The following is a 113,188-nucleotide window of genomic DNA, read 5'->3' as shown; positions in this document are numbered from 1 at the left end:
GGTCCACGATGCGGCGCGCCCGAACCTGTCCCGCCAGGACCTGGACAACCTGCTCAGTGCCTTGGCCGATGATCCGGTCGGCGGCCTGCTTGGCGTGCCAGCGCGCGACACGCTCAAGCGGGTCGATGCCGATGGCCGCGTCGTCGAAACGGTAAACCGTAGCGTTATCTGGCAAGCCTTCACACCGCAGATGTTTCGCTTCGCTGCATTGCACCGTGCCTTGGCCGATGCCTTGGTGGCGGGTGTTGCGGTCACTGACGAAGCGTCGGCGATGGAGTGGGCGGGCTTCGCTCCGCGCCTGGTCGAAGGGCGTTCCGACAACCTCAAGGTCACCCGCCCGGAAGACCTGGACTGGCTCAGGCAACGCTGGGCACAGCGCTAGTCGTGTTGCGCTGTAGGGCCTGTTGTAATGACTGTTTCGAGGTAATTGCGGACGTTCAAGATTATTAACCGTCACTCCCGCGAAGGCGGGAGCCCAAATAAAAGGCGCTTCTGGGTTCCCGCCTTCGCGGGAATGACGGCTAAATACACCGAGTAATAACGGTCATCGCACGAACGTCCGCTTCTGCCTCAAGGCGGCCTACCCATAACGCAGCGTGAAATGTAGACAGCTTGTAACCCTCTGTATGTATTTCGTCACGTGACCGTCGCGCGGGTGTTGTCTCGCCCAAAAGGTCGCCGTAGCATGCGCGTCTTGTCTGGAAACGGAGAGCCCCATGCATAGCAAGTTTCGTCTGGCCGTCATGGCTGCCTGCATTTCCCTGGCGTCCTGCCAGGCGATGGATACCACCAGTGGCGGCGCGGTTGGTGTCGATCGCAAGCAATACACCCTGTTCCCGGTGTCGAGTACGGAGATCAACCAGGCTTATGCGCAGTCCTACAAGGAGACCCTGAGCCAGGCTTCGAACAAAGGCGTGCTGGATACCAGTAGCAGCGACGCCAAGCGTCTGCAGGCGATCGGCAAGCGGGTGATCGCGCAGACCTCGGTGTTTCGTCCGGATGCGGCCCAGTGGCAGTGGGAAGTGAACCTGATCGACAGCGACGAGTTGAACGCCAACTGCGGTCCTGGCGGCAAGATCATCTTCTACAAGGGGTTGATCGACCAACTGAAACTGACCGACGACGAGATCGCCGCGGTGATGGGCCATGAGATCGCCCACGCCCTGCGCGAGCACAGTCGTGAGGCCTATTCCAAGGCGCAAGGCGTGCAGGTCGCGACCCAGTTGGGCTCGGCTTTCGGCCTGGGCGACAGCAACCTGCAGTTGGCCAACGTCGGCGTGGAATACCTGATGACCCTGCCCAACAGCCGGGCCAACGAGAACGAGGCGGACATCATCGGCCTGGAGTTGGCTGCCCGTGCCGGCTACAACCCGAACGCAGCGATCAGCCTGTGGCAGAAGATGAGCAAGGCCGGCGGCGGTGCCCCGCCGGAGTTCATGAGTACGCACCCATCGTCGAACAGCCGTATCTCCTCGCTGCAGGCGGCGATTCCCAAGGTCATGCCGCTGTATGAGCAAGCCAAGCGCTCGTAAACGACGCTTCGTCTTGAACAAGGCCGGCATCCAGGATGCCGGCCTTTTGCGTTATGGCCGGATCGGCCGCTTGTGCCTCCTGGCCGCCAATCCCCAGCGCCTGGCAGGCGGCATAGACGGCCAGGACCATGAACGCCAGGGCGGCGATGCGGCGGATCAGGGCGAGGGGAAGCCGTTCGGCGGCGAAGTTGCCGGCCAGCACCACGGGGACATTGGCGATCAGCATGCCCAGGCTGGTGCCGATCACCACCATCAGGAAGTGTGGGTACTGAGCTGCCAGCATGACTGTGGCGATCTGCGTCTTGTCACCCATCTCTGCCAGGAAGAAGGCGACGAGGGTGGTCAGGAACGGGCCATAGCGGCCGGTCATGGAGCCGTTTTCGTTGAGCTTGTCGGGCACCAGTGTCCACAGGGATACCACGCTGAAGCAGGCCGCCAGGGCCCAGTTCAGCATCGTTTCGGAGAGGACGCCGGCGATCCAGCTACCTATCGCGCCCGCTGCGAAATGATTGGCCAGGGTCGCTGCGAGCATGCCGCCGATGATCGGCCACGGGCGTCGGAAGCGGCAGGCCAGGAGCAAGGCGAGCAATTGCGTCTTGTCACCGATTTCGGCCAGGGCCACCACTGCGGTGGGGATGAACAGCGATTCCAGCATCGAGCTTCCAGGGGGCGGGACGACAGATCGCTCATGACACGCAGGCCTGCCCACCCCGGACCAGGTCATTGCATGTCATAGGTCTTGTCAAACCGCAGGCCCGAAGGCTGACTTGGGTTGCACGCACCATGGTCTGTGGACCAAGCATGTTGACGCGTGCCGGACGAGCAGGGCGCTCGTGGGAGACTACTCCCCTAGGACGGGCAGGATTTTGCCCAAGCCGGCCGGCCAGGGCAAGCCGATTTCAGTTGCGCGTGGCTCGATAGATACGGAAGCCGCTGCCCTCGGCCAGCACCTGGCAGGGGCCCAGGTGCCGTTCGATCAGCGGCGGGTACTTGAGAAAACTGTTGGCGACTATGCGCAGTTCGCCACCGGGGCGCAGATGGCGAGCGGCGTGGCTGAGCAGGTCTTCGGTCGCTTGGTAAGCCGTGTGTACGCCGTCGTGGAAGGGCGGGTTGCTGATGATCGCACTCAGCCCTTCGGGGGCGGCGTGGATGCCATCGGCACAGATGACGTCGCCCTCGAGGGCATTGGCGGCAAGCGTCAGGCGACTGCTGGCGGCGGCGAAGGCATCGACGTCGAGCAGGGTCAGGGTGCTGCCCGGATAACGGCGCTTGAGAGCCGATCCGAGTACGCCAGCCCCACAGCCGAAGTCCAGCAGGTGCCCGGCAGGAAGCGCACCGAGGTGTTCGAGCAGTAGCTCGCTGCCACGGTCCAGGCGCCCATGGCTGAACACGCCCGGCAGGCTGATGACCTCGAGCGGGCCGTCGTTCAGTTCAAGGCTGTAGCGCTTGGCCAGGTTTTCCAGCACCGGTGCCGCAGGTACGTTTTCCACGGTGACGACCCAGAGTTGGCAGTGGCGTGCGCTATCCAGCTTGCGTGGGCGGCCGAAGGCGGACAGTTGCCTGGCCGCCCGCTCGATGCCGCCACGCTTTTCGCCAACCAGGAACAACTCGCCGCCGGGCAGTCGCGCAGCCAGGGATTGCAGCAGGTAGTCGGCCAGGTCGCGAGACTTGGACAGAAACAGAGCGGCACTGGCGAAACCTGTCGGCGCTTCGGTGCCGAAGTGGCTGCGCCCGGCGAAACGAGCCTCGATCGCCGCCTGTTCGCCAGCGTGCCAGGACCAGCCACGGGCGTTGGGCAATTGCCCCAGGAGGTCGTCCGCCGCTAGACCGGCCAGGAGCACTTCGCCCTGGAACAGTTCGATGTTGCGCAGCAGTACTTCGCTTCTAGGGTCCATGGCCAGGCCTTGTATTCAAAGGGCGCGTAGCTTAGCAGGCCGTTGAAAAACTACCTACGTTGTCATTGCAGCGTTAAAAACAGGCTCGTGTGCGAGTCCAATCAAAATGCTCATTTACAGCGCGTAAACTCGAATGCGAGCCCAGTCCGTTTTTCGCCTGTTTTTGCGGGGCCGCCATCGGTGTTGCACTGACTGCCTCGCCTACGTTTTTCAACGGACTGTTAGCCGACCACCCGCTTCGGTGCACCGGCCAGGAACGCCTGGGCGTTTTCTGCCAACTGGCCAACGATGCGCTGGCGCGCTTCGCGGCTGCCCCAGGCATTGTGCGGGGTGATGATCAGGCGTGGGATATCGGCGGCCAGCAAGGGGTTGCCATTGCGCGGCGGCTCCTCGCTCAACACATCGAATGCGGCCCCGCCGAGATGGCCGGCGCGCAGGGCGTCCGCCAGTGCCTGTTCGTCGACCAGGCCGCCACGCGCGGTGTTGATCAGGAACGCGTTGGGTTTCATCGCCGCGATCTGGCGGGCGCCGATCAGGTTGCGGGTGTGCTCGTTGAGCGGGCAATGCAGGGTCAGGGCATCGACCTGTGGCAGCAATTCATCCAGGGCAATGCGATCCGCGCGAGCTGGCCGGCCGGGCAGGGCGCCGAGCAGCACGCGCATGCCGAAGGCTTCGGCCAGCCTGGCGACAGCGCTGCCGAGTTCGCCATGGCCGAGCAGGCCGAGGGTCTTGCCTTCCAGCTCGACGATGGGAAAGTCCAGCAGGCAGAACTGCGACGCCTGCTGCCAGTGTCCGGCGTCTACCGCCTTGCGATAGTCGGCCAGGCGGGTGGCGAGGGTGAGCAGCAGCATCAGCGTGTGCTGGGCCACCGATGGCGTACCGTAGCCCTGGCAGTTGCTGACCACGATGCCGTGGCGCCGGGCGGCTTCCAGGTCGACATTGTTGGTGCCGGTCGCGGAAATCAGGATCAGCTTCAGGTCCGGATTGGCGGCCAGGCTCTCGGCATCCAGGCGAACCTTGTTGCTGATCGCCACCTGTGCGCCGCGCAGGCGTTCGCTGACCTGTTCGGCGGCGCTGCTGTCATACAGGGCCAGCTCGTCGAAGGCTGCGCGCAGCGGCAGCAGGTCCAGATCACCCTGGTCGAGGGAGGCGTGGTCGAGAAATACTGCACGGGTGCTTTGACGCATTGGCTGTACCTGTCTTGAGTCATTGGCTTCGCGTAAGGTTGCCAGCCTTGAAACAGGATTCCCACTATTCGGAGGTTGCATGTACTGGGCGGAGTTTCTCACCGTGGCCGTCATTCACCTGTTGGCGGTTGCCAGCCCAGGACCGGATTTCGCCATCGTGGTGCGCGAGAGCGTGGCCCATGGGCGCCGTGCCGGTGTGTGGACGGCGTTGGGCGTGGGCTGCGGCATCTTCGTCCACGTTGCCTATTCACTGCTGGGTATCGGCCTGATCGTGTCGCAGTCGATCGTGTTGTTCAACGTACTGAAGTGGTTGGCCGCCGGCTACCTGCTGTACATCGGCATCAAGGCGCTGCGTGCTCGTCCGGCGGCAGCGGATAGCCTGGAACCGGCGCTGGCCGAGGCGCGTACCTCGCGCGGCGCCTTCGTCAGCGGCTTCGTCACCAACGGCCTCAACCCCAAGGCGACGCTGTTCTTCCTCTCCCTGTTCACCGTGGTCATCAACCCGCATACACCGTTGCTGGTGCAGGCGGGCTATGGCGTCTACCTGGCCGTTGCCACGGGGCTGTGGTTCTGCCTGGTCGCCGCCTTGTTCAGCCAGGCCCGGGTGCGCGCCGGGTTCGCCCGCATGGGGCATTGGTTCGACCGTGCGATGGGCGCGGTGTTGATTGGCCTGGGCATCAAGTTGGCGTTCACTCAGGTGCGGTGAGCCCTGTATGTCGCGATAGCCGAGTGCTGGACAAGCGCTCGCTCTTGTCCAATGCCGACCTGCTGCGCGGGCGCTTCAGAGTAATTCGACAGCCACCGCCGTAGCCTCGCCGCCGCCGATGCACAGCGAGGCGATGCCGCGCTTGCCGCCTTTTCTCTGCAAGGCGTTGATCAGGGTGACGATCAGTCGCGAACCGGTCGAGCCCACCGGGTGGCCTTGGGCACAGGCGCCGCCGAAGACGTTGACCCTGGCGTGATCCAGGCCGTGTTCGCGCATCGCCAGCATGGTGACCATGGCGAAGGCCTCGTTGATTTCGAACAGGTCGACGTCTTCCTTGTGCCAGCCGGTCTTGCGTAGCAGGTTGCCGATGGCGCCAACCGGCGCAAGGGTGAATTCACCGGGCGCCTGGCTTTGGGTGGCATGGGCGACGATGCGCGCCAGGGGGGTAAGCCCGCGCCTGGTGGCTTCCCCTGCGCTCATCAGGACCAACGCACTGGCACCGTCGGAGATCGAGCTGGCGTTGGCGGCGGTGATGCTGCCGTCTTTCCGGAAGGCGGGCTTGAGACCAGGAATCTTCTCGATGTTGGCGTTGAATGGCTGCTCGTCATCCTTCACCACGATCTCGCCTTTACGTGTGCTGACCGTGACCGGGACGATCTCGCTGTCCAGGGAACCGTCCTGGATCGCGGCCTGGGCGCGGCGCAGCGACTCGATGGCATAGGCGTCCATTTCTTCGCGGGTGATGCCGTATTGGTCCGCTGTGTCCTGGGCGAACGAGCCCATCAGGCGGCCCGTGCGCGCGTCCTCCAGGCCGTCGAGAAACATGTGGTCCTTGATCTCGGCATGGCCCATGCGCAGCCCGGCGCGGGCTTTTTCCAGCACGTAGGGGGCGTTGGACATGCTTTCCATGCCACCCGCGACCATCACCTCGTTGCTGCCCGCCTTGAGCGCATCGAAGGCCTGCATCACCGCCTTCATGCCCGAGCCGCACAGCTTGTTTATCGTGGTGCAGCCGGTGGCGGCGGGCAGGCCGGCATTGAGCGATGCCTGGCGCGCAGGGCCTTGTTTGAGGCCTGCCGGCAGCACGCAACCCATGATCACTTCCTGCACGTCGCCAGGTTCGATGGCGGCCCGCCGGACTGCTTCGCGGATGGCGCTGGCGCCGAGCTCGACCGCGCTGAGGCTGGACAGGCTGCCCTGAAAACTACCCATGGGCGTGCGTGCGGCGCTGATGATGACGATATCGGACATGAGTCGTTCTCCTTATTGGTTTTGTACGTCAGTCGCCAACGATTCTACGACGTGACCGGATTCGACTGTTCGGTCACGTGCAAATCATTCTTTCGGATGATTTGCAGGCAGAGCCTGCCAACTAGATTGAAGTCCACCAGACCGCTCCAGGAAGGAAATCCCGATATGCTGCAGACCCGCATCCTCCCGCCTGCCGAACACGCCCATCAACCCCAACTGCTGATCAAGAGCCTGCTGCTGTCTGGCGCCCGCTATGAACGGACCCGGGAGATCGTCTACCGCGACCTGGTGCGCCATGACTACGTGACCTTCGGCCAGCGCGTCGCGCGGCTGGCCAACGTCCTGACCCAGGCTGGCGTCAAGGCTGGCGATACCGTGGCGGTGATGGACTGGGACAGCCATCGCTACCTCGAATGCATGTTCGCCGTGCCGATGATTGGCGCGGTGCTGCATACCATCAATATCCGCCTGTCCGCCGACCAGATCCTCTACACCATGAATCATGCCGACGACCGGCTGGTGCTGGTGAACAGCGAATTCCTGCCGCTGTACAACGCCATCCAGGCGCAACTGACCACGGTGGAGAAGACCCTGCTGCTCACCGATGGTGAGAGCAAGCAGGCCGATCTGCCCAATCTGCTCGGTGAATACGAGTCGTTGCTCGCCGAGGCCAGCCCGCACTATGACTTCCCCGATTTCGACGAGAACTCGGTCGCCACCACGTTCTACACCACCGGCACCACCGGTAACCCCAAGGGCGTGTATTTCACCCATCGCCAACTGGTGCTGCACAGTCTGGTCGAGGCTTCCGTTCTGGGGGGGCTGGACAGCGTGCGCCTGCTCGGCACCGATGACGTGTACATGCCGATCACACCGATGTTCCACGTGCACGCATGGGGTATCCCCTATGCGGCGACCATGATGGGCATCAAGCAGGTCTATCCCGGTCGCTACGATCCCGAACTGCTGGTCAGGCTATGGCAGACCGAGAAGGTCACGTTTTCTCACTGCGTACCGACCATCCTGCAGATGCTGCTCAATGCCAAGCAGGGCCAGGACGTGGATTTCGCCGGCTGGAAGATCATCATCGGCGGCAGCGCGCTCAACCGCTCGCTGTACGAGGCGGCGAAGGCCCGCGGCATCCAGCTCACCGCGGCCTACGGCATGTCGGAAACCTGCCCGCTGATTTCCTGCGCGCACATGAACGAGGAACTCAAGGCGGGCAGCGAGGATGAGCGCATCACCTATCGCATCAAGGCCGGCGTGCCGGTGCCGCTGGTCGAGGCGGCGATAGTCGACCCGGATGGCAATTTCCTGCCAGCCGACGGCGAGACCCTGGGCGAGTTGGTGTTGCGTGCGCCCTGGCTGACGCAGGGGTATTTCCGCGAACCGGACAAAGGCGCCGAGCTTTGGCAGGGCGGCTGGCTGCATACCGGCGACGTCGCCACCCTGGACGACTTCGGTTTCGTCGATATTCGCGACCGTATCAAGGACGTGATCAAGACCGGCGGCGAATGGTTGTCCTCGCTCGACCTGGAAGACCTCATCAGCCGACACGGAGCGGTGCGCGAGGTGGCGGTGGTCGGCATCCCGGACCCGCAATGGGGCGAGCGTCCGTTCGCGCTGCTGGTGATTCATCAAGACCAGTCCCTGGATGCCAAGGACTTGAAGGAGCACCTCAAGCCTTTCATCGAGCAGGGGCTGATCAACAAATGGGCGATCCCCGGACAGATCGCCCTTGTTACCGATATTCCCAAGACCAGTGTGGGCAAGCTGGACAAGAAGCGCATTCGCGCCGATATCCAGCAATGGCAAGCATCGGGCAGCACTTTCCTGTCTACGCTGTAGTCACCCGAGGTGAATTTTCGACTCGTGCATGCCTGCCGCATGAAGTGGTGACCGGTCAGGAAAAACCTGACTGGCCGGTCTAGACAGCTTGCCGGGCTGCAAATCACACTTTCGGGGGATCAAGCGGTTTCAAGCCTCTGGCTATAGTCGGTTCATCCATAACAAAAAACACAGGGAACAGGGAGTAGCGTCGATGACAACAATCAGACCGTTCTGGCGTCTGGCCAAACTGCCTTTGGCCGTCAGCCTGGCTTCAACTCTTGTCACTCCGGCATTCGCCGTCACCTTCAACATCGGTGAGATCGAGGGGCAGTTCGACTCCTCCCTGTCCGTGGGCGCCAGTTGGTCCATGGCATCGCCGGACAAAGACCTCATCGGCAAGAACAACGGTGGCGACGGCCTGTCGCAGACCTCCGACGATGGCCACCGGAATTTCAAGAAGGGTGAGACCTTCTCGAAGATTTTCAAGGGTGTCCACGACCTCGAGCTGAAGTATGGGGACACCGGTGTGTTCGTGCGTGGCAAGTACTGGTACGACTTCGAACTGAAGGATGAAGGCCGCGAGTTCAAGGACATCAGCGACAGCAACCGCAAGGAAGGAGCCAAGTCCTCTGGCGCGCAGATCCTCGATGCCTTCGTCTATCACAACTACTCGATCGGCGATCAGCCCGGCAGCGTGCGCCTGGGCAAGCAGGTGGTGAGCTGGGGCGAGAGCACCTTCATCCTCAACTCCATCAACTCGATCAACCCACTGGACGTGGCCGCGTTTCGTCGTCCGGGCTCCGAGGTGAAGGAAGGCCTGATCCCGGTCAACATGTTCTACGTGTCGCAGAGCCTGACCGAGAACCTGTCGGCCGAGGCGTTCTATCAACTGGAGTGGGATCAGACGGTGGTGGATAACTGCGGGACGTTCTTCTCGCAGGCGGATATCGCGGCGGATGGCTGTACCGGGAACCTGGCGGTCTTATCGCCGACGCTCGGGCAATTCTCGGGGGTGGCGACATCCATGGGCTATGGCTATCAGACGACCTCCGAAGGGGTGGTCGTACCGAGAGGTGGAGACCGGGACGCGCGTGACAGTGGCCAATGGGGCGCGGCCTTGCGCTACTTGTTCGAACCGCTCGACACGGAGTTCGGCGCGTATTTCATGAACTACCACAGCCGCGCGCCCATCTTCAGCGCCCAAGGCGCCCCGGCTGGTGCCTACGCCACGGCCGGTTCGTTCGGCTCCGCGATCGGCGGTGCCGTCGCAACACAACTGACCGCCCGTTGCGCCGCTCTGCCCGCTGGCAGCCAGGCCGCGTGTTACGCTGCCATACCCGCTGCCGCCGCTACCGCAGGAAGTGGTGCCGCGAGTGCCATGGTCGCAGGCAACAGCCGCTATTTCATGGAGTATCCCGAGGACATTCAACTCTATGGCCTGAGCTTCTCTACAACGCTGCCAACCGGCACAGCCTGGAGCGGAGAGCTTAGCTATCGACCCAACGCCCCGGTACAACTGAACACCACCGATATCCTCTACTCCGGGCTCACGCCGCTGAACTCATCGGTATCAGTGCTTCAAGGCGTGCCCGGGCAGGACCAGCATGGCTATCGCCGTAAGGAAATAACCCAATTCCAGACCACCCTCACGCACTTCTTCGACCAAGTCATGGGCGCCTCTCGCTTGACCTTGATTGGCGAGGTTGGAGTCACTCATGTCGGAGGACTTGAAAGCACCGATAAGGTTCGCTATGGCCGGGACCCCGTCTATGGCCCGGGACCATTGCCCAACAATACCTGCACAACCTTGAATGCCGGCACCCTGGGAAGTACGAGTGCCGAGAACGTCAGCAAATACTGTGAAAACGACGGATTCGTCACCAGCACCTCCTGGGGCTACCGTGCCCGCGCCATCTGGGAGTACAACGACGTCTTCGCCGGGGTCAACCTCAAGCCCAGCGTGGCCTGGTCCCATGACGTGCATGGCTATGGTCCCAACGGGCTGTTCAACGAGGGGGCCAAGGCCGTCAGCCTGGGGCTCGATGCCGACTACCAGAACACCTACACCGCGAGCCTGGCATACACCGACTTCTTCGGTGGCAAGTACAACACCCTGGTCGATCGTGACTTCCTGTCGCTCAGCTTCGGCATGAACTTCTAAAGAATAAGGATGAATACGCAGATGAAAGCGCAGAAAGCTTTATTGCAATCCGGTCTGCTGGCGTTATCCCTGATTGCCAGCAGCGTCATGGCGGCCGTATCCGCCGGCGATGCGGCCAAGCTCGGCACCACGCTGACCCCCGTCGGCGCGGAGAAGGCGGGTAACGCCGACGGTTCGATCCCGGCCTGGAACGGCGGCCTGCCGACCAACGCCGGGGCCTCGGATGATCGTGGTTTCCTGGCCGATCCGTTCGCCAACGAAAAACCGCTGTTCACCATCACCGCGCAGAACGTCGAGCAGTACAAGGACAAGCTGAGCCCCGGCCAGTTGGCGATGTTCAAGCGCTACCCGCAGACCTTCAGGATCCCGGTCTACCCGTCGCACCGTACGGCGACCTTGCCCAATGGCGTGCTGGCGGATATCAAGGCCAACGCCACCACTGCCAGGCTGGTCCAGGGCGGCAACGGCCTGGAGAACTTCAAGACGGCGATCCCGTTTCCGATTCCGCAGAATGGCCTGGAAGTGATCTGGAACCACATCACCCGCTACCGTGGCGGCAGCGCCAAGCGCCTGGTGGTGCAGGTCACGCCGCAGACCAATGGCTCCTACAGCCCGGTGTACCTGCAGGATGAGTTCGCCTTCCCGAGCAGCCTGAGCGACTACGATCCGGGCAAGCAGGGCAACATCCTCTTCTACTTCAAGCAACGGGTGACCGCGCCCTCGCGCCTGGCCGGCAACGTGCTGCTGGTGCACGAGACCCTGGATCAGGTCAAGGAACCGCGCCTGGCCTGGATCTACAACGCCGGTCAGCGCCGTGTACGCCGTGCGCCGCAGGTCTCCTACGACGGTCCGGGTACCGCCGCCGACGGCCTGCGTACCTCCGACAACCTGGACATGTACAACGGCGCGCCGGATCGCTACGACTGGCAACTGGTCGGCAAGCAGGAGATGTACATCCCGTACAACGCCTACGCACTCGACTCGCCGAAGCTCAAGTACGACGACATCGTCAAGGCTGGCCACATCAACCAGGACCTCACCCGCTACGAACTGCACCGCGTGTGGCACGTGACCGCGACCCTGAAGTCCAGCGAGCGGCATATCTACGCCAAGCGCGACTTCTTCATCGATGAGGACACCTGGCAAGCCGCGGTGATCGATCACTATGACGGTCGTGGCCAGCTGTGGCGCGTGGCCGAGGCCCACGCCCAGTACTACTACGACAAGCAGGTGCCCTGGTACACCGTGGAAACCCTGTACGACATCATCTCCGGTCGCTACCTGGCGCTGGGCATGAAGAACCAGGAAAAGCGCGCGTACGAATTCGGCCTCAAGTACTCCACTGCCGATTTCACCCCGGCGGCGTTGCGCCAGGCGGGGGTGCGCTGATCGGATCGCGCCAGGCGCCAGAGAACACGAAAGAGGCCGGCGGCAAAGCCGGCTTTTTTCGTTTCTGGAAGTGAACGGGCTTCAATTGCGTCGAACAAGGGAATAGGCTGCTGGCATCCAGCCAGTTCGGCGACCCGACCTCCGTGACCGATTCGTCCCGTTCTTCCCCTGCCATCGAGCCAGCCAGCCTGCGGGACGGTCGCTTTTTCCGTCCCCCCTTGCCGGCGGGCTATGTGCGCAGGCCGCGCCTGTGCGAACGTCTGGCCGGCGGAGTCCATGGTCGGCTGCTGCTGTTCAGCGCGCCGGCCGGATTTGGCAAGAGCTCTCTGGCCATCGAGTTCTGCGAACGTTTGCCGGCGCCCTGGCAGAGCCTGTGGATCAGCCTGAGCCGGCGCGACAGTGATCCCGGACGTTTTCTCGAGCGTCTGCTGCTGGGCCTACGCCAGCATTTTCCCGGGCTCGGCGAAGAGTCGTTGAGCATCCTGAAGATGCGCCAACGCCATCAGCCGTTTGCCTTCGAACAGTGGCTCGATGGTTTTCTCGATGAGTTGGCCGAGCGAGCCGACGCGGCCTCGCCATTGCTATTGGTGCTGGACGATTACCACCTGGCCCAAGGCGCGGTGCTCGATAGCTGCCTGCAGTTTTTCCTCAACCATCTGCCCGCTGGCATGCTGCTGCTGGTCACCAGCCGCCAGCGCCCGGACTGGCATCTGGCGCGGCTGCGCCTGTCCCGGCAGTTGCTCGAACTGACCGAGCAGGACCTGCGCCTGACCGATGAGGAAACCCAGGCCTTGCTGGCCAGCCAAGGTAGCGAGTTGCAGGGCGAGGCGTTGCAGGAACTGTTGCAGCGCAGCGAGGGCTGGGTGGCGGGGCTGCGCCTGTGGCTGCTGGCTGGCGATGAGGCGAGCAAGCTGGACCTGCATGGCGCCCGTGGCCTGGTTCGCGACTACCTGCTGGAGGAGGTGATCGAGCGCCTTTCGCCGCAGGTACAGACGTTTCTCTATGACACCGCTCGCCTGGAGCGCTTCTGCGTCGAACTGTGCGATGCGCTGCGCGACAGTCACGATAGCGCGGCGATCATCCAGCACCTACAGGCCGACCAGGTGTTCCTGGTGCCGCTGGACGAGCACGGCCGCTGGTTCCGTTACCACCACCTGTTCTCCGACCTGCTGCGGGCCAGTCCCGAATCGCTGATGTCGGCGCCCGAAGCCAGCCTGCACCTGCGTGCCTGCCGCTGGTTCAATGCCCAGGGATTGCTCGACGAAGCCGTGGAGCAGGCCTTGCGTGCCGGCCAACCGGACGTGGCAGCCAATCTGGTGCAGTGTTTTTCCGAAGAGCACCTGCTCGCCGAACAGAACGTGGCGATGTTGCTGCGCTGGAAGATGGACCTGCCCGACAGCCTGCTCAGCAGTACGCCACGGCTGATCGCCCTGTACAGCTGGGCGCTGGCCCTGGCTTGCCAACTGGATGCGGCACAGGAACTGGCCGACCACCTGACACGCTTCCTGCCGGCGCGCAGTGCCGAGGAGCAACGCTCGCTGGTCTCCCAGTGGCTGGCCGTCAACGGGGTGATCGCCCGTGGTCGTGGCGATGGCGAACGGGCGCGACGCTTCTGTAGCGATGCGTTGCAGGCGTTGCCTGAAGAGCGTTTCGGACCCCGGCTGATGTGCCTGTCGACCTTGTCCAACCTGGCCGTGGTACGTGGCGAGTTGTTGCAGGCACGCAGCCTCAATCGCGAAGCGCTCGAACTCGCGCAGCGCCAGGGCAACCCGCTGTTCGAAGGGCTCTGTCACTACGACCGTGGGCGCGTGCTGCTGGCCCGCGGCGAAGTGCTCAGGGCCCTGGCCGAGGTGCAGCAGGGCAGCGAGTGCCTGCGCCACCTGCCGTCTTCACGGCCCTATGCGGCGCGTGCCCGGTTGGCACTGTACGAGGGGTTCGTGCTGGCGCTGCGCATGCGTCCGGGCGAGGCCCATGAGCGTCTCCTCGCCGGTATTGCCGAGGCGCGGGCCTGTCGCGATATCAGCCTGTTGGTCGGTTATTGCCTGATGGCCAGCCAGTACGGTCGCCGCGCCCTGTTCGCCGAGGCGTTTGCGCAATTGGCGGAGGCCGAGCGGCTGATGCATATCTGGGACGTGCCACCGGTCTATTACCTGGCGATGATCACCCTGACCAAATGCGAATTGTGGTTGACCCAGGGCCAGACCGATCTGGCTCAAGCCTGGCTGCTGCGCCTGGCCGAAACCTACACGGGGGAGGGCGCGGCGGCCGCGCCGGAGTTTCATCCACAGCTATCGCTGCACATCGAGATCCACCGCGCCTCCCTGGAGCGTTGGCAAGGCCTGACGGCCGAAGCCGAGCGCCGCCTGCGTGGGCTGATCGTTCGTGCCCAGGCATGCGAAGGACTGCTGATCGGCGCCTTCGCCCAGGTACAATTGACGTTGCTGCTGCTGGCCGATGGTCGTGAACGTGAAGCTCAGCAGCAATTCCAGGCCAGCCTGGCGATGGCCGAGGGTGGTTGCCTGCTGGCTTTCCATGAGTTGCTCTCGCATCGACCCGAATGGCTGCGAGAGCAACTCAACGTGCTGCCGCGCACCTCGCTCACCGAAGCCCTGCGCCTGCAATTGCCGGGAGGGCGTGATGCACAAGCCTTGCCGATGGTCGATCCCAACGGCTCGAACGAAATGCTCAGTACCCGTGAGCTGGCGGTTCTACGGCTGATTGCCCAGGGCTGTTCGAATCAGGAAATCAGCGACCAGTTGTTCATCTCCCTGCACACGGTCAAAACCCACGCTCGCCATATCAATGGCAAGCTCGGCGTCGAACGCCGCACCCAGGCCGTGGCCAGGGCCAAGCGCCTGGGCTTGCTGGACTAGCCCGGCAATAAGCCGCAAGACGGGTGCCTGCCACTCCACGCTACAAGTAAGAGCCTGGAGCGGCACGAGCCGCTTGGACAGCGCCTGGCGCGGATGACAGAATTTTGCTCCCGTCACCTTGAGGAGCCGCCATGGCAGCCGATCAACCCAGCCTGATCCGCGAAACCTTCCCCGTCGGCCCCTTGCAGTGCAACTGCACGCTGAATGTAGTCGTCATGTGAGAGTGGTGTGAATATCTATGACCTCCCTAAGTTTGTAGCATGTCTGAAATTTCGAGTTGTCCATATGGACAATGGATGCTCATTTGTCCATTACATGGTGGTTTTTTTAGGTGTAGAAGCTCAGACTTGATCTGACCGTTACCGGATTCGCGGCCGTGACTGTCAGATCAAATTCAGTTGATCATTTTGGCCTGTCAGACTTTCTTTCCGTCCTCAAATGTCTCGGCCAGCGTACGGCTACAGCACATTTTTCCTTGGTGAGTCCGTTCATCATTGTAGTGGCTCATCCACTGGTGAGGGTGTGCAGAATTTTGTGTAACAGGGAGTGCAGCCATCCTTCGTAGCTGATCGTAAAGCGCGTCAGCGCCGCCTTCCAGTCGCGAATCGGCATCGTCCATTTCTTGCTGATGTTGCAGGTAGAAGAGTTTCAGCAGCGCCTCGTCGCTGGGGGAATGAGCCCCGGTTCTTGGTGATCTTACGCAGGCTCATGTTCACCGACTCGATGGCGTTGGTGGTGTAGATGATCTTGCGGATCTCCGGTGGGAAGTCGAAGAAGGGCGTGATCCGTACCTAGTTACGTCGCCAGGACTGACCAATCGGCAGGTAGTCGTCCCACTTGGCATCGAATTCGCCGAGGTGCAGTTCGGCCTTGTCGGCTGTGCTGGACTGGTAAATCCGCTTCAGATCGGCTACCACCTCGGCCCGCCGCTTCCACGACACGTAGTTCAGGCTATGCCTGACCATGTGCACGATGCACAACTGCACGCTGGTCTGTGGGAACACCGCCTCGATGGCCTCGGGGAAGCCCTTCAGGCCTCCACGCAGGCGACGAAGATATCTTGCACGCCGCGATTACGCAGTTCGGTCACCACCTGCAACCAGAACTTGGCGCCCTTGGTCTGGGCGATCCACAGGCTGAGAATTTCCTTCTCGCCGGCCAGGTTGATGCCCAGCGTCAGGTACACCGCCTTCACGTACCTTGTGTGAATGCAGTCGAGGTAGACGATGGGGTAGACCGTATCGAGCGGGCGGGACTGCCAGGCCTTCACTTCATCGGCTACGGCATCGGTCACCGAGGAAATCAGGTTGGGCGACACCTCGGCACCGTACATCTCCTGCAAGTGCGCCTGGATCTCGCGCACCGTCATGCCGCGGGCATACAGCGAGAGGAGCTTGTCGTCGAAGCCTGCCCCAGCGGGTCTGGTGCTTCTCGACGATCTGCGGATCGAAGGTGCCATGCCGATCACGCGGCACCTCGATGGGCAGCTCCCCGAACTCGCCCTTGAGCTTCTTGCTACTGAAGCCGTTGCGCGTATTGCCAACCGGGTTGCTAACTGGCTGATGCCTGTCGTGACCCAGGTGGTGGGTCAGCTCCGCATCCAGTGCGCGCTCGACCAGCTTCTTGGTCAGTTGCTTGAGGATGCCGTCAGCACCGATCAGATCTTCAGGTTTCTGGTAGTTGGCCAGGAGCTGATCCAGCAGTTCTTCCGGGATGGGGTGTTTCGATTGCGTCATGGTGTCTCCAGTTCGGAGCGACAGTGTCGCTCATGAGCCGGTTACACAAAAATTCGGACACACTCACCCGGGACGGTTCAGCACTTTGAAGATCTTGAACCATTTGCCGGCTGCAGACCATGCATTGAAGCGTTTATAGACCTTATTCCAGTTCCCGAACGCCTTGGGCAGGTCTCTCCAAGGGCATCCCGTGCGCATGCGGTACAGCATGCCCTCCACGGTCATTCGTAGATCACGCTTGTTGTAGATGGGCCTTGTGCGCAGAACTTCCCGCAGCTTCGACCAATGTTCATCTCTGAGCAGTAATCGGGGTATTACAAGCTCGTATTGATGTTGTGTAAAAACTACAACGATACGAGCTTGCTTTTATAGATCAAAGAGTTAGGGCGAAACGGCAACAGACCCTAAGGATGGACACGACTTTGGGTACCGTAGCGGTTGTGGGGTTGGGTTACGTCGGGTTGCCACTGGCAGTAGAGTTCGGCAGGCACCTGCCCACTATCGGGTTCGATATCTGCCGACGCAGCATCGAGCAGTACCGGGATGCGATCGACCCCGTCGGGGAGCTGACTGCCCAGCAGATGCAACAGGCTACTCACCTTGTCTACACCGATGACGCTGCGGCGCTGAGAGAAGCTGACATTATCGTTGTTGCGGTTCCGACACCGGTCGACGCGGCCAATCAGCCCGACCTGTCGCCGTTGTTGAAAGCCAGCGAGACGGTGGCAACGCATATGAAGCGTGGCACCTTGATAATCTTCGAGTCCACGGTCTATCCCGGTGCGACCGAAGAACGCTGCATCCGGGTATTGAAAACAGGGGCCGGCCTGCGCTGGAAAGAAGATTTCAACGTCGGCTACTCGCCTGAGCGGATCACCCCCGGTGACCGTACGCACACCCTCTGCGAGGTAGTCAAGGTGGTCTCGGCAGACACTCCGCAAAGCCTTGCCACCTTGGCTGATTTGTATGAGCTGATCATTTGCCCCGGCGTGCATCGGGCTCCTTCAATCAAAGTGGCCGAGGCAGCCAAGGTGATCGAAAATACCCAGCGTGACTTGAATATTGCGCTGATGAACGAGCTATCGGTAATTTTTTCCGAACTCAAGATCGACACGTGCCAAGTGCTCGAGGCTGCCAACACCAAGTGGAACTCCCTGGATTTCAAACCGCGCCTGGTGGGGGGCACTGTATTGGCGTAGACCCCTATTATCTGACGTACAAGGCCGAGTCACATGGCTATCACCCACAGGTTATTCTGGCCGGGCGGCGCATCAATCATGGCATGGGAAAATGGATCGTCGGAAAAACCATCAAACAGATGATTGCCTCCAACCGTGTCGTTAAGGGCGCAACGGTGAACATGCTGGGCTTTACCTTCAAGGAAAACTGCGCCGATGTACGCAACTCCAAGGTCAATGACATCGTTGTCGAGCTTTGCGTCTATGGTGTCAAGGTGCATGTTCACGACCCATTGGCCGATCCGGCGACGGTTGCCAGACATTACGGGCTCGACCTGACTGCCTGGGAGCGATTGCCTGCTGCCGATGCAATGATCGTCGCGGTGCTTCATCAGGCTTATCGCAGTAAAACCATGGCCGCGATGCATGAAAAGCTGTTACCCGGTGCTTGCGTGGTCGATGTCAAGTCGGTGTTGGACCGCAACGAATACGAGGCACGGGGCTATTATTTCTGGCGGTTGTAACCGGCCTGGCCGTCCACCGCTGCAATCAACCCGGAGGCGGCGGCTGTACCGACCGCCTGTTGCCGGCTGACCGAGCCGAGTTTGTGTCGGGCATTGAGCAAATGAAAGTCGATGGTTCGCTCGGAGCAGGTAAGGATGTGGCTGATTTCCCAACTGGTCTTGCCGGCGCTGGCCCAGTACAGGCATTCCATTTCCTTGGGCGTCAGGTCCTGGCGTACCGGAGTACCGGCATGCAGTTGGTGGCGCATGCCGGCCAGCAGGTAAGGTACGAGCATGAACAACTGGCTAACTGCCGGGTTGGAGAAGTCTGGTTGTTTCGCGGCCTGGCTGTCGTCGAATGCCACGCTCAAGGTGCCTCTGAACAGTTCGTAGCGCAGCGGTATGCTCATGCCGCTGCGAAGCCCGAATTGCTCACGCTGTTCCCAGAAGTGCCGCGAGCGACCGCGTGCCCGACGATGTTCGGCTGCCCAAAAAATCGGTACCAGTTCCCGGCGGCAATGCTTGAGGATAGGGTCGATCTCGATGAGCCCATCACTGCAGTACTGTTCCAGCCATTGTCTGGGAAAGGTGGTGATGACGCCATTCAAGGGGTTTGTGTCCAGCGGGCGAGCAGGACCTAGACTGATCAGGTAGCTGGCGAACCCCAGTTTGCGCAGTATCTTTTTCAGCAAGCGCTCCCAGTCACAGCGGTTGGTATCCTTGGCAAGGCTCATGAAGGTGGTTAGGGTAATTAATGATGCAGAAATCTCGGCCTGCCTGCAGGCAGAAACCGATACGTTGTGTTTATCCATAAACATTTCGCTCACGTTGATACCGCATTGGTCCGGCTCCCACATGGACATCGCCAACCCCGGGGCGTGCCCTGCACCTGTGGGAAACTCCATGGTTTGGTAGGCCGGTATCGGCCTCTGCACAAACCATGGAGCAAGTCGCGTCTTGCTGGGCGTGGCTAAAGCCTTGTCCTCCAGGCCAAAGGCACTAGGACTCTTCCCTATCCCGTTTGGACGGTCAGCTCAGGTACTGCCTGATGAAGCTGCGAAACACGTCTAGGCCGTTTTCCGTGAGGATGCTCTCCGGGTGATACTGAACGCCTTCCATTGGCTGCGTGCGATGACGGATGCCCATGATGTAGCCATCGTCGGTGGACCTTGAAGTCACTTCCAGGCACTCGGGCATGCCTTGGTCTGCGATCATCAGTGAGTGATAGCGTGTTGCCTTAATCGAGCGACCATTGGTATGGGAGTAGACCCCTTTGCCATCGTTTTCTATCTCACTCACCTTGCCGTGCATTACGTGCGCAGCGCGGCAGACCTGGGCGCCGAACGCCAGCCCCAGGGCTTGATGGCCGAGGCAGACACCGAGTAGCGGCAGGCGACCCTGAAAATGCCGAATGAGTTCGATGTAGCCGGCATCCGCCGGGTGCCCAGGGCCAGGGCCCAGTACGCAGAAGTCTGGCGCGAAAGCCTCGATCCGTTGGATGAGGTCGGGCTGGTCATGGCGCTCGACTCGGGTTTCCAGGCCAAGCTGTTCAAGGTACTGGCTGATGATGAAGACAAAGCTGTCGTAGGCATCGATCAAAAATACTTTCACAGTGCAATCTCCTCGCCGGTCACTGCGCGATAAACAGAGCCCATCTTATAAAGTGTTTCCTTCCACTCCATTTCGGGCGTCGAGTCGGCTACCACACCTGCGGATGCACGCAGGTGGTAGGTACCTTGGTCATGCACGGTTGAGCGAATGCACAGTGCTGTGTTTACGCTGCCATCGAAGCCGATCAAGCCAAGCGCGCCTGCATAGATACCCCTGCGGTTGCTTTCCATGGCTTCGATCAACTCCATCGCCCGGACCTTGGGAGCGCCAGACATGGTCCCTGCCGGGAATGATGCCTTGATCACATCGTAAGCATCCAGGCCAGGGCGCAGCAGTCCGCGAACATTCGAAACCATGTGGTACAGGTGCGAATATTCTTCCACCAGCATGAATTCATCGACTTCCAGCGAACCTGCCTGGCATACCCGGCCAATGTCGTTGCGGCACAAGTCGATGAGCATCAGGTGTTCTGCACGTTCCTTTTCCGAGCGCGTGAGCTCCAGGACCAGTTCGGTCGGTTCGACCCCTGGTTTCTTGCCCACCGTCCCGGCGATGGGGCGCATTTCGATCAGATCGTCCTTGATCCTGACGAACAGCTCGGGGCTGGCGCCGATCAGGTCGATCCCGCCGACATGCGCCAGGTACATGTAGGGCGATGGATTGCGCATGCGTAGACTCTTGTAGACATCGAACGGAGTGACCTGTGAACGAATGCGGATCTCGTGACCCAGCTGGATCTGGTACACGTCCCCGACACGTATGTGTTCCATGGCCACCTCAACCCGCTGGCTGAACTGTTCGGGAGTGACCGTGCGGGTTTCCTCGAACACCTTTGGGTAAAGGGGCTGTTCCTCTGAACTGACAGGTGCAGGGGCTTGCAGGAACGAATAATCCTCCAGTCTGCGTGCATGCCACAGGGGGTGGTTATTGATCAGGGTTTCGACCATGCCATTGCTATGGAAGTAGACCAGTGTCTGGTAAACCGACAAGGCGATTAGCGGATAGTCATGGGTCTGTTCGGCCAGATCTGGCAGGAGTTCGATCAACCGTACGCTGTCGTACGAGAAGTAGCCGAAGTAGGAGAGGCTGTGAGGCGCGTTCGGGCAAGGTTGAAATAGGCTCTGGATGTGGCGCAGCAAATCCCAGGCGGCTTCGTGGTCCTGCAATTCGATCTGTAAGTCAGGGCCGATATTCATGCCGTGCCGGCGTAGGCAGCCGTACAGGTGTTCGCAGAGTTCAGGCTGACCGCGAAGGCGTGCGTGCCGTTCATCGATACAGACTTCAAATATCGGCTCTAGGCCAATGATGGTGGCGCGTCGGTCACGGCTGGGGCCGGAGAGGGACTCGAGAATGAACACAGATTCACGACCGAGTTTTGCAAGTGCATGCGCATAGATGCTAAGTGCATCGGTAGAGCGACGTTCTTCATGGCGAAGAATATCCACGCGGAGTTTATTAACGTTCACGGTAAATACCATTTTTCAGGGTGCAGCGGTTTAGGCGTTTTCAATGGAAAACACCAGGAGATATAAAGTGCCGGGGCACTTTATATAGGTTTGAAAGTTATATTCTTAATACCGAGCGGCCGCCGTCGCTGCCACGCGCCGCGCAGCCGAAACAGGCGTGCGGACGAATAGCCGGCAGGGCTTGAGGGTGGTTGCCCGGGTTCGGAAGAGAAAGATCAGGAGGCGGCTGTCAGACAGCTAGCACTGGTCTTCGCTGTATTAGCGACGCCAGGTATTGCTTTTGAAGATGGCTAGAACAGCGCGAGAGCAGCTAATAGGGTAGCTGTGCGAGGAGCGGATAGCAGAAAGGTGATAGTACATGTTTTGACATCCCAGTCTTGGCTAAGCACTACGGTGGAAGACCAAAGTTCATTGAAACTACCAGCGTGTTCGGAAAGTGTCAACCGGTGTGCCATTGATAGTCGCTGGTGCGAAAAATTACCGAGAATTAATAGTTGGCGCAATGAATAAGCGCGATTAGGCATGGCACCGTGCCGTAGCAAGGTTAAGGCTCGCGCGCAACTGCACAATACCGCAGCTGGGTAACTGCAAATGCAGCCACTAACGTATCGGTCGCTGAGTTGCAGTCCCCCTCGACCGGAGCACCTGAGATGCAAGAACAACTGGACACATTCAAGAAACGATACGACCCGATCCACCACGGCTACTGGACGGATACTCTGACCGACGCCGCTTTGGCCGAATGGTACCAACAGCAACTGCGTGAAGTGGTCGAGCACGTCAAGTGTAATTCGTCTTTTTACGCTCGGCACCTAGCCCAGGTCGATGCCTGCAACCTGACCCTGGAAGGGTTGACCGCCTTGCCATTCACTACCAAGGATGATTTGCGCGAAGCGGGCTTCGATATCCTCTCAGGCCCACTTGAAGATGCGATTTTCTACTACGAGACCACCGGTACCACCGGCCCGGCAACACCGTGCCCGCGGGATCGGAAAGAAAGCCATGCCAGCAACCGCCAGTTGGCCATGGCCTACCAGGCAGTGGTGGAAAAGCACTTCCCCGCTGAGAAGACCGTGGTTGGCATCATGGGGCCGACCGAAGTCCACTCCTTTGGCGACACCTTGGGTGATGTCTGCACCCAACTCGACTTGTGTAACGCCAAGCTCTGGCCGCATTCGCCGGTCATCGGCTGGCCCAAGGCATTGCAGTTGCTGAAGGATCTGCGCATCGGTGTGCTGGCTTCGGCGCCTGGCCTGTTGCTGGCCATGGCCAAGGAAGCCGAGCGGCAGGGGTTCAACCCGCGTGAAGACTTCAGCCTGCGTGCCTTCATGATGAGTGGCGAACTGTGCACGCCGGCGCTGAAGAACAACCTTTTCAGTCTGTGGGGGGCGGAAGCCTACAACAGCCTGTACGGCTCGCAGGAAGCGATGATCATCGCGGCTTGCAACGCCAACGACCAACTGGTGCCGCATCGTCTGAACTACCTCATCGAGGTGCTGGATCCTGTCACTGGCCAAAGCCTGGGGGCAACCGGTGAAGGTGAACTGTGTGTGACCATGTTGATACCGGGCAGCAAACCGCTCATTCGCTACCGCACCGGCGACCTCGTATCGATTCAGGCACGTCCAGGCTACCCGCAGGCTATGCGCCACGTCATCAAGGTGGTCGGGCGTGTCAAGGATGCAGTGCAACTGAATGATCGTGCGTTTTCCGCGGCGCAGATCGAGCAGGCATTGCTCGAAGGGGTCGAGCAGTGCCTGGGCTACCAGATCGTCCTCAGCCGTGCGAATGATCGCGATACAGTCATCGCCAAGCTTGAAATGTCGCGCTTTTTCGAGGGCGACCGTGGGCGTCTGGTGCTGCTTATCAAAGAGCGACTGCGCGAGCGCCTGGGGGTTGATGCCACGGTCATGGTCGTCGATGACCTGGCTGAGCACGTGAACCTGGGCAGTTGGTTCAGCTGGAAAGAAGCCCGGATCGTTGATCAGCGCAAAGGGCAGTGAGTGCAGCCATGGGCCTGTCCGTACGTGTGATCGACTCCGCCAGCGAGCTGTTCGAAGCCGTCAGGCATCTTCGCGTGCTCTATCTGGGGGAAAACCCTGCGCAAGAAGACGATTACGAGCGCCGCGAAGCGTTACGCGATGCGATGTCCTACCACCTGGTGTACCTGGATGACGGTCATGTGGTCGGCACGCTGCGCGTTACCCCGTTGGGTCACGGCCTGAGTTTTGCCGAGCGGGCGGTTGATGTGCATGCGCATTTTCCGATGCCTACCGACACCTTCGACGCCAATCGACTGGTGCTGGACGAGCGCTACCGCGGCGGTCGCCATCTGCGGATGTTTCTATTGCACGCGGCGATCTGGCTGAAGGCCAACACCCATCTGCGATTCATCTCGGCGCTCTGCCGTGGGCCGCTGGCTGCGCTCTACGTCGGGCTCGGCGGGCGAGTGCTTGCAGATGACGTCACCTGGGCGACCGAGCAGGCCGAGCGCCGCTACAGCCTTGTTTATCTAGAACTCGAACATGTTTACCACACCGTCAAAGGAGGCAATTGAAATGCAAGCATTCTTCAAGGAACTCGACGCCATCGTCGAAGCGGGCTGGGCCCAGATCAAGCAAGGTGAATACTGGAAGTTCAGCTTGGCCAATGCCACGCCGCCAGCGCTTTACCAGCAGGTGATGCTGCAGGTGTACCACTACACCCGCTACAACTCGGTAAACCAGGCTGCCTGTGCGTTCAGCGCCGACCCGGAGCACACGACCTTGCTCCGTTTCGTCTACAAGCACGCGCTGGAAGAGTTGGGCCACGAACGCATGGTGCTGCGTGATCTTGAGGCTATCGGCCTGTTGCCACAGCAAATGCCAGCGCCGTTGGCCCCCACCCAGGCACTGATCGCTTTTCTCAATGACGTGGCGATCCGCAAGGGGCCGATTGCCCGGTTGGGCTACAGCTACTGGGCGGAGGATGTCTATGAACATATCCAGCCGGTGCTCGACCGCTTCCGCAATGACTTGAACCTCAAGGACGAACAAATGACCTTCTTCGTCGCGCATTCGACCATCGACGAGAAGCATTCCGAAGAAGTTCGCCTGGCCATGGAGCGTGCAGTGAAGACCGAGGGAGACCGTCGCCAGATCAAAGAGGTCGCTCGTGTCACCTTGTGGTTGACCGGGCAGTTGCTAGAAGAGGCGCTGCGCGCCTATCTGGCGAGCGAGGACAGCATGAGGGAGGCTTGCTGAGTGATGAAACTGGCCATCATAGTCGGGTCAAGCCGGCCTTGTGGTGTCAGTGCGCGGGTGGTGGCGCTAGTGCGCCGCCATTTGGGCGAGGAGGTCGAGGTCGAAGAAATCTGGCTCAAGGATTACCGCATCGATTACTGCGATGCCGATAACGCTTGTTCCATCGAGGATTGCGCCGTACCCGATGATGTCCAGCAACTGGTGGCGCGGCTGGACCGGGCGGATGCATTGCTCTACGTGCCGGTCATGCATGCCTATGGCCTCAATAGCCGCTTCCAGGCGTTTCTCGAGCGAGTGGGATATGGCTTCATGCGCCCTCGTCAACGCCCATTGCGTGACAAGCTTGCTGCCATTGCTGTGGTCGGACGTCGCTATGGTCATACGGCAGTGTTTTCACAGGTCGTGCTCAACGTATTGCTGAACAAAATGATCTTGGTTGGCTCGGGGTTTCCACCTTGTTTCCAGACCCAGCTTGCACATGACCCGGAAGCCGAAAAGGCGCTTTGCGAAACCCTTGACCGGCTTGTTGAACACCATCGCAGGCTCAACGCTTCCTGGCACCCGCAGGACAGGGTACCAGGCGTTGTACGGCCGATACAATTCTCGAAGGGATAATCGCCATGTCATTGAAAGACTCCATGCTTGCCTTGCTGGTCGCCTTCCTCTGGGGCGCGCAAGTCACCGCGGTCAAAATCGGCGGTGCCGAGTTGCCACCGATCCTCATGGTCGCCATGCGTTACGCCATCATGGCCCTGTTTCTTGTTCCGTTTCTGCGACGTTGCAAGCGAACGCAAATGGTGCCGATGACAGTGATCGCCACAGTGACGGGCACATTGCATTTTGGTCTGCTTTACTGCGGCATCGCCCGTGTCGATGCATCGACTTCAGCGATCATCTATCAACTGGCCACGCCATTCACCTTGATTCTGGCCTGTCTCCTGCTCGGCGAGGCCCTCAAGATAAAAGTGGTTGCCGGTATTGCCTTGGCATTCTGCGGGGTACTGGTGCTGCTCGCTAATGATGCCGCCACGGCCACGCTGACCGGCATGTTGCTAGTGGCGTTGGCAGCATTGGCTTTTGCCACCGGGTCGGTATTGACCAAGAGTATGGGACCATTGGACCCGTTGGCGCTCAGCGCCTGGACTGCGGTCGTCGCGGCGCCGCAGTTGCTGGTTTGGTCACTGGTCCAGGAAAGGTGGCAGTGGTCCATGGTGACCAATGCCAGCACTCAGGCTTGGTTGGCCATGGTCTACACAGCGCTCAGTGGTGGCTTGCTGGGGTTTGGCCTGTGGTTCTGGCTGCTGGGACGCAATAGCATGCAACAGCTAACCCCGTACCTACTGCTGGTACCGGTCTTTGCCATCGCCGTTAGCCAGGCGCTGCTTGCCGAGGGACTGGACACACGTCTGTTACTTGGGGCCGTGCTAACTCTGCTGGGGGTTGCGCTCTGCCAGTTGCGTCTGCCAACGCGCAACCTCCTGGCGGCCACAAGCAGCATGGAGCGGGAGGCGGTCGATGAACGTCGTTGATCGCTTGTTGCTGACCGCCCTGCGCAACCTCAATCGCTGGCGCTTTGCGCTGAAACCAAAGCGCCACGGCCACCTGGCCTACCTGGAAAGTGCTTGCCAGGAAAGCCCGAGCCTGGTGTGGCTGCATGGCCTTGGGTCCAGCAAGGATCAATGGGGCCTAGAGGTGTATCAGCTTGCCCGCAAGCACCGTTGCCTATTCATCGATTTGCCAGGACATGGCGAGTCCACTTGCCTGGCCCGTCAGAGCCTTGGTCCGCAGGCAATGCTGGCTGAGATTGAAACCTTGCTTGATCAGCTCTCTGCACGCCCGATTGTGTTGATTGGCAGTTCGTTGGGCGGTTGCGTGGCAGCGCTTTATGCCGCCAGGAAACCGGAGCGGGTCGAGCGTCTGGTACTCCTGGCGCCGGCCGGGCTGGGCGAAGCAGTGTTGGGCCCGGTGTTCCAGGCCAGCCTGCGGGACGGTCAGGACGGTAGCTTTGGCTACCGTTCGGTCGAAGAGATGCAGTGCTTCTGGCGCTTGTTGTTCGTACGGCCTCCCCAGGTCACTGGCCGGCTTGCTAGGGCTCTGGCCGCCAGCGGCCGTGACCGCTACGCAACCCTCCAGAAAGTTGTAGCCGATACACGGCACGAAGGGCTGGATGTGCTGGTCAGACAGTTACCGAGCATCGTATGCAAGACACTGGTGATCTGGGGCAGTGACGACCAGGTGTTTTCCATCGCTGTGCTGGCGCTTCTGTTACGTGTATTACCCAATGCCAGCAGCCAGGTTATTGAGGGTACAGGCCATGTACCTTATCTGGAACGCGGCAGCGAGGTGGTAGAGGCCATCACGCGTTTCATGGGCGGAGCATCCGTGCTGGAGACCAGCCTTGCTCGAAGTGATCGTGGGTAACCGTGTGCAGATGTGCCCCGCAGTGTTTTTGGCTCTGACACGATACCGTTATGAGGTGTTCGTCGAGCAGATGGGGTGGGCCTTGCCCTGTGCCAAAGGAGAGGAGCTGGACCAGTTCGATCAGCCAGACACTGTCTACGTGCTTACAAGGGATGCCAGTAGGGAAATTGTAGGATGCGCGCGGCTGATTCCAACTGACCGCCCGTTCTTGCTGGGCGAAGTGTTCCCGCAGTTGATGGGGGCCACGCCACTGCCATCTTCCAAGCAGGTCTGGGAGCTATCGCGCTTTTCAAGCCGCCGCTCGTTGGACTATCGCATGAAGTCGGCCCAGGGCTGGCATGACACTACGTGGCTCATGCGTAACGTCATTAGTGTGGTACACACGCTGGGGAGGCGCCTTATCGCGCTCAGTGCGTCCGGCAATGAATGCTTGCTCAGGCGCATGGGGGGCAGCACCCAGAGAATTGCCCAGCCGCAGCTGGTGGATGATCTGCCTGTGGTGCAGTTCTGGATCGACATCGGCAGGTGCTCCTGCGTACTGTCTGCACAACGGCGGTCATGCTGAAAGTTACTGTAACTACTACGAACGACTATGCCCAGCAAATCATTAATCAATATCGACAAGGGCATGCGGTCCCTATTATAGCCGTAGGGATGGTAAGCGAAGGGACCGATATCCCTCGTCTTCAGGTGTAATTGTACAGTAGACCACTACAGTCATATGTGGATTGTGATCGGCAGCTCTCTTAGCAAGAAAGCCATCGTCGTCGATCCCGGTGGCGAGCCGGAGATGATCGTTGCCCGCCTGCAGGCCCATGGGCTGATCCTGGTCAGCATCATTCATACCCACGCGCACCTGGATCATTTCCTGGCTTCCGGCCGGCTCAAGGAACTGACCGGGGCCACGCTGCATGTGCATCGGCAGGACCAATTCCTCTGGGACAACCTGGAGATGCAATGCCGCCTGGGGGACGAGATGCGCGAGAATCCGTTCGTTCGGGCGTGACGGAATCTTCGTCGTCGCATCCGCTCTAAACCAGGGCCTGTTGACGCCTCGTCGCGGCCATGACGAAACGTCGACAGACCCCAGGCCAGCCAAGCAGGCTGGCTTCACGTTTTCCGGGAGTCCTTTCATGAGTCAATCACGTCTGATCCTCGCGGCTGCAGTCATTGCGCTGGTGACAGGCTGTGCGTCGCCGAACCCATACGACAACCAGGGGCAGGAGCAGGCTCCGCGCCAGGGCATGAGCAAAACGGCTAAATACGGCGGCCTGGGGGCCTTGGCCGGTGCGGCTGCCGGTGCCGCCATCGACCATAACAACCGTGGCAAGGGCGCCCTGATCGGCGCTGCGGTAGTCGGTGCCGCCAGCGCCGGCTATGGCTATTACGTCGACCGCCAGGAGGCCGAACTGCGGCGCAGCATGGAAGGCACCGGTGTGCAGGTCGAACGGCAGGGGGACAACATCCAACTGATCATGCCCGGCAACATTACCTTCGCCACCGATTCGTCGGACATCGCCAGCAACTTCTACACGCCGCTGAACAACCTGGCGAATTCATTCAAGCAGTTCAACCAGAACAGCATCGAAATCCTCGGCCATACCGACAGCACCGGTAGCCGTGCGCACAACATGGACCTGTCGCAGCGTCGTGCGCAGAGTGTGGCCAACTACCTTCTCGCCCAGGGTATCGATGGCTCCCGTGTTTCCACCGCGGGGCTCGGTCCGGATCGGCCTATCGCCAGCAACGCCGATCAGGCAGGACGCTCGCAGAACCGGCGGGTCGAGATCAACCTCAAACCGCTACCCCAGGTACAACAGCCGACCCAGCAGTACTGAAGCCCTGAAGCCCTGAAGCCTTGAAGCCCCGCACCGCTCGGGGCTTCTTTTTCACCGCTTGTCGTGCAAGTGCGGTGTTTCCGAAAGCTGACTAGACTCCTGTGGACGGTTCCCGTGACCGGCATGAAAACCGCAGAGTGCATGGACGATATTGCCTTTTCACTGCCTGTCGGGCGGTTTTGCGATGGTCATTCTCGTGCCATCGGTAACAGATTTGTTGTCTGGCCGCGCGGTGTTCTTCAGGGACCACTGCGGACTGAGCGATCAACCCGTGACAGGGGCAAGGCCCCACTGTTCATCCACGACGAATTCGTGTGTTCGGCCGGTATGTCATCACGTTCTGGCTACGCTCTGGCAGCGTCGACGGTGAGGGCGGTTGGCACCTGGTTCAGGTCGCGGCAGGTGTTCAGTGCTGCCGATGGGGGCCTGCCGGGAATGGATGTCTTATGAGTTGGTAAAACGTCAAGTCGGAGGAGGGGACCGCAGTGCTGGCTCAATTCGAGACACCCGAGAGTCATCAGGTATTGCTGGTGGTGGACGACCGCGAAGAAAACCTTGTGGCGATGGAGGCGTTGCTCGATACCGGAGAATGGGACGTGCGCACCGTCAGTTCCGGCGAGGAAGCGCTGGAGTGCATGGTGAGCGAAGACGTCGGTCTGGTGCTGCTTGACGTGCAGATGCCGAAGATGAACGGCTTCGAGGTGGCTCGCCTGATGCGCGGCAATCCCACGACCCGGCATACGCCGATCATCTTTCTGTCGGCAATCTCGCAAACCGAGGACTCCGTGCTGCACGGCTACGCCGTCGGTGCCGTGGATTTCATCCTCAAACCCTTCGATCCGAAGGTGCTCAAGCACAAGATTTACACGCTGCTCGAACATGAGCGCCACCGCCATGAATTGCAGATTCTCAACGAGCAGCTCAACAGCGCCCGCGCGTTTACCGCCTCGGTGTTGGAGAACGCTTCCGAAGGCATCCTGGTGGTCGACCAGAGTGGCATCATCGATTTTGCCAACCCGGCCATGGCGCGGATGCTCCAGGCCGAGGTGCAGGATCTGCAGGGCACCCACCTGCTGACCTACCTGCAGAACGCCGATGCGGCGACCTGGCAAGACTCGGAGTTCTATCGCCACTGGCGCGCCGAGCAGAGCTATCGCCAGCACGATGCGGTGCTCAATACCCTGGGGGGCGAATGCCTGCCCGTGACACTGTCATGCGCGTCGTTGCCGCAGTATCGCGACTCCATGGTCCTGATCGCCCTGGACATGTCGGTCGTGCGCAACCTGCATGCGCAACTGGAGTCCCAGGCGATCACCGATGCCCTGACCGGGCTCTACAACCGACGCGGGTTCCACCAGGCGCTGGACTCGGCGCTGTCGCGCATCGAGCGCAGCGGCAAGCGCCTGGCCGTGCTGTACCTCGATCTCGATGGCTTCAAGCGGATCAACGATTCCCTCGGCCACGACGTGGGTGACCAGGTGCTGCGCACGGTCGCCGAGCAGTTGAAAACCTGTCTGCGACCCTATGACGTCCTTGCCCGTATGGGGGGCGACGAATTCACCGCGTTGCTGGATTCTCTGGAACATCCCGAGGATGCGGCACGGGTAGCGGAGAAACTCATCGAACTGGTGTCCATGCGGCACAAGGTCGAGGGCGTCGAGTTCACCGTGGGGGCCAGTATCGGCATCGCCTGTTTTCCCGAGTGCGGCAAGACCGTCGAAGGCCTGCTGCGTGCCGCGGATATGGCGATGTACGAGGCCAAGCGCGCCGGCAGGCAGCAGTACCGCTTCTTCTCGCCGGAAATGAACGGCCGGGCCCGTTCGCGGCTGATGCTTGAGGAGAGCCTGCGAACGGCCATCGAGAACGACGATTTCATGCTGGTCTATCAGCCTCAGATCGACCTGGTCAGTGGCCGCCTGCGTGGTTTCGAGGCCTTGTTGCGCTGGCAGCATCCGGTCGCCGGAACGGTGTCGCCCGGTGTGTTCATTCCGTTGCTGGAGGAAACCCGGCTGATCAACCATGTAGGCTCCTGGATATTCAGTCATGGCATTCGCCAGTGTCGCGACTGGCGCGAGTTGTTCGGCGAGGACCTGGTGCTCAGCCTCAACGTCAGCCCGGTGCAGTTCAGCATGCCGCAACTGGTCCAGGAGTTACGCGAAGCGCTCGAGACGCATGGGGTCAAGCCGTCGCAGCTGGAGGTGGAGGTGACCGAGAGTGCGCTGATGCAGGATCTGGAGATGACCCGCGAACAGCTTCACCAGCTTCGTCAGCTAGGCGTTCGTATCGCCATCGACGATTTCGGCACCGGGTATTCGTCGCTGGCCTACCTGCGTCACTTCGAGCTGGACACCCTGAAGATCGACAGGCTGTTCATCGCCAACATGCTGGACTCGCCGAAGGATGCCGCCATCGTCAGTACCATCATCGACCTGGCGCATAACCTCGGTCTGGAAGTGATCGCCGAAGGGGTCGAGACCACCGCTCAGCGCGACTGGCTGGTCGAGCACAAGTGCATGTCCATGCAGGGCTTTCTGGTCTCGCCAGGGCTGTCCGCCGAGCAGGCCGGTGCCTTTCCGGTTGCGGTCGACTGGACAAAGCTGGATGGAAAAAGCTGACGCCGCTCTGCTGTTCAGCCTCGCCTCGGGTAACTGCGTTGCAACTCGCTCAATTCGGCGTCCTTGGCCTGCCAGAGGGCGTTGACCCATTGCTGGAACGCCAGGCGGTAGGCCGAGTCCAGGTCGTAGCTCTTGCCGATGAAGGCCTGGGGGATCGCCAGGGTTTCGAAACGCACCACCACGTCGTGGATCTTGCCGCTCAATACATCCCAGAATCCTGGACTGCCGTCGGGATAATGGATGGTCGCGTCGATGATGGCTTCCAGTTGCTCGCCCATGGCATCGAGGACGAAGGCGATGCCACCGGCCTTGGGCTTGAGCAGGTGCTTGAACGGCGACTGCTGCTCGGCATGTTTCTGTGGCGTGAAGCGGGTGCCTTCGAGGAAGTTGAAGATGCCCACGGGCTTGCCGCGAAAGCGTGCGCAGGTCTTGCGCGTGGTGGCCAGGTCCTTGCCGCGCTTTTCCGGGTGCTTGTCCAGATAGGCCTTGGTATAGCGTTTCATGAACGGGAAACCCAGCGCCCACCAGCACAGGCCGATGACCGGCACCCAGATCAGCTCCTGTTTGAGGAAGAACTTCAGCGGGCGTATGCGCCGGTTGAGCACGTATTGCAGTACCAGGATGTCGACCCAGCTCTGGTGATTGCTGGTGACCAGATAGCTATGTTCGTAGTCGAGTCCTTCCAGCCCTTCGACATGCCAGCGGGTACGGCCGACCAGGCGCATCCAGCCTTTGTTGACGCTTATCCAGCCTTCGTGGACGACGCTCATCATGCCGTCGCACAGGCGCTGCGCGGCGGCGAAGCGCAGGCAGATCTTCAGCAACGTCACGCTGAATAGCGGTACGCACCAGAACAGGGTATTGGCGGCCAGCACGAGGCTGGCGAAGGTCCCGCGCAGGACGGCGGGCAGGGTATGCAACATGGGGCTCGAGGTTCCTTCGACAGGCAATTCGGCTACCTGCTGCAACTCCCTTGGGGCAGGTCGATCTGGACGACAAGGGTAACGTCTGTTCGATGAACTTCAAGTGCGGCGAGTGACCGGCCGGTCACGCCTTGCGAGTACGCTCGAATGAGGCGCGTTCAATCGCTGCCCGTGGCGCACCAGCCGCATTCGAACGGCGTTCCGATCCGTGCCTGGCGTTGTGCTGGATCGAGGACCCAGGCGCGATTCTGCCAGGGCGGCTGGTGCCTGAGGTGCTGGGTATGGCCGCAGGACAGCTCGGCTATCCAGAAACCGTCCTCATCCTGGCGGAATCCCGTCACCACGACCCGTCTGTCCGGCTTTTGGTCGCATTCGCCGAACGTGGCAGGTAAACTCACGGGCTCTTCAAACTTGTGCAAAAGGTTCTTCCCCATGCAGATCGCCGCCAACAAGGCTGTGTCCATCGAATATACCCTGACCAACGATGCCGGTGAGGTGATCGACAGCTCGGCTGGCGGCGCGCCCCTGGCCTACCTGCATGGCGCGGGCAATATCATCGTCGGCCTGGAGAAGGCGCTCGAAGGCAAGCAGGCCGGTGACGAGCTGGACGTATCCATCGAGCCGGTCGACGCCTATGGCGAGTACAGCGCCGAGCTGGTTGCCACGCTCAATCGCAGCATGTTCGAAGGCGTCGATGAACTGGCGGTCGGCATGCAGTTCCACGCCTCCGGCCCTGACGGCAGCATGCAGATCGTCACCATCCGCGACATCGATGGCGACGACGTGATCGTCGACGGCAACCATCCTCTGGCTGGCCAGCGCCTGAACTTCAAGGTCAAGGTAGTCGATGTACGCGAGGCCCAGCCGGAAGAACTGGCTCACGGCCATATCCATGGCGAGGGTGGCCATCACCACTGATTGACGGCTGGCCCATGGCGACTTGCGGTCATGATTGCACGTCGCGCGGCTGCTAAGCTCAAGCTGCTGGAAGGGGCGCCCACGGGCGCCCTTCTTGTCTGGGCAGTGCTTCTCAAGGAGTTGGTCATGAGTGCGTTTCACGACATCAGGTTGCGTGGGCTGGATGGTCAGGAATTACCGTTGGCGCCCTACAAGGGGCAATTGGTCCTGGTGGTCAATGTCGCGTCCAAGTGTGGGCTGACGCCGCAGTACGCATCGCTGGAGCAGCTCTACCTGCAGTACCGCGAGCGTGGTTTCACGGTGCTCGGCCTGCCCTGCAACCAGTTCGCCGGCCAGGAGCCGGGGAGCGAGGACGAGATCCGTGAGTTCTGCAGCCTCAACTATGGGGTGAGCTTTCCGCTCGCCAGCAAGATCGAGGTCAACGGTCCTGATCGGCACCCGCTCTATCGCTTGCTGGCAGGCGAGGGCGCCGAGTTCCCGGGAGACATCACCTGGAATTTCGAGAAGTTCCTGGTCGGCCCGGATGGGCGAGTGCTGGCACGGTTCTCCCCGCGTACCACACCGGATGATCCCGCGCTGATCCAGGCTATCGAAAGCGCGTTGGCCTGAAAAGAAACGCCCGATGGACATGCGTCCATCGGGCGTTTCGCCTGGCCGTCGGGAATTACGGCGTGGGTTGCAGTACGCGCGGCGCGACCTTGTTCGGACCATTGGAGATGGTCACTTCCACGCGGCGGTTGAGGACCCGCGAATCCGCCGTGTCGTTGCTGGCGATCGGATAGTCCTTGCCGAAGCCCTGGGTCGTGATACGGGTCGGGCTGATACCCTGGGCGACCAGTGCGCGACGTACCGAGTCGGCACGGGCCTGGGACAGGCGCAGGTTGTGCTCGACGGTGCCGGTGCTGTCGGTGAAGCCTTCCACCAGGATCTGGCGATCCTGGTTCTGCTGCAGGTAGGTACCAACCTGTTGCACGTTGCGCAGACCCGCCGGGGTCAGCTCGGCACGATCGACTGCGAACAGCACGTCCCCCAGCGTAACCACCGAACCGCGCTCGGTCGGCTTGGCCTGTAGCTGCTTGACCAGCACATCGACCTGCTGGTTGCGCGCATCCAGTTGCGCCTGGGTGCGTTGTGCCGGGGCCTTGGCCAGCGCGGCCTCCGCCGCCTTGGCCTGAATGGTCTGGCGAGCGAACTCCACACGCTGGTTGGTCAGGTAGGCCAGGTGGTCGACCTTCTCCTTGTCCTCGCGGTCGGCGTACGCCTTGTCGGCCTTGGCCAGCGCATCGTTGGCGTCCTTGGTTTCCAGGGCCGCCAGTTCGTTGGCCTGCGGCTCGGCCGCCAACTCGGAATAGTTGCTGTGGGCCTGCTCCAGGTTCGGGTTCGGGTCCGAAGCGCAAGCTGCCAGCACCAGGCTGAGTGCAGTAAGAGTGGAAACGGTGATGAGTTTATTCATGACGAAGCATCCTTATCGTTGAACCGGGATCACTGCACGATGATCGGCGTACGCGAACCTTCTTCGCGGATCTGCTGGACGCCCTGCTGGGCATCTTCGAGCGTCTTCTGGGCCTTTACCGCCCGCGCCTTGCGTTCTGCCACACGAGCATCCCATTCGGCTTCCTCGGCGATACGCCGGGCATCGTCATAGCGTTCGTCCTGTAACAATTTCTGAGCTTGGGCCTGCTTGTCCTGGGCCGTCTTGAATTCGACCGGGGCGTATTGCGCCGCCCCCGCATCACTGGCCGCTTTCACCACTGTGTTGGTCACTGCGAATTGCTCGGTCGGCGGGTTGCCCGCACAGCCAGCCAGAACCAGTGTTCCACTCAGGGCCACTGCTGAAAGCAGTGATCTGGAAAGGGTGACAGCCGGACGTGCCTTGATTGTTTTCAGTTCCATTGGTACCTCTCCTCGACATCGAGTTGATTTCATTAACTCTGCCGGATGCGCACAGTTTTCCAGAAGAAGACTGGTTTTTCGCGAAGTTGACACCGCGTGCGACGGCTATGATGTGTGACTGATATCAGTTCGAGAATGTTCAGGAAATTTTCCATGAATGATACAAAGCCCCGTGGCACAAGGCTTCGAGGCTCAATAAAACTGATCGTTGCGGCAGGAAAAGAAGGCCTGGCGCCATGCTTGGACCGTATCCGCTCGCTCGTGCCCCAGGCCTTCATAACCTGGACTTGAGTTGCCTTGTAAGACGATGCCGGGCTGTGCAAGCTGCATGGCATCCCCTGATGGAGAACGGTCATGGCTGAAATCGACGCGCGTCTGCGAGAAGAGGTTCACCTGCTGGGCGAACTGCTTGGCAATACCATCCGCCACCAGTTGGGCAGCGCTTTCGTCGACAAGATCGAAGCGATCCGCCAGGGCTCCAAGGCGGGACGTCAGGGCTCGGTCGCTGGTGAGCAGCAACTGCGTACGACCCTGGATGGACTCAGCGATGACGAATTGTTGCCCGTGGCCAGGGCATTCAACCAGTTCCTCAACCTGGCCAATATCGCCGAGCAATACCACCGTATCCGCCGTCGCCGGCCGGACGAGCCCCGGCCTTTCGAAAACCGGGTGCTGGACGAGCTACTGCAACGCTTCAAGGCTGACGGCCTTTCTTCGGAACAACTGGCTCGGCAACTGGCGCGCCTGGATATCGAGCTGGTGCTCACGGCCCACCCGACCGAGGTGCAGCGGCGCACGCTGATCCAGAAATACGATGCCATGGCCGCACAGTTGGCGGCGCTGGACCATACCGATCTGTCCGCCAGCGAGCGCGAGCAGAGCCAACTGCGACTGCAACGGCTGATCGCCGAGGCCTGGCACACCGAAGAAATCCGGCGAAACCGGCCGAGCCCGGTGGATGAGGCCAAGTGGGGGTTCGCGGTGATCGAGCACTCACTGTGGCAGGCCATCCCGAACTTCATGCGCCGCACCGACCAGGCGCTGCATGCCGCGACCGGTCTGCGCCTGCCATTGGAATCGGCGCCCATTCGCTTCGCATCGTGGATGGGCGGTGATCGTGATGGCAACCCCAACGTCACCGCGCCGGTGTCGCGCAAGGTGCTGCTGCTGGCGCGCTGGATGGCCGCCGACCTGTATCTGCGCGATATCGAGCACCTGGCCGCGGAGTTGGCCATGCAGCAGGCGAACGATGCCTTGCGCGGGCAAGTCGGCGACAGCCCCGAGCCGTACCGCGCGTTGCTCAAGCGCTTGCGCGATCGCCTGCGGGCGACGAGAGCCTGGGCTGAGGCCGCGCTCGACAGCGACGTGGTGGCGGGGCCGCAGGTATTGCACGACAACCGCGAACTGCTCGATCCGCTGGAGCTTTGCTACCAGTCGTTGCACGAATGCGGCATGGGTGTGATCGCCGAGGGCGCGCTGCTCGATACCCTGCGCCGGGCGGCGACCTTCGGCCTGTTCCTGGTCCGCCTGGACATTCGCCAGGATTCGGCGCGGCATGCCGCCGCTCTCAGCGAGATCACCGACTACCTGGGCTTGGGCTGTTACGCCGCTTGGGACGAAGAGGCGCGCCTGGCTTTCCTCCAGCGCGAACTGGACAACCGTCGGCCCTTGTTGCCCGCCCAGCATCGCCCGTCTGCCGAAACCGCCGAAGTGCTGGCGACTTGCCGGGTGGTGGCCGAGGCGCCGGCGGCGTCATTGGGCTCCTACGTGATCTCCATGGCGGGCGCACCCTCGGACGTGCTGGCCGTGCAGTTGCTGCTCAAGGAGGCCGGACTGCAGCGACCGATCCGAGTGGTGCCGCTGTTCGAGACGCTCGCCGACCTGGACAGCGCAGGCCCGGCCATCGACCGCCTGCTCGGCCTGCCGGGCTATCGCGCGCGCCTGCATGGGCCGCAGGAGGTGATGATCGGTTACTCCGATTCGGCCAAGGATGCCGGCACCCTGGCTGCGGCCTGGGCGCAATACCGGGCACAGGAGTCCCTGGTCGACATCTGCCGCAAGCATGAGGTCGAGTTGCTGTTGTTCCATGGCCGTGGCGGCACGGTAGGGCGTGGCGGCGGCCCCGCCCATGCGGCGATCCTTTCGCAGCCGCCTGGCTCGGTGGCCGGGCGTTTCCGTACCACGGAGCAGGGCGAGATGATCCGCTTCAAGTTCGGCCTGCCAGACCTGGCCGAGCAGAACCTCAACCTCTATCTGGCCGCCGTGCTCGAAGCAACGTTGTCGCCACCGCCAACGCCCGAGCCGGCTTGGTGCGAGGTCATGGATCGCCTGGCCGCCGATGGTGTCGATGCCTACCGTGCCGTAGTGCGTGAGCATCCCCAGTTCGTCGAGTACTTTCGCCAGGCCACCCCGGAGCAGGAGTTGGGACGCCTGCCGTTGGGCAGCCGCCCGGCCAAGCGCCGAGCCGGTGGGGTGGAAAGCCTGCGGGCGATCCCGTGGATTTTTGCCTGGACCCAGACACGCCTGATGCTGCCCGCCTGGCTGGGCTGGGAGCGCGCACTGGGCAATGCGCTGCAACGTGGTGAGGGTGAACTGCTTGAGCAGATGCGCGAGCGCTGGCCGTTCTTCCGTACCCGCATCGATATGCTGGAGATGGTTCTGGCCAAGGCCGACGCCTCCATCGCCGGTCTTTACGATGAGCGCCTGGTCGAATCGGCGCTGCTTCCGCTCGGCGCACATTTACGCGACCTATTGTCGCAGTCTACGACTATCGTATTAGGCCTGACGGGTCAGTCCGAGCTACTCACCCATAGTCCGGAAACCCGTGAAGCCATCATTGTGCGCAACATTTACCTGGACCCTCTGCACCTGTTGCAAATGGAGCTTCTGGCCCGTTCCAGACAGCGCGAAGCGATTTCCGGCAGTGCCCTGGAGCAGGCGCTTCTGGTGTCTGTGGCGGGGATCGCGGCGGGGCTGCGCAACACCGGATGAAGCGTGTCTTTTGCAACTTTTGGCCGCTTGTGTGGCTGATAGGCGCTGTGTATCTTGATCAACCTTTTGGCCACTCGACGATGCCGAAATCCGATAGCGAGATTGGCCCCAGGAGGCGAATCCGAATCCAGTAAATTTTTGAGGAGCACATCGATGCGCGTGATTCTGCTAGGGGCGCCCGGTGCCGGTAAAGGTACCCAAGCCGGCTTCATCACCAAGAAATTCGGTATCCCGCAAATTTCCACTGGCGACATGCTGCGTGCAGCGGTGAAGGCCGGTACCGAACTGGGCCTCAAGGCCAAGAGCGTCATGGACGCCGGTGGCCTGGTTTCCGACGACCTGATCATCAACCTGGTCAAGGAGCGCATCGCCCAGCCCGATTGCGCCAAGGGCTTCCTGTTCGATGGCTTCCCGCGCACCATTCCCCAGGCCGAAGCGCTGAAGGAAGCTGGCGTGAAGATCGATCACGTGATCGAGATCGCCGTCGATGACGAGGAAATCGTCTCGCGTATTGCTGGCCGTCGTGTGCACCCGGCCTCCGGCCGCGTCTACCACACCGAGCACAACCCGCCGAAGGTCGCCGGCAAGGACGACGAAACTGGCGAAGAGCTGATCCAGCGTGACGACGACAAGGAAGAGACCGTTCGCCATCGTCTCTCCGTGTATCACTCGCAGACCAAGCCACTGGTGGATTTCTACCAGAAGCTGTCGGCCGCCGAGGGCACGCCGAAGTACAGCAAGGTCGAAGGTGTCGGTTCGGTCGACCAGATCACTGCCAAGGTGGTTGCCGCGCTCGCCTGAGCCTCAACCGCTTCGTTTGTGCCGACGGCCCGCCATGTGCGGGCCGTTGTCGTTTCTGGGGCCTGTCAGGCGCTGGCTCGTACATTAGGGGCCGCGGCGGGACACCGATAGACCCCGATCCCGACCAAAGGTAGGAAAACAGCTAGAACCTCTTCGGCGTATCGGTCCTCCCAAGTTGAGAGGCATTGCATATCTCATGCGATGGCTGTTCGAACCAGGAGGACATCATGGCTGGACATCGTGGTGGCAAAGGCAATTTCGCCGAAGATCCACAGCGTGCCGTCGAGGCCGGTCGCAAGGGCGGCCAGGTCAGCGGCGGCAATTTCCGTAACGACCCGCAACGCGCGGCTGAAGCCGGACGCAAAGGTGGTCGACACAGCCCAAGCGAGCAACGCAACTGATCCTTTTCCACGGCGCGGTTCCTACCGCGTCGTTTTTCATCGCCGGGTCATTTGAATCCAATACCCGATTCCACCTTCTCAAGCAGAAGTCCTCGCTGGAAAGACCTTGAAAGTGATGACCCTAACGCCTTGAGCTGAAAAGAAAAGTGACGAAGTGACACCCCTTCCTTAAGGCTATAAACTTAGATCCCTGAACTCTTTGTCTGGAGCCGGTTCGGACGAACCGCCCTAAGCCGCATGAATCCGACTCAACTGTCCCTCGGGGTGCGCCTGCGTGACGACGCCACTTTCGCCAACTACTACCCTGGCGCCAATGCCGCCGCGCTCGGGTATGTGGAACGGCTTTGCCTACCGGACGCTGGCTGGACCGAGAGTCTGATCTACCTGTGGGGCAGCGAGGGCGTGGGCTGCAGTCACTTGCTTCAGGCCGCCTGCCTGCGCTTCGACCAGCAAGGCGAACCGGCGGTCTACCTGCCGTTGTCCGAAGTTGCCGAGCATGGCCCCGAATTGCTCGACAACCTTGAGCAGTACGAGCTGGTATGCCTGGATGAGCTCGATGCCGTGGCTGGCCGTGCCGATTGGGAGGAGGGGTTGTTCCACCTGTTCAATCGCCTGCGTGATTCCGGTCGCCGCTTGCTGCTGGCCGCCAGCGTGGCGCCGCGCGAACTGCCGATAAAACTCCCGGACCTGAAGTCGCGGCTGACCCTGGCGCTGGTGTTTCAGATGCACGAGCTGTCTGATGAAGACAAGCTGCGCGCCTTGCAGCTGCGCGCCTCGCGTCGTGGCCTGCACCTGACCGATGAGGTCGGTCGTTTCATCCTTACCCGTGGCGAGCGCAGCATGAGCCGCCTGTTCGAATTGCTCGAACGGCTCGATCAGGCTTCGCTGCAGGCGCAACGCAAACTGACCATTCCTTTCCTCAAGGAAACCCTCGGCTGGTAAGCGCCCGCCAGGTCTGGCTTTCGATTAGATGAAAGTCAGCATCTGTCATTGAAAAAAGCCGTCCGCGCCCCGAACTTATTGGGTCAAGCCCGCTCCTATGGCGTAGCCATCATTTGACGTGGGCTGCTAAGCTCGCGCATTCACCGACCGCGCCTCGTGCGCGCCCAACAAGGATCAAGCATGAAACAACATCGTCTAGCGGCGGCAGTGGCCCTGGTGGGCCTGGTACTTGCCGGTTGCGACTCGCAGACCAAAGAAGCCGAGCTCAAGACCCAGGAGCAGAAAGCCTCCTACGGCATCGGCCTCAACATGGGCAAGAGCCTGTCCCAGCAAGGTATTGCCGACCTCGATCCGAAGGCGATGTCTCAGGGTATCCAGGACGCCCTCGGCAAGAAAGAGCAGAAGGTCAAGGATGAAGAGCTGATGGAAGCCTTCACCTACCTGCAGAAGCGTGCCGAGGAGCACCTGAAGAAAGCCAACGAGGAAGCGGCCCAGGCCGGCAAGAAATTCCTTGAGGAAAACGGCAAGAAGGAAGGTGTGGTCACCACCGCCTCCGGCCTGCAGTACGTCGTCGAGAAGAAGGCCGATGGCGCCCAGCCCAAGCCGACCGATATCGTCACTGTCCACTATGAAGGCAAGCTGACCGATGGCACCGTGTTCGACAGCTCCATCCAGCGCGGCAGCCCGATCGATCTGCCCGTCAGCGGCGTGATCCCGGGTTGGGTCGAAGGCCTGCAACTGATGCATGTCGGTGAGAAATACAAACTGTTCATCCCCAGCGAGCTGGCCTACGGCGACCAGAGCCCGAGCCCGGCCATCCCGGCCAACTCGGTACTGGTCTTCGACCTGGAACTGATCGGTATCAAGAACCCGGATGCCCCGGAGGCTACCCAGCCTGAAGACGCAGCGGCCAAGCCCGAAGCCAAGAAGTAAGACGAGTATCAAAGCGCCCCGCACTGCGGGGCGTTTTCGTTCCAGGAGGCGAACGCGGGCTGCGGCGCCTGGTCAGAAGCTCTGGCTAAAGCAGGTTATGCACATTGAATGCAAGACTTGCTTAGTCGACAAAGTTATGCCTGTCAGCGATTCCGAAATAACGATAACTGATTGATTAATAGATTGTTTTTTTGCTGAGCAAAAAATATCCGTTTTGAAGCGAAGCCGCGTGAAATGGGGCTTAGAGCGGCGTGCGGATAATCTTTCAACAGTGTTATCCACAGCTTTGGTGGATAACCCTTTCTAAGCCGCAACAGGTTTGCTGGAGAGCGCTAATGAACATGAAACGCTATCTGGAAAATGCCAGGACAATCCTGGCGCGAGGCCGTTTGCCAGCCTTGCTGTTGGCCGTGGCCAGCAAACGCGCTGCCCGTGGCGATCGCCAGGAGGGCCTGGGCGAGAAGCTGCGATTGCTGCAAGGCCTGTGCGCAGCCTGGTTGCGCGGAGAGTACCGCCAGATCAATCCACAAGCGCTGCTCGCGGTGGTCGCCGGATTACTGTATTTCCTCACGCCGCTGGACCTGGTTCCCGATTGGCTACTGGGCGTGGGCCTGCTCGACGACCTGGCCGTGCTGGCTTGGGTCATGCGTACCTGGCAGGGCGAGCTGGATGCCTACCGTACATGGCGCGATGCACATTCTCAGGAAGAACTGGCAGTGATCGAGCGGGTGCCGGAAGCTTCTTGATACGTGGCGTGGCTCGCTTGATAACATATTCCAAGCCGAGTTCCGGTAAGCCCGACCAAGGAGAAACGATCGATGAGTGTGCAAGTGATCATGCGTGACGGCGAAGCCGAATATGCGGTACTGCCCTGGGCTGATTACCAGGCATTGCTGCAGGCGGCCGGACGCAAGGATCAGCAGGAGGTCGCCAGTAAACCTGTCGCACGCCTCGCCGATATCGTCGCCTTGCGCGAGGGCAAGTCGCTCAGCCAGGCGGATCTGGCGCGGGCGGTAGGCATCAGCCCCCATTACCTGGCGCTGATCGAAAATGGCGAGCGCGCACCGGATGGTGCAATCAGCCGCGCCTTGGCGCGGATTCTTGAGGTCAGTGAGTGGGAGGCGCCTTGAGCGTACGAATCCTTCGTCAACACTGGGAAGCATTGCTAACCGAGCTGGACGACGCGCGCCGGCAGCGCCATCTGCTGACTTATCGGGCGCTGATCGAGCGCCTGCAACTGCCGACGCCGGCCATGCAGACGCTCACCGCCGCGCTGGAGCACCTTGCCGCGCTCGACGCCCGTGCCGAGCGGCCGCTGCGCAGCGCCCTGGTCATCAGCCAGGGGGCCAGCCGTCTGCCCCGCACCGGATTCTTCGACTACGTCACTCGCATCGGCCGCTTCCACGGCCCGTCCGATGGCATCGAGGCGGCCTCCTGGCACGCCTCGGAAGTGGCCAGGGTCTTCGAGTTCGATTACCCGGATCAGCCCTGAAGGTTTTCCAGCACATGCAGGCTGTAGCCAGGCACCGCCTTGGCCCTGCGCTTGGCCTCCGAAGCCAGGCCCGCCAACTGGCTGGCGTCCAGTCCGGCGGATACGCCGCTGGTGAGCCGTACCACACCGATGGACAGCGATAGCAAGGGGAACTCCTCACGCCTGCCTTGGCGGTTGTAGGCCACGAAGCAGCCGGCCATGAGATGCTCTTCCTTGTAGAAGCGCCGGCACTGGCTCTGGAAGTCTTCCAGCAAGAGTTGCACACGGTTGCGCCAGTCCGTAGAGGCGAGGACCAGCATGAAGTCGTCTCCGCCAATATGACCGACGAAATCGCGTTGCTGATCGACCCGTTCATTCAGGCACTGGGCCAGGCACAGCAGCACTTCGTCGCCGCGGGCGTAGCCGTAGATATCGTTGAAGGGCTTGAAGCTGTCGATGTCGACGTAGCACACGGCGGCTTCGCGTCCTTGTTCCAGCAGGCGGGTCAGGCACTGCTGGATCGGCACGTTGCCCGGTAGCAGGGTCAGCGGGTTGGCATGGCGCGCCTGCTGGATCTTGGCCTCGGTGATCAGCTTGAGTACGTCGATGACCCGGCCGAGGCCGCGGTAGCTGCCCTGGCGGGTAATGATGAAGTCTTCCTCGATCCGCTGGCGTGCCCGGCTGGTGAGGAGGCGGCTGACTTGTTGCAGCGACTGGTTGATGTCCACGGCGAGAAAGTCGTTGCTCATCAGCCTGCTGATTGGCTTGCGCGCGAACAGGTCGGTGGCGAACGGCTTGAGCAACGCATCGGACAACGAATGACGGTGCACGATGCCGATTGGCTGGGACTGCTCGTCGAGTACGGCGAGCGAGTTCAGGTTGGCCTGGGCGCGGAAGGCTTCCAGGACACCCGCGATGGGCGTGCGATGATCGACAGCGGTCTGTTCGATCAACAGCGCGCTGAGATCGCCGCTGTCCTCGCTCAGTTCGTTGCCCTGGCTGGCGTTCTTGGGCAACAGGCTGCTGGCTTCGCGTGGTGGGTGTTCCTGGGGACGGCCGAGCAGGTAGCCCTGCAGCAGGTCGACGCCCATGTCGCTGAGTACCGCCAGTTCTTCTGGCAGCTCGATGCCTTCGGCGATTACGTGGGCGCGGGAAGCATGGGCCATTTTCAGGATCGAGCCGACGAACTCGCGTTTCACCGCATCCTGGTGGATACCATCTATGAAGTGACGGTCGATCTTCACGTAGTCCGGACGTAGCTCGGACCACAGGCGCAAGCTGGAGTAGCCGGCGCCAAGATCATCCAGGGCGATGGAGAAACCCATGGCGCGGTAGTGGTGCAGGGCTGTGTCGAGCAGGCTGAAATCATCGATGGGTGCCTGTTCGGTCAGTTCGATCACCACGCGTTCCGGAGCGATACCGTATTCCTGCAGCAATTGCAGGGTGCGGCCGGGCTGGTGGCTCGACTCCAGCAGCGATTCCGGGGACACGTTGAGGAACAGCTTGCCGCTCAGTTGCTGGTCGCGAAAACGCTGCAGCGCGCTCTTGCGGCTGGCCTGTTCCAGCTCACTGAGGCGACCGACCTTGCGCGCCACGCTGAACAGCGCTACGGGAGCATGCAGCGGGCTGTTGGACGGGCCGCGAGTCAGAGCCTCATAGCCCAGGATGCGCCGCTCGGACAGCGATACGATCGGCTGGAAAAGGCTGTGAAGGTCGCCGTGAGCGAGGATCTGTTCCAGCTCGCTCAACTGCTCGGTGACGGTCATGGCAGTTCTCTGATGAACATGAAAAAGAGCCGGCATTTAGCCGGCTCCTCATTTCACGACAGTCAGATGACGCTTTGATGACAGCCGTCAGTGCTTGGCGACCTGGCTGTGCAGACTCAGGTAGTCGAGCAGGATGCGCCCGCTTTCTGTCAGGTAGGCATCGTCCTCGGGTTTGCTCTTGTCCTTATCGGTGGTCGGGTTGTCTTCGTCCTCTTCCTTGATCTCTTTCAGCGGTTCCTGGCCCTTGGCCTGGCGTTTGGCGTTTTCCAGGGCAAGTTGACGCTTCTCGATGTCGGAGCGCTGGGCGCGGCGAGCTTGCTCGTTGAGGCTGATGCTCTTTTCCTTCATCAACTCCTGGGCCAGGGCCAGGCGGTCGCGGGTGTAGACGAAGTCCGGGTTGTTGGCGGTACGCGCGTCATGCTTGGCCTTGAGTTCGTCCAGATACGGCTTGAACGGATCGCTGGCCGGCTTGATGGCGGCGCGGATGCTGTCCCACGGCATGGCTTCGGGCAACGAGCTTTCGCCGATTTCCTTGGTATCGACGATGGACGGGTAGGCGATATCCGGCAACACGCCCTGGTGCTGGGTGCTCTGGCCGGACACGCGGTAGAACTTGGCCAGGGTCAGCTTCAGCTCGCCATGGTTGAGTTCCTGGATGGTCTGCACGGTGCCTTTGCCGAAGGTCTGGCCGCCGACGATCAGGGCGCGGTGGTAGTCCTGCATGGCGCCGGCGAAGATCTCCGAGGCCGAGGCCGACAGCCGATCGACCAGCACGGCCAGCGGGCCTTTGTAGAAGGCCCCGGAATCTTCGTCCGCGAGCACGTCGACACGTCCATCGCTGTTGCGCACCAGCACGGTCGGCCCCTTGTCGATGAACAGGCTGGTCAGCTCGGTGGCTTCCTGCAGCGAGCCGCCGCCATTGTCGCGCAAGTCGAGGACGATGCCTTCGACGTTTTCCTTCTGCAGTTCGGTAATCAGGCGGCGCACGTCGCGCGTGGTGCTCTTGTAGTCCGGGTTGCCGGCGCGATAAGCCTTGAAGTCGAGGTAGAAGGCCGGGATCTTGATCACGCCGAGCCTGTGCTCGCGACCGTCTTCGTTGATCTTGATCACGTTCTTCTGCGCGGCCTGCTCTTCGAGCTTGACCGCTTCGCGGGTGATGGTGACCACCTTGCTGGTCTGGTCGTTGGCCGGGTTGCTGGCGGGGATGATTTCCAGGCGAACCTTGGAGCCTTTGGCGCCACGGATCAGCTTGACCACTTCTTCAAGGCGCCAGCCGATGACGTCGACCATGTCCTTGTCGCCCTGGGCGACGCCAACGATCTTGTCGGCCGGAGCGATGGCCTTGCTCTTCTCGGCGGGACCGGCCGGTACCAGGCTGACCACCTTGACGTATTCGTTGTCCGAGCGCAGCACGGCACCGATGCCTTCCAGGGACAGGCTCATGTTGATGTCGAAGTTTTCCGCGTTGTCCGGCGACAGGTAGTTGGTGTGCGGGTCGTAAGTCTGGGCGAAGGCGTTGAGGTAGGCCTGGAATACGTCCTCGCTGCTGGTCTGGTCGAGACGTGCGAGCTGGTTCTTGTAGCGCTTGGTCAGCAGCGCCTGGATGTCCTTGTTGTCCTTGCCGGTCAGCTTGAGGCGCAGCACTTCATCCTTGACCCGTTTGCGCCAGAGATCGTCCAGCTCGGCGCGATCCTGGGCCCAGGGGGCATTCTTGCGGTCGACCAGCAGGCTTTCATCGAGTGTGAAGTCGATCTTGTCTATGGCCTGGATTTGCTGCAGCGCATAGTTCAGGCGCTCCTGCACACGTACCAGCTGGCGCTTGTACATGGCGAAGCCGGGGTCGAGATCGCCACTCTTGAGGAAATCGTCGAACTGGTCGTGCCAGCGGTCGAACTCGGCGATATCGGCGGCGGTGAAGTAGCTGCGTGCCGGATCGAGCAGGGTCAGGTAGCTCTCGTAGATCTTGCGCGAGCGCGCGTCGTCCAGTGGCGGCTTGTTGTAGTGGTGGCGGTTGAGCAGTTCCACCACATTGAGGCTGGCAATTACCTGGTCGCGATCAGGCAGCAGGTAGTCCCAGTTCTCCGGGCCGGTCTTGGCCGACACGGTGGCGGGCAGGAGGCCGACGAGCAGGGCGAGGGCGGTAGCGGGGAGCAGGCGCTGCATGGTGATTCGACGCGATGGCAATTGATAACGCATATTGGGCCGTCATTCAGTGCACCGGTTCCAGTAGAAATGTGCTCGATGATCTGCCAAGCCTGGCTGAACAGGTTGAAAGTCCTGGTGGAATGCCCGCTAAACTGGCTTCCCCGGTCATCTGGCTCGCTACGGTCCAGCCCCTGGCTACGGCCCGCAGGTCATCGCACTCCCGTTCGGTGTCAGCTCGCAATCAGATCGTGAAGAGATTCTCTGGGCCGGGCGGATAGACAAAAATCGGCGCCAAGCGCCGAAGTCACGTTCACTATGGAGGGAGCATGAAGGCATTGCAAGGCGTTGAAGGTCGGGTCGAGTGGTCTGAGAGGCCCGCCCCGGCGTGTGAGGCAGGGCAGATTCGGGTGCGTGTCGCGGCGGCGGGCTTGAACCGGGCCGATTTGCTGCAGCGGGCTGGTTTGTATCCACCTCCGCCAGGGGCGAGCGACATCCTCGGCCTGGAGTGCTCCGGGGTGATCAGTGAGGTTGGTCCTGGTAGTGCCTGGCAGGTGGGCGAGCGGGTCTGCTGCCTGCTGGCGGGCGGTGGCATGGCCGAGGAAGTGGTGCTCGACTCGCGTCATGCCTTGCCGGTGCCCGCAGGCCTGTCGCTGCATGAGGCGGCGGTGTTGCCCGAGGTGTATGCGACCGCCTGGCTCAACCTGTTCCAGCTGGCCGCCCTGCAGCCTGGCGAGAAGGTGTTGCTGCACGCTGGAGCCAGTGGCGTCGGTTCGGCGGCCATCCAGCTGTGCAAGGCGTTCGGCAATCCCTGCTGGGTCAGCGTCGGTTCGGCCGAGCGTCTGGCCTATTGCGAATCGCTGGGCGCTCAGGGCGGGGCGATTCGCTCGACGGACCTGGAAAGCCTGCGTGATTTCGCACCGTTCGATGTGATCCTCGATCCGGTCGGTGCGAGTTATGCCGAGCTCAATCTGGAACTGCTGGCTCGCGATGGGCGCTGGGTAAACATCGGTCTCATGGGCGGCACCAAGACCACCCTGAACCTCGCCCTGGTGCTGGGCAAGCGTGTGCAACTGATCGGCTCGACGCTGCGCAATCGCGACGACCTGTTCAAGGCCGAATTGCTGGCCGATCTGCAGCGCCAGGTCTGGCCGCTGTTCGCCGAGGGGCGTTTGCTGCCCCAACTGTCACGGGCCTTCGCCGCCAAAGACGCAGTGGCTGCTTTCGATGAGCTGGCGAGCAATCAGGTCTCGGGCAAGCTGGTGCTGGTGATCGACGAGCAGTTGCAGTAAGAACCTGTTCACGATCTGCTGCGCGTCGGCCAAACAAGGTTGAAAGCGACCTGGAATGCCAGCCCAGTCGGAATGCTCATTTACAGCTCGTAAAGTCGCCCGCGACTCCGACCGTTCCTCGGTCACTTTCGCCCCTGTTTTGCTCTAGCTCGCGAGATCGTGAACAGGTTCTAAGGCGAGACAAAGGCTGGAGCGCTGGCCTGGCTCTCCAGCCTTTATTGCTTATTGCCAGTTCAGGCTTTCCCAGCCGTTCTCACTGGCTTTGGCCTGCAAGGCCTCATCGGCATTGACCACATGGGCGACGCCGACGTTTTCCAGCAGGCCGAGCTGTGCTGGCGACTGTGCATAGTAGTGCGCGTGCTCCAGCGTTTCGCCCGCGGCCTGTGCCCAGTCCTTCAGTGCCTGTTCATGCTGGTCATGGCGGCCGCTGTAGAAACCGTGCTGCTCTTCCAGGGCGACGCCGAGGCTGTCGGCGATACCCAGGCGTTCGCCGATGGCGTCGGCGAGAAACTGCGGCACGATACCGAACAACAGCACGCGGTCACCCGCCGAGCGATGCTGGGCGATGGCGCGCAGGGCGTCGTTGTTCAGCATCGGCTCGATCTCGTCCTCGACGAAGGGGCCGGCGATGAAGTCGACCTCTTCGGCCGTGCGGCCCACAAGGGGCGAGAGGAAGAGCGTCAGGTAGTCGTCCAGGGGCCGTTCGCCGTTGAGGTAGTCGGCCAGCAGCGCTTGTTCCCGTGGCAGGAAGCTCTCGCCGTCGACCCAGTCGATAGCGGCCAGGTGTTCACTCCACAGGCTGGTCGCGTTGCCGTCGATGAGCACGTGATCCAGCTCGATGATCGCCAGCGCCATGATCAGGACAGCTCGCTGCTGGCATAGAAGGCGGCGAGGACCTTGACCAGGTGCGCCAGGTCCTGGCTGCCGGCCAGTTCGCGGATGGAGTGCATGGCGAAGGTCGGCAGGCCGATGTCCACGGTGCGCACGCCAAGGCGGCTGGCGGTGATCGGGCCGATGGTCGAGCCGCAGCCCATGTCGCTGCGTACCACGAAGCTCTGCACCGGCACTTCTTCGGCCAGGCACAGGTGGCGGAAGAACCCGGCGGTTTCGCTGTTGGTGGCGTAGCGCTGGTTGCTGTTGACCTTGATCACCGGGCCGGCGTTGAGTTTGGGGCCATGGTTGCTGTCGTGCTTGGCGGCGTAGTTGGGGTGCACGCCATGGGCATTGTCGGCCGAGATCAGCAGGGATTTCTGCATGGCCCGGGCGAAGGCGTCGCCCACCGGCAGCAGGCGTTGCAGGACCTGTTCGAGGAACGGGCCGTCGGCGCCACAGGCCGAGCAGGAGCCGATTTCCTCGTGGTCGGTGCAGACCAGTACGCAGCTTTCTTCGCCATTGGCTTCCAGCAGTGCCTGCAGGCCGGCGTAGCAGGACAGCAGGTTGTCCAGGCGCGCGCCGGCGATGAAGTCGCCGTTGAGGCCGATCACCGCGGCACCCTGGGTGTCGTAGAAGCTCAGTTCGTAATCCAGCACCGCATCGGCGCTGATGCCGTGTTCAAGCGCCAGGCGGTCGGCGAGGATGGCGCGGAAGTCGGCGGCTTCCTCGCCGGCGAACTGGGCGAGGATCGGCGGCAGTTCGTTCTGGGCGTTGATCGCCCAGCCCTGGTTGGCTTCACGGTTGAGGTGGATCGCCAGGTTGGGGATCACCGCGATCGGCTGCTCGAAGTCGATCAGCAGGCTCTGTACCTTGCCGCTCTCACGGAAGGTGACACGACCGGCGATGGACAGGTCGCGGTCGAACCAGGGCGCGAGCAGGGCGCCGCCATAGACTTCCACGCCAAGCTGGAGGAAGCCCTGGCGTTGCAGTTCCGGCTGTGGTTTCACGCGCAGGCAGGGGCTGTCGGTATGCGCGCCAACCAGGCGCAGGCCACCCTCGAGCAGCGGGCGCGAGCCCAGGCGCAGGGCAATGATCGACGAGTCGTTGCGGGTCACGTAGTAACGACCGCCGGGTTCGGCGGTCCAGGCATCGCGCTCGTCGAGATGCTGGTAGCCAGCCGCCTGCAGGCGCTGGGCCATGCTGCGAGTAGCGTGGAAAGGGGTGGGGGAAGCCTTGAGGAATTCGATCAGGCCGTGATTGAGTTCTTCGCGCATAACTGACTCCAGACAGCGATGGCGCGGAGTTTATCGCACTGGCAGGCGGGCTGTCCGGGGCTGGTTTGACGACCGCGCATTCAATGGCACCCTCGATGGGCTTGGCCAATACCTTTGGGTCATATTTTTTATGCCCGTGACGAATCCTCGGGAAACGTCGGTGGTTGCCTGCTTATTTCCTTATTCTATCGATTTGTAGTTTTTTATTATTTATTGGTTCGATTCTGCTCATGCCTTCATAGCTGCACGACTGATTGCCTGGGAGGCTCATCAATGATCAAACGTGCATTCAGTGGAGGTTTGCGTTCCCTTGCCGTCTCGGCATTGGCCGGGCTTCTGGTCCTGGCAAGTGCGACCGCGCAGGCGCAGGAACCGCTCAAGGAGATTCGCATCGCGGTGCCTGACCTGAGTGCGACCACTACCCACAGCGGCGGTGGGGTCGTGGATGTGCTGCGTGACCAGCAGATCCTGGAAAAAGCGTTCGCCGCCGATGGCATCAAGGTCGAGTGGGTGTTCTTCAAGGGCGCGGGGCCGGCGGTCAACGAGGCGTTGGCCAACGGCCAGGTCGACCTGGCCTACCTCGGCGACCTGGCGGCGATCATCGGCAAGGCCAACGGCCTGGATACACGGCTATTGAGTGCGACGATCCGCGATATTCGCCTGTACCTCGGCGTTACGCCGGGCACGCAGGTGAAGACGCTCGCTGATCTGAAAGGCAAGAAAGTGGCGATCTTCCGTGGCACGGCCTATCAATTGTCCTTTGCCGCGGCTCTGGCCAGCCAGGGCTTGAAGGAGCGTGACCTGCAGGTGATCAACCTGGACTTCAGCGCTGCCACCGCGGCGTTGGCGGCGAAGCAGATCGACGCGACCTGGGCGGGTTCGAACCTGATTTCCCTGCAGCAGCGTGGTCTTGCCGAGCTGCCGCTGAACACCGATGACCTTGGTGGCGTCGGCAGCGTACAGGCGATGCTGGTGGGGGCGGGGGCTTTCGTGGATGAGCATCCGCAAGTGGTCGCACGTCTGCTCAAGGCCCAGCAGCAGGCAGTGAGCTGGCTACGCGACGAGGCTAACAAGGAAGCCTACGTATCGCTGGTCGCAGGCCTGTCCGGCTATCCGCGCAGGCAATTGCAGAGCGACCTGGAGAACACTCGCGTCGAGCGTATGTTCGATCCGCATCTGGATGCCGATTACCTCGCGCGCCTGCAGGCCGGCGTCGACCTGGCGAGCGAGCAGCGCCTGATTCGCAAGGGTTTCAAGGTCGCCGATTGGGTGGAGCCACGTTTCCTCGATGAGGCATTGCGGCCCGAGCCAGTGGCACAGGCTGGTCGGTAAATGTTGTCGAGGTTTCAGGCCGGATGGCTGGGGTGAGGCAGGAGCGGACGTACACGCGATTACCGCTCTTGCACGGTGTGTTTAGCCGTCATTCCCGCGAAGGCGGGAACCCAGAAGCGCTTTTTTATTTGGGCTCCCGCCTTCGCGGGAGTGACGGTAAATAATTTCGATGTCCGTTCCTGCCTCCAAGCGCCCCCTTCACGCCTGGAGGTTCATACGTTGTGAGCAGTCAAGCCGCCGCGGCCAGATTCTGGTCGCGTTCCTTGACCAGGTCGATCATCGCGCGGGCCGCCGGCGACAGGCGATAGCCGGTACGGGTGACGACGCCGCAATGGGCTTGCAGCGCGTAGCTGTTAGGCAGGTTGCGCAGTTGCAACTGGATCAGTTCGCCCTTGCCCACTGCATCGCGCACCGCTTCCAGAGGGCCGAGGCCGATGGCATTGGTGTTGCGCACGATTTGCTCCAGCAGAGGGATGTGCTCGCATTCGATGTGCTGTTCGAAGCTGGCCTTGCCGCTGAGGTTGGCCAGGGCCTTGCGCGTGCCAATGCCCAGGCGTATCGCCGCCAGCGGATACTCGAACAGGTCGTTGGTCGACAGGCTTTCCTTGTCTTGCAGGGGGTGCCCGCTGCGGCAGAAGAACACCGCCGGGCGCGGCGTCAGCGCGTGGGTCTGGAAGTTCGGATCGGACTGGAACTGACGGATGTCGGCGATGAAGAACTCGATCTCGTTGCGCATCAGGCTGCGCCCCAGGTTTTCCCAATTGTTCACTTGCAGGCGTGGGCGTATGCCCGGGTACTTGCCCATGAAGTGGATGAGGGTGTCGGGTATCAGCTTGATCGCGGGTACGGGGCCGCAGCCGAAGTGCAGTTCGCCAGTATCCAGCTTGCTCATCTGACTGACTTCATGCACCAGATTGCTGGCGCCCTGGACCAGGCTCAGCGCGTGTTGCAGCACCACCTGGCCTTCGGGAGTCGGGCGCAGGTCCTTGCTGCCGCGATCTACCAACTGGCAGCCGAACTCCTGTTCGAGCCCCTGGATGCTGCGGCTGAACGCCGGCTGGGTGATGTTCATGGCCTCCGCTGCCCGGACGAAGCTGCGATGTTCCGTGAGGGCGATGAAGTAGCGGAGTTGACGTAAATCCATGATGAGTTACCGGCATTCGAAAAATAAATTTAAGGCATTTGCCGTGCCCGGGACGCTGGTTTTAAATGCAAGCTCTTATTCCGTCAATCATAGTTAAATTATTTAAATAGAAGAAAAAGGAATATATGCCGTGCATCGATCTCGCAAGGATTTGCCCGCGAAACCTGCTTGTCCCTCTGTCCGCGCGATGTGTCGCCCCGGCTGACTCCAGGGCGCCGAACCGCTAGCCACCGTTCTCTCCCATCGACTTCAAGCCACCTGGCGCTGCCGCGTGGTGTGGCCTCTTGCAGTCTGTTTTTCGCGATAACCGATCAAGGACAAGACCCATGCGCTCGATTCCCCCTTCCACCCTCGCTCCTCTGGCAAGGCACCTGGCGACTCCGGAGCGCCTGCTGGGCCTGCTGCTGGCCTTGGTCGGATTGTCCACCAGCGCGCCGCTGCTGGCCCAGGAGACCGCCAAGGAAGCCCAGGCCGAGCAGGACGATCCTGCGCTACAGACCGTGACCGTCACCGCCCGTCGTCGTGAGGAGGATGTGCAGGATGTGCCTACGCCGATCACCACCCTCAGTGGCGCGACCCTGGAAGCGCAGAAGGTCTACCGCGTGCAGGACCTGCAGCAAGTGCTGCCGAGCGTCAACGTCGCCTATATCCATGCGCGCCAGTCCAGCGTCGCCGTGCGTGGCATTGGCAACAACCCGGCCAGCGACGGCCTGGAAGGCAGCGCCGGCATCTATCTGGACAACATCTACCTGGGCCGGCCGGGCATGGCGGTGTTCGATCTGCTCGATGTCGAGCAACTGGAGCTGCTGCGTGGCCCGCAGGGCACATTGTTCGGCAAGAACACCACGGCCGGGGTGATCAATATCAGCACGCGCAAGCCGACCTTCACCCCGGAGCGCAGCTTCGAGGTGTCCGGTGGTGAACGGGGATATTTCCAGGGCAAGGGCAGTGTCTCTGGCGGCCTTACCGATACCCTGGCCGGGCGCCTGTCGTTCTACCGCACCCGCGAGGACGGCTATATCGACAACCAGCATGACAGCCGCACATTCCTCGGCGGCGAGCGCGAAGGCGCGCGCGGGCAGTTGCTGTTCGAGCCGAGCGAGGATTTCAGCCTGCGCTGGATCACCGACTACAACCAGGAGAAATCCACCAACGGCGTGTGGGCGTTGTATGGCGTTTCCGACCGTTTTCGTCAGCGTGCTGCGCTGATTGGCGCCAGCCCGCAATACGACATCAAGAAGCGCGAGGTGAACATCGACTCGGACCAGGCCGTCAACGTCTGGCAGGGCGGCACCTCGCTGGAGGCCAACTGGAAGCTCGATGGCGGCTATACCCTGACTTCGATCAGTGGCTATCGCTACTGGCATTTCATCCCCGAGAACGACACCGATCTCACTGATCAGCCGGCGATCCTGCATGGCGGCGTCGAGGTGCATGACCGGCAGTTCTCCCAGGAGATTCGCTTTGCATCGCCGACCGGCGAGCGCTTCGACTATGTGCTCGGCGCCTATCTGTTTCGCCAGAACCTCGGCAACAAGACGGTGCAGCGCTACGGGCCGAAGGCCGACCTGTTCCTCAGGGGGCTGGATACACAGATATTCAATAACGTCACCACGCAATCCAACGGCAAGATCAACACCGACAGCTACGCCCTGTTCGGCCAGGCCAACTGGCATCTGAGCGAGCGCCTGGACCTGACTGTCGGCGTACGTGGCACTTATGAGGAGAAGCAGGCTCGCGTGCATCGCTTCGACCCGCAGGGCGGTGCCACCTTGAGCGGGGTCGATGCCATCACGCGGCAACGCCAGATGGGCGGCCTGGACACCGGCGACTTCGGTTTGCACAGCGCTTCGCCCTCGGGTTTGATCAGTCTCGGCTATCACTTCGACGACAACCTGCTCGGCTATGCCTCCCTGGCGCATGGCGAGAAGTCCGGAGGGGTCAACCTGGTTGCGCCGCAATACGGTCTGACCAGCGATTCCCTGGTGGTCGGGCCGGAGCGCGCCAACGATGCCGAACTCGGCTTCAAGAGCACCCTGCTCGACGGCCGCCTGCAGTTCAACGCCAACCTGTTCTGGACCGGCATCCACGGCTATCAGGCCACCACGCTTGCGATCATACCGGGGCCGTTGACCTCGACATCGGTGCTGGCCAACGCCGGCAGCGTGCGCTCCCGTGGTCTCGAACTGGAAACCAGCTACCGGCCGCTCCGTGGCCTGACCCTGAACTTCAACGGCTCGTTCAACGACGTCACCTACCTGAGCTTCGAGAACGCGCCGTGCCCCGGCGAGGTCAGCACGGTCAACTCGGCGGCAGTGTGCAACCTCACCGGCGAGCGGGTGGTCGGCGCTTCGCGCTGGATCGCCAACCTCAACGGCGAATACCAGTGGCAGCTCGATGCTCCCCTGCGCCCCTATGTGACCGCCGGCTACTCCTACCGCTCCGAGGCCGAGGGTACGCTGGACAACTCGGCGCTTTCCAAGATCGACGGCTACGGCCTGCTCAACCTCTCGGTCGGTGTGCGCGCCGATCTGGGCGACGGTGAGCTGGACGCCTCGCTGTGGATGAAAAACGTCACCGACCAAGACTACTACCTGACTGCCTTCGCCTTCTCCAATGGTTCCTACACCGCTTCCGTCGGCCAGCCGCGCACGGCCGGCCTGACCCTGCGTTACGACTTCTGAACACGTGCTGACACGGAGAGAAATGCCATGAGCCAACCCGCAATCGCCATTCCCCCATCGGTCGAACTCGACCTTGCCCTGGTCGCTGGCCGCATTGGCGCCGAAGTGCCGATGGCCATCGATGGCCAGCGCAGCCGCACGCTGAAGAAATCCTGAGCGGCGTCACATTCCACGAGGAGCAACAGCATGACCCAGACCGCCTCTATCCCGCGTACGTTGTCCCAGGCCGATGGCTTTCGTATCGAGCCCTTGCAGGCCCCGCTAGGCGCCATCGTGCATGGGCTCGATGGTCGCAACGACCTTGCTGCGAGCCAGATCCTTCAGCTCAAGCAGGCCCTGCGTGACCACCACATCCTGATCTTCCGTCGGCAGCAGCTCGACGATGCGCAGTTCCTGCGCTTCACCTCCTGGTTCGGCTCGGTGTTCCAGCCGCATCCGGATTTCCCGGTGCTGTCGTCACGACCGGACGGCAAGGTGCCGGAGATCGTCAAGGTCGCCAATACCGAGGATGGCGAGCTGGGCAGCGGTGCGATTCCCGCACATTCCGACCATCAATGGACGCCGACACCCTCCAGTGGCTCGCTGCTGTATGCCCACGAAGTACCGGACGAGGGCGGCGAAACGGTATGGACCAACCTGGCTTTGGCCTACGCCACTCTGGACGACAGGACCAAGGCCGAGATCGAAGGCCTGCGCCTGATCAACTACAACCCCTTCGTGCGCCGGCGCAATGGCGATTACGAGAGTATCGGCAACATTCTCTATCGCACCCCGGACATCACGCCGATCCAGGGCACCGAGCATCCGCTGGTGCGTATTCATCCGGAAAGCGGCAAGCGGCTGCTGTTTCTTGGCGCACGCACCGAGGTGGAACTGGTTGGGGTCGACCCCGAATACGGCAAGGCGTTGATCGAGCGGCTGCGTGAACACCTGGCCAACCCGGCGCTTTCCTACGCCCACACATGGCAGGTCGGCGACATCGTGTATTGGGATAACCAGGCGACCTTGCATGCACGCAAGGCGTTTCCGGCGGAGCAGCGTCGGCGTATGGAGCGCATCAGCCTGGCGGGGAGTCGGCCGTTTTGAGTTTGCTGTGTTCAGATTGAAAGGCTGACCTGAGGCGGAGCAGACATCTGGCCTTGTAGGGTGGACAACGCGAAGCTTGTCCACCATTGGCCACGTAGAGCGGTGGGCAAGCTTCGCGTTGACTGCGCGTCCCAGTCCACCCTACGAATTGGATTCCCGCCTTCGCGGGAATGACCGCTACACGTTTCGGGCATTGGAAGAATGTCCGCCCCGCGAAGTCGTCACTGGAGTGAAACGCCAACAGCTCCTAGAACGGCGCCGCACACTCGAAGCGCAGCCGCTCGCCGGTCTGCGGATGGGTCAGGCTGAGCATGCTGGCATGCAGGCACAGGCGTTCGTGGGCGGCGAGGGCCTCTTCGTGGGCGTAGAGGCGGTCGCCCAGCAGCGGGTGACCGATGGACAGCATATGCACACGCAACTGGTGGGAGCGGCCGGTGATCGGCGTCAGCTCGACCCGGCAGTAATCCCCGCAGCGCTCGAGCACGCGCCAGTAAGTCAGGGCGTGCTTGCCTTGTTCGTGATCGACGACGTGGCGTGGCTTGGTCGGCGGGTCGTAGCGCAGGGGCAGGTCGATGCTGCCGCTGTCCAGCGCCGGCTGGCCCCAGCAGAGCGCGGTGTAGGCCTTTTCCGTTTCGCGGTCGTGGAACTGGCGGGACAGTTCACGATGGCTGTCGGCGTCGCGAGCCAGGACGATCAACCCCGAGGTTTCCCAGTCCAGGCGGTGGACGATGCGTGCTTCCGGGTAGCCGTTCTCCTGTAGCCGGGTCACCAGGCAATCGCGGTTGTCCTCCGCGCGGCCGGGCACCGAGAGCAGCAGCGTCGGCTTGTTGATCACCAGCAGGGCATCGTCGGTGTGGATGAATTCGATCTGGCTGAGCGGCATGGGTCTGGGCGTTCTGGGTCAGGAAAAACAAATGGCGGCCACGTGGGCCGCCATGGGTTTGCATATCTGGCAAAAATCTACTCTGGATATTGCGAGCTAGAGTCCCGCAAGGCAAAAACAAGCGAGGAACGGTCGGAGTCGCGGGCGACTGTACTTTTGTACATGAGCATTCCGAGCTTGTTTTTAACGCCGCGGGGCCGACGCGCAGCTAATCCCAGATAGATTTTTCAACGATCCGGCAGGGTGATGTTCAATTCCAGGATCGAGCAACTGCCCTGGTTTTCCAGGGCGACCTGGACCTGGTCCGAGTCGATGGCGACATACTTGCGGATCACCTCGACCAGCTCCTGCTGCAGGGCAGGCAGGTAGTCGGGCTGAGTACGCTGGCCACGTTCGTGGGCAACGATGATCTGCAGGCGCTCTTTGGCGATGGAGGCTGTGGTTTCCTTCTTGCGCGAACGCAAGAAGTCAAAAATATTCATTCTCGACCTCCGAACAGTCGTTGCAGGAATCCTTTCTTCTGCACGTCGAGGAAGCGGTGCGCCACTTCCTTGCCGAGCAGGCGGTCGACGGCATCGCTGTACGCCTGGCCGGCGTCGCTCTGGTCATCGAGGATGACTGGAACGCCCTGGTTGGAGGCCTTGAGCACGGCTTGCGATTCCGGAATCACGCCGAGCAGGTTGATCGCGAGGATTTCCTCGACGTCTTCCACGCCGAGCATTTCGCCCCTGGTCACGCGCTCCGGGTTGTAGCGGGTCAGCAGCAGGCGCTCCTTGATCGGCTCTTCGCCGTTCTCGGCGCGGCGCGACTTGCTGGCCAGCAGGCCGAGCATGCGGTCGGAGTCGCGTACCGAGGACACTTCCGGGTTGGTCACGACAATCGCTTCGTCGGCGAAGTACATCGCCAGGTGTGCGCCTTTCTCGATACCGGCCGGCGAGTCGCAGACCACGTAGTCGAAGGTCTTGGCCAGTTCGTCGATGACCTTGCCGACGCCTTCCTGGGTCAGGGCGTCCTTGTCGCGGGTCTGGCTGGCGGCCAGGACGAACAGGTTTTCCAGGCGTTTGTCCTTGATCAGTGCCTGGGTCAGGCTCGCTTCGCCGTTGATGACGTTGACGAAGTCGTACACCACTCGGCGTTCGCAGCCCATGATGAGGTCGAGGTTACGCAGGCCGACGTCGAAGTCGACGATCACGGTTTTGTGTCCGCGCAGGGCGAGACCGGTACCGATGGCAGCGCTGGTGGTGGTTTTACCAACGCCGCCCTTGCCGGAAGTGACTACGAGAATCTTGGCCAAGGTGATGCACCCCTAAGAAGAAATAACAGGCAATCCGCAGCGGCTTGCGCCAGATTTGCGGATGCCTTTTTGGTCCCTGAATTGGCCCGCAGTATCCGTTAAAGGCGGGTGATGTTCAACACGTCGCCGGTCAGGGCGACCTGTACCGACTGGCCCCAGAGCGGGTCACGGCGCAGGTCCTCGGCGGTTTTGTACTGGCCTGCCACCGACAGCATTTCGGCGCCCATTTGTTGGCAGAAAATCCGCGCCTTGGTATTGCCTTTCACGCCAGCGAGGGCGCGACCGCGCATCGGGCCGTACACATGGATGTTGCCATCGGCGAGAAGTTCCGCACCGGCGCTGACCGCCGCGGTGACGATCAGGTCGCCACCCTGGGCATAGATCTGCTGGCCGCCGCGTACGGGGGTGGTGATCATGCGTGTCGGCTTGAACTCCGGCTCGACGGGCTTTTCTTCTTTCTTGCGCGTTTCGGCCGGTTCGATCAGGCGCTCGCGCACGCCCGATGGCGGCAGCACCGGCAGATCCAGTTCGTTGGCGGCGTTGATGTCTTCTTCGCGACCGGTACGCAGAGCCTGGGTACGCAGGCCATGGCGACGACAGGTTTCCATCAGCCGGGCCAGGTCGAGCGCGCCTTCGCCCTCGGGCAGTTTGTCCAGGGCCAGCACCAGCGGGATGTTCTGGAAGAAGGCCGGCGCCTGGGCGACTTTTTCCGCGAGCTGGCGGTCGAGGCGCTCCAGGTCGTTGTGCGTCAGTTCCAGTACGGTAATAGCCAGCATGCTGCCCTTGAGCTGGAACACAGGGTCTTGGTCGAGGAGGTCGGCTTGGCTCATGGTCTTCACGTCAGATGCGGTGGCGACGACTTATAGCAAGCAGCCAGGAGCCGCTACAAGCTTCAGGCCGTTTGCGTTTGTCTCGTGGCTTGCAGCTTGAGGCTTGCCGCTGCTGTAGAATCCCGGCCTTTGTCGCTGAACCGGTGTTGCCCATGGATCGCCCGCGCCTGCGTGCCTACTTCTTCCATCCGCGTTTCTGGCTGTTGTGGCTCGGCCTTGGCCTGCTGTGGCTGATGGTGCAGTTGCCCTATGGCCTGTTGCTGCGCCTGGGGCGTGCGCTGGGCGGGCTGATGTATCGCTTTGCGGGCTCGCGCCGACGGATTGCCGCGCGCAATATCGAGCTGTGCTTCCCGCAACTCGACCAGCGTCAGCGCGAGCGCCTACTCAAGGAAAACTTCGCCTCCACCGGCATTGCCTTCTTCGAGATGGCCATGAGCTGGTGGTGGCCCAAGGCGCGCCTGGCCAGGCTCGCGCATATCGAAGGCCTGGAGCATCTGCGCGAGGCTCAGGCCGAAGGCCAGGGCGTGATCCTCATGGCCCTGCATTTCACTACCCTGGAAATCGGCGCGGCGCTGCTCGGCCAGGTGCATACCATCGATGGCATGTACCGCGAGCACAAGAACCCGCTGTTCGATTTCATTCAGCGCAGTGGCCGCGAGCGGCACAATGCCGACGCCACCGCCATCGAGCGCGAGGACATTCGCGCCATGCTCAAGGTGCTGCGTGCCGGCCGGGCGATCTGGTATGCGCCGGACCAGGACTATGGCGCCAAGCAGAGCATCTTCGTACCGCTGTTCGGCATCCAGGCGGCAACGGTCACGGCGACCACCAAGTTCGCCCGCCTGGGCAAGGCCCGTGTCGTGCCCTTCACCCAGGAACGCCTGGCCGATGGCTCCGGTTATCGTCTGGTGATTCACGCGCCACTGAGGGATTTTCCTGGCGAGAGCGAAGAGGCCGATTGCTTGCGTATCAACCGCTGGGTCGAGCAGGCGGTCAGCCAGTTGCCCGAGCAATACCTGTGGGCGCATCGGCGCTTCAAGACGCGTCCGGAGGGTGAGCCGAAGCTGTATACGAAGCGGCGTTAGCAGGTTCTATACTCAGCCCTCCTTCCGAATGGATATCGCCCCATGACCGATGCCGCCAACGCCACCAAGCCCATGACGGGGCTGATTCTTTCGGGTGGCGGGGCGCGGGCGGCCTATCAGGTCGGGGTATTGGGGGCGATTGCCGATCTGCTCGAAGGCAGTGAGGAAAACCCCTTCCAGGTGATCGTCGGCACTTCGGCTGGCGCCATCAATGCGGTGAGCCTGGCCTGCGGGGCGTTGCAGTTTTCCACGGCGGTGCGCCGGCTCAACGATGTCTGGCGCAGTTTTCACAGCGACCAGGTGTACCGCACCGATTGGCCAGGCGTGTTGCGCCAGGCCAGCCGTTTCATCGGCCACAGCCTGCTTGGTATCGGCCGGGACCTTCCGGTCGCGTTACTCGACAGCTCGCCTTTGCGCACGTTGCTGGAGGGGCAACTCGATTTCACCGGTATCGCCGCGGCGGTGCGCATGCGCAAGCTGCGGGCGATTGCCGTCACCGCATTCGGCTATGAGTCCGGCCAGGCGGTGACCTTCTACCAGGGCCGGGCGACCATCGACCCCTGGTTCCGTCATCGCCGCGTCGGTGTGCCCACGCGCCTGAGTCTCGATCACTTGCTGGCCAGCGCCTCGATCCCGCTGATCTTCCCGCCGGTCAAACTCAATCGCGAATACTTCGGTGACGGCGCGGTGCGCCAGTCGGCACCGATCAGCCCGGCCCTGCACCTGGGGGCCAACCGCGTGCTGGTGCTGGGGGTCAGCGGTAATCCGCAAGGTGGCAATGCCAATGCTCCCATCGTCCGTACCAACAGCGGTATGCCGCCGACGCTGGCGCAGGTCAGCGGGCACATGCTCAACAGCACCTTCGTCGATAACCTGGAAAGCGATATCGAGCTGCTGCAACGGCTCAATCAGTTCAGTCGTTTGCTGCCAGAGAGCGCCAACACGCGTGGCCTGGGGATGAAGCCGGTGGAGGTGCTGGTGGTCTCGCCCAGCCAACCGCTGGACCAGATCGCGGCCAGGCATCGCCACGAACTGTCGCGCTCGATGCGTTTTTTCCTGCGCGGCTCGGGAGCGACCCGTAGCAGCGGCGCCGGAGTGCTCAGTTACCTGCTGTTCGAGCCGGGTTATTGCAACGAGCTGATCGAGCTGGGTTATCAGGATGCAATGGCACGCAAGGACGATCTGGTACGATTCCTGGGCGTTGATGCCGAAAGGGGCGCCTGAGCTCATCGGCCAGGACCGCGCTTTTGCCGGCGCGGGGGCAGTTGCACTGCGAATTTCCCCAGGCCACTCGATGCTGGGGCGAGCGCTGCGCAGGCACGCCGCTCCACCATCTGATAGTGCTCAGCCGGTCAGCCGGTCATCACGAAAATCCCGCAACGCCTGCTCGATCTGCTCGCGGCTGTTCATCACGAACGGGCCGTACTGGACGATGGGTTCTTCCAAAGGCCTTCCTGCGATCAGCAGCACCTCGGCTCCGGCAACACTGCGTACTTCCAGCCCGCCTTGCTGCGACAGCAGCGCCAGGCGGCTCTTGCTGACGACCTGGCCATTGATGATCGCTTCGCCGTCGTAGACATAGAGCATCACCCTCAGGCCATCTTCCACATGGGGCGCTACCGACGTGCCTGCCGGTAGTTGCAGGTCGAAGAGTTGTGGGTCGGTATCCGGACGCTGCACCGCACCGGCTTGCTGGACCTGACGATCATCGAAGACACCGGCGATGACCTTCACCCGGACACCATTGGCTGTCAGCAGGGACGGAATCTCCTCCGGTGCGAAATCGCGGTAGGCGGCTGGCGCGAGTTTGTTACGCCCTGGCAGGTTGAGCCAGAGCTGGAAGCCGCGCATCGCACCTTCCTGTTGCTCGGGCATCTCGCTGTGGATGATGCCACGCGCAGCGGTCATCCACTGCACGCCGCCGCTTTCAAGCAGGCCGACGTTGCCGAGATGGTCCTCATGGCGCATGCGTCCTTCGAGCATGTAGGTGATGGTCTCGAAGCCGCGATGAGGGTGGGGCGGGAAACCGGCGATGTAGTCGTCCGGGTTCTCCGAGCCGAATTCGTCGAGCATCAGGAACGGGTCGAAGCGCTCGATGCCGGGACCGCCGATCACGCGGGTCATGCGCACGCCCGCACCATCCGAGGTGGCCTGGCCGATGTGCTGGGAGATGAGTTGGCGCAACTGGGACATGCAGGACCTCCGCTTCAGAGGATTGCATGCTAATGCCTGGAAGGTATCCGATGGGTGCAAAATTCATCCGCAACCCATCGAATGCCTCGATGCATTACTCGGCGATCTGCAACTCGCGGGCCTTGGTGTAGATGTAGCGCACCTGCTCGTACTCGAACGGCGAGTTCATTTCGCCGTAGCGGAAGTTGGTGGTGTAGCGGATGTCCACCAGGCGCAGCGCAGTGACCTCGGGATGGTCGTTGGCGAAGTCGGCGACGTTGAGGAAGTTGATCTGCTGTTCCGCCGCCAGGTCGAACACCCGGCCGCCGGTGTCACGCAGGTTCGATGGGCCGAGCAGGGGCAGCATGATGTATGGGCCGTCCGGCACGCCGTAGTAGCCGAGGGTCTGGCCGAAGTCCTCGCTCTGCTTGGGCAGGCCCCACATCGTCGCCGGGTCCCACAGGCCGACGATACCGACCGTGGTGTTGACCAGCAGCCGCCCGGTGGTTTGCAGCGAGCGCTTGCCCTTGAGCTGCAGCAGGCTGTTGAGCAGGTTGGGCACGTCGCCCAGGTTGCTGAAGAAATTGCTCACGCCGCTGCGCAGGAAGCGTGGTGTGATGTAGACGTAGCCGTTGACCACCGGCAGGAACACCCACTCGTCGAAGCGGTAGTTGAAGTGGTAGACGCGGCGGTTCCACGACTCCCACGGGTCGTAGATGCTCAGCGCGGCCATGCTGGCGCGTTCGAACTCGCGCTGGCTGAGGCTGGGGTCGAATTTCAGCGTCTGCAGCGGGTTCTTGAAACCGTCGGGGCCGATCTCGGGTTGCTGTGTCGTTTCGGGCTCGGCGTGGGCCAGGCCGGCGACCAGGGACAGAGCGAGCAGGAAGGATTTCTTAGCCACGGAAGAACTCCAGCATGGCGTCGCTGTTGACGCGGTAATTGAGGTTGCCGCAGTGGCCGCCGAGCGGGTAGAGGGTCAGGCGATCGCCGAAGGTCTCGCGCAGGAAGCCAATGTCCCCCGGGCCGAGGATGATGTCGTCGGCGTTGTGCATGACGGCGATCTTGCTGGATTCCTTGAGGTAATCCTTGAGCGCATACAGGCTCACCTGATCGACCAATTGCGCCAGGCTGCCGCCGTTGTAACGCTTGCGCCAATGCGGGATCAGTTGCTCGGTCAGGTAGCAGTTGAAGTTGCAGTACAGCGCGCGTTTGAAGAATGGCTCCAGCGGTGTGCCCTCGCTGATCGGGTAGTTCGGCGGGGTGATGATCCCGCGGCGGTTGATCAGGTCGGAGGTGAAGGCGATATCGGCCGAGGAGAAGCGGAAGGAGGTTCCCACCAGCATCGCCATCTGCTCGTCGGTCAGGTGCTGCTTGGAGTTCTGCAGGTCGTAGAGCAGGGCGTCGTTGAGATCGATGAAGCCCTTCTGCTGGAAGTAGCGGGTCAGCTTGCCGAGCAGCAGTTCGAAGTAGGTGGTCTTCTTGGTCACACCGCGGGCTTCGACCTGAACCATGCGGTCGAGGTTACTGATCGAGGTGTAGAGGTTGACCGGCGGGTTGATCAGCAGCACGCGCTTGAAGTTGAAGCTGCGCTTGGTTTCGTCCAGGTGGCTGACGAACGCCGCTTCCAGTGCGCCGAGGCTGTAGCCGGTGAGGTAGTAGCCGGTGACCGGCAGCTTGGGATGCTGGGCGCGCACGGCCTGCATGACGTGGTAGAGATCCTCGGCGTCATCCAGGGTGATGCCGGGGGTGGCGGCACGGGAGGCGGCGCTCATGAAGTCGTAGCTGGTCGGCGAGGACAATTGCACCACGTGGTAGCCGGCCTTGTAGAACAGGCGCTTGAGGTCTTCGGTCTTGCCCGCCGCGTAGTTGGCGCCGGTGCCGGAGATGATGAAGACCAGCGGTGCGGGCTTGTCCTGCCTGGCCATGCGGTAGCGCAGCGTCTTGACCGGCCAGAAGTTGTCCGGCAGCTCGAACTCGCGTTCGGGCCGCAGACGCACGTTGTAGTCGTCCTGGTCGATGTCTTCATCCTCCGGAAATTCCGGGCGGAAATCCGGTGGCGTGGTGGCGATGGTCGCCTCGAACGGGTTGTTCAAGGGGTAGCCGTAACTGGCGGCATCGATGTCGGCGGCCCTGAGTGACAGAGGCAGCAGCACGCAGGCAAGCAGCACAACAAGAGCAGGCAAGCGAAGCATGACCAAGTCCTTTTGCGAGGAGTGTCGGGTGAGTGTCGCAGCTACGACAAGCGCAGTGGCAAAGAGTGCCGGCATTATCGTGACATCACGATTTCCGACAAGCCCCAGCAGGGCGCCTCTAAAAACGTAGCCGAGGTAGTCAGCGCAAGGCAAAAAACGGCGAAAAAGCGCAGTTTACTCTTGTGAGTGAGCATTTGACCGGGCTGGCGTTCCCGCCTGTTTTTAACGCAATAGGGCCGACGCGCAGCGGATCGTGAACAGGTTCTTAGCGCAGCGCCAGGTCGCAGCCCAGCTACAGCGGCGTGGGTGGCCACTCGGGTGTGACCGTTCGGCGCGCGATTCGAACTGCCCACGGAGGTTCCTGGCGTGCGCGCCGGGAGGCCGTTGTGAGGGCTGTGGGCGATAATGGTGCAGGCCGCTTTGCGCGTGTTGCCACTCGGTGTAATGTCGCGCCCTTTTCGGCTTGTCGATTTTACTGGAGACACTTTCCATGAGGCTTTCTGGGCGCGGTGTGGCGCTGTCCGTCGCGTCGTCCGTGCTGTTTTCGCTGGTACCCGGTTATGTCGGGTTGCTCACGCCGCTCGACACGTGGCAGGTGTTCGCCCAGCGCGTGATCTGGTCGATTCCCGCGGTTCTGCTGCTGGTACTGGCTGCGCGCCAGGGGCCGCTGCTGCTCGCCGCGCTCGGCCGGGTCCGTCGCGAGCCCTTGCTCTGGCTGGCGCTACCGGCCGCCGCATTGTTGATGGGCGTGCAATGGATGCTGTTCGTCTGGGCGCCGTTGTCCGGGCATATGCTCGATGTGTCCCTCGGCTATTTCCTGCTGCCGCTGGTGATGGTGGTGGTCGGCCGGGTGTTCTACGCCGAACGCCTGCGTCCGCTACAGCGTATCGCCGTGGCCTGCGCCGTGGCTGGCGTGCTCCACGAACTGTGGATGACCATGGCGTTCTCCTGGGTGTCGCTGGTCACGGCCCTGGGGTATCCACCGTATTTCATGCTGCGCCGTTGGATGAAGCTGGACGCGCTCTCCGGTTTCGTCCTGGAAATGCTGGTCATGCTGCCGCTGGCGATCTGGCTGATCGTCGCCCACGGCCCTGTCGGCGTATTCGACCAGGCTCCGAACCTGTGGTGGCTGCTGCTTGGCTTCGGCGTGCTCAGCGCCTTGGCTTTTGGCGCCATGATGGCCGCCAGCCGCCTGTTGCCGCTGGGGTTGTTCGGCATTCTCAGTTATGTCGAGCCGGTGCTGTTGTTCTTCGTCGCCGTGTTGTTCCTGGGCGAGGCGTTCAACATCAATCAGCTATGGACCTATGGGCCGATCTGGGTGGCGGTGGTGTTGATGGGGTGGGATAGCGGAAGGATGCTGCATAAGCAGATGAGGACGGAGGTAGATGATAAGCCGGTGGTTTGAACTGCACTTGTGCAACGCAGAAGCCTGGGAATAATCCCAGGCTTCTGAATGGGAAGTTGGCTATGTTTGGTTTGAACGCTTTCGTTATTTTTGCAAGAAATCACTCAAGATAGACGCTCGATCTAGATGATTCTTTTAAAAATTTACGCGTAAGTTGTTGGATGCACGGGCGTGTATTATCTAGAAGTCCCAGCGGACCGAGGCGGTTATCCGGCGCGGCTCTTCCCAGGTATAATAAGAGCTGTACAGTCTATAGGACTTTTCGTCGAGCAAGTTACTAACGTTCAAAGAGCCAGATAGATTCTTATTGATCTGGTATCGAGCCATGGCGTCGAGCAACCAATAAGAGTCAGCTACAAAGTTATTTGTCCAGGTTTTATCGCGCCAGCGAGCACCGGCACCAATAGTCATACCGTGCAAAGCCCCTTGTAAGGTATAGGTCGTATTTAGTTTGAAGGTGTTTTCCGGGTTTTCAGTGACAATTTTCTTATCTTGCCTACGAGCCACACGGTGAGTATATCCTCCTTGTACTTGCCAACCGGAAGCCAGTTCTCCTGATACCTCAAATTCATAACCTTTCGTGATCACGCCGTCAGCCGCTTCATACGCAGTGCCTCCATCAGGGCCGAGTTCCCCCGTGGAGATGGCATAGTTATCCTGTTCAATCCTGAAGTAAGCCAAGCTAGCGTTCAATCTTCCATCAAAAAACTCGCCTTTTATACCAGCCTCATAATTATCGCCCTCCATTGGGGCCAAAACCGTTCCTTGCAGATTCTTGTTGGACTGAGGTTCAAATATACTGGTGTAGCTAACATAAAAAGAAAAATTATTTGTCAAGTCATAGACGGCGCCAGCATATGGAGTTAGAACTCCAGTTTCACTCTGTGCTTCTGAATAGAAATAGCCCTCGGTGCTTGCCGAACGATAGCGATAATCAGAAACTCGCGAGCCTAATATAATAGCCAGATCGTCATTCAGACTAAATCTATTTGCAAAATAGAGCCCCCGCTGTCTAGTCGTCTCCTTGGGATGATTGGAAACAATATCATAGCCAGAGGTTGGGTATGGCCAGTTATTGATTCCGGTAAAATAATTGGCTAGATCAGTTTGCCCCCAACTGGTTGTCATCCCCTCTGATGGATATGTCGTAATGCTTTCGAAACGAAGTAGTGAAACATTACCGCCGACAACCAAACTGTGCTCGCGATCTAGGAAAAAATATTTCCCATCTAGTTTGAAAGAAAAGCTATCTTGCTTATTTTCTCCTTCATATCCAACCACCCACATTTTCAAACCTGTGCCATCCGCCTGCAGCGTTCCAGATGGACTACCGGCCATCTGGGCGTCATAACTGCTGAATCGACGTTCATAGTTGATTTTTGCTGACCAGCCATTTTCAAAATTATGTTCTAAAGAGCTGAAGAACGAGTTGCTCTGCTGCGGCCACGATGACCACCTCGTGGCGATATTCTTGGAACGCGGCATCTTGACAAACTCGCCATTGGCATTTGTCTGCACCAAGCCACTCCAATTAGAGCCCGTTGGGTCGTGATCATCATAGTCGGCACCCATGGTCCAAAGAGTGTTCTGTGTTAGATCAACTTCCAGTACTCCATAAAAAGCCTTGTCCTTTTTTTCGTAATAATCTAGGTAGGAGTTGGCGTCGCGGTAACTTGCGACCAGCCTTCCTCGTATATTTCCACTCTGGGTAAGGGGGGCGCTAAGGTCGAGCTCTGAACGGTAAGTGTCCCATGATCCTGCACTGGCGGTAATATGTCCCTTGAACTCACGAGTAGGCTTCTTTCTTATCATGTTGATACTCGCTCCCGGGCGTCCTTGCCCAAGCATTAGACCATCGGAGCCTTTAATTACGTCGATATGCTCATAAATAGCCGTATTGCTTTGCAGGTCTCCAGCGGCGTAACCAATTGAGATAGGAATAGAGATTCCGTCATATTGGATATTGTTCACATTGAATCCACGAGATTCAAACTGGATACGTTCACTGTCCACAGTGTAAGTATTTACGCCCGGTGTCTGTTCAATAACATCTACTATTGTCTGAAGATTAAAATCCTCTATCTTTTGTCTAGTGGTCACAGTTAACGACTGCGGCGTTTCCCGTAAAGTCAACGCTAATCCTGTCGCACTACTACTTGGCCCTGTCTGGGTATAGCTTCCAGTTCCTTCCGTAATCGCCTCATCCGCCTTGCCAGAAATGGACGTGCTGTTCAGTTCGAGCACGCCCGTTTGTGGGCCAGGCTCGATAACTGCGGTATCACCCGAAATCGTCGCCCTCAACCCACTCCCTTCAAGCAAACGATTCAACCCAGCATTGGTCTCGTACTGCCCCTGCAAACCTTGTGTCTGTACGTTCTGCACCAGCTCGCTGGGCATGATCAAACGCAGGCCGGTCTGTTCGCCGAAGCGGGTCAGGGCTGGGCCGAGGGGACCGGCGGGGATGGTGAATTGTTGGGCTTCGGCAGCCTGCAACGGCAAGGGCGCGTAGGTCAGCAGGCCGCTGGCGCAGGTCATGGCCAGGTAGAGGGCGGTGGGTTTGAGTGATCGGTACATCGTGCTCCCCTTTGCTGAAAATCAGCGTATTGAAAATGAGTCTCAACGGGAAAGACGACGGGCTGGAAAAACCTGACAGTGGAGGGGGAGGAATTTTTTCCGGTTTTTTAGCTTTGGAATGCTGGAGGGATTGGGGGGATAGCCGGTTATCGAGGGTGTTTGATGGTTTTGGCTTCGTCCGGTAGGGCGAAACCAAAACCATCTACCCACTTCGGCAGGAAGGGGCGTTCGAGCTCAGCGTAGCGCCCCGTGATCACTCCCTCGGCTCCACCAGCGTCAACCACGGATACTGCCTTATACGAATCGGCAAGGATTTCTCCAACAACTGCAGTTGAGCGTCAGTATCCTTGGTCGAGAAAATCCCGGTGACCGGCAACTCCCGCAAACGCTTGTCACGGATCACGATCAGCCCGTCGCGATAGTGAGCGAGGGTGTCGAGCACCTCGCCCAATGGCTGCCCATCGAACACCAGGCGGTCGCGACGCCAGGCGGTGGCGCGGCTGACGTCTACCGGGCGCACCGTCGCCAGGCCGTTGTCGTCATAGCTGACGCTTTCGCCCGTCTGCAGGTCGACTTCGCTGGAGTGGCCCTCGCTGGCCTGGCTGACCCGCACGCTGTGCTCGGTGACGACGACTTGCACATGATCGTCCTCGCGCTGCACATCGAAGCCGGTGCCGAGGGCACGCACGCTGCCGCTGGCGGCCTCGACCAGGAAGGGTCGGGTCGGGTCGGCGGCGACTTGCACGTGCAGTTCGCCAGCGTACAAACGGACCACGCGCTGGCGTGCGCCAAGATCCAGGTCGACGCGGGTTTCCGGGGCCAGTTCCAGGGTCGAGCCATCCGGCAGGCGCAGCTCGCGTTTCTCGCCGCTGCCGGTGCGGATATCGGCCATCCAACCCTGGTCGTGGCCCCGCCAGCCGAGCGCGCTGCAGGCGACGGCGAGCACCAGCGCGACAACCGGCCAACGTCGTGGTTTGCGCTGCAAGGGCGGGTTGCCGAGGGCTTGCCAGAGCTGTTCGGCGGCCGCGCTGGCGCTCTGATGCTCGGCACTCAGGTGGGTCCAGGCGGTATAGGCTGCCCAGTCTGCGTCATTGGCGCTGCCGTCGTGCAGGCGCACCAGCCATTGCAGGGCTTCCTCGACCCGTGGCGGCAGGGGCTTGTCCAGTTCCTCGTCGCTGAGCGGCTGGGCGCTCATTCCTCGACCAGGCCCAGGCGGCGCGCGCAGTGGCGCAGGGCGCGCATGATGTACTTGCAGACCATGCTCGGCGATACGCCCAGGCGTTCGGCGATGGCGGCATGATTGAGGCCTTCGACGCGGTTGAGCAGCAGCGCTTCGCGGCAGGCGGCAGGCAGTTCCTCCAGGGCACGGTGGAGGATTTCCAGTTGCTGGCGCAGTTCGATCAGCCGCTCGGGGCCGGGCAGGGGATCGAACAGGCCGTCCTGGATGTCATCGATGCGCGCGCTCTCGTCGCAGCGTGCACGACGTCGACCGAGGTCGATGATCAGGTTGCCGAGGATACGGATCAGGAAGAAACGCGGGTTGGCAATGGCATCGCTACGCGCGGCCTGGTTCATGCCGGCGTAACGCAGGAAGGTGTCCTGGGTCAGGTCCGCCGCCGTTTCACGGTCGCGCAGGCGTCGATAGGCCAACTGCTTCAGCTCCTGGTGATAGAGGCGGAACAGTTGGTCGAGATCGTGGGCCATGATGCGTCCGTACAGAAGGCGGCGGGAAGCGCGCAGACTATATCGGTCGAGAATCGTTCGCAACAGCAGCCGCGAGTTTCACGCTGCACGTCGCAAGAGAAGCCAAGGGCGGCGCCAGGCGCTCGAAGCGGAGGATCGATCGCATGGCCACCGCTCCTGCGGGGCGTGGCCAGCCTGAAGCCGCTTTATTGTTGCTGCGCCACCATCTCTGTATCCGGGATCACCCGGCGCGCCAGTTGGAAGCGCTTGGTCCAGTAGTTGTCGCTGAGCTCGTCGATGCGCACGTTCTTGCCGCGACGCGGAGCGTGGATGAAACGGTCGTCGCCGAGGTAGATGGCGACGTGGTCGACGCTGCGGCCACGGACCTTGAAGAACAGCAGGTCGCCGGGTTGCAGGTCGCGCTTGGCGATCTTCGGGCCATCGACGCGGGACAGGGCGCGGGAGGTACGGGGCAGGTCGAGGTCGTCGATATCGTTGAAGGCGTATTTGACCAGGCCGCTGCAATCGAAGCCGCGCTTGGGGCTGGAACCGCCCCAGCGGTAGGGTTTGCCGAGCGCGCTCATGGCACGTTCGACGACCTCCTGGCCAGCGCTGGCTTCCATCTCGACCTTGGCGGGCGATGGTTCGTAGCTGGAACCGTTGGACAATTGGACACGGAAGGAGGCGGATACGTCGGAGGCCACACCGATGCACAGGGCGCCTCCCAGAAAGAGGGAGAGGATCAACTTATTCACAGAAACAATGACTCGAAAAGACCAGGGACCGGGCATCCTTTGCAAAAAAATCAGTACCTTGGTAACCAAAAAAAGAAGCGCCCGTCCCTCGCGCCTCGTTCACGGACCGGTGGTTGAACTGATTGGTTCAAAAATTGGTTGCTGTGCCGATGAACGGTCCTGCTTGCCTCAGCGGTTTTCCGACGCTTGCCACAGGTGAGCGTAAAGTCCTTCTTTTTCAATCAGTTGATCATGTCGGCCGTGTTCCACCAGGCGACCATCGTCGAGCACCAGGATGAGATCGGCATGACGAATGCTGTGCAGGCGATGGGCGATGACCAGCACGGTGCGGTTTTTCACCAGTTCGCCCAGGGCGCTCTGGATTGCCCGTTCGGCGCTGGGATCGACACTGGTGGTGGCTTCGTCGAGCAGCACGATGGGGGCATCCTTGAGCAGGGCACGGGCGATGGACAGGCGCTGGCGTTCGCCGCCGGACAGGTTGCTGCCGTTCTCGTCGAGCAGGGTGTCGTAGCCTTGTGGCAGGCGCTCGATGAAGTCGTGGGCCTGGGCCAATCGAGCGGCCTGTTCGATCTGTTCGCGGTTGGCGTCCTGGCGCCCGATACGCAGGTTGTCCAGCACGCTGGCGCTGAACAACTGCACATCCTGGAACACCATGGCGATCTGACTTTGCAGCAGTTCGCTGCCCATCTCGCGCAGGTCGACGCCGCCGATGCGGATATGCCCGCTATCCACATCCCACAAGCGCGCCAGAACATGCACCAGGCTGGTCTTGCCCGCGCCAGATGGGCCTACCAGCGCGGTGAGGCCACCGACCGGCAGGCTGAAGCTCAGTTGTCTGAGGGTTGGCCGCTCGGCGCCGGGGTAGCGGAAGTTGACGTTGTCGAACGTCACCTGCTGGCCTTCGGGGTGTTGCGGTTTCGCCGGCTCGGCCAGCGGTTCGACCGCCAGCAGCCCGCGCAAACGAACCAGGGATTGATGGGCGAAGCGCAGCAGCAAAAAGGCCAGGCCGACCTCGAACAGTTGTCGATAGACCGGCAGGGCCAGGACCGCGAAGAGCAGCAGGGTTTGCCCGTCGGTCTGGCCGTCGACCAGGCGTTGCACGCCGAACCAGAGCAGCAGGGCGAAGCCGATCTCCACGGCAAAGCCGAACAGCCCGACCAGGGGCGCGGGCCAGACGTCGATGCGGATCGCCGCGCGGCGCAGCTCATCCAGCGAGTCGCCCAGGCGCCGGCGTGACGCATCCAGCTGGCCGAGGCTGCGTAGCACGTTCAGGCCCTGGATATGCTCGACCAGATCGGCGTTGGCCCGGCCGCTGGCGACTGCCAGTTTTTCGCCCTGATGAGCCAGGAAGCGCTGACCCAGCACCAGCAGGAAAAAGGCACAGGGCAGGCAGGCCATGACCAGCAGACCCAGGCGCCAGTCGATCCACAGGAGAAAGGCGCTGAGCATGAAGGGCACCAGCAGGCCGCCGAAGAACACGCCAAGGGCATGGGACCAGAGGTCTTCGATGACTTGCAGGTCGCTGGCCAGGTTGGCGCCGAGCTGGCCACTGCGCTGACCTTGCAGCCAACCGAGGGGCAGGCGCCGCAGGTGGTCGGCGATGCGCAGGCGCGCCTGGCCCATCATCGCGTAGGCGCCACCGAACAGCAGCGGCATGGCTTGGCGCGCGCAGAGCATGCGCAATAGCAGGCTGGCCAGCAGGGCCAGGGTGATCCAGCCCGTGCGGGTGGTGCTGGCCTGTTGCTGTAGCAGGTCGACCAGTAGCAGGTAGAGCAGCGGGTAGGGCAGGAAGGTGCAGATCGCTTCGGCGGTGGCCCAGAGCAGGCCGCGACGGATGCGCGGGTCGCTGTAGCCGGCCAGTTCACGGCCGGCGAAGAAAAGGTCGAAAAGCATGTGCGGTCTCGTGATGTGGGTAGGCGCGGAATGACATCAAAGCTGCCAATCCGCGGCCCGCTGTTGGTCATCCCAGGACTGCCGATAGATCGTGCAGCGTTCCAGCAGGTCTTCATGGCGACCCTGGCCAATCACCTGTCCGTCCTCCAGCACCACGATATGGTCGGCGTGACGCACGCTATGCAGGCGATGGGCGACCATCAGTAGCGTGCGCCCCCTGCATTCATTCAACAGTGCGTCATGGATCAACCGGTCATTGCGCGCATCGGCATGGGCGGTGGCTTCGTCGAGCAGCAGTACCGGCGCATCGCGCAGCAGGGCGCGGGCCAGGGTCAGGCGTTGGCGTTCACCGCCGGACAGCCCGGCGCCGCGCTCACCCAGCGACGTGGCATAGCCCTGCGGCAACTGGCGGATGAACTCATCGGCACCGGCCATGCGCGCGGCGGCAAGCAGTTCCTCGTCGCTTGCCTCGGGCTTCGCCAGGCGCAGGTTGTCGGCGACGCTGCCGTGGAACAGGAACACGTCCTGCAACACGATGCCCAGGCGTTGCAGCAGGTCGTCCTGTGGCCAGTCGCGCACGTCCAGGCCGGCGATACGCACCTGGCCGCTGTCCGCTTCCTGCAAACGGCCGAGCAGACGCAGCAGGCTGCTCTTGCCCGAGCCGGAGGCGCCGACTAGGGCGGTGACCTTGCCGGCGGGGGCGGTGAAGCTGACGCCGCGCAGCGCCGGTTGGCCATCGTAGGAGAGCCGTACGTCGATGAACTGCAGATCGTGCGGTGTATGCGCTGGCGGAGCGATTGCCTGCCCCACGAGCATCTGCGGCGCCAGCAGCAATGCGTCGATACGTTGCATGGCCTGCTGCCGGCGTTGCTGTTCGCCGAGCGCAAAGGTCAGGCGCAGCAAGGGTTGCAGTACCACCGGTGCGACCAGCAGGAACAGCACCACGGTGGCTGCGTCCACCTCGCCACGGCCATGCAGCCAGACGCCCAGCGGCGCGACCGCCAGCAGGTTGGCCGAGAGCAGCACGGTGAACCAGGCCCAGCCGGTGGACAGGCGGGCGGCGTGTTTTTCGACCCAACGCACCAGCCCCTGCACGTTGTCCTGCAGATTGCCAAACGCACGCGCCTGCAAACCGAACGCCTTGACCACCGGCATGCCGCGCAGATATTCCAGCCATTGCGCCGACAGGCTGGCCTGCATTGCCTGCCAGTCGGCCATGCGTTGCTCGCCGCCACGCATCATCATCGCTTGCAGGAGAATGGCGAATGGCAGCGGAATCAACGCCGCCAGGCCCAGGCGCCAATCCATCGCCAGCAACAGGGCGAAGGCGCACAGCGGCGTGGCCAGCGCGGCGGCGGCATCGGGCAGCATGTGGGCGAGCAGGCCTTCGAGGGAGCCGACGTCATCCATCACCACCTTGCGCAGATCGCCGCTGCTGCGCGTGGATTGAAACCCCGGCGCGGCCCCGGCCAGGCGGTCGGCGATACGCAGGCGCAGGCGGTGGATGACATCGAAGGCGCCCAGGTGAGCCAGGGCATGACTCGCAGCCATCATCGCCCAGCGCAGCAGCACCGCGATTACGGCGTAGAACACCCAGTGCTGCACGGCGTCGAGGTCGGGCGTGGCCGAGAACAACAGGTCGGCGATCCGGTACAGGCAATAGAACGGCGCCAGGCTGGCCAGGGCCGACACGCAGGCCAGCAGCGCCGCGCCGCCCAATGACCAGGGCGCCATGCCAAGCAGCGCCCGGACCGTGAGTGGCTGGTTCATCCGTGCTCGCCCTGCAGGTGCATGCGGCGCAGGCAAACGGCGATCAGCAACCAGGCGAGCGCGCCGGCCAGCCAGGCGCCGACGAAGGCGTTGGCGTAGCCGAAGGCCTGGCCGAGGCCGCCGATCACGCTGGCGCCGACCATGTTGGTCAGGCTCTCGCAGCATTGCATGGCGGTGTAGTCGGTGCCGGGGCGTTCCGGCGCGGCCCAGTTCATGAACAGCGCCCAGATGGTCACGTAGAACGCACCTTCGAAAATGCCTTGCACGCCGAAGCCCAGGTAGTAGGCGCGCAGATCGCGAACGCCCGTGCTTTCCAGAAGCCACGCCATGCCCAGTACCAGCGTTGCCAGCGCGCCGGCGATCAACACCGCGCGCCGGTTGCCACAGCGCCTTACCAACGGAATGCCGAGCAGCACGCCGCCGGCCGCCATCAACAACAGGTTGCTGACTTGCAGCGAGCCGGCCTGCGACACGTCCAGGCCACGGTCGATCAACCAGGCCTTGGTCAGGGTCGCCACGGCGGTGCTGGCGAACTTGAAGCTGATCGCCACGCCCAGGGCGCACCACAGGTCACGGTGCTGGCGCAGGTCGCGCAGGCGCACGTGATGGTCGGCACGGGTCAACGGGTCTTCGCCATGCCAGTCGCGGCGCAGCAACAGCGGCAGGTAGAGCAGCGGCATCAGCACGGCGATGGCCAGCATCAGGCCGCTCCAGCCCAGGTGCGGATAGACCATCAGCAGCCCGCCACCGCCAGCGAGCATGCCGAGGATGAAACCGGCCACCTGCATGGCGTTGGCCGGCCCGGCGCCTTCGCCTTGCAGGCGGCTGACGGCATAGGCGTTGGTGGCGATGTCCTGGGTGGCGCAGATCAGGTTGAGAGCGACCACGCCGATCAACACCGCCGTGAGGTGGCTGTCCGGCGAGAATGGCATCAGTGCCAGGCAGGCCAGCATCAGCAGGCCCTGGCTGACGTACACCACACGGGCGATACCCCAGCGCCGGCAGGCGTTGTCGATCGGGCCGGCCCAGAGGAACTTGAGCGCCCAGGGCAGGAACGCCAGGCCGACCCAGCCGATCATGGCCACGTCATGGCCGCCACTGCGGATCAACACCGGCAGAGCGTCGAAAGCCAGGCCGGTGGGCAGGCCCTGGGCGAAGTACATCAACGCCAGGGCCAGGTAGTCGCTGCGTCGGTCGCGGGAAGCGCTGATTGCCTGGCGCATGCTCAGAAGTCCACGCCGACGGAGACACCGAGGGTGCGCGGCGCACCGGCGATGAACAGGCCCTGGGAGGCACGGGTGAAGTATTCGGCATTGCCGAGGTTCTTGCCGTAGACGCCGAAGGTCCAGTTCTGCACTCGATAGCTGGCATTGGCGTCGACCAGGGTGTAGGCGTCGTTGGTGTACTGATCGTCCGGGTACAGGTAGGACTTGGCCTGGCGGCTGACGGAGAGACCCAGGCTCCAGTGGTCGTCAGGCGTCCAGGTCGCCGAAAGGCCCTGGCTGTTGCGCGGGGCATTGGCGAACTGTTTGCCGGCGTAATCGTTGCCGTTGTCATCGATATACGTGTCGTACTCGGCCTCGAGCCAGGCGGCGTAGGCGTGCAGCGCCAGGCTGTCCAGCGGGCGCAGGGTCGCGCTCAGTTCCAGGCCCTGGTTGTGCGACTTGCCGGCATTGGCGGTCAGGCTCTGGTCGGCCAGGCCCAGGGTCACCACCTGTTGGTCACGCAGGCGGGTGTAGAACAGGATGCTCTGCAGTTCCCAGCGTTTTTCGAGATCACGCACGCGGTAGCCGAGTTCGACGTAGTTGCCATATTCCGGGTCGTAGCTTTCGCCAGCGGAGTTCGGGTTATAGGCGTAGACATTGAAGCCGGAAGCCTTGTAGCCGCGAGCCAGGGTCAACCAGGCGAAGTTCTGCTCGTTGGGCTGGTATTCCAGGGTGAAGCGGGGCAGGGCCACGGTGTCACGCACCTTGAGGCCGTCGATACGGAAGTTGCCTGGCGTGAGGTAGCCGGTGATGTCCGCCACATCCGCCGTCCAGTCCATTTCCCGTCGGTTGTGTTCGACGCGCAGCGCCATGGCCGCTCGCCAATCCGGCATGAAGCGCCAGCCCAGCTCACCGAATGCGGCGACGGTATTGCCGTCGACTTCAGCCGTGGTGTCGGTGGTGTAATAGGGGCTCATATCGAACAGGTAGGGCGCCTTACGCTTGATGTGCGAGGCGAAGCCACCGACCATCCAGTCGAAGTCGCCATCGACACCGGACAGGCGCGATTCCAGGCTGAACTGGCTGGTCCTGGAGTCGAAGCCTGTCGAGCCGCCGAAAGCCGAGGTAGGCACCCAGTAGCTCCATTTGCTTTCGCCGCCGCCGAGCAGCACGACCAGTTTGCGATTGTTGGCCAGCTCGCGGCGATACTCACCGGAAAGCAGGGTGTATTCGATGTTGTTGCGCCCCGACATGGTGTTTTCAGACTCATGCTTGCTGGCCAGGTCGCGGCTGCTGAAATAGTCGTTACCGCCATGGTTCTGCATGTGGTGCAGACCGAGGCGCCATTCGCCGCCGGCATCGTCGAGATGCAGCAACTTCAGGCGAGCGAAGCGACTCTTCCAGTCGCCGCCCTTGTCGTTGAGGTCGTGGTTGTCGATGAAACCATCGGATTTCTCGCCACCGACCACGGCCCGCAGCGCGGTGTTGTCGGTAAGCGGGATATCGCCTGAGACTTCGGCGCGGCGCCGACGATTGCTGCCGTATTCGAACTGTGCGTGACCGCCGGCGGTGAAGCCCGGATCACGGCTGCGCAGCGCAACCACGCCGCCCATGCTGTTCTGCCCGTACAGGGTGCTCTGCGGACCTCGCAGGATTTCCACCTGCTCCAGGTCGAAAGGCTGACCCAGGCTCATGCCGACGGTCGGGATGCCGTCGATGAAAACGCTGGAACTGGTGCTGTCGGATTCGTCGTCGGAGAAGCCCAGGCCACGAATGGTCAACTGCGGCGTGTTCGGGGTGAAACCCGTGAAGTAGACGTTGGGCGAGCGTTGGGCGATTTCGCCGAGGTTCTCGTAGCGATAGGTGTCGACTTCCTTGCCATCGACCACGCTCAACGCCGACGGGGTGTCGAAGGCCGTGGTGTCCTGCTTGCTGGCACTGACTTTCACTTCGGGCAGGGCCAGGGGATCGGTGGATTCCTCGGCCAGCGCCACGCCAGGGAAGGCAATGATCAGAGAGAGCGCGGTTCTGCGTAGCGGGCAGTGAATCATTGGGGGTGCTTCCTGAATGGATGACGAATTCCTTTGATGATATTGATTCTCATTGTATAAGCTGCCCCAATCGGTTCGCTCACTGCCCCAGGCGGTACTTTTTTGCGAACCCGTGGGGAGAACGATCATGTCCATCGATAAGGCGGTCGATATCGCCGGCCTGCTGCCGACCGATTTCGTCGAGCGTGACGAGCTGTGGCCGGGTGCGCCGCAACGCATGGGGGCCTATGTCGGCCAGAGTGGTTTGCAGGGCTTCGCCAGCCACAGCGAATACCAGGTGCCGATCCGTATCGCCATGTGCGACTCGGAACCGCGCCTGCACCTGAGCGTGTGGCTGCGCGATGGCGTGGACGTGTGCATCGAAGGCAAGCGCAGTCGGGTCAACGGACGCGACATGGTCACTGGCTTCATGCCCGGCGTGCCGCTGGAGACGGACTTCCACGGGCGGGCCCACCATGTCGGCCTGATGTTCCGCCCGGATGTGCTGGAGACGCTGGCGGGGGAAGAGGGCGCGCTGTTCTTCGAGCGCCTGCGCCGGGGTGGGCCAATGCGCTCGCGGCCGGGCGATGCGCGTACGTTGCAGGTCGCCCATGAGCTGGACACGCTGCTGTTGTCGGCGCGCCCGCACCCGCTGCTGTGCGAGGCCAAGTGCCTGGAGCTGCTGGGCTGCTTCATGCTCGCCGACGAATCCATCCAGCTGCCTGCGCATGGCGAGCGCGAGCGCTTGCAACACGCGCGCGAACTGCTGCTGGCGAATATCGCCGAGCCGCCGACCATCGCCGATCTGGCCCGTGCCTGTGGCTTGAACACGCTCAAGCTCAAGCGTGGTTTCAAGGCGCTGTTCGGGTTGCCTGTATACGCCTTCTACCAGCAGGAGCGCATGCGCATCGCCCATGACTTGCTAAGCCGTGGCGCGATGAGCGTGACCGAGGTCGGCAGCCATATCGGCTACAACAACCTCAGCCATTTCAGCGCCGCGTTCCAGCGCAGCCACGGGGTGTTGCCGAGCGAGCTGCGCAAAAGCGGTTTCAAGCTGTAAGCCTCAAGCCAAGAACCTGTCCGGCGTGCGCTGAAGTTCAGCGCGTCTCCTGCGCGTCTCCCCCCAGCGCCTGGGCCAGGGTGATGTAGTTGAGCAACTGGTTGAGGCGATTCTCGGCCAGGGTGGTTTCCGCGCTGCGACGGGTTTCCTGGGCGGTGAGCCAGGATTGCAGGTTCACCGAGCCCGACTCGTAGCGGATGCGGTAGATGCGCTCGGCCTCCTGGGCTGCGCTCAACGCGCGTTCCCGCATGCCTTCCTGCTCGGCGTAGTGGCGACGGCCGGCCAGGTTGTTCTCCACATCGGCCAGGGCTTCATAGAGGGTCTGGCGGAAGCTGGTGACGGCCAGCTCGTAGTCGGTCTTCGACACGGCGATATTCAACTGCATCTGCCGGTATTCCAGGAACGGCAGGCTGATACCCGCGCCGAGCGTACCGAGCGGGTTTTTCAGCAGGCTGCCGAGGGCGGTGCTGGAGTAGCCGAGGGTGCCGGTCAGGCTCAGGTCCGGGTAGTAGCTGGCGCGTGTCGAGTCAAGGGTCTTCAGGGTGCTGCGCAAGCGCAACTCGGCGGCACGCAGGTCGGGGCGGCGCGACAGCAGCGAGGCCGGCAGGTCGGCGGCGACCGCGGGCAGAGTGGTTTCGGCAAGGCGTTGTGGCTCTTGCATTGCCACCGGCGTCACGCCGTCGAATAGCACGGCCAGCGCATTGCGCTGCTCGACCAGTTGCTGGCGCAATTCGACATCGCTGGCCAGCTGGGTTTCCAGGCTCTGCCGGGCTTCGGCGAGTTCCAGTGGCGACGATTGGCCGGCGTCGTATTGCACCTGGACCAGGGCCAGGGTCTGGCGCGCGTACTCGATGCTGGCGGCGCTGGTGGCCAGGCGTTCGTTGAGGTAGGCGATCTGCCAATACTGGCTGGCCACGGTGCCGATCAGCGACAGGCGGGTGGCGGCGTAATCCTGTTCGGTCGCCAGGGCCTCCAGCTCGGCGGCGTCGGTGGCGCTGCCCAGACGGTTCCACAGATCGGCTTGCCAGCTCACCGAACCGGTCAGTGAATAGCTGTGCGTGGTGCTGCCTTCGCCGGTCAGCGTGCGGCTACGGCCGGCGCTGGAGCTGGCGCTTGCCGTGGGCCACTGTTCGGCGCGGGCCAGGCTGGCCTGCAACTGGGCGCGGCGGATATTGAGCAGCGCGGTGCCGAGGTCGTTGTTCTTCGCCAATGCCTGTTCGACCAGACTGTCGAGTTGCGCGTCGCCGAAGGCTTTCCACCAGTTGGCATTGCTGCCGGCCTGGTTCTCGGCCAGTTGCTGCCAGTTGGCCGGCACGTTGCTCGGCGGACGCTGGTAGGGCGTGCTGAGCAGCGAGCCGCAGCCGCCGAGCAGCAGGGCGAGAGTCAGGGCGGTTGCCGTCTTCAAGGGAAATCGCATCACGGTTCTATTCTCGGGAAAGGGCATCGACGGGGTCCAGGCGGGCGGCGTTGCGGGCCGGCAGGAAGCCGAACACCAGGCCGATGACCGTGGAGCAGAGGAAAGCGGCGACGATGGAGCCGGCGGAGAACACCAGGCTGAACTCGCTGGTGAAGTGGCTGAAGACCGCGCCGAAGGCCAGCGCCGAGAACACGCCGAGCGCACCGCCGATCAGGCACACCAGCACCGCCTCGATGAGGAACTGGCGGAGAATGTCGCTCTGCCGCGCGCCGACCGCCATGCGCACGCCGATCTCGCGGGTCCGCTCGGTGACCGACACCAGCATGATGTTCATCACCCCGATGCCGCCGACCAGCAGCGAGATCAGGGCGATGGCCGAGATCAGCAGGGTCATGGTCTGGCTGGTCTTCTCGATGGTCTGGCGGATGGTATCGGTGTTCATCACGAAGAAATCCTGCACCCCGTGACGGCGCTTGAGCAGGCGGATGATGCCTTGCTCGGCGGCGTCGCTGGAGACGCTGTCATCCACGCGCACGGTGATGCTTTCCAGGTAGGACTGGCCGAGCATGCGGTTCATCACCGCGGTGTAGGGCAGGTAGACCCGTAGGGAGTCGCTGCCGCCGAAGTTGCTCTGGATCGGTTCGAGCACACCGATGATGCGCACCGGAACATTATCCAGCAGGACCACCTCGCCGATGGCTTGCTTGCCGGCGAACAGCTTCTTGTAGGTGTTGTCGTCGATCACCGCGCTTTGCGAGGACTCGCGCACGGCCTTGCTGTCGAAGGCGCGGCCCTGGGCGAAGGTGTAGCCCTTGGCGCGGAAGTATTGCTCGCCGACCCCGCTCATCGACACGCTCAGGGCCTGGTCGCGGTAGCGCAGGGTGCCGGAGTTGGACACCGACGGCGTGACGCTGTCGACGAAGTCCTGGCCGGCGAGGGCGTCGGCGTCGGCCGGTACCAGGGTCTGGATGCGCGCCGAGCGCCGATCGCCGAAGCCATTGCCGGGGAACACGTCGATGGTGTTGGTGCCGATGGCACTGATGTTTTCCATGATCTGCTGCTGCGAGCCCTGGCCGAGAGCGACCACCGAGACCACCGAGGCGATACCGATGATGATGCCGAGCATGGTCAGGAAGGTGCGCAGCTTGTGCGAGAGCATCGCCAGCAGGGCCATGCGGAAGGCTTCGCGGAACTGCCCGAAACCAGCCTTGAGGGCATTGGCCCCGCGAGCCTGGGCGGGTTCTTCGAGGGCCCGCACATCGTCTTCGTCAGGGCGCAGGCGGCGGTCGGCGATGATGCAGCCGTCGCTGATCTCGATCATGCGGTCGGCGGTTTCCGCCACCTTCATGTCGTGGGTGACGATGATCACCGTGTGCCCGGCGGCATGCAGCTCGCGCAGCAGCTTGAGCATCTCTTCGCCGCTGTGGCTGTCCAGTGCGCCAGTGGGTTCGTCGGCGAGGATCACCTGGCCGCCGTTCATCAGGGCGCGGGCGATGGACACGCGTTGCTGCTGGCCGCCGGAAAGCTGGCTCGGCTTGTGCCCGAAGCGTTCGCCCAGGCCCAGGCGCTGCAGCAGTCCTTGCGCACGTTCGCGGCGGCTGGCGGCGTCCTTGCCCGCGTAGATGGCCGGGATCTCGACGTTGCCCACGGCATCCAGGTCGCCCAGCAGGTGGTAGCGCTGGAAGATGAAGCCGAAGTATTCGCGGCGCAGCTCGGCCAACTCGTCCGGCGACAGCTGGCCGGTCTCGCGGCCGGCGATGCTGTAGGTGCCGGCGCTCGCCCGGTCCAGGCAGCCGAGGATGTTCATCAGGGTCGACTTGCCCGAGCCGGAGGTGCCGATGATGGCGACCATCTCGCCTTGCTCGATCTTCAGGTCGACGTCCTTGAGCACGGCGATGGTCTGCTCGCCGGCCGGGAATTCGCGGCGCAGGCCGCGCAGTTCGAGGAGCGCCATGTTACAGCCTCATGGGCGGGCCGCCGCGGCCCATGCGCAGGGTGGTGCTGGAGCCGGCCGCGGCGTCGCCGAGCACGACCTTGTCGCCGACCTCCAGGCCTTCGATCACCTGGGCGTTGAGCGAGTCTTCCAGGCCTGTGCGGATCTGCCGGGGCTCGACCCGGCCGTCCTTGCCCAGCACTTCGACGGTGTAGCTGCCATCACGGTTGGCCGTGCCCAGCGCCGATACCGGGATACTCGGCGTGCCCTTGGCGCTGTCGAGGATGATGTTGACCTCGGTGGTCATGGAGATGCGCAGCTTGCCGTCCGTGTTGGGCACGTCGAACACGCCGATGTAGTAGATCGCCGTGTCGCTGGATGACGACGAGCTGGACGATGAGCTGGAAGAGCTGCTGGTGCTGTCGCTGCTGTTGATCGAGTCCGGCGCCGGTTCGATCATGCGCAGGGTGGCGGCATAGCGTTTGCCGGGCTCGCCGAGGATGGTGAAGTACACCGGCAGGCCGGGCTTGAGGTTGACCACGTCGGCCTCGGAGATTTCCGCCTTGACGGTCATCTGGTCGAGCTGGGCGACCTTGACGATGGTCGGCGCCGACTGCGCCGAGTTCACCGTCTGGCCTTCCTTGACCACCACGCCGACCACGGTGCCGTCGATGGGCGCGGTGATCTTGGTGTAGCCGAGATCGACCTGGGCCGTGGACACCTGGATCTGCGCCTGTTCGATCTGCGCGTCATAGGCGGCGACCTGGGCCTTGGCGGTATTCAGGTCGGCCTCGGCGGTTTCGTAGTCTTCGCGCGAGCTGGCGTTCTGCGCGAGCATGGCCTTCTGCCGGTTGAACGCCAGTTGCGTCTTCTTCAACGTCGCCGCCTGGACGGCGCGCTGGGCCTTGACGTTGGCCAGCGAGGCCTTGGCGTTGGCCAGTTCGTTTTCCTGGGTCGAGGAGTCGATGTCGGCGATCGGGTCGCCCTGCTTGACCTTGTCGCCGAAGTCGACGTACAGCTTGGTGATCTGCCCGGAAACCTGGGCACCGACGCTGACCTGCTTGTAGGCCTCCAGGGTGCCGGTGGCGATGACCGTCTGCTCGATGTCGGCCTTGCGGATCTCGGCGGTGAGCAAGCCACCGTTGGGCGGCGCGGGCAGCAGCCAGGTCTTGAGGAGATAGCCGCCGATCAGCAGAGCAGCGGCAGCGGGGATCAGGTAGCGCGGGCGAAGTCTGGGCATCGTCGTGTACGTGGCGGTTTCGGAGGGTTGCCACTATAGGGAGTGCCGTGTCGATTGGGGGTAAGGCGGAGGTAAGGAATGAGTAAAGGCGCAAGCGAGAGCGGCTGGCGCCAGGTAGATATACCTCGCGTTCGTCGTGGATGAGCGAAAAATCCCGACCCGAGGTGCAGGATTTTTACGTTTCGTTCGTCTTCTTACTGAGGGATGCGCGTACAGGCTGTGCGCATCGATCTTTTCGCCTTCCGAAAACAAGGATTCCCCGATGTCTTTCTTCGCTTCCCGCCGCGCATTCGCGGCACTGCTGGCGCTCGGTTGCGCGCCGCTGGTCCAGGCCGAATACCTGTGGATCGATCGCAGCGCGGGCCAGTCACAAGCCGTGCTCAGCGACTACCAGCCCAGCGAACGCCTGGCCTTGAAAGGGCTGCTGGAACCACAACTGCGCCTGGCCGATGGCAAGTTCCAGGACCTCGCCGCCTCGGGCGAGGCCTATGTCGTGAGTGCCCCGGCAACGAGTGATGTGCGCGTGCTGGCGAAAAAGCCCGACGGCAATGCCCTGACCATCTACGAGGCCCGTGAGGGCCGCAGCGACACCAAGGCCCAGAATGACCTGGAACTGGTGCCGCTGACCGCCAACGGTAATGTCTTCCAACTGCACTGGAAGGGCACCGTGGTTTCGGCTTCGCAGGTCAACGTCCACACCAGCGCGCAATGGGCCAAGGTGCTCAAGCCCGCCGCTGACGGCAGCGTCACCCTGGATACGCCGTTCCCCGGTCGCTACGTGCTGGAAGTCGCCGCGCAGATCAACGGCTCGGCGACCGTCGACGGCAAGAAGTACGACAGCGTGACCCACGTGGCGACGCTGTCGTTCGAGGTGAAATAAGCCGTTGAGAAGCGCTTGATTCGGGGCTGGCCGTCGTCGAACCGCCAGCCTCCAGCGCTTTTATTGGTCGTCACTCCCGCGCAGGCGGGAGTCCAGATCACTGCCATTCCCGCTTGCGCGGGAATGGCGATTTCCTCAGGCTGCCTGCCGCCCCGCCAACACCCGTAGAATCGCGTTCAGCAAGACCCCATACAACGGCACGAACAGCAGCAGGCTGACCGCCAGTTTGACGCCGTAGTCCACCGTGGCGATTTCCACCCAATGCGCGGCCATGAACGGGTCGCTGCTGTGCCAGAACGCCACCGAGAAGAATACGAAGGTATCCAACAGGCTGCCGACGATGGTCGAGAAGGTCGGCGCGACCCACCATTGGCGCAGGCGCCGCAGGCGATCGAAGACCTGGATGTCGAGAATCTGCCCGAGTACATAGGCGAGGAAGCTGGCGACCGAGATACGCAGCACGATCTCGTTGAAATCCAGCAAAGTGCCCAAGCCGTTGAAGCGGCCTTCCTGGAACAGCACCGACACGACGTAGGAGGCGAGCAACGCCGGGACCATCACTCGCGCGATGACCTGGCGCGCCGAGTCCTTGCCGAGCAGGCGCACGGTCAGGTCGGTGGCGAGGAAGATGAACGGGAAACTGAACGCGCCCCAGGTGGTGTGCCAGCCCAGCAGGGTGATGGGCAACTGCACCAGGTAGTTGCTGGCGATGATGATCAGGATGTGGAATGCGATGAGCACGGCCAGCGCCATACGTTGGCGCGGCTCGGGGAGCAGAAGCATGGCAGGCACCTTTTTGGTCGATGGGGTTAGGGAACCCATGTCGCCCGGGATGGGCGACGGCGCGCATCTTACCCTTCGGAGCAGGGTTTGCGTAGGGACGTGGCATGCCTATGCATCGGCTCACGGTTTCTTTCCCTGAAACCGTGAACGCTATCGGTCAGAAACGATATTCCAGGCTGGTCATCAGGTTGCGTGGGGCGCCGTAGACGATCCAGGTATCGGCATAGGCCGCATATTTGCGATCAAAGACGTTATTCAGGTTTGCGCTGGCGGTTAGGTTGGATGTGATTTCATAACGGGCCATCAGGTTGACCAGCGCGTAGCTGCCCTGGGTATAGGTGTGCAGGTCCTGACCGATCTTGCTCTGCCAATTCACGCCACCTCCCACGGTGACCTTGTCCAATACGCCCGAGAGCCGGTAGCTGGTGAAGGTCTTCAAGCTATGGCGAGGAATGTTGGTGGCAATGCGTTCGTCATCCTGGTCGGTGCTGACGTTGTATGCGTAGCCGACAGAACCTTGCCAGTTGTCGCTGAACTGGCCGTTGAACTCCAGCTCCAGGCCCTCGCTGGTCGTACCTTGTTCCGCCCTGTAGATATCGGGGGCGCCGACATACACGGCCAGGTTGTCCTGCTCGATGCGGAACAACGCCATGCTTGCGGTCAGCCGGTCATCGTTGAAGCTGCCTTTGACACCTATTTCGTAACCGACGCCTTCCTGAGGCAGCAAAGGCTTGTTGTTGACGTCCTTGATGCCGTAGGCCTGGGGATTGAATATCTGCGTATAGCTGCCATAGACCGACCAGGTCTGGTTGAGGTCGTAGACCAGGCCGGCATAGGGCAGGAATACCCCGTGGCGGTTCTCGACGTTACGTGTGGGCGTTTGGCCGAAGGTTTCTTCGGTGTTGTCGCGCTTCCAGTCGGTTACCCGGCTGCCGAGAATCAGGCTGGCGTCATCGTTGAGGTGAAAGCGGGCCGTGAGGAATGCGGCGTATTGATTTTCCTTGATGTAGGTCTTGCCGACAGTTGTGAAGTCCGGACGTGGACCGGTTCCGTCCCAGGTGTAGAAGTTGTCGATGGTGCCGTCGTAGCCAGTCCAGGGGCCGACCCAACCGCCATGGTTCGGCGTGTTTTCCCGGTAGCGGGACAGGGTGAGGCCCGTGATCAGTTCGTGCTCGCGACCGAACAGGCTGAAGGGGCCGGTCAGGTAGCCATCGAAGGCGTCCTGGCGCGGGGTGCCGCTCCAGCGGTTCGGGTACATGTAGCTACCCGCACCAGTTTGCTGGTCGATGGATCCATTCATGTAGTTGGTTATCTGATCGAACTGGTTCTCGCTGTGGCTGAGCTCCAGCTTGCCGCTCCAGCCATTGGCGAACTGGTGCTCCAGCGACGTGAAGAGGTTGGTCTGCTTGGTGTCGTTATAGGCCCAGTCGGGTGCGGTATTGGTGGAGCGGCTGAAATCGGTTTTCACGCCATTGCTGAAATAGGCCGGGAAACCGGCACGAATCGGCGAGTCGTTGTGCTTGTTCAGGTAGCTGAAACCGACGGTCAGTAGCGTCGAGTCGTCGAGGTCGAACTCGCTGATAGCGTAGATCAGCTGTGATTCCTGGGTCAGTCGATCTACCCAGGAATTCTGGTCCTTGTAATCGACCACCAGCCGCCCACGAATGCTGCCTGCATCGTTGAGCGGTCCCGAGGCATCGAAGCCTACGCCGTAACGGTCCCAGGTGCCTGCCTCGGCGTTGATGGCGAATTGCGGATCGTAGGTCGGGCGCTTGCGGATCATGTTGATCGTCGCCGATGGCGTACCGGTGCCGCTGATCAGCCCGGTAGCCCCACGAATGATCTCGACGCGGTCATACATGGCGGTGGCCTGGGTGGTGTTGTCCAGTCGCGACGACGTCGGAATGCCATCGATTTCGAAGTTGTTGATCTGGAAGCCCCGCGACCAATAGGTATTGTTTTCGGCGCCCACGCTCACGTGGTTGACGATGATGCCCGGCGTCGCGTCCATCACGTCGGTCAGGTTGGCCAGCTTCTGGTCGTCCAGTCGTTGACGAGTGATTACCGTCAATGACTGCGGTGTTTCCTTGGGGGTCAGGTTGAGCCGGGTTGAACTGCTCGACGAGTAGGTGGTGTAGGAGCCGCTGCCTTCGGTGGTCGAGCCAGGGGCCTTGCCGGAAATGCTCAGCGTATTGAGTTCCAATGCGCCTGTTTGCTCACGGGGCTGGAGCAGCCAGTTACCGCTTTCGGTCCGGCTGGCCGTCAGCCCGCTGCCAGCCAGCAGTGCGTTCAGCCCTCCCAGTACGCTATAGCTGCCGTGCAACGCCGGCGCCTGCTTGCCCTGTACTAGGGCGGGATCGAAAGGCAGGGTGATGCCGGCTTCCTGGGCGAAGCGGTTGAGGGCGTCTTCCAGCGAGGCGGCAGGCAGGTCGTATTGGCGGGCTTCGCTCTGGACTTGGGCCGCGCTGGCTACGGCGGGCAGCAGTGACGCGCTGAGCAACAGGCCGTGCAGGGCCATGGCCATGGCCAGGGCGCTACGGCGCCAGGGGATCGGACGATTCGACACGATGAACTCCTTCTTTTGGCAGGGTGTTTTCCCTGTCTGTCGAAGGGCTCGGAAAAACCCGTAAGACGTTTTGCGATTTATTCGTAATGCGGCACGTAAGTGGCAGCGTGAGCGTGTGAAGAGGTTGTGCCCGGTTTCATCTTGTCATTACCTGTGTCCATAGCGGTGTGAATCGCTCGATGCGCACCGGCAGGGAGTCACTGAGCGCGCTCAGGGCCTGGTCGATATCGTCCAGTTGGAACACGCCAGACACTTCCAGGCCTGCCACCGCTGGATCGCAGCCCAGCCAGCCACGGCGGTAGCGCGACAGTTCGGCGACCAGCGCGTCCATACGCATGCGCTTGGCCACCAGTTGGCCGCGGGTCCAGGCGCTGGCGTTGAAGGTGTCGTTTTCCACCTGGCGGCTACCGGTTGCGTCGATCAGGTATTCCTGCCCGGCGCTCACACGCACCTGGCCAGCACCAATCGCCACGATACCGTCTTCCACCCGTAGGCGGGTGCGCCCATCTTCCAGGCGCACACCGAACGCGGTGCCGATGGCTTGCAGGCGGGTGTCGCGGGTCTGCACCCAGAACGGTCGACGGCCGTTGGCGGACTGTGCGTCAGCCCCGGTGTCGATGAAGACTTCGCCTTGCAGCAACTCGATCAGGCGCAGGTCGGCGCCGAAATGGATATTCACGGCGCTGGCAGTGTTGAGGTGCAGGCGCGTGCCATCGTCGAGGGTGAACACGCGGCGTTCGCCGGTCGCGGTGGCGAAGTCGGCGCGCAGGCCCGGGGACTGGCGCCAGGTCAGCCAGCCGGCGCTGCTGGCCAGCACGCCGAGCCCCAGCAGCTTGAGGGTCTGGCGGCGGTTGTGGCGGCCATCCTGCAGGCGACCGAGGGTGGTCGCGGCGACATTGCCGGGCAGGGCGGCCAGGGCGTGGAAGTCCGCCTCGTTCTGTTGCAGTGCTTGCCAGGCCTGCTCATGCAGCGGATTGGCCTTACGCCATTGCGAACAGGCTTCGATAGTCGCCGCGTCGGCATGGCCGGACTGCAGGCGTACCAGCCAGCCGATGGCCTGGTCGAGTACGGCATCGGGAAGCGCTGGCGCGTTCATTGATCCAAGCGCGCCAGGTAGCAGTGGCGAATGGCCTGGGCCATGTACTTTTCCACCGAACTCAGGCTGATGCCCATCTGCGCGGCGATGTCCTTGTAGCCCAGGCCTTCCAGGCGCGACAGCAGGAAGGCCGTGCGCACCTTGGCGGGCAGTCCGTCGAGCAGGGCATCGATGCGCGCCAGGGTTTCCAGCAAGATCAGTTGCACGTCCGGCGAAGGGACTTCTGCATCCGACAGGTGGGCGATGCTTTCCAGGTAGGCGCGTTCGACCCGTTGCCGGCGGATCCGGTCGACCAGCAGGCCATGGGCCACGGTGCTCAGCCAGGCACGAGGCTGGCGCAGCTCCTGGACCCGCTGCGGTTTGCCAAGGATGTGCACGAAGGTGTCATGGGCCAGGTCGGCGGCGTTGTCCGCATGGCGCAAGCGTTTGCGCAGCCAGTCGAGCAGCCAGCCGTGATGATCCCGGTAGAGGCGGTGGATCTCGGAGGAGAGCGGAGTAGGTGACGACGACACGGCTGCCTGCACATGGGTAGCATTTAAGAATGCATCGCATCTTAAAGAGGTCGGTACGTTGCGGCAATTGCCGATTCGCCGCGATGGAGCAGGCCATCGGGATGTCACAAAAAAGCCCATGCAACCGGCCGGCGTGCTCGCTGGAACTTGCCTATTCTTGGCTGAGCATTAGCCAGGAGGTCTCCCATGGATATCGAAAAACTGTTCGCCGAGCTGCACAACCTGCCCAGCGTTCCCAAGGTCGCCCAGGACCTGATCCTGCAATTCGACAACCCCGCGACCAGCCTGGAAAGCGTGGCACGCAATATCGAGCGAGATCCGGTGATTGCCGCCAAGGTCCTGCGCCTGGCCAACTCGGCGCGGTTTCGCGGCGCCCGCGAGGCGACCAGCATCGAGGATGCGGCGATGCGCCTGGGCTTCAACACCCTGCGCACCCTGGTGCTGGCTTCGGCGATGACCGGGGCCTTCAAGGCGCCACCCGGCTTCGACCTGAAGGGCTTCTGGCTGAACAGTTTTCGGGCGGCCAGCGTGGCGCGAGTGCTGGCCAAGCAGGGCGGCAAGGATGCCGACGCGGCATTTACCTGCGGCATGATGCACGGCATTGGCGAACTGCTGATCCAGACTGGCGCACCGGAATACGCGGCACATCTGCATGGCCAGGCCGGAACGGCCCACGCTGCCCAGGAGACCCTGCAACTGGGCTTCGGCTACCCCGAGGTAGGCGCCGAACTGGCCAAGCGCTGGAACCTGCCGAAACTGATCCAGACCGCCATCGGTTATCAGGCGCGTCCGTCCCTGGCGCCGGATGATCGGAGCTATGCCTTCATCGTCGCCCAGGCCGTTGCGATCGGTGATGCGTTGGCGGTTCACGGCGGGCCGACTGCGCAGGCACGAGAGAATATCGAGGGGCCGTTGTTCGACGGCGTCGACCTGGAAAAATTGTTCGCCGCGCTGCCGGCCGTCCTGGAGGCGGACAAGGCATTCGAGGCGTTGCTGGTTTGAGTGAGCGCAGAGGGCGGTTCGGCTTGAATGGCTGGCGCCCGTGCCTCCTGAGCGCGTAATACTGGAAGCCAGAACCGAATGATTTTTTCCAGCATTCGGCCTCAGGTTTCCAGCCAACCCCCGACCTAGACGCTTCTCGATTCGACTCCTGGCAAACCTGCCAGCAGCCGTACGACTAAGGTCGTCTATCACCCATGCATGGGCGAACTAGAGTTGCTCATACCAGCAACCCGTGCTGCTGTAGAGGACAACAATAAAATGAACGACAGCATCTACAAGCGGATTGAACAGAATCCGCAATTCCAGGAACTGGTCGCCAAGCGCGAACGATTCGCCTGGATACTTTCCACCATCATGCTAGGCCTGTACGTGGCCTTCATTCTGCTCATCGCTTTCGAGCCACAGGTCCTGGGGACGCGCATCAGCGCGGACTCACCGGTGACCTGGGGCATTCCACTGGGTGTTGGCCTGATCCTGTCCGCCTTCGTGCTGACGGGTATCTATGTCAAACGCGCCAATGGCGAATTCGACCGCCTGAACAAGGCCATCCTCGACGAGGTGCAGAAATGATTGCACGTATTCTCTCGACCATCGGCCTGCTGGCCGTTGCTCCTGCCCTCTGGGCTGCCGGTGCCATCGAAGGCGATGTACAGCGCCAGCCGCTGAACGTCTCGGCCATCGTCATGTTCGTGGTCTTCGTCGGCGCTACCCTGTGCATCACCTACTGGGCGTCCAAGCGCAGCAAGTCGGCGTCCGACTTCTACACCGCCGGTGGCGGCATCACCGGGTTCCAGAACGGTCTGGCGATTGCCGGTGACTACATGTCGGCGGCGTCCTTCCTGGGGATTTCCGCCCTGGTGTTCACCTCCGGCTACGACGGCCTGATCTATTCGATCGGCTTCCTGGTCGGCTGGCCGATCATTCTCTTCCTGATCGCGGAACGCCTGCGCAACCTCGGCAAATACACCTTCGCCGACGTCGCCTCGTTCCGCCTCAAGCAGAAGGAGATACGGACCCTGTCCGCCTGCGGTTCGCTGGTGGTGGTGGCTTTCTACCTGATCGCGCAAATGGTCGGTGCCGGCAAGCTGATCGAGCTGCTGTTCGGCCTCAACTACCATGTCGCGGTGGTGCTGGTCGGTATCCTGATGGTCATGTACGTGCTGTTCGGCGGCATGCTGGCGACCACCTGGGTGCAGATCATCAAGGCCGTACTGCTGCTCGCCGGTGCCAGCTTCATGGCGATCATGGTGCTCAAGCACGTCAACTTCGACATCTCCGCGCTGTTCAGCGAGGCGATCAAGGTGCACCCGAAAGGCGAGGCGATCATGAGCCCCGGCGGCCTGGTGAAGGACCCGATCTCGGCGATCTCCCTCGGCCTGGCGCTGATGTTCGGTACCGCTGGCCTGCCGCATATCCTGATGCGCTTCTTCACCGTCTCCGACGCCAAGGAAGCCCGCAAGTCGGTGTTCTTCGCCACTGGGTTCATTGGCTACTTCTATATCCTGACCTTCATCATCGGCTTCGGCGCGATCCTGCTGGTCAGCACCAACCCGGCCTTCAAGGACGCTAGCGGCGCGCTGCTGGGCGGCAACAACATGGCCGCCGTGCACCTGGCCGACGCGGTGGGCGGCAGCCTGTTCCTGGGCTTCATTTCGGCCGTGGCCTTCGCCACCATCCTCGCGGTGGTCGCCGGCCTGACCCTGTCCGGCGCCTCGGCGGTGTCCCACGACTTGTACGCCAGCGTGTTCAAGAAAGGCCAGGCGTCGGAGAGGGATGAGCTGCGTGTATCGAAGATCACCACCGTGATCCTCGGTGTGCTGGCCATCGGCCTGGGCATCCTGTTCGAGAAGCAGAACATCGCGTTCATGGTCGGCCTGGCGTTCTCCATCGCGGCGAGCTGCAACTTCCCGGTGCTGATCCTTTCCATGTACTGGAAGAAGCTGACCACCCGTGGTGCCATGATCGGCGGCTGGCTGGGCCTGCTCACCGCGGTTGGCCTGATGATCCTCGGCCCGACCATCTGGGTGCAGATCCTCGGTCATGAAAAAGCCATCTACCCCTACGAGTACCCGGCGTTCTTCTCGATCATCGTGGCTTTCGTCGGTATCTGGTTCTTCTCGATCACCGACAAGTCCACGTCTGCCGAAGAAGAGCGTGCGCGCTTCTATCCGCAGTTCGTGCGTTCGCAAACCGGTTTGGGGGCCAGTGGTGCTTCGTCGCACTGATCGCCTGGCATAACGAAAAAAGGCAGCCCTCGGGCTGCCTTTTTCTTGGGCGTTTTACCGCTATTCCCGCAGGCAGGTCGCTTACTGTGCGTCTGCGACGTCAGCCTCGGTGGCTTCGGGCTGCACTTCGACGAAGTTCAGTTGCAGGCGCTCGCTGCTCCAGGCGCGGGTCTTGTTGGTCAGTTCCAGGTTGTTGTTCAGCTTCTGGCCGTAGGAGGGAATGATCTCCTTCAGCTTGGCTTGCCATTGCGGGGTCTGGACCTTGTCCTTGAAGGTTTTTTCCAGCACCGAAAGCATGATCGGCGCGGCGGTCGAGGCACCTGGCGAGGCGCCCAGCAGGGCCGCGATGCTGCCGTCGGCCGAGGAAACGATCTCGGTGCCGAACTGCAGGATGCCACCGTGCTCCGGGTCCTTCTTGATCACCTGGACGCGCTGGCCGGCGGTGATCAGTTCCCAGTCTTCATCCTTGGCATTCGGGAAATACTCGCGCAGGGACGCCATGCGGTCGTTCTGGCTAAGCATCAACTGGCCGATCAGGTATTTGGTCAGGTCCATGTTGTCCCAGCCGGCGTTGCTCATCGGGCCAATGTTGTCGCTGCTGATGGCGGCGAACATGTCCCACAGCGAACCGTTCTTCAGGAACTTGGTGGAGAAGGTGGCGAACGGTCCGAACAACAGGACCTTCTGGCCATCGATCACGCGGGTGTCCAGGTGCGGAACCGACATCGGCGGCGAGCCGACCGAGGCCTTGCCGTACATCTTGGCCTGGTGCTGGGCGACGATTTCCGGGTTCTTGGTCATCAGAAACTGACCACCGACCGGGAAGCCGGCATAACCTTCCGCTTCCGGAATGCCGGACTCTTGCAGCAGATGCAGGGCCGCGCCACCCGCGCCGATGAAGACAAACTTGGCGTTGACCGAGGTTTCCTTTTCGTCGTTGGCCAGATCGGCTACCAGCACGTTCCAGGTGCCGTCCTGGTTGCGTGTGATGCCGCGTACTTCGTGCTGCAGGTGCAGCGAGACGTTGTCGCGCTGGGTCAGCGAGGCGAACAGCTGCTTGGTGATCTCGCCAAAGTTCACGTCGGTGCCGATCGGCATGTAGGTGGCGGCGATCTTCTGTGCCGGGTCACGGTTGGCCATGGCCAGCGGCACCCACTGGGCGATCTGTGCCGGGTCTTCGGAGTACTGCATGCCACGGAACAGCGAGCTGTGCTGCAGGGCGGCATGGCGCTTCTTCAGATAGGCGGTGTTCTCGTCACCCCAGACGAAGCTCATGTGCGGCACGTTGTTGATGAACGACTTGGGGTTCTTCAATACGCCCTGGTCGATCTGGTAGGCCCAGAACTGCTTGGATATCTCGAAGTTCTCGTTGATACCCACGGCTTTGCTGATGTCGATGCTGCCATCGGCGACTTCCGGGGTGTAGTTCAACTCGCAGAATGCCGAGTGGCCGGTACCGGCATTGTTCCAGGCGTTGGAGCTTTCGTCGGCGACGCTGGGCATGCGCTCGTAGACGTCGATGCTCCAGCCCGGTTCGAGCTCGTTCAGGTAGGTGCCGAGGCTGGCGCTCATGATGCCGCCGCCAATCAGCAGGACATCGACGGTTTTTTCCGCTTGTGGCGGCTTTGAGCATCCCGCTGCGGTGAGGCAGACGAGAAGTAGGAACAGTTTCTTCATTGCTTGAGTGACCATTTCTGTGAGGCGAATGACAAGGCTGTCAGCGGTTCGTGGTCGGGCCGCGCTTTCTAAGGCGTGGTCCCACGATGCGGGGGAGGCGCGTTGTTATTGGAAGAAACCCTTGATCCGCTCGGCTAACCGGTGGACGTACTTGTGGCGGCACTTCTGCTCGACGCATGCGGCAAAAGGTCGCGTGGCCCGATAGCAAGACCGATGCCGGAATCGCCAATGCCAGCGATTGCGCGGTATGTGTGGCCGCTTTGGAAGTGTGAAGTAGTGCACGTTTGGCGAGATGTCGCCACTGAAGTTCGATATATGGCGGGAAAAGTGGCGGAATACCGCCTGCAACGACCCTGGCGGTTCACTTGAGGGTGTAGCGCAGGGTGACTTCGCCCTGCTCGGAGCGCGCCTTGTCGAGGAGCAACGCCGCTTGGTAGCGCTTGCCGTCGTAGCGGAACAGCGTGGTGCGGATCATGGAGGCGCTGAGCCTGACCGGGCAACCCAGGTCGGGATAGCCTCCGCTGCTCGCTGGCATGCGGTAGCAGGCGCTGCCGGTATCGCTGGCGAAGAGTACCGACGGCTGTTCTCCGGCGACCGAGACCAGCCACAGCGGGGCGACCTGGTTGGCAGTGGCGCAACTGGCGAGGACCACGTTTTCGTGTGTGGCACTCAGGCGCAGGTCCTTGTAGCGCACCGGCTTGCCGAAGCAGGCACGTTCCAGGTCACGCAGCAGGGGACGCAGACGCTTGACCACCTTGTTCGGGCTGTAGGACCAGCTCTCCAGGCGCGCACCGGCCGGCCCGGCAGGGTCAGGCAGCTTTTCCCAAAGGCTCACGTAGTTCGCCACCTGCTGCTTGAGCGTGGCGATACGGCACCCTTTACCCTGGCAATGTTGCAGGGTCTGGCGATCCTGCTCGATCAGGCGCGCCATCTGTACCGGGTCGGGGCTCCTGGCGAGCAGGGATTTCTGCAGCGTCGCCCACTGCCTGGCGACCTGGGCGCTTTCCTGGCTGCCTTGGCAGATATCCGCCGGGAATGCTTCGAGCAGGCCGTCATTGGTAGGGTCGTCGTCCTTGAGATCGACCTTGGGCTGGCAAGGATCGGCCGCCAGCGTGGCGGCTGCCGGCTCGGGTGTAGCAAGATTGAGCGGCGTTTCAGAGGCCTGCGCAGTGCATGACAACAGCCCAAGCAGACTCAGGTGAATGATCCGGTTCATCGCGCGAGTACCTGTTAGCCCGTGATGACAGGCCTCCGTGCTTGTGCGGCCCTGGCAGGTATGACCAGGCAAACCGGCAGATGTCGCAGCGCGAATGACCCGTCCCGCGCTCGGCTGCCGGGGAGGCAGCCTGGAGGCAATCGCTGCCATCGCCAGAGGGGCTAGAACGAAGCGCCGTCCGTCAGAGAGCAGAGCTACAGTCGCGGTGGATGAATATCGAAGCCGGCCGCTTCGGTTTCGGCGAATATCTCCGCTTCGATCCTGGCGAGGCGTTCGGCTTCCCGCACGTGGCTGGCCAGCCCGCTGATGTCGCGTTCGCGCTTGAACTGCGCATAACGGCTGGCCAGTGACTCCAGGTTCCTGGAAAGGCGTTGCAGTTCGTTGCTCAAGTGACGCAGTTCCGCCTCCGGGTCCAGCAGCAGGCCCTTGGCCGTGCAGTGGCCGCGTACGCCGCGGAGCACCAGCAGGCCACCCAGCCCGGCTTTGACCGCGCCGCCCGGCCCGCCGGCATCCGCGCCACGGGCGGCCAGGGCCAGGCCTGCGCCGATGGATAGGATGCGTTCCCAGCCTGAAAGGTTGGAGTGGGAGTGCTCGCTCATGGATGTCTCCTTGGTGATTGCGCTGGAAGTGGCGCAAAGGGATCGCGCCAGTCGATTGGGGAGGACGGCTCGGTATCTCGATCCGGGCCGTTGCGATGAGGTGATGGCGGTTGCTGGGTTCGATTACGCGTGGACATGCATCGTTCCGCAGTCAGTGGCGATACGTGTAGGGAGTGAAGACCGGCCGGATTGGTTGCCGCTGCGGGACGGACGGTCGAGAATCTGCCGTGACGCCGGAACAGCAGGTGCGGGAAACGCACGTCGACACCACTCTTTTGTCGCTTTGGCCGCTTGCCTGGACAAGACGAGCCATTCCACGCTGGTCGTGCCCATGAGCGATGCTTGCGCCGGAGAAAGCATGGCAGAACGGCCAACTGGCCTGTTCGGCCGCCGCCCATCTCCTTGCCTGAACCTTGGGTGATCGACGTCTCTCCGATCAATCATGGGCATCGAGGCATTAGGAGCGACGGTGGGCATTTATCACATCAGGCAAACGGACGCCGGTTGGGAACTGATCAAACAGGGTGCCACTCGCGCTTCCAAACGGGCATTGACCAAGGGCCGCATCCTCAAGGAAGCGCAGCGCTTCCTGAGCGGCAAGGATGCGCTGCTGGTACTGCATCATGAGGATGGCAGCAGTGAACAGGTGAATTATCCACAGGGCAAGAGCTAGGTGCTTTTCCGGCTTCGAAGCGTGGTCATGATCGACGCGATGCCTGTGATTCGTCTGTAGGGGGCATATGAGAACGTCGGCCCCAGCAGGCGGACGCGAGCATTGCCCGGTCGGACTGATGGCCCCTTCACTTTATGCGTAGATGCATGGTGCGGCGAACCTGTTCGAAGAGTGCGATTCCCGCTTCCTCGGCGACGTGTACGAACGGCGCGGTCTCATTGCGGCGACGAATCAGCACCAGGCTGGCGCTGCGGCTGAAGCTGTCGATGCGCCGAAAGCGCACGCGCGGGTTGGCGAATAACACGCTTGAGCCAGGCACGAGAGCGATGGCTGCGCCGGTGGCGACGATGTCGATCAGGGCGTAGGTAGAGCTGACCTCGAAGGCGATGTTGGGTTTGAAGCCGGCTTCGTCGCACAACGCCATGGTCGGGTCGAAGTAGGCTCGTGGCTGGTCGCGCAGGTAGCTGGCAAAGGCTTCGTGGCGAGCGTCAGTCAGCTCCAGCTGGCGTTTCTTCGCCAGGGGATGATGGCAAGGTACCACCAGGCAGAATGGGTCTGACAAGCTGCAGAAATCTTCCAGCGACGGATCGGCACCTGTCCAGCGTGAGATGCCGATGTCGATCTGGCCGCTGTGCAAGGCTGCGGCCTGCTCGGTCGAGAGCATTTCCTGGGCGCGCAACTGGGCATCGGCACGGTGGCTGCGCAGGTCGCAGAGCAGGTTGGGCAGCACGAAATGCGCGGCCGAAGGAATGAAGCCGATGTTCAGCCGTGCGTCCTCGGTATCGGCCGCACGCTTGGCATTGAACTTGGCACGCTCGGCCTGGGCCAGCATGGCTTTGCAGTCGGCCAGGAATACGCGACCCGCAGCGGTCAGCGTGACGCCTTTGGCGCTGCGAAACAACAAGGGCGTGCCGACTTCCTCTTCCAGCGCCTGGATCTGCCGGGACAGCGGCGGCTGGGCGATGAACAGCGCCACGGCGGCACGGCTCAGGCTGCCGAGCTCGGCCACCTTTACGAAATAGCGCAAATGCCGAAGCTCCATCGCTCACCTCAACCTTAAAGGTATGCCTGCCTTATCCAATCGATATTTCTTCCTGGCCCGCAGGAGCTCTTAGGATCGACCGCACATGCCAACGCAGCCGAACGAAACGCGGCACACGTTAAGACGCATGAACAACAAAAACAATGATGCGAATAGAGTGATCCCATGCCCCCATTGCCAATCAAATTCCTGGCCAGAGCCTTGTGGCCTGTGCTCATCGCCTTGCCGAGCAGTGCCGCGTACGCCGCCGGTGAAGGCTTCTTCGCCGGTGCTTCGGTCAACGGTATCGCCCGCAATTTCTTCATGAAGCGCGACTATATCGGCCACGGCTCGACCCAGGACAACGCCCAGGCCTGGACCCAGAGTTTCATCCTCGATGCACGATCCGGGTATACCCCAGGCGTAGTCGGCTTCGGTATGGATGTTCTTGGCAGCTATGCGCAGAAGCTCGATGGCGGCGCTGGCAGTGGCGGTACTCAATTGCTGCCGGTGCACGACCGTGGCCAGGCCGACAATTTCGGGCGCGTTTCGCCAACGCTCAAGGCTCGACTGGCCAAGAGCGAGCTGAAAATCGGTGAATGGAATGCGGTGCTGCCTATCCTGCGCGGCGATGACGGCCGCTCGCTGCCACAAACGTTCAAGGGCATCGCCGTGACGTCCCAGGATGTGGACGACCTGACCCTGAACGCCGGGCAGTTCCGCTCCACCCGCCAGCGTAACGATGCCAGCCTCGAGGACCTGCAATACCTGGGCGTGCGCTCCGACCGCTTCAACTACATCGGTGGCGAGTATCGGCTCAATCAGGGTCGCACCCAGGTGGGCGCCTGGCATGCGCAACTGCAGGACATCTACCAGCAGAACATGCTGTCTTTGACCCACACCGAGCAGGTCGCTGACTGGAGCCTGAAAGGCTACCTGGCACTGTTCACTGGGTGCGACGATGGCCAGGCGCGTGCTGGTGATCTGGAGAACCGCACCTGGACTGGCATGCTCACCGCTTCGCGCGCCGGCCATGCCTTTTCCCTCGGCTTGCAGCAGCTCAACGGACGCAGTGGCTGGTTCCGTGTCACCGGTACCAATGGCGCCTCACTGTCGAACGACAGCTACGCGGCAAGCTACGACAACGCCGGCGAGCGCTCCTGGCAACTCAAGTACCTGTACGACTTCTCGGCGCTTTCCGTACCGGGCTTGACCGCCATGGTCCGCTATATCCATGGCTATGGCGTGGATAACGGCCTGGTCGACAACGGCAGCGAGTGGGGACGCGAAACCGAGCTGGCCTATACGGTGCAGTCCGGCGAGCTCAAGGACCTCACCCTGCGCTGGCGTACTTCGGCGTTGCGCCGCGAGTGGGGCAGCAATAACAGCTTCAATGAAACCCGCCTGATCGTGAGCCTGCCGTTCACGATCCTGTGACTCTCTTTTTTATGAATGAAATCTGGGAACGATCCATGAGTGAACAACCGACAGCCAAGATCGATGTACTGGTATGTGGCGGCGGTATGGCCGGGACCATGGCTGCCATCGCATCGGCCCGGAGCGGAGCCCGGACCTTACTGATGGAGCGCTACGGCTTTCTGGGCGGCAGCGCGACGGCCGCCAGTGTCGGCCAATTCAACAGTTGGGAAACGGCCGCTGGGCGACCGGTGATCGGTGGTCTGGCGAGGGAGCTGGTGGGTCGTCTGGAGCAGGCTGGAGGTTCCTGCGGGCATACGCGCTGGACCATGTCCACCGGGCATCGCATGGATCGCGTCGAGTATTCGCCCGAGACTCTCAAGGTGGTACTCGATGAGATGATCGTCGAGGCTGGCGTGGAAGTGCTGTTCCATGCGGTGCTGGCCAGGGTCAGTGCCGAGTCCGGCGTGGTCACCCAGGTGCAGGCGCTGACCAAGGGCGGCTTGCTGCACTTCGAACCCAAGGTCGTGATCGACGCATCCGGAGACTTGGAGCTGTTGAGGTCGGCAGGTGCGACCTTTCTCGGTCTTGGCGAGAACGAAACGCTGCAACCCGCCACCCTGATGTTTCGTTTCGGCCCCATCGATTTCGCCCAGTACGAGGCGATACCCGCTGACCAACTGGCCGCACTGGCTCGCGAGGGCGTCGCAACGGGTCTTCTGCCTCGCGCGGCGCTGCATGTCAGCCGCATCCCGCGCAGTAGCGACGGCTGGTTCAACATCAGCCGTCTCGCCGTGGATGCGACCGATCCGTTCAGCCTCAGCCAGGCCGAAATCGAAGGGCGTCGCCAGGCCGTTCGTGCCGCGCGTTTCATCACGTCTCGGGTACCGGGTTGTGGCGCTGGCGAACTGGTCGCTTTCGCACCCCAGGTCGGGGTCCGGGAAACACGCCGTGTGCAGGGCGATTACGTGATCACGGCGGCTGACCTACGGGCCGCCAGGCCATTCGACGATGTCGTCGCGCTGGGTGCCTACCCCATCGACATTCACCCGGCCACCGGCTCGGAACTGATCTTCGAAGAGCTGGGCGAAGACCATGCCTATCCCTTGCCATTGCGCTCGCTGTTGCCTCAGGGCCTGGCCAACGTCCTCGCCGCCGGGCGCGGCATCTCGGCCAGTCACGAGGCCCATGCCGCCATTCGGGTCATGCCCATTGGTATGGCGCTAGGGCAAGCCGCCGGCACTGCCGCAGCGTTGGCCGCTCGCACCGACGGCGACGTCAGGGCGGTCTCGGTGACGGAGTTGCAGACCCGTCTACGTGAGTCGGGGGCAATTCTGAGTTGATCCGCACACCGAACCCATGCAGTCGTCTTTGAACAGACCTACGGATAAATCATGCAAACAACAATAAAAGCACCTGCTTCGACTGATTCATCGCCTGCCTTCGATATCGAGGCTCTGGTCGACAAACAGCCCATGGGGCGCTTGCAATACCTGGTTCTGATCGTGTGTAGCCTGGTGATATTCATCGATGGCTTCGATGTGCAACTGATCACCTACATCGCCCCGGTGCTGACCGAGGAGTGGGGCATCAAGCGTGAGCTGCTTGGCCCGGTGTTCGCTTCCGGCCTGGTGGGGACGATGCTCGGCGCGTTCCTGTTCGGCCCGGCAGCAGATCGTTTCGGACGCAAGAGGGTGCTACTCGCCTGTGTCGCGCTGTTTGCTGTCTGCTCCTTGGCGACCGCGTTCGCCAGTTCGGTGAACGAGTTGTATGCATGGCGCTTCATCGGTGGCCTGGGGCTTGGCGGAGCCACGCCCATTTCCATTGCCTTGGCCTCCGAATACTGCCCGCGTCGTACCCGTTCGGCGCTGGTGATGACGATGTACTGCGGTTTTTCCCTGGGCGCGGCGAGCGCCGCCTTGCTGACATCGGCGATGGCGCCGCGCTTTGGCTGGGAGTCGCTGTTCATCCTGGGCGGTGTGATTCCGGCACTGCTGTTTCTGGTCATCGTGCTGTGCATGCCTGAGTCGTTCGTCAGCCTGGTGCGTCTTGGCCAGCAGCGGCTGCTCGACCGTGTGGTGCGTCGCCTCGCCCTCACACCGCCGGCCGGCGATGCTCAGTACATCTATGGCGGCAAGACCGAACGAGGTTCATCGATTCGCAACCTGTTCGCGCCAGGCCGCGCGGTGAAGACGTTCACCCTGTGGGTGATGTTCCTCAGCAATATCCTGTCGCTGTACTTTCTGGTCGCCTGGTTTCCGACCCTGGTACGCAACGCGGGCGTCGAGATGCATGCGGCCATGGTCTCGTCCTCGCTGATCCAGGTCGGCAGTATCGTGGGCACCCTGTCGCTGGCGCTGTTCGTGCGCAAGACTCATCCGTTCTACCTGCTGGCCTGCGGTTACCTGGGCGGTGCGCTGATTCTCTCGATCCTGGGTAACGTAGAACTGACCTCGACGCTGTTACCGGTGCTGGCGTTCCTGGCGGGGCTGTTCGTGATTGGCACGCAGACAGCAGCGAATGCGCTCGCGGCCCTGGTTTATCCACCGCAGATGCGCTCCACGGGTATCAGTTGGGCGTTGGGTGTCGGTCGCATCGGTTCCTTCTCTGGGCCGGCGATCGGTGGGTTGCTGGTTGCCATGCAGGTATCCATCGGCCATATGTTTCTCCTGGCGGCTATCCCGGCGGCCATCGCCTTCTGTGCGGCACTGACCATGGTCCGCTTGGGCGGAGCCGATGCCGGTGAGCAGGGCGAGGTCGTCCCTCAGCCCTGATTGCATACCGGTCGGCCCGATTTGTCGACGCAACTGTAACTGCCCGGCCTTGTGCCTTGACCTGTCGTAGAGAAGACGCATGAGTGACCAATACGCCGTGATCGGCAACCCGATAGGCCATTCGAAATCGCCTTATGTACACACGGCGTTCGCTCGTCAGACCGGGCAGCGCATGAGCTATATCGCCATTGAGGGCGCGCTGGATGGCTTCGCTGGAGAGGTCGCTCGGTTCTTCTCGGCTGGTGGCAGGGGGCTCAACGTGACAGTACCGTTCAAGGTCCAGGCACTGGCGCTGGCAGAGCGCAGCACCGAGCGCGCCAGGCTGGCGGGAGCCGCTAACACCCTGCGCTGGATCGATGGTCGCCTCGAAGCGGACAACACCGATGGCGTGGGGTTGGTAAATGACATCCAGGACAACCTCGGCCTGCCCCTCGGAGGCCGCAGGGTTCTCCTGCTCGGTGCCGGCGGTGCGGGGCGTGGCATATTGCGCCCGCTCATCGAGCAGAGCCCGTCCCTGGTCATGGTGGTGGACATCGACCGCCAGCAAGCCGCGACCATTGTCCAACCTCACCTGCATTTGCTGGATCTACGCTGCAGCGACTACGCGAGTGTTGGCGAGATGGAGTTCGATGTGGTCATCAACGCCACGTCGGCCAGCCTGCAAGGCGTGGCGCCGCCGATCCAGGCCAGCATTTTGCAAGGTGCAGCGCTGGCCTATGACCTGGTCTATGGCAAGGGGCTGACACCCTTTCTACGCTTGGCCCGTGACGCAGGTGTGGACGTGCTTGCCGATGGTGTGGGCATGCTGGTCGAGCAGGCGGCAGCGTCTTTCCAGTGGTGGCGCGGTATACGCCCGCAAACGCTGCCGCTCATCGACGCCTTGCGCGTCCCGCTGACCTGAATACTTGGCAGGGCATGCACGGCATCATGGGAGCGGGCAGCCTGCTTCGATCCAGGCCTGTAAGTCAGCCGCGACCGGCTCGAAATCGCGCTCACACATGCTGCCGTGGTCGAAGTTGTTCGTTAGTTGATTGAGTGGTCAGTTTAATTGGTGCCAGGACCGATAAATATTCAGCTTGTCGGGGAGCTGAAAAGCTGTTCAGGGCACAAGTTGCCGATGTGTCATCTGGCCGCACAGCTATAGTTGGCAAGGTGCTGGAAAACGAGATCGGAGCCGTGGCAACGCGAATGTTTTTCGACGGCCTGTCAAAGGCGAATTGACCCAGGGCATGCCTACTGCCGGATTACCACCAAAGTGCTATGGCCAATAGCCATCCGACGTGCAGCAATGGCCGCGTCGCCACCGATCTGTCAGTCTCGGGGTGCCTTGAAAATAAGAACAGGAAGAGGTCGTCATGTCGCCGAGGTCCGTCCGTCCCTGGTTGTTCCCGTTGCTGCAAAGCCTGTTGTTGGCCGCTGGTGCGTTTTTCGTTCAGAACCTGGCCGCGCCGCTCTGGATATCACTGCTACTGCTGGCGCTTCTGTTGTGGTTGCCGTTGTTGTATCGGCCCGTGCCAGAGATACCGGCGGACAGCGGCCCCGATATTGCCGCGTTGACCCGCGACCTGTCTCGCTCAACCAGCGGTAATGCCCTGTCGGCAGCAGGCGTCAGTTATGCCGTGCAGCGCCTGGCGCAGAAACTCGACTCCATGCTCGACGGCGCTGCGCGCATCGTCACCAGTGCCGAGCAGATGATCGCCACCGAAGATGCTACCGCCCGTCTCAGCCAGCAGGGGCTGGAAGCGTCTACCACTGTGCGTGACAACAGCGATGCCGGTCGTTCCGGTCTGCGCGAAGTGATCACCTGCATGCACCAGCTCAGCCAGCGTGCTGGCGCCAGTCGCGAACTCATCGAGCGCCTGAACAAGCGCAGCGAGGAAATCCAGCGGGTGACCCAGGTGATCCAGTCGATCGCCAGCCAGACCAACCTGCTGGCGCTCAACGCGGCCATCGAAGCCGCCAGGGCCGGTGAGCATGGTCGTGGTTTCGCCGTGGTGGCCGATGAAGTACGTGGCCTGGCTGCGCGCACCGCCAGCGCCACTGAAGAGGTCGGGGTGATGGTGCACGACATCCAGCAGGACACCGGGCAGGCGGTGGAGCAGATTCGCCAGTTGTCCGCCGATCTCGACAGCAGCGTGCAGCAGGTGGTGCACGCTGGTGAACAACTCGATGGCATTGCCAGCCTGGCGGTTGGCGTGGAGGGGCAGATGCAAAGCATCGCCGAGGGCGCGCGGGGCAACCGCCAGGCTCTCGACGAGCTGTTCCATGCGGTCGAACAGATGCGCGAGGACCTGGCGGTGAGCGACCAGCAGACCGCCCGCCTGAGTGAGGCCGCCACTTCTCTCGAAGGGCAGGCGGAGGCGATCAGCGAGCGCCTGGCCGAGGGTGGCCTGGACGATTACCACCAGCGAATCTATGACCTTGCCCGGGATGGCGCGCAACGCATCGCCGAGCGCTTCGAGGCCGATCTGCAGCGAGGCGTCATCAGTGAGAGCGCATTGTTCGACCGTAACTACAAGCAGCAGCCGGGTAGCGAGCCGGTGCGTTACAGCACCAGCTTCGACCAGTACGCCGACAGCGTCTTGCCAGCCATCCAGGAGCCTTTGCTTGGCCACCACGAGGGCCTGGTGTTCGCCATCGCCTGCACCCCGGAAGGCTATGTGCCGACCCATAACAATGCCTTCAACCACAAGCCGACGGGCAATCCCGAGCATGATCGTCTGCACTGCCGCAGCAAGCGCCTGTTCAACGACCGTACCGGCAGGCGCTGTGGCAGCCATCAGAAGCCCTTGTTGTTGCAGACCTACACCCGCGATACCGGCGAATTGATGCACGACCTGTCGGTGCCGATTCTGGTGCGTGGCCGGCATTGGGGCGGCTTGCGCCTGGGCTACAGGCCGCAGACGAGCTGAGTTGCAGGCAAGCCTGCTTCTAACCGTGGCGCTTACAACCGCTTTTTGCAGCACGTCACAGTTCTTCTGCGCCATTCATGGCGGGCCTCGGCGCAGGCAAATGGCTGCCAACCCAGTCACACTGCGCCGCTGGTCTTTGCCCTAGACTGCCGCGAGCCTGTACCGGTTCTGCTGTGATCGACCCTGCCTGCGCCATGGCGACTGGTGCGTATTAATCGAAGAGCCCGTTGCACGGGCCACTCACGTCGTTGGTCACGAGGACAACCATGAGCATTCAGAACAAGCCGCATATGGTCGAGGCCGTGATGTTCTTCAGTGAGCGTGGCGGGATATGCAAGGAAATGCTCTTTCCCGAGTTCGAGGCACTGCTCGATAGCGTGGTCAACATGCCTGAGTTCGCCGATGAACAGGTGCGCATGGCCTACCTGCTGATCAACCCGCGCCTGATGATCCGCTCCGTGGTGTTCTTCTTCCTGGATTTTGATGAAAAGGGCGCGGCCGATAGCGGCTGGAACCTGCCGCTACGCCACCTTGCCGATAATGCCGGGCGTGGTCCCGACATGGGCGCCGGGCCGATCCGCCTGGCCTGCCGTAGCCAGTGCCCGGTGTCCTGGCACCAGATGCACCTGTGGGACCCGTCGCTCGCGCCAGGCGGCAACGATCTGGTGCTACTGCGCGACACGGTAAAACGCAATGCCCTGGGGCTTATCGTCGAGGACGAGTCCAGCGCCGTAATGGTGCCGGAGCGCCTGCACGTGGCTGCCGAGGATCGCTGGCAGGCACCGGACCCTGCTCTCGCCCAGGCGGAAAAGGCCGCCGCCGAGAAGGACCGTGAGCAGCGGGCCAAGGCCGCGCAGATGATCAAGCAGCAGCGCCTGCGCATCAGTACCCTGAGCCAGCAGTACGAGGAAGAGCTGGCGCGCCTCAAGATGGCCAGCGCCGAGCAACTGCGTAGTGTCCAGGTCGAACAGCAGCGTCTGCTCCAGGCGCTGCGCCAGCAGGAAACATTGAATGCGCGGCTCAAGGAGCAACTGGGCGCGCAGGCTGCCCAGTTCCAGAGTGGCCGCGAGGATATGTCGCGGCAGAGGCGCGTTCTGGAACACAATACCCGGACCGAAATGGACTTGTTGCGCAGCCAGTTCGAACGTGAGTCGCAGGCCAAGGTCGCCGCTGCCGTGGCCGAGTCCAGGGAGCAGGTCGCCATTCGTGACGTCGAGCTGGCCTACCGTGTAGAGCAGCAGGCCCATACTCAGCAGGAACTGGAACGGGTCACGGCTGAGCGCGACGAATTGGCGCGTCAGGGCGGTGAGCGGATTCTCGAGCGCCTGGCCAAGCTGGGTGTGGTGTTCGTGGTTTATCATCCTGGCGCCGGTCACCTGACCGTACCCTTGCAGGATGTCGCCCGTTATCAGAACAATCCCCTGGCTTATGCCGCGTCCAAGTGCTTCGTCAGCGAGCAGCAGTATCGCCAATGGTTGGAGCACTACCAGAACCCCGTGTGCGAGGCGCAACTGCCGAATGGCGAACGCTGTGCAATGCCCATCGAGCGGATCGACAGTCCCAGTCGTTTCGTTTCCGCCGAGTCGGGTTGCTGTACGCAGCACAAGGCGTTGTCGCGTTTGCGCACTGTCGGATAACGGGTGATAGGCATCGATAACTGGGCACCCAGCGCACCCGTGCACCGCTTGTCGCTCGATTGGCTCGAGGCGGCAGGGGTCGAGGTTCAGGTATTGCGTCTCGACCTGCTCGATCCACTGATCAGCGGTAACAAATGGTTCAAGCTGCGTCCCCACCTGCTGGCTGCACGGCAGGCCGGAGCCTTGGGGCTGATCAGTCTTGGCGGTGCTCATTCCAATCACTTGCATGCCTTGGCTGCGGCCGGGCGCCGTTTCGGCTTGCAGACGGTGGGCCTGTTGCGCGGCAACGAGCAGGACACGCCAACGGTCAGTGATCTGCACGCTCTGGGCATGCACCTGCACTGGCTCGGCTACGGCGCCTACCGGCAGCGCCATGAAACGCATTTCTGGACGCCCTGGTTGCAGCGTTACCCAGGCTTTCTGCCGATCAACGAGGGCGGCGCAGGGCTGCCTGCGGCGCAAGGTTGTGCGGCCATGGTCGAGATGGTACGTACCGCGTTGGGCGGCCTGGATTACCAAGGCTGGTGGCTGGCGGCCGGAACCGGGACCACGCTGGCCGGGCTGGTCCTGGCGGAGCAGGGGAGTGGTCGTCTCGTCCATGGCGCCATGGCGGTTCCGGCGGGGCATGGTATCGAACGTAACCTGCACACCCTGTTGGATGGCGATGGGGCCAACTATCGGCTGGTAGATGCAAGCCGTGGTGGCTTCGCCAGGCTCGATGCCGAGCTGGCTTGTTTCATTCTCGATACCGAGTCGCAATGCGGCCTGCCACTGGAACCGGTCTACACTGGCAAGGCACTGCTGGCATTGCGCGAGCAGGTGCGTGCCGGTTTCGTTGCGCGTGGCACGCGCCTGGTGTTCCTGCACAGCGGTGGTTTGCAGGGAAGGCGTGCGATGGACGCGCGCATGCGGGAGCTGGCGGCACAATGAACAGAACCATGATCGAGCCTCTGAACCCTGAGCAGTTGCGCAGTTTCACGCCTCTCAATGTGTTTTCCGAGCAGCAATGGCGAGAGCTGCGCGGACAACTGGTGCCGCGCCCCTATCTGGCCGGGCAGTTGCTGGCGCGTCTGGGGGATCAGGCGCGAACCACTTTTTATCTGCTTTCCGGTGAGCTTTCCCTGCGTGATGCCGATGGTCTGGAGCAACGCCAGCAGGCCGGCTCCCCGATCAGTTGCCATCCGGTTTCGCCTGGCTTGCCGCGCCAGCATGAGATTCGTGCCCTGAGCGATGTCAGCGTGCTTGCGCTGGACAGTGTTCAGCTTGGCCGCATGCTGACCTGGCGCCTGTCCTATCAGGACCTGTTGCTGGAGTTGGGTGGCGCTGGTGAGGAACTGGAATGGCTGGCGCGCCTGCTGGAAAATCCCCTGTTTGCCAAGGTGCCGCCAGGTAATGTGCGGACCATGCTCGGGCGCCTTCAGACTCACGAGTTGCCTGCCGGAAGCCGCATCCTTACCGAGGGCGAGGTGGGAGACCGTTGTTACTTCCTCAAAAGCGGCAGGGCTGAGGTGATGGCTGATCACGGCAGCTCGAGCCAGGTGCTGGCCGAGTTGGAAGTCGGTGCCTGTTTCGGTGAAGAAGCGCTGCTCTCGGACCAGCCACGCAACGCCAGCGTCACCCTGATCGAGGACGGTGTCGTGCTGAGCCTGGATCGCCAGGATTTCTTCGCCTTGCTCAAGGCCCCGGTGGTCGATGAATTGTCCCTCGGCGAGGCCACGCGCCTGCTGGCTTCCGGGGCACAGTGGCTGGACGTGCGCCTGCTTGAAGAGTACGAGCGCGCCCATGCCCCGCAGAGCCTGAATATGCCGCTGCACCTGCTACGCCTGAAGACGCGCCTGCTGGACAAGAGCCGGCCCTACCTGTGTTACTGCGACAGCGGCCGGCGCAGTGCCAGTGCCGTGTTCCTGCTATCCCAGCTGGGATTCTCCGCCTACGCCCTGCGCGATGGCGTCGATGCGTTGCCGGCGGTCCAGCGCGACGCGTTGCTGTGCGAAAGCGGTCCCGGCTACCTGGCCCGCAGTGGCGGCAGGGTTGATCGAAGCAATTGATAGGCGGTTGCTCCTGCCCTGGCTAGCCTTGAGGCCAGCGGTCACTGAGCAGGAACACGCGTTGGCTTTCTCGCCAGCGGCCCGCTGCATCGTGCTCCAGGCGCACCAACAGTTGTGCAGGGGCATCGTCAGGCAACTGCAGCAGCCAGGCCGTGAACTGGTCGCGGGTCCATAAGGCTGTCTTGTCGAGTGCGGCTGGAGCCAGCCAGGTGCCGCGTTGCAGTGGCTGCCAGTTGGCATGGCTATCGACGAATGTGCTCCATTGCTGGCGCCGCAACCAGGTGCCACGCAGATGCCAAGCGGCCGCTTGGCTCGGGGCGGCGCAGGCCTGCTGCCAGGGATAGAACAGATAACCGCCGAGCCAGAGGCTGGCGCGTGGTGTGAGTGCGGTGAAGGATTGCAGTGCCGTGTGGGCCTGGGTGCTGGCCGAGAGTGGCAACTGGCGTTCGTACATATGCCGTAGTTTGCTGCCGAGCCGGTCCTGGCTGCCGGGGCCGAGCCATTGATCGGCGTCGCTGCCGTCGCCATCGGCCGGCCCGAGGTAGAGCTTGATCGCCAGTTCCAGGTGATGGACTCCCTGGCTATCGCGCAGCAACAGATCCAGTTCTCCAAGGGTATGACCCGCATCGCGGATCGGCAGGTTGGCGGCCAGCAGCTCGACGTCCGGCGCGGCCATCAGGGCGAACTGCCAGAGCTGCTCGTAGTAGCGCCCCAGGCGCCGGCTGGGATGTTCTTCCAGCCAGTGCAGGAGCGCTTCGGGCGAGCGTTCCTGGAGCATGAGCCAGTCACGCAGACGCCCGGGGCGGGCCAGCCATTCGCTGGCTGCCAGCGGATGGCGCAGGTCTTGTGTCGTCGCCAGCAGGCCTGGGGAGAGCAGGGTCCAGGCAAGGTCGCGCACCGCAGGTTGGTGCAGTTCGCCGAGCAACTCATCAAGGTAGGTGTTGTCCATTGGCCGAGCATAGCCGGTTTGCCGCTGCCGCTGCCTTTCGCCCATAATCCGGCCACTTTCCATCCGTTGCAGAGCGCCCCATGGAGCAATTCCGCAATATCGGCATCATCGGTCGCCTGGGCAGTGCCCATGTGCTGGACACGATCCGCCGTTTGAAAAACTTCCTGCTCGAGCGGCAACTGCACGTGATCCTCGAGGACACCATTGCCGAAGTGCTGCCTGGCCATGGCTTGCAGACCTCGTCGCGCAAGATTCTCGGCGAAGTCTGCGACCTGGTCATCGTGGTCGGCGGCGACGGCAGCATGCTCGGCGCGGCGCGGGCACTGGCGCGCAACAAGATTCCGGTGCTCGGCATCAACCGTGGCAACCTCGGTTTCCTCACCGACATCAAGCCGGACGAGCTGGAAGTGAAGGTCGCCGAAGTGCTCGATGGCCACTTCCTCGAAGAGAGCCGCTTCCTGCTGGAGGCCGAGGTGCGTCGCAACGGCGAGGCCATCGGCCAGGGCGATGCGCTCAACGACGTGGTCCTGCATCCGGGCAAATCGACCAAGATGATCGAGTTCGAGATGTACATCGACGGTCATTTCGTCTGCAGCCAGAAGGCCGACGGCCTGATCATCTCCACGCCGACCGGTTCCACCGCCTACTCGCTGTCCGCCGGCGGGCCGATCATGCATCCCAAGCTGGATGCCATCGTCATCGTGCCGATGTACCCGCACACACTGTCCAGCCGGCCCATCGTGGTCGACGGCAACAGCGAGTTGAAGATCGTCGTCGCCGATGACATGCCGATCTACCCGCTGGTGTCCTGCGACGGGCAGAACCACTTCACCTGCTCGCCCGGCGACACCATCACGGTGGCGAAGAAACCGCACAAGCTGCGCCTGATCCACCCGCTGGATCACAACTACTACGAAGTATGCCGGACCAAGCTGGGCTGGAACGGCAGGCAGTGGAGCCACGATTGATCGACCAGGGGCGCGGCTACGATCTGATCGGTGATGTGCACGGTTGTGCCCAGGCGCTGGCGCGCCTTCTCGATTTGCTCGGTTATCGCCTGCGTGGCGGCGTCTGGCGTCATCCGACGCGCATGGCGCTGTTCCTCGGCGACCTGATCGACCGCGGGCCGCGTATCCGCGAAGCCCTGCACCTGGTGCACGACATGGTCGATGCCGGCCAGGCGCTGTGCATCATGGGCAACCACGAATACAACGCCCTGGCCTGGAATACCCCGGCGGCAGCGAACAGTGGCCGTCAGTTCGTGCATGAGCACACCGCTCGCCATGAGCGCCTGCTGGCGGAAACCTTCCGTCAGTTTGCCCGGCACCCCCACGATTGGCGTGATTTCCTCGGCTGGTTCCAGGGCCTGCCGCTGCTCATCGACGCTGGCCGTTTCCGCATGGTGCATGCCTGCTGGGATGGCGAATTGATCGAGCGTCTGCGCGGCCAGTATCCGCATGCGGTTACCAATGCTGCCTTCGTCGAGGCATCCTCGGTCAAGGGCAGCTTTGCCTATCAGGTGTTCGAGCGCCTGCTGCGCGGCACCGACCTACCGTTACCCGATGGCCTCACACTGACCAGCGAGGAAGGCTTCACCCGTTCTTCCTTCCGCACCAAGTTCTGGGCGGACAACCCACAGACATACGGCGACGTGGTGTTCCAGCCGGACGGATTGCCCGACGGGGTGGCCGAGCAGCCGCTCACCTCCGCCGATCGCAATCGCCTGCTGCAATACGGCGCCGATCAGCCGTTGCTGTTCGTCGGCCACTACTGGCGGCGCGGCCAGCCCGCCGCGATCCAGGCCAACCTGGCCTGCCTGGACTACAGCGCGGTGATGGGCGGGCGGCTGGTGGCCTATCGACTGGACCAGGAACGTCGGGTCGATCCGGCCAAGTTCGTCTGGGTCGATGTGGCCGCCTCGGAGCTTTGCGCCTGACATTCATTCATCTATCGCTACAGGTAATCGACACCCATGGATGACACGACACTGGTTCAACTGGAGGCGGCATTGTCGGCATCGCCCGACAACGATGCGCTGCTGACGCTTCTGTTGCAGGCCTATCTGGAGCGCAACGAATGTGCCCGAGGCTTGCCGCATCTGCCCAGCGGCCTCGCCGAACGTGACGATGCATCAGCGTTGCGTCTGTTGGCCGCGCGCCTCTGCTTGCAAGCTGGCGAGGCGACCCGCGCCTTGGCCCTGGCGCCGGTCGATGATCCGGCCGGGCGCCTGCTGCGTGCCCGTGCCCTGGCCGATCTGGAGCGCCGTGATGAAGGCCTGGTCGAGTACCGTGCTGCCGTCGCGGCCAACCCCGCGCTTGAGGATGTCGCCCTGCAGCGCCGGCTGAGTGCCAATGTCGTGGATTTCCAGGGGGGCGAAGGGCGTCCACGCCTACGGGTGATCTCCAACGACGACACCGATCGCAGCGAGGCGACGCGCCTGCTCGAACCCAGTACCGAGACCCTGACCTTCGCCGATGTCGGCGGCCTCGACGAACTGAAGAAAACTATCCACAAGAAGATCATCCTGCCGTACCAGAAGCCCGGCCTGTTCCAGCGTTTTCGCAAGCGTGTCGGCGGTGGCATCCTGCTCTATGGCCCGCCCGGTTGCGGCAAGACCATGCTGGCGCGGGCCACGGCGGGCGAGTGCAAGGCCACCTTTCTCAACGTGGCCATTTCCGATGTGCTGGACATGTACATCGGCGAGTCCGAGCGCAAGCTCCACGCGCTCTTCGAAGAGGCGCGGGCCAAGGCGCCGGCCGTGCTGTTCTTCGATGAGGTGGAAGCCCTCGGCGGGCGTCGCACCAATACCCGCGAGGCCACCTCATCCAAGCTGGTCAGCCAGTTCCTCACCGAGATGGACGGCTTCGCCCAGTCCAACCACGGTGTGCTGATTCTCGCGGCGACCAACGTGCCCTGGTCGGTGGACGCCGCGTTCCGCCGCCCAGGTCGCTTCGACCGCGTGTTGTTCGTGCCGCCGCCAGACCGTGCCGCACGTGCCAGCCTGTTGCGCATGCTGATGGCCGACCGCCCCAGCGCGGGCGAGATCGACTACGAGTTCCTGGCGCGCAGCACTTCGGGGTTTTCCGGGGCTGACCTGCGTGAACTGGTGGAAACCGCGGTCGACGAGGCCATCGAGGAGTCGATCAGCGAAGGCCAGGAGCGACCGGTCACCGACGTCCACCTCAAGGCCGCATTGAAAGAGGTCCGCGCCACTACCCTGGAGTGGTTGACCACCGCGCGCAACTACGCGCGTTATTCCAACGAAGGCGGCCAGTACGACGAAGTGCTGGCTTTCCTGGAAAAGAACGGCAAGGGGCGCTGATGCAGACCAACAATACCTATCGGCTCGATGACGAGCCCAGGCCGGGGCCGTTGGCGCGCCTGGCGGTAGAGCCGCTGTGGCCCTTGCTGGGCTTGATGCTCGGCGGTTTCTGGCTGGGCCTGCCCTGGTTCGTCTTCAACGGCTTCGCGGTCGGCAGCC

General features: G+C 62.2%; 95 protein-coding genes, 6 pseudogenes and 1 riboswitch (2 of these 102 only partly in view). Of the genes and pseudogenes, 56 read left to right on the top strand and 45 right to left on the bottom strand.

Annotation, left to right across the window (positions count from 1 at the left end; genetic code table 11):
- Positions 1-382 carry the 3' portion of a 2-C-methyl-D-erythritol 4-phosphate cytidylyltransferase gene (gene ispD, locus ACSZPK_RS11005; protein WP_437881479.1) on the top strand. 326 nt of this gene lie to the left of the window's left edge, so the window shows 382 of its 708 coding nt (coding positions 327-708); its start codon lies off the left edge, out of view; the stop codon is at positions 380-382.
- Positions 383-716: 334 nt separating this feature from the next.
- Complete coding sequence (locus ACSZPK_RS11000) at positions 717-1,532, top strand: M48 family metallopeptidase (RefSeq protein WP_437881478.1); 816 nt, start codon at positions 717-719, stop codon at positions 1,530-1,532.
- An 82-nt stretch (positions 1,533-1,614) separates the two neighbouring features.
- On the opposite strand, the pseudogene ACSZPK_RS10995 reads toward ACSZPK_RS11000, so the two are convergent.
- From ACSZPK_RS10995 to ACSZPK_RS10985, 3 genes and pseudogenes are all read right to left on the bottom strand, one after another.
- Positions 1,615-2,187, bottom strand: a pseudogene (locus ACSZPK_RS10995) (TMEM165/GDT1 family protein); the annotation flags it as partial.
- Positions 2,188-2,212: 25 nt separating this feature from the next.
- Positions 2,213-2,394: riboswitch (yybP-ykoY riboswitch) on the bottom strand.
- 37 nt (positions 2,395-2,431) lie between these two features.
- Entirely contained in the window at positions 2,432-3,427 is a 996-nt protein-coding gene (locus ACSZPK_RS10990) for a methyltransferase (RefSeq protein WP_437881477.1), read from the bottom strand.
- A gap of 221 nt (positions 3,428-3,648) precedes the next feature.
- The gene (locus ACSZPK_RS10985; RefSeq protein WP_437881476.1) at positions 3,649-4,614 is read right to left on the bottom strand and encodes a 2-hydroxyacid dehydrogenase; all 966 of its coding nucleotides are present in this window, start codon (positions 4,612-4,614) and stop codon (positions 3,649-3,651) included.
- A gap of 79 nt (positions 4,615-4,693) precedes the next feature.
- Between ACSZPK_RS10985 and ACSZPK_RS10980 the strand changes: the two genes are divergently transcribed.
- Complete coding sequence (locus ACSZPK_RS10980; protein ID WP_437881475.1) at positions 4,694-5,320, top strand: LysE family transporter; 627 nt, start codon at positions 4,694-4,696, stop codon at positions 5,318-5,320.
- Positions 5,321-5,395: 75 nt separating this feature from the next.
- On the opposite strand, the gene ACSZPK_RS10975 is transcribed toward ACSZPK_RS10980, so the two are convergent.
- On the bottom strand, positions 5,396-6,571 hold the full coding sequence (locus tag ACSZPK_RS10975) for an acetyl-CoA C-acyltransferase (RefSeq protein WP_437881474.1): 1,176 nt from the start codon (positions 6,569-6,571) through the stop codon (positions 5,396-5,398).
- 165 nt (positions 6,572-6,736) lie between these two features.
- Here ACSZPK_RS10975 and ACSZPK_RS10970 point away from each other — a divergent pair, with 165 nt between their 5' ends.
- From ACSZPK_RS10970 to ACSZPK_RS10950, 5 genes and pseudogenes are all read left to right on the top strand, one after another.
- A complete protein-coding gene (locus ACSZPK_RS10970; protein ID WP_437881473.1) occupies positions 6,737-8,419 on the top strand; it encodes a fatty acid--CoA ligase in 1,683 nt (560 codons plus the stop codon).
- A 193-nt stretch (positions 8,420-8,612) separates the two neighbouring features.
- Positions 8,613-10,562 (top strand): DUF1302 domain-containing protein, encoded by a 1,950-nt coding sequence (locus ACSZPK_RS10965; RefSeq protein ID WP_437881472.1) that lies wholly within the window; start codon positions 8,613-8,615, stop codon positions 10,560-10,562.
- Positions 10,563-10,583: 21 nt separating this feature from the next.
- Positions 10,584-11,951, top strand: coding sequence for a DUF1329 domain-containing protein (locus ACSZPK_RS10960; protein ID WP_437881471.1), 1,368 nt, complete (start codon positions 10,584-10,586; stop codon positions 11,949-11,951).
- A 143-nt stretch (positions 11,952-12,094) separates the two neighbouring features.
- Positions 12,095-14,824 (top strand): LuxR C-terminal-related transcriptional regulator, encoded by a 2,730-nt coding sequence (locus ACSZPK_RS10955; RefSeq protein WP_437881470.1) that lies wholly within the window; start codon positions 12,095-12,097, stop codon positions 14,822-14,824.
- Positions 14,825-14,955: 131 nt separating this feature from the next.
- A pseudogene (locus ACSZPK_RS10950) lies at positions 14,956-15,027 on the top strand (MBL fold metallo-hydrolase); the annotation flags it as partial.
- A 301-nt stretch (positions 15,028-15,328) separates the two neighbouring features.
- Here ACSZPK_RS10950 and ACSZPK_RS10945 read toward each other — a convergent pair.
- Both ACSZPK_RS10945 and ACSZPK_RS10940 read right to left on the bottom strand, forming a co-directional pair.
- A pseudogene (locus ACSZPK_RS10945) lies at positions 15,329-16,560 on the bottom strand (IS256 family transposase).
- A gap of 78 nt (positions 16,561-16,638) precedes the next feature.
- Positions 16,639-16,875, bottom strand: a pseudogene (locus ACSZPK_RS10940) (transposase); the annotation flags it as partial.
- A gap of 95 nt (positions 16,876-16,970) precedes the next feature.
- Between ACSZPK_RS10940 and ACSZPK_RS10935 the strand changes: the two are divergent.
- Positions 16,971-17,779, top strand: a pseudogene (locus ACSZPK_RS10935) (nucleotide sugar dehydrogenase); the annotation flags it as partial.
- Between the two features lie 63 nt (positions 17,780-17,842).
- Entirely contained in the window at positions 17,843-18,262 is a 420-nt protein-coding gene (locus tag ACSZPK_RS10930) for a UDP binding domain-containing protein (protein WP_437881580.1), read from the top strand.
- Here ACSZPK_RS10930 and ACSZPK_RS10925 read toward each other — a convergent pair.
- From ACSZPK_RS10925 to ACSZPK_RS10915, 3 genes are all read right to left on the bottom strand, one after another.
- Positions 18,244-19,053, bottom strand: a complete 810-nt coding sequence (locus ACSZPK_RS10925) for a helix-turn-helix transcriptional regulator (RefSeq protein WP_437881579.1) — start codon at positions 19,051-19,053, stop codon at positions 18,244-18,246. The genes ACSZPK_RS10930 and ACSZPK_RS10925 overlap by 19 nt on opposite strands.
- A gap of 217 nt (positions 19,054-19,270) precedes the next feature.
- Positions 19,271-19,852, bottom strand: coding sequence for an anthranilate synthase component II (locus ACSZPK_RS10920; RefSeq protein WP_437881469.1), 582 nt, complete (start codon positions 19,850-19,852; stop codon positions 19,271-19,273).
- Positions 19,849-21,318, bottom strand: coding sequence for an anthranilate synthase component I family protein (locus ACSZPK_RS10915; protein ID WP_437881468.1), 1,470 nt, complete (start codon positions 21,316-21,318; stop codon positions 19,849-19,851). Before ACSZPK_RS10915 ends, ACSZPK_RS10920 begins: the two co-directional genes overlap by 4 nt.
- Before the next feature lie 650 nt (positions 21,319-21,968).
- Here ACSZPK_RS10915 and ACSZPK_RS10910 point away from each other — a divergent pair.
- From ACSZPK_RS10910 to ACSZPK_RS10865, 10 genes and pseudogenes are all read left to right on the top strand, one after another.
- Complete coding sequence (locus ACSZPK_RS10910; RefSeq protein WP_437881467.1) at positions 21,969-23,321, top strand: phenylacetate--CoA ligase family protein; 1,353 nt, start codon at positions 21,969-21,971, stop codon at positions 23,319-23,321.
- A gap of 8 nt (positions 23,322-23,329) precedes the next feature.
- Positions 23,330-23,875 carry an acetyltransferase gene (locus ACSZPK_RS10905; RefSeq protein WP_437881466.1) on the top strand — a complete coding sequence of 182 codons (546 nt, stop codon included), beginning with the start codon at positions 23,330-23,332 and terminating at the stop codon, positions 23,873-23,875.
- A 1-nt stretch (position 23,876) separates the two neighbouring features.
- Positions 23,877-24,560 carry an iron-containing redox enzyme family protein gene (locus ACSZPK_RS10900; RefSeq protein ID WP_437881465.1) on the top strand — a complete coding sequence of 228 codons (684 nt, stop codon included), beginning with the start codon at positions 23,877-23,879 and terminating at the stop codon, positions 24,558-24,560.
- Between the two features lie 3 nt (positions 24,561-24,563).
- The gene (locus ACSZPK_RS10895) at positions 24,564-25,175 is read left to right on the top strand and encodes a flavodoxin family protein (protein WP_437881464.1); all 612 of its coding nucleotides are present in this window, start codon (positions 24,564-24,566) and stop codon (positions 25,173-25,175) included.
- A 5-nt stretch (positions 25,176-25,180) separates the two neighbouring features.
- Positions 25,181-26,089: a DMT family transporter gene (locus ACSZPK_RS10890; RefSeq protein ID WP_437881463.1), complete on the top strand. Its 909-nt coding sequence runs from the start codon at positions 25,181-25,183 to the stop codon at positions 26,087-26,089.
- A gap of 7 nt (positions 26,090-26,096) precedes the next feature.
- Positions 26,097-26,981, top strand: coding sequence for an alpha/beta fold hydrolase (locus ACSZPK_RS10885; RefSeq protein WP_437881462.1), 885 nt, complete (start codon positions 26,097-26,099; stop codon positions 26,979-26,981).
- Positions 26,968-27,546, top strand: coding sequence for an acyl-homoserine-lactone synthase (locus ACSZPK_RS10880; RefSeq protein ID WP_437881578.1), 579 nt, complete (start codon positions 26,968-26,970; stop codon positions 27,544-27,546). The genes ACSZPK_RS10885 and ACSZPK_RS10880 overlap by 14 nt, the downstream gene beginning before the upstream one ends.
- Before the next feature lie 108 nt (positions 27,547-27,654).
- A pseudogene (locus ACSZPK_RS10875) lies at positions 27,655-27,948 on the top strand (MBL fold metallo-hydrolase); the annotation flags it as partial.
- Positions 27,949-28,114: 166 nt separating this feature from the next.
- Positions 28,115-28,819, top strand: a complete 705-nt coding sequence (locus tag ACSZPK_RS10870) for an OmpA family protein (protein WP_437881461.1) — start codon at positions 28,115-28,117, stop codon at positions 28,817-28,819.
- 485 nt (positions 28,820-29,304) lie between these two features.
- Positions 29,305-31,434, top strand: a complete 2,130-nt coding sequence (locus ACSZPK_RS10865) for a putative bifunctional diguanylate cyclase/phosphodiesterase (RefSeq protein ID WP_437881460.1) — start codon at positions 29,305-29,307, stop codon at positions 31,432-31,434.
- Positions 31,435-31,448: 14 nt separating this feature from the next.
- Here the strand turns inward: ACSZPK_RS10865 and ACSZPK_RS10860 are convergent, their stop codons facing one another.
- Both ACSZPK_RS10860 and ACSZPK_RS10855 read right to left on the bottom strand, forming a co-directional pair.
- The gene (locus ACSZPK_RS10860) at positions 31,449-32,357 is read right to left on the bottom strand and encodes an acyltransferase (protein ID WP_437881459.1); all 909 of its coding nucleotides are present in this window, start codon (positions 32,355-32,357) and stop codon (positions 31,449-31,451) included.
- A 158-nt stretch (positions 32,358-32,515) separates the two neighbouring features.
- Complete coding sequence (locus tag ACSZPK_RS10855) at positions 32,516-32,821, bottom strand: DUF3565 domain-containing protein (protein WP_437881458.1); 306 nt, start codon at positions 32,819-32,821, stop codon at positions 32,516-32,518.
- Here ACSZPK_RS10855 and ACSZPK_RS10850 point away from each other — a divergent pair.
- Positions 32,790-33,275, top strand: coding sequence for an FKBP-type peptidyl-prolyl cis-trans isomerase (locus ACSZPK_RS10850; protein WP_437881457.1), 486 nt, complete (start codon positions 32,790-32,792; stop codon positions 33,273-33,275). The two genes, ACSZPK_RS10855 and ACSZPK_RS10850, sit on opposite strands and share 32 nt — an antisense overlap.
- Before the next feature lie 126 nt (positions 33,276-33,401).
- Positions 33,402-33,884, top strand: coding sequence for a glutathione peroxidase (locus ACSZPK_RS10845; RefSeq protein WP_437881456.1), 483 nt, complete (start codon positions 33,402-33,404; stop codon positions 33,882-33,884).
- 55 nt (positions 33,885-33,939) lie between these two features.
- Here ACSZPK_RS10845 and ACSZPK_RS10840 read toward each other — a convergent pair whose 3' ends face one another.
- Positions 33,940-34,728 (bottom strand): OmpA family protein, encoded by a 789-nt coding sequence (locus tag ACSZPK_RS10840; protein WP_437881455.1) that lies wholly within the window; start codon positions 34,726-34,728, stop codon positions 33,940-33,942.
- A gap of 29 nt (positions 34,729-34,757) precedes the next feature.
- Complete coding sequence (locus ACSZPK_RS10835) at positions 34,758-35,168, bottom strand: DUF4398 domain-containing protein (protein WP_437881454.1); 411 nt, start codon at positions 35,166-35,168, stop codon at positions 34,758-34,760.
- Positions 35,169-35,522: 354 nt separating this feature from the next.
- On the opposite strand from ACSZPK_RS10835, the gene ppc reads away from it, so the two are divergent.
- The 8 genes from ppc (at position 35,523) to ACSZPK_RS10795 (ending at position 42,728) form a co-directional block, all read left to right on the top strand.
- Entirely contained in the window at positions 35,523-38,159 is a 2,637-nt protein-coding gene (gene ppc, locus ACSZPK_RS10830) for a phosphoenolpyruvate carboxylase (RefSeq protein ID WP_437881453.1), read from the top strand.
- A gap of 153 nt (positions 38,160-38,312) precedes the next feature.
- A complete protein-coding gene (gene adk, locus ACSZPK_RS10825; RefSeq protein ID WP_437881452.1) occupies positions 38,313-38,960 on the top strand; it encodes an adenylate kinase in 648 nt (215 codons plus the stop codon).
- 227 nt (positions 38,961-39,187) lie between these two features.
- Positions 39,188-39,361 carry a general stress protein gene (locus ACSZPK_RS10820; RefSeq protein ID WP_437881451.1) on the top strand — a complete coding sequence of 58 codons (174 nt, stop codon included), beginning with the start codon at positions 39,188-39,190 and terminating at the stop codon, positions 39,359-39,361.
- A gap of 237 nt (positions 39,362-39,598) precedes the next feature.
- Positions 39,599-40,303, top strand: a complete 705-nt coding sequence (hda, locus tag ACSZPK_RS10815; RefSeq protein WP_437881450.1) for a DnaA regulatory inactivator Hda — start codon at positions 39,599-39,601, stop codon at positions 40,301-40,303.
- 180 nt (positions 40,304-40,483) lie between these two features.
- On the top strand, positions 40,484-41,236 hold the full coding sequence (locus ACSZPK_RS10810) for an FKBP-type peptidyl-prolyl cis-trans isomerase (protein ID WP_437881449.1): 753 nt from the start codon (positions 40,484-40,486) through the stop codon (positions 41,234-41,236).
- A 335-nt stretch (positions 41,237-41,571) separates the two neighbouring features.
- Positions 41,572-41,982, top strand: coding sequence for a YkvA family protein (locus tag ACSZPK_RS10805; protein ID WP_437881448.1), 411 nt, complete (start codon positions 41,572-41,574; stop codon positions 41,980-41,982).
- A 72-nt stretch (positions 41,983-42,054) separates the two neighbouring features.
- Positions 42,055-42,366, top strand: a complete 312-nt coding sequence (locus ACSZPK_RS10800) for a helix-turn-helix domain-containing protein (protein ID WP_437881447.1) — start codon at positions 42,055-42,057, stop codon at positions 42,364-42,366.
- The gene (locus ACSZPK_RS10795) at positions 42,363-42,728 is read left to right on the top strand and encodes a hypothetical protein (protein WP_437881446.1); all 366 of its coding nucleotides are present in this window, start codon (positions 42,363-42,365) and stop codon (positions 42,726-42,728) included. The genes ACSZPK_RS10800 and ACSZPK_RS10795 overlap by 4 nt, the downstream gene beginning before the upstream one ends.
- Here the strand turns inward: ACSZPK_RS10795 and ACSZPK_RS10790 are convergent.
- Positions 42,719-44,473 (bottom strand): bifunctional diguanylate cyclase/phosphodiesterase, encoded by a 1,755-nt coding sequence (locus ACSZPK_RS10790; protein ID WP_437881445.1) that lies wholly within the window; start codon positions 44,471-44,473, stop codon positions 42,719-42,721. The genes ACSZPK_RS10795 and ACSZPK_RS10790 overlap by 10 nt on opposite strands.
- A gap of 87 nt (positions 44,474-44,560) precedes the next feature.
- The gene (locus tag ACSZPK_RS10785; protein WP_437881444.1) at positions 44,561-46,636 is read right to left on the bottom strand and encodes a carboxy terminal-processing peptidase; all 2,076 of its coding nucleotides are present in this window, start codon (positions 46,634-46,636) and stop codon (positions 44,561-44,563) included.
- Between the two features lie 308 nt (positions 46,637-46,944).
- On the opposite strand from ACSZPK_RS10785, the gene ACSZPK_RS10780 reads away from it, so the two are divergent.
- On the top strand, positions 46,945-47,907 hold the full coding sequence (locus ACSZPK_RS10780; protein WP_437881443.1) for an NAD(P)H-quinone oxidoreductase: 963 nt from the start codon (positions 46,945-46,947) through the stop codon (positions 47,905-47,907).
- A gap of 222 nt (positions 47,908-48,129) precedes the next feature.
- On the opposite strand, the gene ACSZPK_RS10775 is transcribed toward ACSZPK_RS10780, so the two are convergent.
- Together ACSZPK_RS10775 and ACSZPK_RS10770 are read right to left on the bottom strand one after the other, a co-directional pair.
- The gene (locus ACSZPK_RS10775; protein ID WP_437881442.1) at positions 48,130-48,762 is read right to left on the bottom strand and encodes an HAD family hydrolase; all 633 of its coding nucleotides are present in this window, start codon (positions 48,760-48,762) and stop codon (positions 48,130-48,132) included.
- A gap of 2 nt (positions 48,763-48,764) precedes the next feature.
- Positions 48,765-50,054, bottom strand: coding sequence for a M18 family aminopeptidase (locus ACSZPK_RS10770; RefSeq protein WP_437881441.1), 1,290 nt, complete (start codon positions 50,052-50,054; stop codon positions 48,765-48,767).
- Positions 50,055-50,327: 273 nt separating this feature from the next.
- Here ACSZPK_RS10770 and ACSZPK_RS10765 point away from each other — a divergent pair, with 273 nt between their 5' ends.
- The gene (locus ACSZPK_RS10765; protein WP_437881440.1) at positions 50,328-51,386 is read left to right on the top strand and encodes an ABC transporter substrate-binding protein; all 1,059 of its coding nucleotides are present in this window, start codon (positions 50,328-50,330) and stop codon (positions 51,384-51,386) included.
- 229 nt (positions 51,387-51,615) lie between these two features.
- Here the strand turns inward: ACSZPK_RS10765 and ACSZPK_RS10760 are convergent, their stop codons facing one another.
- Positions 51,616-52,530: a LysR family transcriptional regulator gene (locus tag ACSZPK_RS10760; protein WP_437881439.1), complete on the bottom strand. Its 915-nt coding sequence runs from the start codon at positions 52,528-52,530 to the stop codon at positions 51,616-51,618.
- Positions 52,531-52,856: 326 nt separating this feature from the next.
- On the opposite strand from ACSZPK_RS10760, the gene ACSZPK_RS10755 reads away from it, so the two are divergent.
- Genes ACSZPK_RS10755 through ACSZPK_RS10745 form a run of 3 tightly spaced genes read left to right on the top strand, consistent with a single transcriptional unit; the run spans position 52,857 to position 56,300 of the window.
- Complete coding sequence (locus ACSZPK_RS10755; protein WP_437881438.1) at positions 52,857-55,214, top strand: TonB-dependent receptor; 2,358 nt, start codon at positions 52,857-52,859, stop codon at positions 55,212-55,214.
- A gap of 27 nt (positions 55,215-55,241) precedes the next feature.
- Entirely contained in the window at positions 55,242-55,370 is a 129-nt protein-coding gene (locus ACSZPK_RS10750) for a hypothetical protein (RefSeq protein WP_437881437.1), read from the top strand.
- Positions 55,371-55,400: 30 nt separating this feature from the next.
- Positions 55,401-56,300 (top strand): TauD/TfdA dioxygenase family protein, encoded by a 900-nt coding sequence (locus tag ACSZPK_RS10745; RefSeq protein ID WP_437881436.1) that lies wholly within the window; start codon positions 55,401-55,403, stop codon positions 56,298-56,300.
- A gap of 247 nt (positions 56,301-56,547) precedes the next feature.
- Here the strand turns inward: ACSZPK_RS10745 and ACSZPK_RS10740 are convergent, their stop codons facing one another.
- The 4 genes from ACSZPK_RS10740 to minC all read right to left on the bottom strand — a co-directional run bounded on the left by ACSZPK_RS10740 (position 56,548) and on the right by minC (position 59,307).
- Positions 56,548-57,183 carry an RluA family pseudouridine synthase gene (locus tag ACSZPK_RS10740; RefSeq protein WP_437881435.1) on the bottom strand — a complete coding sequence of 212 codons (636 nt, stop codon included), beginning with the start codon at positions 57,181-57,183 and terminating at the stop codon, positions 56,548-56,550.
- Positions 57,184-57,410: 227 nt separating this feature from the next.
- Positions 57,411-57,665 (bottom strand): cell division topological specificity factor MinE, encoded by a 255-nt coding sequence (gene minE, locus ACSZPK_RS10735; protein ID WP_013790888.1) that lies wholly within the window; start codon positions 57,663-57,665, stop codon positions 57,411-57,413.
- Positions 57,662-58,477 carry a septum site-determining protein MinD gene (gene minD / locus ACSZPK_RS10730; RefSeq protein WP_437881434.1) on the bottom strand — a complete coding sequence of 272 codons (816 nt, stop codon included), beginning with the start codon at positions 58,475-58,477 and terminating at the stop codon, positions 57,662-57,664. Before minD ends, minE begins: the two co-directional genes overlap by 4 nt.
- A gap of 98 nt (positions 58,478-58,575) precedes the next feature.
- Positions 58,576-59,307 carry a septum site-determining protein MinC gene (gene minC, locus ACSZPK_RS10725; protein ID WP_437881433.1) on the bottom strand — a complete coding sequence of 244 codons (732 nt, stop codon included), beginning with the start codon at positions 59,305-59,307 and terminating at the stop codon, positions 58,576-58,578.
- 152 nt (positions 59,308-59,459) lie between these two features.
- On the opposite strand from minC, the gene ACSZPK_RS10720 reads away from it, so the two are divergent.
- Both ACSZPK_RS10720 and ACSZPK_RS10715 read left to right on the top strand, forming a co-directional pair.
- Entirely contained in the window at positions 59,460-60,392 is a 933-nt protein-coding gene (locus ACSZPK_RS10720; protein WP_437881432.1) for a lipid A biosynthesis lauroyl acyltransferase, read from the top strand.
- Between the two features lie 42 nt (positions 60,393-60,434).
- Positions 60,435-61,616 (top strand): patatin-like phospholipase family protein, encoded by a 1,182-nt coding sequence (locus ACSZPK_RS10715; RefSeq protein WP_437881431.1) that lies wholly within the window; start codon positions 60,435-60,437, stop codon positions 61,614-61,616.
- 120 nt (positions 61,617-61,736) lie between these two features.
- Here ACSZPK_RS10715 and ACSZPK_RS10710 read toward each other — a convergent pair whose 3' ends face one another.
- The 3 genes from ACSZPK_RS10710 to ACSZPK_RS10700 all read right to left on the bottom strand — a co-directional run bounded on the left by ACSZPK_RS10710 (position 61,737) and on the right by ACSZPK_RS10700 (position 64,756).
- Positions 61,737-62,585 (bottom strand): pirin family protein, encoded by an 849-nt coding sequence (locus tag ACSZPK_RS10710; protein WP_437881430.1) that lies wholly within the window; start codon positions 62,583-62,585, stop codon positions 61,737-61,739.
- Between the two features lie 94 nt (positions 62,586-62,679).
- Complete coding sequence (locus ACSZPK_RS10705; RefSeq protein ID WP_437881429.1) at positions 62,680-63,465, bottom strand: MlaA family lipoprotein; 786 nt, start codon at positions 63,463-63,465, stop codon at positions 62,680-62,682.
- A complete protein-coding gene (locus ACSZPK_RS10700) occupies positions 63,458-64,756 on the bottom strand; it encodes a serine/threonine protein kinase (protein WP_437881428.1) in 1,299 nt (432 codons plus the stop codon). The genes ACSZPK_RS10705 and ACSZPK_RS10700 overlap by 8 nt, the downstream gene beginning before the upstream one ends.
- 490 nt (positions 64,757-65,246) lie before the next feature.
- Between ACSZPK_RS10700 and rarD the strand changes: the two genes are divergently transcribed.
- Positions 65,247-66,161 (top strand): EamA family transporter RarD, encoded by a 915-nt coding sequence (rarD, locus tag ACSZPK_RS10695; protein ID WP_437881427.1) that lies wholly within the window; start codon positions 65,247-65,249, stop codon positions 66,159-66,161.
- A gap of 180 nt (positions 66,162-66,341) precedes the next feature.
- Here the strand turns inward: rarD and ACSZPK_RS10690 are convergent, their stop codons facing one another.
- From ACSZPK_RS10690 to ACSZPK_RS10655, 8 genes are all read right to left on the bottom strand, one after another.
- The gene (locus ACSZPK_RS10690; RefSeq protein ID WP_437881426.1) at positions 66,342-68,735 is read right to left on the bottom strand and encodes a TonB-dependent siderophore receptor; all 2,394 of its coding nucleotides are present in this window, start codon (positions 68,733-68,735) and stop codon (positions 66,342-66,344) included.
- A 253-nt stretch (positions 68,736-68,988) separates the two neighbouring features.
- A complete protein-coding gene (locus tag ACSZPK_RS10685) occupies positions 68,989-69,930 on the bottom strand; it encodes a FecR family protein (RefSeq protein ID WP_437881425.1) in 942 nt (313 codons plus the stop codon).
- Positions 69,927-70,439, bottom strand: coding sequence for an RNA polymerase sigma factor (locus ACSZPK_RS10680; RefSeq protein WP_437881424.1), 513 nt, complete (start codon positions 70,437-70,439; stop codon positions 69,927-69,929). Before ACSZPK_RS10680 ends, ACSZPK_RS10685 begins: the two co-directional genes overlap by 4 nt.
- Positions 70,440-70,624: 185 nt before the next feature.
- The gene (locus tag ACSZPK_RS10675) at positions 70,625-71,173 is read right to left on the bottom strand and encodes a C40 family peptidase (RefSeq protein WP_437881423.1); all 549 of its coding nucleotides are present in this window, start codon (positions 71,171-71,173) and stop codon (positions 70,625-70,627) included.
- Positions 71,174-71,341: 168 nt separating this feature from the next.
- Positions 71,342-73,066, bottom strand: a complete 1,725-nt coding sequence (locus ACSZPK_RS10670) for an ABC transporter ATP-binding protein (RefSeq protein ID WP_437881422.1) — start codon at positions 73,064-73,066, stop codon at positions 71,342-71,344.
- Between the two features lie 36 nt (positions 73,067-73,102).
- A complete protein-coding gene (locus ACSZPK_RS10665; protein ID WP_437881421.1) occupies positions 73,103-74,836 on the bottom strand; it encodes an ABC transporter ATP-binding protein in 1,734 nt (577 codons plus the stop codon).
- The gene (locus ACSZPK_RS10660) at positions 74,833-76,059 is read right to left on the bottom strand and encodes an MFS transporter (protein ID WP_437881420.1); all 1,227 of its coding nucleotides are present in this window, start codon (positions 76,057-76,059) and stop codon (positions 74,833-74,835) included. The genes ACSZPK_RS10665 and ACSZPK_RS10660 overlap by 4 nt, the downstream gene beginning before the upstream one ends.
- Before the next feature lie 2 nt (positions 76,060-76,061).
- Positions 76,062-78,092 (bottom strand): TonB-dependent receptor, encoded by a 2,031-nt coding sequence (locus ACSZPK_RS10655; protein ID WP_437881419.1) that lies wholly within the window; start codon positions 78,090-78,092, stop codon positions 76,062-76,064.
- 127 nt (positions 78,093-78,219) lie between these two features.
- Here ACSZPK_RS10655 and ACSZPK_RS10650 point away from each other — a divergent pair, with 127 nt between their 5' ends.
- Positions 78,220-79,131 (top strand): helix-turn-helix transcriptional regulator, encoded by a 912-nt coding sequence (locus ACSZPK_RS10650; RefSeq protein WP_437881418.1) that lies wholly within the window; start codon positions 78,220-78,222, stop codon positions 79,129-79,131.
- 37 nt (positions 79,132-79,168) lie between these two features.
- Here the strand turns inward: ACSZPK_RS10650 and ACSZPK_RS10645 are convergent, their stop codons facing one another.
- From ACSZPK_RS10645 to ACSZPK_RS10635, 3 genes are read right to left on the bottom strand one after another with little or no spacing between them, the layout of a single operon-like run.
- Positions 79,169-80,548, bottom strand: a complete 1,380-nt coding sequence (locus tag ACSZPK_RS10645) for an efflux transporter outer membrane subunit (RefSeq protein ID WP_437881417.1) — start codon at positions 80,546-80,548, stop codon at positions 79,169-79,171.
- 7 nt (positions 80,549-80,555) lie between these two features.
- Positions 80,556-82,502: a MacB family efflux pump subunit gene (locus tag ACSZPK_RS10640; protein WP_437881416.1), complete on the bottom strand. Its 1,947-nt coding sequence runs from the start codon at positions 82,500-82,502 to the stop codon at positions 80,556-80,558.
- A gap of 1 nt (position 82,503) precedes the next feature.
- Entirely contained in the window at positions 82,504-83,721 is a 1,218-nt protein-coding gene (locus ACSZPK_RS10635) for an efflux RND transporter periplasmic adaptor subunit (RefSeq protein WP_437881415.1), read from the bottom strand.
- 262 nt (positions 83,722-83,983) lie between these two features.
- Here ACSZPK_RS10635 and ACSZPK_RS10630 point away from each other — a divergent pair, with 262 nt between their 5' ends.
- A complete protein-coding gene (locus ACSZPK_RS10630; RefSeq protein WP_437881414.1) occupies positions 83,984-84,601 on the top strand; it encodes a hypothetical protein in 618 nt (205 codons plus the stop codon).
- Positions 84,602-84,736: 135 nt separating this feature from the next.
- On the opposite strand, the gene ACSZPK_RS10625 is transcribed toward ACSZPK_RS10630, so the two are convergent.
- The 4 genes from ACSZPK_RS10625 to ACSZPK_RS10610 form a co-directional block, all read right to left on the bottom strand.
- Entirely contained in the window at positions 84,737-85,384 is a 648-nt protein-coding gene (locus tag ACSZPK_RS10625; RefSeq protein WP_437881413.1) for a 7-cyano-7-deazaguanine/7-aminomethyl-7-deazaguanine transporter, read from the bottom strand.
- Between the two features lie 157 nt (positions 85,385-85,541).
- Positions 85,542-87,908: a TonB-dependent siderophore receptor gene (locus ACSZPK_RS10620; protein ID WP_437881577.1), complete on the bottom strand. Its 2,367-nt coding sequence runs from the start codon at positions 87,906-87,908 to the stop codon at positions 85,542-85,544.
- 178 nt (positions 87,909-88,086) lie between these two features.
- Complete coding sequence (locus tag ACSZPK_RS10615; RefSeq protein ID WP_437881412.1) at positions 88,087-89,046, bottom strand: FecR domain-containing protein; 960 nt, start codon at positions 89,044-89,046, stop codon at positions 88,087-88,089.
- Positions 89,043-89,558, bottom strand: a complete 516-nt coding sequence (locus tag ACSZPK_RS10610; RefSeq protein ID WP_437881411.1) for a sigma-70 family RNA polymerase sigma factor — start codon at positions 89,556-89,558, stop codon at positions 89,043-89,045. Before ACSZPK_RS10610 ends, ACSZPK_RS10615 begins: the two co-directional genes overlap by 4 nt.
- Positions 89,559-89,744: 186 nt before the next feature.
- On the opposite strand from ACSZPK_RS10610, the gene ACSZPK_RS10605 reads away from it, so the two are divergent.
- The 3 genes from ACSZPK_RS10605 to ACSZPK_RS10595 all read left to right on the top strand — a co-directional run bounded on the left by ACSZPK_RS10605 (position 89,745) and on the right by ACSZPK_RS10595 (position 92,785).
- Positions 89,745-90,560 (top strand): HDOD domain-containing protein, encoded by an 816-nt coding sequence (locus ACSZPK_RS10605; protein WP_437881410.1) that lies wholly within the window; start codon positions 89,745-89,747, stop codon positions 90,558-90,560.
- Between the two features lie 258 nt (positions 90,561-90,818).
- On the top strand, positions 90,819-91,130 hold the full coding sequence (locus ACSZPK_RS10600) for a DUF485 domain-containing protein (RefSeq protein WP_437881409.1): 312 nt from the start codon (positions 90,819-90,821) through the stop codon (positions 91,128-91,130).
- Complete coding sequence (locus tag ACSZPK_RS10595) at positions 91,127-92,785, top strand: cation acetate symporter (RefSeq protein WP_437881408.1); 1,659 nt, start codon at positions 91,127-91,129, stop codon at positions 92,783-92,785. The genes ACSZPK_RS10600 and ACSZPK_RS10595 overlap by 4 nt, the downstream gene beginning before the upstream one ends.
- 81 nt (positions 92,786-92,866) lie before the next feature.
- Here the strand turns inward: ACSZPK_RS10595 and ACSZPK_RS10590 are convergent, their stop codons facing one another.
- The 3 genes from ACSZPK_RS10590 to ACSZPK_RS10580 all read right to left on the bottom strand — a co-directional run bounded on the left by ACSZPK_RS10590 (position 92,867) and on the right by ACSZPK_RS10580 (position 96,277).
- Positions 92,867-94,462, bottom strand: coding sequence for a malate:quinone oxidoreductase (locus ACSZPK_RS10590; protein WP_437881407.1), 1,596 nt, complete (start codon positions 94,460-94,462; stop codon positions 92,867-92,869).
- 361 nt (positions 94,463-94,823) lie between these two features.
- Positions 94,824-95,678: a hypothetical protein gene (locus ACSZPK_RS10585; protein WP_437881406.1), complete on the bottom strand. Its 855-nt coding sequence runs from the start codon at positions 95,676-95,678 to the stop codon at positions 94,824-94,826.
- A 194-nt stretch (positions 95,679-95,872) separates the two neighbouring features.
- A complete protein-coding gene (locus ACSZPK_RS10580; protein WP_437881405.1) occupies positions 95,873-96,277 on the bottom strand; it encodes a hypothetical protein in 405 nt (134 codons plus the stop codon).
- A gap of 469 nt (positions 96,278-96,746) precedes the next feature.
- Between ACSZPK_RS10580 and ACSZPK_RS10575 the strand changes: the two genes are divergently transcribed.
- Positions 96,747-96,950: a DUF2188 domain-containing protein gene (locus tag ACSZPK_RS10575; protein WP_437881404.1), complete on the top strand. Its 204-nt coding sequence runs from the start codon at positions 96,747-96,749 to the stop codon at positions 96,948-96,950.
- Between the two features lie 127 nt (positions 96,951-97,077).
- Here ACSZPK_RS10575 and ACSZPK_RS10570 read toward each other — a convergent pair whose 3' ends face one another.
- Positions 97,078-97,977, bottom strand: coding sequence for a LysR family transcriptional regulator (locus tag ACSZPK_RS10570; RefSeq protein ID WP_437881403.1), 900 nt, complete (start codon positions 97,975-97,977; stop codon positions 97,078-97,080).
- Between the two features lie 180 nt (positions 97,978-98,157).
- Here ACSZPK_RS10570 and ACSZPK_RS10565 point away from each other — a divergent pair, with 180 nt between their 5' ends.
- From ACSZPK_RS10565 to ACSZPK_RS10530, 8 genes are all read left to right on the top strand, one after another.
- Positions 98,158-99,408, top strand: coding sequence for an OprD family porin (locus ACSZPK_RS10565; protein ID WP_437881402.1), 1,251 nt, complete (start codon positions 98,158-98,160; stop codon positions 99,406-99,408).
- Positions 99,409-99,443: 35 nt separating this feature from the next.
- The gene (locus tag ACSZPK_RS10560) at positions 99,444-100,730 is read left to right on the top strand and encodes an FAD-dependent oxidoreductase (protein WP_437881401.1); all 1,287 of its coding nucleotides are present in this window, start codon (positions 99,444-99,446) and stop codon (positions 100,728-100,730) included.
- Between the two features lie 51 nt (positions 100,731-100,781).
- Positions 100,782-102,161 (top strand): MFS transporter, encoded by a 1,380-nt coding sequence (locus tag ACSZPK_RS10555; RefSeq protein WP_437881400.1) that lies wholly within the window; start codon positions 100,782-100,784, stop codon positions 102,159-102,161.
- 79 nt (positions 102,162-102,240) lie between these two features.
- The gene (gene aroE / locus ACSZPK_RS10550; RefSeq protein WP_437881399.1) at positions 102,241-103,062 is read left to right on the top strand and encodes a shikimate dehydrogenase; all 822 of its coding nucleotides are present in this window, start codon (positions 102,241-102,243) and stop codon (positions 103,060-103,062) included.
- 454 nt (positions 103,063-103,516) lie between these two features.
- Positions 103,517-105,073 (top strand): methyl-accepting chemotaxis protein, encoded by a 1,557-nt coding sequence (locus tag ACSZPK_RS10545; protein WP_437881398.1) that lies wholly within the window; start codon positions 103,517-103,519, stop codon positions 105,071-105,073.
- Positions 105,074-105,339: 266 nt separating this feature from the next.
- The gene (locus ACSZPK_RS10540; protein ID WP_437881397.1) at positions 105,340-106,710 is read left to right on the top strand and encodes a chromosome partitioning protein ParA; all 1,371 of its coding nucleotides are present in this window, start codon (positions 105,340-105,342) and stop codon (positions 106,708-106,710) included.
- A 6-nt stretch (positions 106,711-106,716) separates the two neighbouring features.
- Entirely contained in the window at positions 106,717-107,640 is a 924-nt protein-coding gene (locus ACSZPK_RS10535) for a 1-aminocyclopropane-1-carboxylate deaminase/D-cysteine desulfhydrase (RefSeq protein ID WP_437881576.1), read from the top strand.
- 8 nt (positions 107,641-107,648) lie between these two features.
- On the top strand, positions 107,649-108,758 hold the full coding sequence (locus ACSZPK_RS10530; RefSeq protein WP_437881396.1) for a cyclic nucleotide-binding domain-containing protein: 1,110 nt from the start codon (positions 107,649-107,651) through the stop codon (positions 108,756-108,758).
- 22 nt (positions 108,759-108,780) lie between these two features.
- Here the strand turns inward: ACSZPK_RS10530 and ACSZPK_RS10525 are convergent, their stop codons facing one another.
- Entirely contained in the window at positions 108,781-109,707 is a 927-nt protein-coding gene (locus ACSZPK_RS10525) for a DUF1853 family protein (RefSeq protein ID WP_437881395.1), read from the bottom strand.
- 80 nt (positions 109,708-109,787) lie between these two features.
- Between ACSZPK_RS10525 and ACSZPK_RS10520 the strand changes: the two genes are divergently transcribed.
- The 4 genes in view from ACSZPK_RS10520 to ACSZPK_RS10505 are tightly spaced (at most 36 nt apart) and all read left to right on the top strand, a layout consistent with a single transcriptional unit that may run on beyond the window.
- Complete coding sequence (locus ACSZPK_RS10520; RefSeq protein WP_437881394.1) at positions 109,788-110,675, top strand: NAD(+) kinase; 888 nt, start codon at positions 109,788-109,790, stop codon at positions 110,673-110,675.
- Positions 110,672-111,643: a metallophosphoesterase gene (locus tag ACSZPK_RS10515; RefSeq protein ID WP_437881575.1), complete on the top strand. Its 972-nt coding sequence runs from the start codon at positions 110,672-110,674 to the stop codon at positions 111,641-111,643. Before ACSZPK_RS10520 ends, ACSZPK_RS10515 begins: the two co-directional genes overlap by 4 nt.
- A 36-nt stretch (positions 111,644-111,679) precedes the next feature.
- A complete protein-coding gene (locus ACSZPK_RS10510) occupies positions 111,680-113,029 on the top strand; it encodes an ATP-binding protein (protein WP_437881393.1) in 1,350 nt (449 codons plus the stop codon).
- On the top strand, positions 113,029-113,188 hold the start of the coding sequence (locus ACSZPK_RS10505; protein WP_437881392.1) for a hypothetical protein. Its footprint extends 323 nt past the window's final position; only the first 160 of its 483 coding nucleotides appear in the window; it begins with the start codon at positions 113,029-113,031; its stop codon lies off the right edge, out of view. The genes ACSZPK_RS10510 and ACSZPK_RS10505 overlap by 1 nt, the downstream gene beginning before the upstream one ends.

Origin of the sequence: Pseudomonas sp. LRF_L74 (assembly GCF_965644255.1) — a bacterium.
Lineage (GTDB): Bacteria > Pseudomonadota > Gammaproteobacteria > Pseudomonadales > Pseudomonadaceae > Aquipseudomonas.
The sequence above is the reverse complement of the archived record's forward strand: the minus strand, read 5'-3'. Positions and strand labels throughout refer to the sequence as shown.

Excerpts from the sequence above, each read along its gene's own strand:
- ACSZPK_RS10545 (WP_437881398.1), top strand. The coding sequence starts at position 103,517 with ATGTCGCCGAGGTCCGTCCGTCCCTGGTTGTTCCCGTTGCTGCAAAGC.
- ACSZPK_RS10710 (WP_437881430.1), bottom strand. The coding sequence starts at position 62,585 with ATGTCCCAGTTGCGCCAACTCATCTCCCAGCACATCGGCCAGGCCACC.
- ACSZPK_RS10960 (WP_437881471.1), top strand. The coding sequence starts at position 10,584 with ATGAAAGCGCAGAAAGCTTTATTGCAATCCGGTCTGCTGGCGTTATCC.
- ACSZPK_RS10665 (WP_437881421.1), bottom strand. The coding sequence starts at position 74,836 with ATGAACCAGCCACTCACGGTCCGGGCGCTGCTTGGCATGGCGCCCTGG.
- ACSZPK_RS10580 (WP_437881405.1), bottom strand. The coding sequence starts at position 96,277 with ATGAGCGAGCACTCCCACTCCAACCTTTCAGGCTGGGAACGCATCCTA.
- ACSZPK_RS10805 (WP_437881448.1), top strand. The coding sequence starts at position 41,572 with ATGAACATGAAACGCTATCTGGAAAATGCCAGGACAATCCTGGCGCGA.
- ACSZPK_RS10740 (WP_437881435.1), bottom strand. The coding sequence starts at position 57,183 with ATGCCGCTCAGCCAGATCGAATTCATCCACACCGACGATGCCCTGCTG.
- ACSZPK_RS10755 (WP_437881438.1), top strand. The coding sequence starts at position 52,857 with ATGCGCTCGATTCCCCCTTCCACCCTCGCTCCTCTGGCAAGGCACCTG.
- ACSZPK_RS10510 (WP_437881393.1), top strand. The coding sequence starts at position 111,680 with ATGGATGACACGACACTGGTTCAACTGGAGGCGGCATTGTCGGCATCG.
- ACSZPK_RS10595 (WP_437881408.1), top strand. The coding sequence starts at position 91,127 with ATGATTGCACGTATTCTCTCGACCATCGGCCTGCTGGCCGTTGCTCCT.
- ACSZPK_RS10530 (WP_437881396.1), top strand. The coding sequence starts at position 107,649 with ATGATCGAGCCTCTGAACCCTGAGCAGTTGCGCAGTTTCACGCCTCTC.
- minC (WP_437881433.1), bottom strand. The coding sequence starts at position 59,307 with ATGAGCCAAGCCGACCTCCTCGACCAAGACCCTGTGTTCCAGCTCAAG.
- ACSZPK_RS10620 (WP_437881577.1), bottom strand. The coding sequence starts at position 87,908 with ATGGCCATGGCCCTGCACGGCCTGTTGCTCAGCGCGTCACTGCTGCCC.
- ACSZPK_RS10760 (WP_437881439.1), bottom strand. The coding sequence starts at position 52,530 with ATGGATTTACGTCAACTCCGCTACTTCATCGCCCTCACGGAACATCGC.
- ACSZPK_RS10650 (WP_437881418.1), top strand. The coding sequence starts at position 78,220 with ATGTCCATCGATAAGGCGGTCGATATCGCCGGCCTGCTGCCGACCGAT.
- ACSZPK_RS10555 (WP_437881400.1), top strand. The coding sequence starts at position 100,782 with ATGCAAACAACAATAAAAGCACCTGCTTCGACTGATTCATCGCCTGCC.
- ACSZPK_RS10810 (WP_437881449.1), top strand. The coding sequence starts at position 40,484 with ATGAAACAACATCGTCTAGCGGCGGCAGTGGCCCTGGTGGGCCTGGTA.
- ACSZPK_RS10975 (WP_437881474.1), bottom strand. The coding sequence starts at position 6,571 with ATGTCCGATATCGTCATCATCAGCGCCGCACGCACGCCCATGGGTAGT.
- ACSZPK_RS10820 (WP_437881451.1), top strand. The coding sequence starts at position 39,188 with ATGGCTGGACATCGTGGTGGCAAAGGCAATTTCGCCGAAGATCCACAG.
- ACSZPK_RS10640 (WP_437881416.1), bottom strand. The coding sequence starts at position 82,502 with ATGGCGCTCCTCGAACTGCGCGGCCTGCGCCGCGAATTCCCGGCCGGC.
- ACSZPK_RS10930 (WP_437881580.1), top strand. The coding sequence starts at position 17,843 with ATGGGAAAATGGATCGTCGGAAAAACCATCAAACAGATGATTGCCTCC.
- ACSZPK_RS10800 (WP_437881447.1), top strand. The coding sequence starts at position 42,055 with ATGAGTGTGCAAGTGATCATGCGTGACGGCGAAGCCGAATATGCGGTA.
- ACSZPK_RS10670 (WP_437881422.1), bottom strand. The coding sequence starts at position 73,066 with ATGCTTTTCGACCTTTTCTTCGCCGGCCGTGAACTGGCCGGCTACAGC.
- ACSZPK_RS10715 (WP_437881431.1), top strand. The coding sequence starts at position 60,435 with ATGACCGATGCCGCCAACGCCACCAAGCCCATGACGGGGCTGATTCTT.
- ACSZPK_RS10520 (WP_437881394.1), top strand. The coding sequence starts at position 109,788 with ATGGAGCAATTCCGCAATATCGGCATCATCGGTCGCCTGGGCAGTGCC.
- minE (WP_013790888.1), bottom strand. The coding sequence starts at position 57,665 with ATGAATATTTTTGACTTCTTGCGTTCGCGCAAGAAGGAAACCACAGCC.
- ACSZPK_RS10750 (WP_437881437.1), top strand. The coding sequence starts at position 55,242 with ATGAGCCAACCCGCAATCGCCATTCCCCCATCGGTCGAACTCGACCTT.
- ACSZPK_RS10655 (WP_437881419.1), bottom strand. The coding sequence starts at position 78,092 with ATGATTCACTGCCCGCTACGCAGAACCGCGCTCTCTCTGATCATTGCC.
- ACSZPK_RS10985 (WP_437881476.1), bottom strand. The coding sequence starts at position 4,614 with ATGCGTCAAAGCACCCGTGCAGTATTTCTCGACCACGCCTCCCTCGAC.
- ACSZPK_RS10605 (WP_437881410.1), top strand. The coding sequence starts at position 89,745 with ATGGATATCGAAAAACTGTTCGCCGAGCTGCACAACCTGCCCAGCGTT.
- ACSZPK_RS10925 (WP_437881579.1), bottom strand. The coding sequence starts at position 19,053 with ATGGATAAACACAACGTATCGGTTTCTGCCTGCAGGCAGGCCGAGATT.
- ACSZPK_RS10525 (WP_437881395.1), bottom strand. The coding sequence starts at position 109,707 with ATGGACAACACCTACCTTGATGAGTTGCTCGGCGAACTGCACCAACCT.
- ACSZPK_RS10775 (WP_437881442.1), bottom strand. The coding sequence starts at position 48,762 with ATGGCGCTGGCGATCATCGAGCTGGATCACGTGCTCATCGACGGCAAC.
- ACSZPK_RS10540 (WP_437881397.1), top strand. The coding sequence starts at position 105,340 with ATGAGCATTCAGAACAAGCCGCATATGGTCGAGGCCGTGATGTTCTTC.
- ACSZPK_RS10585 (WP_437881406.1), bottom strand. The coding sequence starts at position 95,678 with ATGAACCGGATCATTCACCTGAGTCTGCTTGGGCTGTTGTCATGCACT.
- ACSZPK_RS10600 (WP_437881409.1), top strand. The coding sequence starts at position 90,819 with ATGAACGACAGCATCTACAAGCGGATTGAACAGAATCCGCAATTCCAG.
- ACSZPK_RS10990 (WP_437881477.1), bottom strand. The coding sequence starts at position 3,427 with ATGGACCCTAGAAGCGAAGTACTGCTGCGCAACATCGAACTGTTCCAG.
- ACSZPK_RS10635 (WP_437881415.1), bottom strand. The coding sequence starts at position 83,721 with ATGCCCAGACTTCGCCCGCGCTACCTGATCCCCGCTGCCGCTGCTCTG.
- ACSZPK_RS10790 (WP_437881445.1), bottom strand. The coding sequence starts at position 44,473 with ATGACCGTCACCGAGCAGTTGAGCGAGCTGGAACAGATCCTCGCTCAC.
- ACSZPK_RS10615 (WP_437881412.1), bottom strand. The coding sequence starts at position 89,046 with ATGAACGCGCCAGCGCTTCCCGATGCCGTACTCGACCAGGCCATCGGC.
- ACSZPK_RS10910 (WP_437881467.1), top strand. The coding sequence starts at position 21,969 with ATGCAAGAACAACTGGACACATTCAAGAAACGATACGACCCGATCCAC.
- ACSZPK_RS10685 (WP_437881425.1), bottom strand. The coding sequence starts at position 69,930 with ATGAGCGCCCAGCCGCTCAGCGACGAGGAACTGGACAAGCCCCTGCCG.
- ACSZPK_RS10895 (WP_437881464.1), top strand. The coding sequence starts at position 24,564 with ATGAAACTGGCCATCATAGTCGGGTCAAGCCGGCCTTGTGGTGTCAGT.
- ACSZPK_RS10565 (WP_437881402.1), top strand. The coding sequence starts at position 98,158 with ATGCCCCCATTGCCAATCAAATTCCTGGCCAGAGCCTTGTGGCCTGTG.
- ACSZPK_RS10840 (WP_437881455.1), bottom strand. The coding sequence starts at position 34,728 with ATGAATAAACTCATCACCGTTTCCACTCTTACTGCACTCAGCCTGGTG.
- ACSZPK_RS10835 (WP_437881454.1), bottom strand. The coding sequence starts at position 35,168 with ATGGAACTGAAAACAATCAAGGCACGTCCGGCTGTCACCCTTTCCAGA.
- ACSZPK_RS10965 (WP_437881472.1), top strand. The coding sequence starts at position 8,613 with ATGACAACAATCAGACCGTTCTGGCGTCTGGCCAAACTGCCTTTGGCC.
- ACSZPK_RS10970 (WP_437881473.1), top strand. The coding sequence starts at position 6,737 with ATGCTGCAGACCCGCATCCTCCCGCCTGCCGAACACGCCCATCAACCC.
- ACSZPK_RS10890 (WP_437881463.1), top strand. The coding sequence starts at position 25,181 with ATGTCATTGAAAGACTCCATGCTTGCCTTGCTGGTCGCCTTCCTCTGG.
- adk (WP_437881452.1), top strand. The coding sequence starts at position 38,313 with ATGCGCGTGATTCTGCTAGGGGCGCCCGGTGCCGGTAAAGGTACCCAA.
- ACSZPK_RS10745 (WP_437881436.1), top strand. The coding sequence starts at position 55,401 with ATGACCCAGACCGCCTCTATCCCGCGTACGTTGTCCCAGGCCGATGGC.
- ACSZPK_RS10785 (WP_437881444.1), bottom strand. The coding sequence starts at position 46,636 with ATGCAGCGCCTGCTCCCCGCTACCGCCCTCGCCCTGCTCGTCGGCCTC.
- ACSZPK_RS10770 (WP_437881441.1), bottom strand. The coding sequence starts at position 50,054 with ATGCGCGAAGAACTCAATCACGGCCTGATCGAATTCCTCAAGGCTTCC.
- ACSZPK_RS10660 (WP_437881420.1), bottom strand. The coding sequence starts at position 76,059 with ATGCGCCAGGCAATCAGCGCTTCCCGCGACCGACGCAGCGACTACCTG.
- ACSZPK_RS10645 (WP_437881417.1), bottom strand. The coding sequence starts at position 80,548 with ATGCGATTTCCCTTGAAGACGGCAACCGCCCTGACTCTCGCCCTGCTG.
- ppc (WP_437881453.1), top strand. The coding sequence starts at position 35,523 with ATGGCTGAAATCGACGCGCGTCTGCGAGAAGAGGTTCACCTGCTGGGC.
- aroE (WP_437881399.1), top strand. The coding sequence starts at position 102,241 with ATGAGTGACCAATACGCCGTGATCGGCAACCCGATAGGCCATTCGAAA.
- ACSZPK_RS10590 (WP_437881407.1), bottom strand. The coding sequence starts at position 94,462 with ATGAAGAAACTGTTCCTACTTCTCGTCTGCCTCACCGCAGCGGGATGC.
- ACSZPK_RS10630 (WP_437881414.1), top strand. The coding sequence starts at position 83,984 with ATGTCTTTCTTCGCTTCCCGCCGCGCATTCGCGGCACTGCTGGCGCTC.
- ACSZPK_RS10780 (WP_437881443.1), top strand. The coding sequence starts at position 46,945 with ATGAAGGCATTGCAAGGCGTTGAAGGTCGGGTCGAGTGGTCTGAGAGG.
- ACSZPK_RS10560 (WP_437881401.1), top strand. The coding sequence starts at position 99,444 with ATGAGTGAACAACCGACAGCCAAGATCGATGTACTGGTATGTGGCGGC.
- ACSZPK_RS10855 (WP_437881458.1), bottom strand. The coding sequence starts at position 32,821 with ATGGACACAGCCTTGTTGGCGGCGATCTGCATGGGGAAGAACCTTTTG.
- ACSZPK_RS10870 (WP_437881461.1), top strand. The coding sequence starts at position 28,115 with ATGAGTCAATCACGTCTGATCCTCGCGGCTGCAGTCATTGCGCTGGTG.
- ACSZPK_RS10765 (WP_437881440.1), top strand. The coding sequence starts at position 50,328 with ATGATCAAACGTGCATTCAGTGGAGGTTTGCGTTCCCTTGCCGTCTCG.
- ACSZPK_RS10690 (WP_437881426.1), bottom strand. The coding sequence starts at position 68,735 with ATGTACCGATCACTCAAACCCACCGCCCTCTACCTGGCCATGACCTGC.
- ACSZPK_RS10905 (WP_437881466.1), top strand. The coding sequence starts at position 23,330 with ATGGGCCTGTCCGTACGTGTGATCGACTCCGCCAGCGAGCTGTTCGAA.
- ACSZPK_RS10625 (WP_437881413.1), bottom strand. The coding sequence starts at position 85,384 with ATGCTTCTGCTCCCCGAGCCGCGCCAACGTATGGCGCTGGCCGTGCTC.
- ACSZPK_RS10680 (WP_437881424.1), bottom strand. The coding sequence starts at position 70,439 with ATGGCCCACGATCTCGACCAACTGTTCCGCCTCTATCACCAGGAGCTG.
- ACSZPK_RS10860 (WP_437881459.1), bottom strand. The coding sequence starts at position 32,357 with ATGTTGCATACCCTGCCCGCCGTCCTGCGCGGGACCTTCGCCAGCCTC.
- ACSZPK_RS10700 (WP_437881428.1), bottom strand. The coding sequence starts at position 64,756 with ATGCTTCGCTTGCCTGCTCTTGTTGTGCTGCTTGCCTGCGTGCTGCTG.
- ACSZPK_RS10900 (WP_437881465.1), top strand. The coding sequence starts at position 23,877 with ATGCAAGCATTCTTCAAGGAACTCGACGCCATCGTCGAAGCGGGCTGG.
- ACSZPK_RS11000 (WP_437881478.1), top strand. The coding sequence starts at position 717 with ATGCATAGCAAGTTTCGTCTGGCCGTCATGGCTGCCTGCATTTCCCTG.
- rarD (WP_437881427.1), top strand. The coding sequence starts at position 65,247 with ATGAGGCTTTCTGGGCGCGGTGTGGCGCTGTCCGTCGCGTCGTCCGTG.
- ACSZPK_RS10845 (WP_437881456.1), top strand. The coding sequence starts at position 33,402 with ATGAGTGCGTTTCACGACATCAGGTTGCGTGGGCTGGATGGTCAGGAA.
- ACSZPK_RS10980 (WP_437881475.1), top strand. The coding sequence starts at position 4,694 with ATGTACTGGGCGGAGTTTCTCACCGTGGCCGTCATTCACCTGTTGGCG.
- ACSZPK_RS10720 (WP_437881432.1), top strand. The coding sequence starts at position 59,460 with ATGGATCGCCCGCGCCTGCGTGCCTACTTCTTCCATCCGCGTTTCTGG.
- ACSZPK_RS10850 (WP_437881457.1), top strand. The coding sequence starts at position 32,790 with ATGCAGATCGCCGCCAACAAGGCTGTGTCCATCGAATATACCCTGACC.
- hda (WP_437881450.1), top strand. The coding sequence starts at position 39,599 with ATGAATCCGACTCAACTGTCCCTCGGGGTGCGCCTGCGTGACGACGCC.